The sequence below is a fragment of the Psychroflexus sp. S27 genome, assembly GCF_002810405.1.
Taxonomy (GTDB): Bacteria; Bacteroidota; Bacteroidia; order Flavobacteriales; family Flavobacteriaceae; genus Psychroflexus; species Psychroflexus halocasei_A.
Map to the genome: position 1 here is coordinate 1 of NZ_NEXQ01000007.1, position 82244 is coordinate 82244.

Below are 82244 nucleotides of genomic sequence, written 5' to 3' on the forward strand. Positions count from 1 at the left end.
GTGTTAATATCAAGAGAATAGGTAGTGTAATTTAAACTCTGTCTGGTTCATTTTTTATCCATTTCTAAATCATACGAAACATGTTTTCGACTGATTTGGGAATGCGACCTAGCGTCGGCGACACGTGCTGGTTGGGTTCTACCGATATCCAGATCAATTCTATCCTCAAAGATAATATATAATTGCTGAATGGTTGTACTCCAATTGTGCAGTGGGCTTGTCCATTTTTTTTGAATATTCATCGTTGCCAAATAGACTAGCTTTAGAAGTGCTATGTCATTGGTGAAAGCTCCCTTGGTCTTGGTTACTTTTCTTACTTGTCTGTGATAGCCTTCAACAGCGTTTGTAGTGTAAATGATTTTTCTGATCGGTGCTGTGTACTTGAAGTATTGGGATAAATGTTCCCAATTGTTTTTCCAGCTCTGTATTACCACGGGGTATTTGGCACCCCATTTTTCTTCAAGCTTTATCAGCTCGTCCTCTGCTATTCCCTTGTTTGTCGCCCTATACACCAGTTTAAGGTCGCGCATAAACTCTTTTTGGTCCTTTGAGGCTATGTACTTTAACGAATTGCGTATTTGATGGACTATGCACAACTGAACCTCTGCCTTGGGAAACACACTTAGTATGGCACTGGTAAATCCTTTCAGGTTATCGGTACAGGCTATCAAGATATCTTCAAGCCCTCTGTTGTTCAAATCTGTCAGCACCTGCAACCAAAAATTGGCACCTTCGCTCTCGGAAAGGTAAATGCCCAAAATTTCCTTCTGCCCATTTTTGTTTATCCCCAATATATTATAAAGTGCCTTGTGCACGATCTTACCCTCCACCTTGACCTTATAATGCATCGCATCCAGCCATACAATACAGTAGAGCGGTTCTAGAGGACGGTTCTGCCAGGCTTTTACATCAGGTATGATCCGGTCTGTGATCTGGCTCAGGACGGTGTGGGATATATCGGTATCGTACATTTCCTTTATGTGCGATGAGATGTCACGATAGCTCATGCCAAGTCCGTAAAGACCTATGATCTTGTCCGATAGGTTGTCGGCAAGGATGCTCTGGCGCTTCTTTACGAGCTCTGGTTCAAAGCTGCTCTGGCGGTCCTGGGGAGTCTCTATATCAAAGGTGCCAAAACCGCTCTTGATGGTTTTCCTGCCCTTGCCATTGCGCTTGTTCCCCTTGGACCGTTCCTGCTCGTCCAGATGGCCCTCCATCTCTGATTCAAGGGCTTTCTCTATAAAGTTCTTCAGCATGGGAGCAAAAGCGCCATCCTTGCCGAAAAGGCTCTTGCCGGACATGAATTGTTCCAGTGCCTTTTTCTCTAATTCTTGTTGTTCTTTTGTTGTCATAATATCTGATTAAAATTAAACTAAAATTTTTAATCAGACAGAGTTCAGTTTACACTCTCAGGAATTGAAGTTAACGCGGATCTTTCTGATTGTGATGTGCTTTTAGGTGTTAAAGAAGTACCGATTGATGCGTTGATTCCTGATAAATCATATTTCTTTTTTTCGCATACCATTAAGATGCAGCCTTATAATCGTGATTTACTAAAAGCGATTTTGGATAAAAACATCAAACTTTACGATCATGAAGTGATTACAAATAAAAATGATTCTCGCTTGATTGGTTTTGGTCGATATGCTGGTTTGGTTGGTGCTTATAATGGTTTTAGAGCTTTAGGTTTACGCGATGGCCTTTTTAACTTGAATAAAGTTGAAAATTTACCGGATTTAAATGCAGTTAAAAATGAGCTTGATAAAATATCGATTCCTGGAATGAAAATTTGTTTAACAGGAAAAGGTAAGGTCGGTTATGGCGCTAAAGAAATTCTAGATTACTTAAAAATCAAAGAAGTTTCTGCAACTGATTATCTGAATAAGAATTTTGAAGAAGTTGTTTACACTCATATTGACTTTTTAGATTACAACAAATTAAAAGAGACGACTGGCGCAAGAAAAGGTAAATCTCATTTTTATGAACATCCAGAAGCTTACAAATCTGATTTCATGAAATACGCAAAAGTTACTGATTTCTTTATCGCAGGGCATTATTATGGAGAAGGAGCACCTTATCTCATTACTAAAGAAGATACGAAATCAGCAGATTTTAAAATCAATCTGATTGCCGATGTGAGTTGTGATATTGATGGTCCTATAGCAAGTACAATTCGACCTTCAACAATTGCAGATCCTTTTTATGGTTATGATGCTGAAAAAGAGAAAGAAGTTTCTTTTGATGCTGATAATGCAATTACTGTGATGGCTGTCGATAATTTACCATGTGAATTGCCAAAAGATGCAAGTGAAGGTTTTGGTGATATGTTTGAAAAACATGTGATCCCTGCTTTTTTTAATAATGATAAAGATGGTATTTTGGAAAGAGCCTTAATGACATCTGAAGGTGAATTAACTCAAAGATATTCTTATTTACAAGAATTTGTTGATGAATAGATTTTAATGATTCACCAATCACTTATATCGATTAAGAATAAGCTTTTAAACCTTATTTTGATCTTATCTTTGATGTAAAATTTGTACTATGAGATTTCACACAAGAAAATGGGTTAAGCCCGAAGATTTAAATCCAAACGGAACTTTGTTTGGTGGACGATTATTAGAGTGGATTGATGAAGAGGCAGCTTTGTATTCAATTATTCAGCTCGAAAACCAGAAAACAGTCACTAAATTTATGAGTGAAATAGATTTTAGAAGCTCAGCTGAACAAGGTGATATTATCGAAATTGGTATTGAAGTGATCAAATTTGGTCATGCCTCATTAACATTAAAATGTGAAGTGAGAAATAAAATGACTCGTAAAACAATTATCACAGTTGATCGTATCGTTATGGTAAGCCTTGACGAACATGGCAAAGCCAAAGCTCACGGAAAAACTGAAGTAGAGTATGTTAAAGACAGATTAAATGATTAACCTTTAGGTAAATATTTTTTATCAGCGTAAAAAGGTCCAAATGGTAAAACAGAACAAAAAATAACAATTAAAAGTGTTTTGCCAGACCAATTAAGTTTTTCATACATGAAATATGCACCGATGATATAAAGGACAAATAATATACCGTGTGCCATACCCACAGTTTGAACATATTCAGGCATATTAAACATATATTTTAAAGGCATTGCGATTCCTAATAAAACTAAAAAAGAAACTGCTTCTAAAATGCTAATAATCTTAAATGCTTTAATCATTTTATTTAAATAATAGAGTTTAAATTTTAATTTGAAAGCTTAAAAACATGAAACATGATTTAATTGCTTTAAATTTGTGCAAAATTAATGCTTTTTAGTCAAAAAACACATCTAAACATGAAAATATTAGTTACTGGAGGATTGGGTTTTATCGGTTCACATACAGTTGTTGCGCTTCTTGAAAAAGATTATGATGTTCATATCATCGATAATCTTTCAAACTCTTCATTAAGTGTTTTAGAAGGTATTGCAAAAATCACTCAAAAAGCTCCTAGTTTTTATAATTTTGATTTAAGAAACGAAGAAAAAGTAGACGCATTTTTTAAAGAACACGATGATATAGATGGCGTTATTCATTTTGCGGCTTCGAAAGCAGTTGGTGAAAGTGTTGAAAACCCTTTGCTTTATTATGAAAATAACATCAATGCGCTGGTTTATTTATTGAAGAATATAACAAAGCTTAATCATAAGAATCTAATTTTCAGTTCATCATGTACGGTTTATGGTGAAGCAGATCAATTGCCAATTACTGAAGAAGCGCCAATTAAAAAAGCAGAATCACCCTACGGTAACACAAAACAGATTGGAGAAGAAATAATCAGCGATACTTGCCGAGCATATGATAACTTTAAAGCAATTTCACTAAGATATTTTAACCCGATAGGCGGACACTCATCAACCTTAATAGGTGAGTTGCCTATTGGGACTCCACAGAACTTGATTCCATACATGACACAAACGGCTATTGGGCAACGTGATGAACTGTCAATATTTGGTGATGATTACCCAACAGCAGATGGAACTTGTATTAGAGATTATATTCATGTCATGGATTTGGCTGAAGCTCACGTAGTTGCTCTTGAAAGATTATTTGGAAGTGAAAAAGATGGCCTTTATGAAGTTTTTAACCTCGGAACAGGCAAAGGAAGTTCTGTAAAGGAAATTGTGGACGCTTTTGAAAAAGTAACCCGACAAAAATTAAATTATAAGATAGTTGGCCGTCGTCAAGGTGATGTTGTTGCAGCTTATGCCGATACGGAAAAGGCAAAAGATGTTTTGGGATGGCAAACAAAATTAACTTTGGAAGATGCTCTTGAAGCGGCTTGGAATTGGCAAATTAAACTTAAAGAAGAAGATTAAAAAGTTTAGTTTAAACGATAAAAAAAAATGGTTTCAAACTCAATTGAAACCATTTTTTTGATTTAAGTTTTAAATTAAAATTCGGAAGTGAAATGAAATTTAATAGAAGGATATTTTTGCTGAGTCATTTGAAGTGAAAATGGCGAATCAGCAAGGAATACAAGCTGGTCATGTTTGTCTTTGGCTAAAAATTTAGATTTAACACGTTTAAAGTCTTGAAATTCTTCACTTTTTTCATTATCGGCTTCTATCCAGCAGGCTTTGTGAACATTGATGTTTTCATAAGAACATTTAGCACCATATTCATGCTCTAATCTATACTGAATCACTTCATATTGTAACGCACCAACAGTTCCGATAATCTTTCTGTTGTTGAGTTCAAGCGTAAAAAGCTGTGCAACACCTTCATCCATCAACTGCTCGATTCCTTTATAGAGTTGTTTAGACTTCATAGGATCTGCATTGTTAATATATCTAAAATGCTCAGGTGAGAAACTTGGTGTTCCTTTATAATTAATAATTTCGCCTTCGGTTAAAGTATCACCAATTTTAAAATTCCCAGTATCATGTAAACCAACGATGTCACCAGGAAACATTTCATCAACAATCTGTTTTTTTTCGGCAAAAAAAGCACTTGGACTTGAGAATTTTAAATTTTTGCTTAATCTAACGTGTTTATAAGGTTTATTTCTTTCAAATTTACCAGAAACAACTTTGACAAAAGCCAATCTGTCTCTGTGTTTGGGATCCATATTTGCATGAATTTTAAAAACAAAGCCTGTAAATTTATCTTCATTAGGTTTAACTTCGCGTTCTTCACCTTCTTTTGGCTGTGGAGGAGGAGCAATGTCAATAAAACAATCAAGTAATTCACGAACACCAAAATTATGTAAAGCCGAACCAAAGAAAACAGGTTGTAACTCACCTTTTAAGTATTCTTCTTTATCAAATTGTGGGTAAACACCTTCGGCTAGCTCAAGATCTTCACGTAAAGTTTCAGCAGCAGTATCACCAATAAGCTCATCGAGCTCTTTGGTGTTGAGATCTTTCACTTCAACTGTGTCTTCGATGTCTTTTTTAGGATCGCCAGTAAAAAGATTAACATTCTGCTCATATATATTATAAATTCCTTTAAAATCATATCCCATACCAATAGGATAGCTTAAAGGTGTCACTTTTAAATGAAGTTTTTGTTCGATTTCATCGAGAAGTTCAAAACCATCTTTACCTTCACGGTCAAGTTTGTTAATAAAAACAATCATCGGAATGTTTCTCATTCGGCAAACTTCAACAAGTTTTTCAGTTTGTTCCTCAACACCTTTAGCAACATCAACGACAACGATTACACTGTCGACAGCAGTTAAAGTTCTGAAGGTATCTTCCGCAAAATCCTTGTGACCAGGTGTGTCAAGAATATTGATTTTTTTGTCTTTATATTCAAAACCAAGAACGGAAGTAGCAACAGAAATACCTCGTTGACGTTCGATTTCCATAAAGTCACTCGTCGCTCCTTTTTTTACTTTATTAGATTTTACTGCGCCAGCTTCTTGAATTGCGCCACCAAAGAGAAGTAGTTTCTCCGTAAGCGTAGTTTTACCTGCATCTGGGTGTGATATAATTCCAAATGTTCTTCTTCTTTTTATTTCGTCTTCAAATTTCATTTCGCAAATGTAATTTTTTTAAAATATAAAACCAATGTTAAAAAAATGTTGTACTTTGGTCATTCAATCTTATTTTTGAAAATTCCAACGATTTTCAAAAGAAATGAAGAAAAATCCTATGCCAAAACTCAAAACTTTTCACCTGTTTTTTTTGTTTTTCTTTACTGTGATTTATCAAGTTTATTCACAGGATCAAGGTATAAATTTTTATCAAAACATACTTAATGAAATCACAGCTCAAAAGGGAACCCTTACTGGTAAAATTTATAGAGATGTAAATGGTAATGGGACTGAAGATGTTGGTGAGCCTGGTATTGAAAATGTCAGTGTTATCTTTGTCGATTCAAATGGAAATGGACAAACTGTTCAATCAGACGCTAATGGTAACTGGACTGAAGAAGTTATTGCAGGGAATACATTAATTCTTATCGATAACACAAGTTTACCTTCTGGAGCGCTTCTTACCGAGGGAACTGAACCCTCTACAATCAATGTTATCTCGGGTGGGATAGTTAATGCAGAAAAACTAGGATATGCTTTTGTAGGTGATATTTCTGGTCATGTTTATTATGATGTCAATGGTAACGGTATTCAAAATGGTTTAGAAGCTGATATGGCAAATGTTGAGATAATCATAGAGGATGATTATGGAAATAGCCAATCAATATTTACTGATGCTAATGGTGATTGGTCTATACAGTAAATTATCAGTGGATCTGTAACGGTTACCATTAATGAAAATGATCCCAACTTTCCTACAGGAGCCTTTCAAACAGAAGGTAGTAATCCTTCAATACATCAATTAGCTGCTGGATCATCTTTATTTACAGAAAATGATGGTTTTTATGAATCAGGATTGATCGAAGGAATTTTATATAATGATTTAAATGGAAATGGCACACAAGACTCAGGTGAGCCAGGAATTCCAGGAGTAGAGATTCAAGTTTTGACATCATTGGGTTATCAAGACAATAGAATTACGGGATTAAATGGACAATATGATATTCGAGTTCCAGAAGGGACAACGGTTGTAGAAGTTAACGAAGCTGATAATGACTTCCCAACAGGCGCTGTTCAAACAGAAGGAACAAACCCAACAACGATTCAAGTTATTAATGGTGATACTTACGAAGAGATTGATGGATATATGCTTCAAGGAGAATTAGAAGGTCATGTTTATTATGATGTTAATGGTAATGGCATTCAAGATGGTTTAGAAGCTGATATGGCCAATGTTGAAATTGAAATTGTTGATGCATTAGGAACAACATATTCAGTAATTACAGATGCCAATGGAGATTGGTCAGTAGTTTTACCAGAAGGAGATGCAACATCGACAATCATTGAAAGTGATCCTAACTTTCCGACAGGAGCTTATCAATCAGAAGGGACAAATCCAACAACATCAACAATAGTTGCAAACCAGACAATTCAAGAGATCGATGGTTTTTATGAATCAGGATTGATCGAAGGAATTTTATATAATGATTTAAATGGAAATGGCACACAAGATTCGGGTGAGCCAGGAATTACAGGAGTAGAGATTCAGGTTTTAACATCATTAGGTTATCAGGATAATAGAATTACAGGATTAAATGGTCAATACGATATTCGAGTTCCAGAAGGAACAACAGTTGTAGAGGTCAACGAAGCTGATAATGATTTTCCAACAGGAGCCGTTCAAACAGAAGGCACAAACCCAACAACAATACAAGTTGTCAATGGTGAGACTTACGAAGAAATTGATGGTTATTATTTACCGTCTGGTGATGAAACAGGCATATTGACAGGACATTTATACAATGATGAAAATGGAAATGGAACACAAGATTCTGGTGAACCAAACCTTTCAGATATTGATGTTGAAATCACAGATTTTGATGGTGTTGTTAGTATTGTGACAACAGATACAAATGGAGATTGGTCGATAGAATTACCAATCGGGGCTGCAATTTCTGATATTGATCAAACGGATCCTGATTTCCCAACAGGCGCTGTTCAAACAGAAGGAACAGATCCAACAACGACAAATGTCTTACCAAATCAAACAGTATTATCTGATCTTGATGGTTTTTATATACCGGATCCATCCAAGTTAGCAGAAGTAGAAGGCCGAATTTATCATGATGTTGATGGTAATGGGACACAAGATGCAGGAGAGCCAGGTTTAGAAAATATTGATGTCATCTTAACTGACGACTTCGGTACGCAAACAATTGTATTTACAGATGTAAATGGAGATTGGATAGGAGAGGTTGTGGCAGGAAATATAGAATCTCAAATAGATCAAACAGATTCAGATTTCTCTTCAGGATATGTTCAAACAGAAGGAACAAATCCAACAACGACATTTGCACCACCAAATCAATTGACATTCACAGAAAATGATGGATTTACTGATCCGAATTCTTCAACACAAACAGGCATATTAACAGGACATTTATACAATGACGTTAATGGAAATGGAACACAAGATTCAGGTGAACCAAACCTTTCAGATATTGATGTGGAAATTACAGATTTTGATGGTGTTGTTAGTATTGTAACGACAGATTCAAATGGAGATTGGTCAATAGAATTACCAATCGGGGCTGCAATTTCTGATATTGATCAAACGGATCCTGATTTCCCAACATTAGCAATACAAACAGAAGGAACAGATCCAACAACGACAAATGTCTTACCAAATCAAACAGTATTATCTGATCTTGATGGTTTTTATATACCGGATCCATCCAAGTTAGCAGAAGTAGAAGGCCGAGTTTACCATGATATTGATGGCAATGGTACTCAAGATAGTGGAGAGCCAGGTTTAGAAAATATTGATGTCATCTTAACTGACGACTTCGGTACGCAAACAATTGTATTTACAGATGTAAATGGAGATTGGATAGGAGAGGTTGTGGCAGGAAATATAGAATCCCAAATAGATCAAACAGATTCAGATTTCCCTTCAGGATATGTTCAAACAGAAGGAACAAATCCAACAACGACATTTGCACCACCAAATCAATTGACATTCACAGAAAATGATGGATTTACTGATCCTGATCCAACAACACCACCTGAAGATGAATTAATTATTTATAATGCTGTTTCACCTGATGGTAATGGAAAGAATGATTTCTTTAAAATTAAGGGGATTGAAAATTTCCCGGATAATAGTGTTCGAATTTTTAACCGTCAAGGGGTTTTAGTTTACAAAGCAAAATCTTATGACAATTCATCAACTCGATTTGAAGGAATAAGTGAAGGGAATCTGACAATTCAAAAATCAAAAGAACTTCCGTCTGGAAATTATTTTTACATTCTTGAATATATAGACTCTAATGGTAAAGGACACAAATTAACAGGATATCTTTATTTGGCAAACTGATCAAACTATGACACAAAAGAGACGACATAAAAATTACTTTTATTTTAGCCTTGTTTTTTTCATGGGATTAATGTTTAATCATGGCGATGTGGCTTTTGCACAACAAGATCCTCATTTTACTCAATACATGTATAATACAATGAGTATCAACCCAGCTTACGCAGGGTCTAGGGATGTGTTGAGTGCTACAGTTTTACATAGATCTCAATGGTTAGGCTTCGATGATGGACCTCAAACTCAAACTTTAACAGTGCATTCTCCATTGAAGAGGGAGAATATGGGATTAGGATTATCAGTAGTTCATGACAAAATTGGGATTGCTTCTGATACATATATCAATGGTGTATATAGCTATTCAATTGATATTTCTCGTTTTTCTAAAATTACTTTTGGCTTAAATGCTGGTGTTAATATGCTTAATGTAGATTTTAATAAACTGAATATTGAAGACAATACTGATCCTATTTTTCAAAACAATATTGATAATAAACTCTCACCACAGTTTGGCTTGGGTATTTTATTAAACAATGATAAATATTATGTGGGAATCAGTTCTCCAGCTTTACTTGCAACCGATCATTTTGACGGTTCTTCAGATTCAAAAGCAGAAATTAGAGATAGAGTTCACTATTACTTAACCTCAGGTGTTGTCTTAGATTTATCAAACACAGTAAGATTTAAACCCTCAATTTTAATCAGACATGTTAGTGGTTCTCCTTTAATGGCTGAATTATCGACTAATTTTTTATTTAATAATAAATTTACTGTTGGTGCAGCTTATCGCTATGATAGTGCATTTAGTGGTTTATTTGCATTTCAAGCATCAGATTCTATACTATTAGGCTTATCTTACGATTCTGATATTACTGAATTTTCAGCGCATAACAATGGATCTTTAGAAGTTTTCTTGCGCTTTGAATTGTTTAAACGTTATAAGAAAATGTACACGCCTAGATTCTTTTAGTTATGAAAAAAATATTTTTTTTACTTATTATAATTTCATTAGGGAGCTGGAATTCCTATGCTCAAAAAGATAAATTAGACGAGGCAAATAAGATGTTTGAGCGATATGCATTTATCGATGCTCAAAAAATATATCTCGAAGTTGCAAATGCTGGTTATAAATCAGAGAACTTGTTTAAAAAATTAGGTGATTCCTATTATTTCAACAGTGATTTACAATCAGCTGAAAAGTGGTATTCTGAACTTTTTGAACTCAATGCAAATCAAGAAAAAGAATATATATTTAGATATGCACAAGCCTTAAAATCTAAAAAGGAATATGACAAGGCTGATAAGTTGATGCTTAAGTATGATGATTTAGATGGTTCTGATTCAAGAGTGACAATGCTCAAAAAAGAGCCAAATTATTTACAATTAATTGAAATGCAATCAGGCAAATTCACAATAGATTCAATGCCTGTTAATTCCAGCCTTTCTGATTTTGCACCCAAGGTTATCAATGATTCACTCTTGGTTTTCGCCTCAAATCGGAAGCAATCATCTTCTGTTCAAAGAATTCATGAATGGAATAATCAACCATATTTAGACTTATATCAAGTTGAAGTTGATGATTCATTAAATGTTATTGGTGAAATCAAAGTTTTACCTGAAGTGATCAATTCTAAATTTCATGAATCTTCTGCAACATTTACACGAGATGGGCAAACAATTTATTTTACGAGGAATAATTATACCGATAAGAAATTTGGAAAAAGTTCTGGAGGAATTAATTTTTTAAAAATTTATAAAGCTGTTAAAAAAGATGATGGGACGTGGTCAAAACCTGTAGAACTTCCATTTAATAATGATGAATATTCTGTAGCTCACCCTTCATTAAATAAAGAAGAGGATCGTTTGTACTTCGCATCTGATATGCCAGGAACACACGGTATGTCTGATATATTTTATGTTGATATCAATTCAGATGGAACCTATTCTCAACCTGTTAATCTTGGAGACAAAATCAATACAGAGGGAAAGGAAAGCTTCCCTTACATAGATGATAATAACTTACTCTATTTCTCTTCAAATGGACATGTTGGCCTTGGCGGCTTAGACATTTTTGTTGTTGTCCATAAAAAAGATGGCACTTTTGGTGATGTTTTCAATGTCGGAAGGCCGATTAATAGTTCGAAAGATGATTTTAGTCTTTACATGAATACTGAAACTGGTCGTGGATTATTTTCTTCTAATCGCGATGGTGGTTTAGGAGAAGATGATATTTATTCCTTTAAACAGTTAGATAAATTAATTACGGGTTGTGAGCAAACCCTTGCGGGTTATATCACAAAAGTTGATAGTGAAAAAGGACTTTCTGACATTAAAGTAGAACTCTTTGATGAAGATTTAAACTTACTTGATTCTGCGCAAACAGATGCTAATGGTAATTATAAATTTGATGTCGAGTGTGACAAGCGTTATGTAGTACGCGTATCTAAAGATGGATTCGCAACCATTGAAGACCTTGTTAAAACAGGTCAAGATTACGAAGGTGAACTCAGTAAAAATTTCGAGCTTCAAGAAGGAAGTGAGCTTGGTGTGACCAAAGCTGGAAAAGGTGATGACCTTAGAAATTTATTACAACTTGATCCTATTTACTTTGATTTAGATGATGCAACTATTAGAACTGATGCAGAAGTTGAACTGCAGAAAGTAATAGCCGTATTGAAGCAATATCCTCAAATGAAAATCGATATTCGTTCGCATACGGATAGTCGTGCAGGAGACGCTTACAATAAAATTCTTTCAAACAAAAGAGCAAAAGCTACAATGCAATACGTGACGGGTAGAGGTGAAGTCGATCAGGCTAGAATTAGCGGAAAAGGCTATGGTGAAACACAACTTGTTAACAGATGCTCAAATGGTGTTAATTGTACTGAGGCAGAACACGCACTTAACCGTCGCTCCGAATTTATTATTCTGAATGAAAACGAAACACCAGAGTCAATTCGAGAAGAAATGTATAGCAAGGTTTCCGAGGGTATTGAATCAAATAATAATACAAATGAAAATATAGATCAAGATGATTTATATAATTTCGAAGATACCTCAAAAGAAGTCTACACTGTTCAGATAGGTGCTTTTAAACCAGGATCAAAACCAAATTTCGATCAATTTACAAATGTATTTTCACATGTTTATCCTGATAATTTTGAACGCTATTTTTCTGGTGTTTTTGAGACAAGAGAGGAAGCTGATCGTTATAAATTAAAAGTTAGAAAGATGGGTGCTGATGGCGCTTTTACAGTAGGACTCAAAGGTGAGTCACGATTTTAAATAAAAATACTAAATAATTCATAATTGAGCGTCTTTATCACAGAGACGCTCTTTCTTTGTAGGAAAGCTTATATTAAATGCAAACTGACTTAGATTATTCAAAATTCGTTATCTTGGTTGACAAAAATGATCAAGAATTAGGATTGATGGAGAAAATTGAAGCGCATGAAAAGGCGCTTTTACATCGTGCTTTTTCTGTTTTTATTTACAATGATAAAGGCGAATTGATGTTACAACAGCGTGCTTTAGGTAAATATCATACACCTGGTTTATGGACTAACACATGTTGTAGTCATCAAATTAAAGGTGAAACCAACATTGAAGCTGGTCAGCGTCGTCTGCAAGAAGAAATGGGTTTTACAACTGACTTAAAAGAAACAAGTTCATTTATTTATAAAGCGCCATTCGATAATGGTTTAACTGAGCATGAATACGATTACATGATGGTTGGTTATTATAATGGCGAGCCTGATGTAAACCCAGAGGAAGTTAATGCATGGAAGTGGATTTCATTAGATGATTTGAAATTAGACATTGATGAAAACCCGAAAGATTATACGGCTTGGTTTAAAATTATCTTCGAAAAACATTATCAATACATGAAACTTAATTAAATGCCAAAAGTAACTGTACATCGTAAAGCACATTTCAATGCAGCGCATCGATTGCATCGCGAGGATTGGGATGAGGCTAAGAATAAAGAAATTTTCGGAAAATGTAATAACCCGAATTTTCATGGGCATAACTATAAGTTAATTGTTTCTGTTACAGGAGAAATTGATCCTGAAACAGGCTACGTGATAGATTTAAAAATCTTAAAAGAGATCATTAAATCTAAAGTTGAAGATGATTTTGATCATAAGAATCTTAATTTAGAAGTTGAAGATTTTAAGAAACTTAATCCAACAGCAGAAAATATTTCTGTTGTTATTTATAATAGAATTAAAGCTCACCTTGATCCTAAATTAGAATTAGAAATAACACTCTACGAAACACCGCGTAACTTTGTAACCTATAAAGCTTAAACTATGGCACTTAAAAGAGGAGATATCATTCCAAACTTTTCATTAAAAGATCAAAATAATGAAGAATTTGATAGTTCTTCTATTATTGGTCAAAAACCAGTTGTTATTTATTTTTATCCTAAAAATTTTACACCTGGTTGTACAAAAGAAGCTTGTCAATTTAGAGACACTTATCAAGATTTTCAAGATTATGGAGCAGAAGTGATTGGGATTAGCAATGATAGTCAGAAATCTCATCAGAAATTTGCTCAAAAACATGAATTACCTTTCATACTGCTTTCAGATTCTAATAATAAAGTCAGAAAAAAATTTGGTGTTAAAAAATCACTTTTAGGAATGGTTCCTGGACGCGAAACTTTCGTCATAGATCAAAACGGTCAACTTATTTACAGATTCAATAGCCTTGATGCTTCTAAACACATGAAAAAGGCGTTAAAAGTTATTAAAGATCTCTAAATGAATAAATCTAAATTAGGATTAATAAAATTTAAACCCATTTTAAAAAATAAAATATGGGGCGGTCAAAAGTTAAAAAATCAACTTGGTAAAGAGAGTAATTCTGATCAAGTTGGTGAAAGTTGGGAGATTAGTGAAGTCACTGAGAATGTTTCTATCGTTGAAGATGGAGGTTTTAAGAACCTAAGCTTATCAGAACTTATTAAGCAACATCCAGTAGATATGCTTGGTCAAGAATCGATTGATAAATTCGGGAATCAATTTCCTATTCTTTTTAAATTCATAGATGCCGCAGAGCGTCTTTCAGTTCAGTTACATCCCAATGATGAGATAGCTAAAAAAAGACATCAATCTTTTGGAAAAACAGAAATGTGGTATATTATTGATGCCGATCCTGAAGCTTTCATTATTGCAGATTTTAAAGAAAACCTTTCACCTGAATCTTATCAAGAATATTTAAATGAGGGAACTTTAGTCGATCATTTGCAATACATTAAAGTTAAAAGTGGAGATGTTTTTTATATCAAACCTGGTCTTGTTCATGCTATTGGAGAAGGTGTTCTTTTAGCTGAAATTCAGCAAACATCAGACATTACTTACCGTATTTATGACTGGATGCGTCAAGATAAAGATGGAAATTATCGTGATCTACATACAGATTTGGCTATAGACGCAATTGATTTTAATGTTGATTATCAATATCAAATTGATTATCAAAAAGAGCAAGGAGGTATTCAGGAATTGTTACACACGGATTATTTTAAAACAGATTATATCAACATTTCTAAAGATGAAAACTTAAAGATTGAAACTTGTCAAAAATTCATGGTCTTGATGTGCGTTGAAGGGAAAGTTGAGTTAAAAACTGACAATGAATCCAGTATTTTAAAAAAAGGAGAAACAATTTTTGTTCCTGCTATACTTGATGAAATAATACTGACTACTCTTAAAAATTCTCGTTTACTCAAGGTAACGATTTAATCAAAAAAATGCCGTACTTTTGTCAAAAATAAAAATATGGCAAGTGTAAGAAACTTAAAAAAAGACTTGAATAATACTTACGGAGCAATCATTGATGGTGCCCTTATTCATCAGGTCTCAGCTCCAAAAGAAGATCAAAATAAATCAGAAGCTTTAATTGAAGATGTGATTACTGATTTTGATCAAATTATTTTAGAGATTAACAAGAAAGATGTTGAGAACAGATCTAAACATTTAAGATCAGTTAATCATAAAATGGAGGAAAATGCAAATCAATTTATTGAGCGTTTAAACTCTCTATAAAAAGATTAATTTTTTTGATGAAAGCTGTTTGATAAACGAAATTAACCTGAACTATGTTTAGATGTTTTGTTTCTTAAACAGCTTTTTTAATTAAGCATTGTAATACCTGCTTGTCCAAATTGCCGAATTAAAGTTCTTTCCTTTTGCAAATCCGTAGTAAAGTGCAACGCCAAGAATCCACTTAAACATAAAGATAAAGAGAATAAAAGATTCTAAACCTGCATCTTCTTTATTCATAAAAAAACCTTGAGGTAATAAATATGTTACAAGTAGAGAAATTATAAATGCCGTAAAAATAAAATTTTCTAAATTTATTAATGGCCACATTTTGATTCTGCGAAAAGGACTTAAATCATTTCCCCATTTATGAATCAAGTAATAATAACCATTTTCAATTGGTGCAAATAATAAAGGATCATCAGCATTAGCAAGTTTAAAAAGCTTTGAAGGAGCCATTATTTTAAATCCGCTCAAACTTGTTTCATGCGTTTTTTCTAAATCCTTAATATTTTGAATTGCTTCATAAGGTAAATCAGCCTTGAATAATTGACTGTTTAGAAATCTCAATCTATAAGAAATACATATTTTTTTGATATCATCAATATGATAAACGCGGTTAGTTTCAAGTGCACCAATTTCAAAATTATTTGTTGATTGATTGTTATTTGAAGAAGTTGCTCTTTCAAGAACATCTTGATCACGTTGATCAACCTCATTAAAAATAGAGCTAACTTGAGAAAGTAATTCCTCTTGTGTTACTGATTTTCCACGTTGTTTGTCGAGTGCAGTTTGTAAATTTGTTGGCTTAAACTTCATATCTTCAATGCTATAACGAGCATAAATTTATAAAGTATTCAAGATATTATCAACCAGAAATCAGTTTTTAACAAAAAATAACTTTAGTTGAAGTGATAAATGTCATTGTAATTGTTGAAATAATTTTTCATGAAATTACTTATGAGGTTTCATTCTTACGAAATTGTAAACAGCTTTTCCTTCAGCCAATAAAGTTTTTTGAGGATCGCTCTCTAGATAGGCCTTCATTTTGGTGACCAAAATACGGCTTCCTAACCTTTGCGTTTCTCCTTCAACGATAATTGCTTCAGCATGAGCAGGTCTTAAAAAATCAACTCTGATGTCTATTGTTGACATCTTATCTTCCAAAGATGTTAAGTGTGTCACGCCAACAATACCGCCAACTGAATCCATAATTGTTGTGATAATTCCGCCGTGCCAACGTTGTGAGCGAACATCTCCGACAACCTCTGGTCTAAAAGGAACTTTGACTTTAGCAAAGTCTTTCTTGATTTCAAGCAATTCCAATCCTAAGAATTTATGAATAGGAATGAAGTTTTCAATCATATTCTTGACAAAATCGTCGGTCAGATCCATATTGATTTATCTTAAACTTGCATTTAATTGACTTTCAAATTGCTTTTGCAACTTTGTCATTATTTTATCAACTTGTTTGTCGGTTAAAGTTTTATGGTCATCTCTGAATTTAAAACTCACAGCATAGCTTTTTTTACCATCGGGTAATTTATCACCTTTGTAAACATCAAACAAATCAACATTTTTCAATAATTTCTTATCGGTTTTTAAAGCGATTTTTTCAATTTCGTTAAATGAAATATGTTCATCAACTAACAAAGCAAAATCTCTTTGCGTTGAAGGAAATTTTGAAATCTTTTGACCTACGAAATTTGTTTTTTTGATAAATTCAAGAACTAAATCCCAGTTAATATCTGCAAAAAGGACATTTTGATCAATATCAAACTCTGAAAGAATTTTAGAATTTACACGACCAAATTCAGCAATTTTTTTCTTTTTGAATTTGACAGAAAGACCTTCAGAAATTGTTTGCGTTTCTTTATTAGCAAATTTAATTTTTGATAAACCTAAACTTGTGAAAAGCGAAACTAAAATTCCTTTTAAATAAAAGAAGTCAGCATCTTTTTCAGTATTTAACCAAGAATTATCTGTACGTTTTCCTGTGATTAATAGAGTTAAATGTTTTTTCTCAATAAAATCTTGATCGTATTTATGATAAGTTTTACCAAATTCAAAAAACTTTAAATCTTGATTGTTTCTGTTGATATTGTGTGCTAAAGATTCTAAACCTGAGAAGAGTAAAGATTGACGCATGACAGCTAAATCATGACTGAGTGGATTCAACATCTCTACATTGTTCTTAGCGTCTAATTCACCGTCTAAATCAACATAATCTTTCTTGGTTAAAGAGTTCGCCATTGTTTCATAAAAACTTTGAGAAATCAGTTGGCTTGCAATTCTGTTTTGAATTTTATAATCATCAAATTTTGAAGATTTAGAAACCGAGACGTTGAATTTGCTATCAACATCGATATTGTTGTAACCGTAAACTCTTAATATTTCTTCAATTACGTCAACTTCACGCTGAACATCAACTCTGTAAGCAGGAATCACTAGACCAAGACCACTTTCTGTGACATTTTTAACTTTGATATCAAGGGAAGCTAAAATTGATTTAATTTTATCGGTATTAATTTCTTCACCGATCAGGTTATTTATTTTTTCAAAACTCAAAAAGACTTGAAAATCTTGTATTTTTTTAGGATAAAAATCATAAGCATCACTGCTCACTTTCCCACCAGAAATTTCTTCAATTAAAATGGCTGCTCTTCTTAAAGCATATTTTGTAATATCGGGATCAATCCCTCTTTCATATCTAAAAGATGCATCAGTGTTAAGTCCGTGACGTTTTGCAGTTTTTCTAATGCTAACTGAATCAAAATAAGCACTTTCTAAGAATATAGATGTTGTGTTATCTTTAATACCTGAATTTAAACCTCCGAAAACACCAGCAATACACAATGGTTTTTCAGCATCACAAATCATTAAATCTTCTTCATGAAGTTCTCTTTCGACACCGTCAAGCGTGATAAACTTTGTCCCTTTCTCAACAGTTTTGACATTTACTTTTTGATCTTTTATAAAATCAGCATTAAAAGCATGTAAAGGTTGACCAAGTTCATGCATCACATAATTTGTTGCATCAACGATATTATTCATGGGCTTAATACCAATTGCTTTCAAACGATTCTGAAGCCATTCAGGTGAACTTTTGACTGTAATATTTGAAATTGTTAAACTGCAATATCTAGGTGCTAGCTCAGAGTTTTCAACATTAACGCTTATTTTTTTGCTTCTGTTTTCAACATGAAAATTACTGACAGATGGCGTAACAATCGCATTATTTTTGTTTTGCTGAATTAACCCAGCTCTTAAATCTCTAGCAACTCCCCAATGGCTCATGGCATCAGCTCTGTTAGGCGTTAAGCCAATCTCAATCACTTTGTCGTTTTCAACTTTAAAAATATCTGATAGAGGAGTTCCGGCTTTTAATTTGTCGTCAAGAACCATGATTCCGTCACTAGCATCGCCAAGGCCAATTTCACTTTCAGAACAAATCATTCCAAAACTTGCTTCACCTCTTAATTTTCCTTTCTTAATTTCCCACGGCTCACCAGCATCATATAAAGTAGTGCCTACAGTAGCAACTGGTACCTTTTGACCTTCATCTATATTAGGTGCACCACACACAATTTGGACAACTTCTTCACCAATATTGACTTTTGTCAATTTAAGCCTGTCAGCGTTGGGATGTTGTTCGCATGATTCTACATGACCGACAACAATGCCTTTTAATCCACCTTTAATGGATTCAAAATTTGTAAGACCTTCAACCTCAAGCCCTAAATCAGTTAAAATGACATTAACTTCCTCAACGTCGAGATCAGTGTTTATAAATTGCTTAAGCCAATTATAAGATATTTTCATAGTCTAAAATCTAAAGAATTGCAAAGATAAGAAACCCTTCAAGCCTTCGAAATATTCGATTGGTTTTTATCAAAAAAAATCGCCCATATAAATATAAAGGCGATTTAGGAAAAAAAATGTTTTTTATTTAGTCTTTAAAAACTGGCAATATTTTAGAAGAAACTTCTCCAAAACCAATTCTGACTTCATGATTTTTACAATGTGCTCGCATGATGACGGTATCATTGTCTTCTATGAATTTACGTTCTTCACCATTATTTAATTTTAGAGGTTTTGTTCCTCCCCAACTTAATTCTAGCATCGATCCATAAGAATCTGGTGTTGGGCCTGAAATTGTTCCACTCGCCATCATGTCACCACTGTTAACAGGGCAACCATTGACTGTGTGGTGTGCCAATTGTTGACACATATTCCAATACATATATTTGAAATTGGAATTTGAAATAACCGTTTCCTCAGATTTTTCAGGTTTTAAAGCAACTTGAAGGTCGATGTCATAACTCTTTTTTCCTGTTGTACGTAAGTATGGTAAAAGTTCTTTTTCAGGTTTTGGGCCTTCTGTTTTAAAAGGTTCAAGCGCATCTAAGGTAACAATCCATGGTGAAATAGACGAGCCAAAACTTTTCCCTAGAAAAGGGCCTAAAGGCACATATTCCCATTTTTGAATATCTCTTGCACTCCAGTCATTAAAAATCACCATTCCGAAAATATATTCTTCAGCTTCCTCAATTTTGATAGGTTCGCCTAAGTGATTTGCAGCTGTTGTAATAAAAGCCATTTCTAACTCAAAATCTAAACGTCTTGATGGACCAAATATTGGTGTGTCAGCTCCTTTTGGAAGTTTTTGACCTTGTGGTCTATGCAACGGAATTCCGCTAGGAACGATAGAAGAGCTTCTGCCGTGATATCCAACCGGGATATGCATCCAGTTTGGAAGTAAAGCATTGTCAGGATCTCTAAACATTTTTCCGATGTTGGTTGCGTGCTCTTTACTTGAGTAAAAATCAGTGTAGTCACCAACTTCTACTGGCATTTGCATTTCAATTTCGTCAAGTGTAAAAAGAATTGTTTTTCTATCTTTTTCGTTATTTTTTAATTTGTCATTATTTTTATCAAAAATCTCAGCAATTCTATTTCTGACACTGCGCCATGTTTTTCTTCCGTCAGCAATGAAATCATTTAATGTGTCTTGTAAAAAGATATCGTCAGTTAAAGGAATACCTTCAAAATAGCCTAATTGATGTAATGCGCCTAAGTCGATGGCATAATCACCGATTCTTGTTCCTATTCCTATTGTAATAATATCGTCTCTGGTTAAAAAAACGCCAAATGGAATATTCTGAATTGGAAAATCAGTGTTTTCTGGTATATCTAACCAAGTTTCCCGATTTGGATTATTCGCTTCTAATGACATATTGATAGATTTTTAATGATTACTATTCAGTTAAGTTTTTTCAAATATATCCTTTTCTGTTAATTAAGAGAATGATTTTACTATTTTTGGAATAAATTAATGTTTATATAATTATGAAAGATAAAGAAATCTTCAATCTTATAGAGGATGAACGTCTACGTCAGCAAAATGGGCTTGAGCTCATTGCAAGTGAAAATTTTGTATCAGATGATGTTTTAGCTGCTGCAGGATCAGTGTTAACAAATAAATATGCTGAAGGCTACCCGAACAAACGTTATTATGGCGGTTGTGAGGTTGTTGATAAAGTTGAAAATTTAGCAATTGATCGCTTAAAAGAACTTTTTGGTGCAGCTTACGCGAATGTTCAGCCACATTCAGGTTCTCAGGCAAATACTGCTGTTTTTTCAGCATGTTTAAACCCTGGTGATAAAATTCTAGGCTTTGATTTGTCTCACGGTGGACATTTAACGCATGGCTCGCCAGTTAACTTCTCAGGAAAACTTTATAATCCTGTTTTTTATGGTGTTGATAAAGAAACTGGAAGAATCGATTATGATCACGTACGTGAAGTTGCTAAAAGAGAAAAACCAAAATTAATCATTGCAGGTGCTTCAGCGTATTCTAGAGAAATAGATTATAAAATTTTTAGATCTATCGCTGATGAAGTCGATGCGCTTTTAGTGGCGGATATGGCTCATCCAGCTGGTTTAATTGCTAAAGGTTTACTGCAAAGCCCTATTAAACATTGTCATATTGTGACTTCAACGACGCACAAAACCATTAGAGGTCCTAGAGGTGGCATCATATTGATGGGTGAAAATTTTGAGAATCCTTTTGGGCAAAAATTCAAAAGTGGTAAACTCAAGAAAATGTCAACAATTTTAGATAGTAGTGTTTTTCCTGGAAATCAAGGCGGACCTTTAGAACATATTATTGCAGCTAAAGCTGTGGCTTTTGGAGAAGCTTTAACTGATGATTTTTCAACTTACCAAAAGCAAGTTGTCAAAAATGCTAAGAAAATGGCTGAACTCTTTTTTGAAAAAGATTACGGCGTTATTTCTGGAGGAACAGACAATCACATGATGCTAATCGATCTGAGAAATAAAAATATCACAGGTAAAGATGCAGAAAATGCTTTAAACGAAGCAGGAATAACTGTCAACAAAAACATGGTGCCTTTTGATACAGAATCACCTTTTGTGACTTCAGGTATTCGTATTGGTACGCCAGCAATAACAACGCGTGGGTTGAAAGAAGAAGATATGTCGCCAATTGTTGATTTAATTGATGATGTGTTGATGAATTACTCTGATGAAAAACATTTAAAAGTTGTGAAAGAAAAAGTTCACACTATGATGACTAATAAACCATTATTCACTTTATAAATATCTTATGAAAAAAATCACTTTGATTTTATTTTTAATGGTCGCGAGCATTGCTTTTGCTCAAGATCAAAAAACTGAATACGAGAAAGATGCTATCGAACTTGTAAAATTGTCAAACAATTCTGTTGAAGTTGCATTAGAGCCAATTTATAGCACTTTGGAAGAGACAAAACGTGAAGAATTTAAAAAGGAAATTCAACCGGTTTTAGAGAATATGTATCAAAAATTTTCTAAAGTGTATATGGAAGAGTTTTCTCATAAAGACATCAAAGGAATCTTGAAATTTTATGACTCAGAACTTGGAAAGAAATTACTAGATGGTCAATCTGAAATCATGAAAAAATCTATGGCTATTGGTCAAGAATTTTCAATGGAAGTCATGCCAATTTACCAGAAGTACATACAAAATTAATTTAGCAACGTCAAGTTGATATTAAAGCTGTGTTGAAAGTCAAATTTTAGCACAGCTTTTTTTAATAAACCTGTTTGATTTCCTTTAAATCAAATGATTGAGAAGTATTATCATTAAATTTTACATTTAAAAAACCGTTATTTTTAATTGAAGTAATCATTCCTTTCTTTTGTTGACCATTTTTAAATTCAAAAATTTGTTCTTCTTGATAACCATAAAGGCTATTGTAGTATTCATATAAAGAGCCTTCAAAATCTTTCTGAATAAGTTTTTTATAAAGAACTTCAATTTCTGCATTTAAGCGCTGAAAAACTTCATCAATATCAAATTCTTTCTGGCAAATTAATGATAGGGAAGAGGCTTGAGGTAAATTGTCAAAGGATTTTTGATTAAGATTCAATCCGATACCTATAATGCTACTCGATATTTTTTGACCTATGAAAGTATTTTCGATAAGTATGCCAGCGATTTTCTTTTGACATGACAAGATGTCGTTTGGCCATTTTATTTTTATGTCAGGAACTTCTAAACTTTCTAAACATTTTTTAAGAGCTAAAGAGACGAGTATGCTCATCTTAAAATTGTCCTTTGGTTCTAAGTCGATATTTGGTAGTAAGTAGCTGGTGATGAGGTTCTTGTTGTCTTCAGCTTGCCAAGAAGTTCCCATTTGTCCTCGCCCTTGAGTTTGACATAAAGTCTGAACAGCCGTAATGCCTTTATCATTTGTAGATTTACTATGCGATTTCAAATACAAATTGGTTGATTCAGTGGCATTGATTTTGATTATTTTCATTGAAATAAATTAAGTTAAATAATCTTTTGTTAACAGGGATTATAAAACATTTAAAAAGGTTATTTTTGCTCACAAAATTAAAAAATATAGCAAGCATTGAATAATAATACAGATTTATTAATAACTAACATCATAGCTGGAATTGAAGATTTAAAAGGTCAAGATATCAGCATTATAGATTTAAGAGAGATTGAAAACACTGTTTGTGACTATTTCATCGTCTGTTCTGGAACTTCAAACACACAGGTTGACGCTATCACAAATTCTATTCAGAAAAAAGTAAGTCGAGCGCTTAAAGACAAGCCTTGGCATGTTGAAGGTCAGGAAAACTCTCAATGGGTTTTAATGGACTACGTTCATGTTGTCGTTCACATCTTTCAGCGTCAAACGAGAGAATATTACGATATCGAAAATCTTTGGGGAGATGCTAAAATCACCCAGATTGAAACAAATTATTAAAAAATATAGTTATTTCTTTATATGAAAAAACAAACTAAAAATACAAATGGCTCTCCAAAGGGAAACCCGAAAAAGCCAAAATTTAATTCATATTGGATTTACATAGGAATTATTCTAATTTTCTTAGGTGTTCAATTTTTTGGAGGTTCAAGTTTTTCAGAAGCAGCTAAAACAAGTCCAGCTGAATTTGAAGAGTTTTTAGCTAATGGAGATGTTGATAAAGTTGTTATCATCAAAAATTCTCGTATTGCAGAAGTTTATTTAACTGATGAAGCTAAAGCGAAGGCAGTTCATGAAAAGTCTGTAGGACAAAATGTTTTTCCTGGGCAAGAAGCACCAAACTACACATTTGAGTTTGGGGATTTACAAAATTTCGAAAATACAATTGAGACTGTAAAGAAAGAAAGTAACCAGAGTACAAAAGTTGTTTTTGATACAAGAACAAATTTCTGGAGTGATATTTTAATCGGATTGTTACCATTTATATTAATCATAGGAATTTGGATATTCATTATGAAGCGTATGAGTGGCGGCGGTGCTGGCGGTGGCGGTGGCCAACTGTTCAACATCGGAAAATCAAAGGCCAAACTTTTTGATGAGAAAAAAGACATCAAAACATCCTTTAAAGATGTCGCTGGTCTAGAAGGTGCAAAAGAAGAAGTTCAAGAAATTGTTGACTTTCTTAAAACGCCTGAGAAGTACACGAGTTTAGGAGGTAAAATACCTAAAGGGGCTTTACTTGTTGGTCCTCCAGGGACTGGTAAAACTTTGTTAGCTAAGGCAGTTGCTGGCGAAGCTAATGTTCCGTTTTTCTCCTTATCAGGATCAGATTTCGTTGAGATGTTTGTTGGTGTCGGAGCTTCTAGAGTGAGAGACCTTTTTAAACAAGCAAAAGACAAATCACCTTCTATTATTTTTATTGATGAAATTGATGCGATTGGTCGCTCAAGAGGTAAAAATAATATGTCAGGCTCTAATGATGAGCGAGAAAATACACTGAACCAACTTCTGACAGAAATGGATGGATTTGGCACTAATACAAACGTCATTGTTCTTGCCGCAACTAACAGAGCTGATGTTTTAGACAAGGCTTTAATGAGGGCAGGTCGATTTGATAGACAGATTTATGTTGACCTACCTGACCTAAACGAAAGAAAAGAAATTTTTGAAGTACACTTAAGACCACTCAAAAAAGTAGCTGATGAACTGGATACTGACTTTTTAGCAAAACAGACACCTGGTTTTTCAGGAGCTGATATTGCCAATGCTTGTAATGAAGCAGCTTTAGTTGCTGCAAGAAAAGGTCATAAAGCAGTTGGTCGTCAAGATTTCTTAGATGCTGTTGATAGAATTATCGGTGGTTTAGAGAAGAAAAATAAAATCATGACGCTTGATGAGAAAAAGGCGATTGCCTTTCATGAAGCTGGTCATGCGACTGTGAGTTGGATGCTTGAGCATGCAGCTCCATTAGTTAAAGTAACAATCGTTCCAAGAGGTCAATCTCTAGGAGCTGCTTGGTATTTGCCAGAAGAGCGACTTATTGTTCGTACAGAGCAAATGCTCGATGAGATGTGTGCCGCGATGGGTGGACGCGCAGCTGAAAAAGTTATTTTTGACAAAATTTCAACAGGAGCTTTAAGTGACCTAGAAAAAGTGACTAAACAAGCAAAAGCTATGGTTACTATTTACGGTTTAAACGAAAAAGTAGGTAACTTGACTTACTATGATTCTTCAGGACAGGAATATAGTTTTACAAAGCCTTATTCTGAGAAGACTTCTGAAATTATAGACAAAGAAATTTCGAATATAATTGAAACGCAATATCAAAGAGCAATTGATCTCCTTGAAGAAAACAAGGATAAACTCATTGAACTTGCAGAAAAATTATTAGATAAAGAAGTTATCTTTAAAGATGATTTAGAGTCTATTTTTGGTAAACGTCCATTTGAAAAGCCAGAGATGGCAACACGAAATTTGAGCGAGCCAAAAGAGGAAAAAGAAACTGATAAACCAAAAGTTGCTGAACCGAAAGATGTAGAGAAGGAAGTTCCTTCACCGACATCAAGTTCAGATAAAAGCTCTGAAGAGAGATCGAATTCATAATAAAAACTTAAAGTATCATTATTTGAGCTTTGATTAAAAAATCTTGACTGATATTAATTATCAAGTCAAGATTTTTTTTATATTTTCGTGAAGAAGCCCCATTACACGAGAACTCTATGAACTTTATCAAAAAAATTTTTGGTTTAGAAAGTAAAAAAGAATCTGAGGAAGAGGAGAGAGGTAAATTTATGCCTGAACCTAATCATCCTATAGATGAATTATTTGTGCATAATTTTAGAGATAATGGAGGCAAATTTATTTATTGCGAGAACGAAGATGAACTTCAGCAAGCTTTTAATGATATTTTGAAAGAAAATCATTGGGAAGAAAAGTTAGCATATTACTACTGTCCTGAAACAGCTAAAAAATTCGAAGCGCATAATATTCGTTTTACGAATCAGCCTAAAGGCGCTCAATTTTTTATCACCAATTGTGAATATTTGATAGGAAACACCGGGGCAATTTTGATCAGTTCAAAACAAATTGGTGATAAAAAACTAGAAGATATCCCGTATGATTTTATTGTTGTTGCTAAGACAAGTGAACTTTTAGAAACGATTGGTGAAGGTTTACAACAAATGAAATCTAAATATAAAAATAGCATTCCGAGTAATATTACTACTTTAAAAACTTTCGAAAATAAAAATCAATCTGATTTTTTAAGCTACGGAAGTACAACGAAAAACTTATATTTGCTGCTGCTAGAAGATTTGTAGTCAATGAATGAACTAATTAAGCGTTCCATTACAGGAATTTTATATGTCGCTGTTATTGTTTCCACAGCTTTTTTTAATCATTATGCCTTTATTGCATTTTTTGCTTTAGTTGGTTTAATTTGCTTAAAAGAGCTGCAAGAACTACTCGATTTTAAAAATTACCTATCTTATTTTGTTTTAATTATTCTCCTTGTCTTGTTCAACAGCGTTGAGTATAATCAAGCGATTATTATAACTTTAATGGCTATCACATTAATAGTCAAATTCTTTCTTTTAAGAGACCTTTATAAATCTAATACGATTAATCTTTTTACAAGTAAAAAACATTTGATTACCTTGTTTTATCTTGTGCCTTCTATAATTTTTATTACGCTGATACCTGTTTTTAACGGAGATTACAAACCTCAGATTTTAATAGGAATGTTTATCATGATATGGTGTAATGATTCTTTTGCTTACTTAATCGGTAAAAACTTCGGGAAAAATAAGCTGTTTGAAAGTATTTCACCAAAGAAAACCATTGAAGGTTTTATAGGTGGTCTAGTTTTCTCTGTTGTTTCAGCTTTTGTTTTAGAACACTATTTTGGGATTTTAAACCTTTACACATGGATTGTCATGTCTATTATCGTTTCAATTTTTGGAACACTTGGTGATCTTGTTCAATCAAAATTTAAACGTCGTGCAGATGTCAAAGATAGTGGTACGATTATGCCAGGTCACGGTGGAATTTTTGATCGAATGGATAGTATGCTTTTTTCGAGTACCTTTGTTTATTTATTTTTAATAATTGTAGATTATGTTTCATAAAGAAGGGCAAAAGATCCTTTTAGGTTCATTGATTGGTTTTATCCTTATCATTTTATTAACTAACAGTTTTGTTACAAATGAAATTGTACGTTATAGTATTTTCGGAGCTTGTTTAATTTTATTTATTCTAGTTGCACAATTTTTTAGAAATCCTAAAAGAGGTGGCAAGCATGATGAACATGCCATTGTCTCTCCTGTTGATGGTAAAGTTGTTGCAATTGAGGAAGTTTTTGAACCTGAGTTTTTCAACGATAAAAGATTGTTGATCTCTGTCTTTATGTCACCTATCAACGTTCATGTGACGCGATATCCTGTAAGTGGAGAAATTGTTTATAGCAAATACCATCCTGGCAAATATCTTGTCGCTTGGCATCCTAAATCTAGTGAACTTAATGAGAGAACAACTGTTGTGGTGAAAACTAGAAAATTTGAGGATATCATGTTCAGACAAATTGCAGGTGCTCTTGCGAGAAGAATTGTGAACTATGCTGAAAAAGGTCATGAAGCTAAGCAAGGACATGATAGTGGATTTATTAAATTTGGATCACGTGTTGATGTTTATCTACCTTTGCAAACCGATGTTAAAGTAAAAATAGGTGACAAGATGAAAGGAGCTGAGAGCCTTATTGCAGAATTATAAATCGTTTTTTATGTCTTTAGACTTAGATTCCTTAAACGATAAATCTCTTGAAGATTTATTTCAGAAAGCTTACAAAATGGTGAGTGAAACCACTTATGTTTTTAAGCAAGACACATTGTTATTGTTTTACTCTTATTATAAGCAAGCAACACTTGAAAATCATACGATTCGTATTACAAATGTACCAGTTAGTGGAGATGAATTAGTCAATGCTTTTAAGGCAAACGCCTTATTTCAAGTCAGACATTTAAATAGAAAAGAAGCCAAAAAGCATTACATCCTTTTGGCTTCTGAATTTCTAGATTTGGTTTAAAGTTTATAAACTTTCCAAACTTTTATTAATTGTCAAGATTTTAGCCTCTGCGTCAGCTTTCTTTTGTTTCTCTATATTGATAACTTTCTCTGGTGCATTTTCAACAAACCTTGTGTTAGAAAGTTTTTTATCAACTGATTTTAAGAAACCTTGTAAGTAATTCAGTTCTTCATTCAGTTTCTTTTTTTCAGCTTCAACATCAATTGAGCCCGCAACAGGAATGAAGTATTCATTGGCTTTAACTCTAAAGCTTAAACATCCATCAACTTGACTTTGAACATAGTCTAAATCATTGATATTTCCCATTTTTTTAATGAGAACATCATAGGCTTTACTAGCGTTTTCGTTATTATGAACATGTAAATCAATTGGATTCTTAAAAGCGATGTTTTTTTGCTTTCGGATATTTCTGATACCAGAAATAACATCTTGAACGAAAGAAAACTCTTTAATCACTTTATGATCAATTTGTTTTGATTTAGGCCATTGAGAAACAATCAAGGCCTCGCTTCCTGTTCTGTCATCGATTTGATGCCACAACTCTTCAGTGATAAAAGGCATAAAAGGATGTAGAATTCTCAAATTATCTTCAAATAATTTAATGGCTTGATCTCTTGTTTGTTGATCGACGGGTTTGCCATACTCAGGTTTAATCATTTCTAAAAACCAAGAACAGAAGTCATCCCAAACAAGTTTGTAACTTGTCATTAATGCATCAGAAATTCTGTATTTTTCAAAATGATCTTCAATATGGTTTAAAGCTTCCTGAAATTTATTTGAGTACCACTGAACAGCAATTGAAGAGGAGAGAGGTTGATCAATTTCTTTATCAACTTCCCAAGAATTAATCAATTTATAGGCGTTCCAGATTTTATTGCTAAAGCCTTTTCCTTGCTGGCAAAGTGATTCATCGAACAGAAGATCGTTTCCAGCGGCGTTACTCAATAATAGTCCAACACGGACACCATCGGCACTGTATTGATCAATAAGATTAAGTGCATCTGGAGAGTTACCAAGAGATTTAGACATTTTCTGTCTGTTTTTATCTCTCACTAAACCAGTCAAATAAATATTATCAAAAGGTTTTTGACCAGTATATTCATAACCAGCCATCACCATTCTAGCAACCCAGAAAAATAAAATATCTGGACCAGTGACTAAGTCCTTGGTTGGATAGTAATAGTTAAATTCTTTATTATCAGGTTTTCTGATGCCATCAAAAACACTCATTGGCCATAACCAAGATGAAAACCAAGTGTCAAGAACATCTTCGTCTTGACGAAGGTCTTCTACTTTTAAATTAGTGTTACCGCTTTCTATTTTAGCTTTTTCAAGTGCTTCTTCTTTTGTTTTTGCAACAACAAATTTGTCTTTCCCTTCTCCGTAATAGAAAGCAGGAATACGATGTCCCCACCACAATTGTCTTGAGATATTCCAATCTCTTACATTTTCAAGCCAGTGTTTATAAGTGTTTTCAAATTTAGAAGGATAGAGTTTAATTTCTTTAGTTTCTAAAACCGATTTTAAAGCTGGTTGAGCAAGCTCTTTCATTTTTAAGAACCATTGATCCGATAATCTTGGTTCAATCACTGCTTTAGTTCTTTCAGATAAACCAACTTTATTAGTGTAATTTTCAGTTTTCTCAAGGAAATTGTTTTCTTTAAGGGCTTTCACAAATTGTTTGCGAGCTTCAAAACGGTCAAGTCCTTTGTAGTCTAATCCGTGATGATTTAGCGTTGCATCTTCATTGAAAATATCAATAATTTCTAAGTTATGTTTGTCGCCTAATACTTTATCGTTTTCATCATGAGCAGGTGTGATTTTTAAACAACCCGTCCCAAATTCCATGTCGACATAAGTATCTTCAATAATTGGAATTGTTCTGTTGACGATTGGCACAATCACTTCTTTGCCTTTTAAATGACTGAAACGCTCATCTTCTGGGTTGATACAAATTGCTGTATCTCCAAAAATTGTTTCAGGACGCGTTGTTGCAATCGTTATTTTTTCATCAGAATCTTTTACTTGATAGTTAACATAATAAAGTAAACCTTGCTTTTCTTCATAAACAACTTCCTCATCAGAAAGTGTTGTTTTGGCTTCAGGATCCCAATTAACCATTCTGAAACCTCTGTAGATTAAACCTTTCTCGTGTAAATCGATGAAAGTGTCAATGACAGACTCATACATGTCATCGTCTAAAGTGAATTTTGTACGATCCCAATCACATGAAGCGCCAAGCTTTTGTAATTGATTTAAAATTCGGCCTCCATATTCTTCTGTCCAATCCCAAGCATGTTTAAGAAACTCTTCTCTGGTTAAATCATTTTTAGATTTCCCTTCAGATTTTAATTTCGCTACCACTTTTGCTTCAGTGGCAATTGAAGCGTGGTCTGTCCCCGGCACCCAACAAGCATTATACCCTTTTAAACGCGCTCGACGAATCAAAACATCTTGTATTGTATTATTCATCATGTGACCCATGTGCAGAATTCCTGTAACATTAGGCGGAGGAATAACAATAGTGTAAGATTCGCGCTCATCTGGTTCTGAATGGAAATAACCTTGGCTCAGCCAATATTTATACCATTTTTCTTCTGTTTCTTTGGGATTATATGTCAAACTCATGGAAATTTTATATTCAATTTTATGAAAGCCAAAAATAGAGAATACCTGATTAATCTTAAAGCCTTTTAGCAGTAAGATTATTTGATTTTTGTTTAGAACGGAATTTTTGTATTTTTATATAAATTTCCAATGATGAAAAAACAATTACTCTACGCATTTATTTTATTGGGTTCTTCGGCATTTATACAAGCACAAGATCTTGGTGAGTTAAGTTTTGAAACCAAAAGCATCTCATTAGGAGAAATTCCATTTAATAAAGATACTTTGGCAACTTACCGTTTTGAAAATACAGGGAATCGCGAAGTTGAAATTAAACATATCACAATTACAGGTGATTGCAAAATTGTATATAAGCCTACAAAAGCAATTCAACCTGGCGAAAAGTCAAAGATTGTTGTCAAATATGACACATCAATTGCTGGACCTATTCGAAAGACAATCAGTATTCACTCTGACGCGTCTCAGCCTAATGTCGCTTTAAAACTAACCGGTAAAGTTCTTCCAGAGAATTGATTAAGAATATCTCAAATTAAGATTTATTAACTTAAGTAACTGACTCTTTATCATTTAATTAAAATAAAATCACTGATATCTTTTTATATTAGGGGTAAATCAAATTTTAATTTTAAAAACTTATATAATGGAAAAGAGAATAGCAATTTTAGCGACAGATGGATTTGAAGAAAGTGAATTGAGTTCACCTAAAAAAGCGATGGAAGATGAAGGTTTTAAAGTTGATATCGTTAGTATAAAATCTGGTGAAATTAAAAGTTGGAGTGACGGAAATTGGTCTACCTCTTACAAAGTTGATAAAACAATTGATAATGTTAATGCAAAACAATATAATGCACTAATGTTACCTGGTGGTGTTATCAATCCTGATATCTTAAGAATTAATGAAGATGTTTTAATGTTTATCAGAGATTTCTTTAAACAAAGCAAGCCAGTTGCAGCTATTTGTCATGGACCATGGACACTCATCAATGCAGATGTGGTTAAAGGAAGAACGATGACATCTTATGCTTCAATTAGAAAGGATTTAGAAAATGCTGGTGCGTTATGGGTAGATAAAGAGGTTGTTGTTGATGAAGCACTTGTAACAAGCCGAACACCTAAAGATTTAAAAGCCTTTAACGCAAAATTAATTGAAGAAATTAAAGAAGGTAAGCATGATTTACAACATGCTTAAAACAATTTATAAATAAATTTTAAAGCCGATTTAATTTTTTAAATCGGCTTTTTTATGCTTTATTATTGAGATTTTACGCTACCTCCAGAGGACTTTGAAATCTTGATTTGATCAGGTGTGTTCAAATATTTAATAGAGCTTCCACTACTGGCTTTAGCGTCTAAACTCTTTAAAGGAAAAAGTTTTTGACTCGATCCAGATGAAGCTGAGGCAATTATCTTCTTAACATTCAAGTCAGCTGCATTAATTTCTGATCCGCTTGAAGTTGATGATTTTAATGTAGTTGCTGAACCATTTAATTTTATACTTGAACCGCTTGAAGCTTCAGCTGTAATTGATTTTCCATTTATTTTAGCTGTTACTCTTGAACCGCTAGAAGCATCAATTTCCAATTTGTTACTTTGTATTTGTAAGTCAGCAGTAGAACTAGATGAAGTCTCTATACTCAAAGATTTTGTTCTGACTTTAAGTTTGAGTTTTGAAGCGCTAGAAAGATCGATGTCTAATTGATCTAGACTCACTTCATCATCAGCACTTAAATTTGCAGTTGCACTTAAGTCAATGGACTCAAGATGCTGTGTATAGTAAATCTCAATTGTTTTTTGATCAACTTTTCCTATTTGTTCTTGAAAGCTAATCTTAAACATATTTTTATCAGTTGTGATTTCGCTTAAATCAATAATATTCTGATGAGTTTTGATAACAATTTTACTTGTAGAGCTTTTAATCAATTTGACTTCCCAAGAATTGCTGATATCAATTTCTTCGAGCTGATTAATCGCTATTTCCTTTGAAATAACAGGACCTGCGCCATCTATTTTTTCGTTACCTGTTATTTTTGAAACAGTTTGACAGCTAAAAAAACTGAAGGCAAGAACTGCGTATAAAACATACTTTAAAATTTGAATCATGATTAAGATATTTTAGGTTATGGGTTTAATTGATTGAATCTAAAACTTTTTTATTTTGAGATTTTTCAGACTCTTTTTTTGGTTCAATAGCTTCATCAGAACAAGATAAACATTCTAAAGTTGACTTCTCTAATTTCAATAATTCATTTTTGTGATTAATTTCAAGATTATTAACAGAGTAATGCTTGCTTAAAAATTCTGTTGTGTTTTCATTCACCTTAAGATAAATTCCTTCCGGTAAAATAAGACTGATTTTTAATTTAATGCGCGCTTCTTCATACTTTGATGCAATTGTGTAAAAGTTAGATAAATCAATGTTCTCATCTAATGTTTGAAATTGATATTTCAATTGATCGTTAATTTCTTTTGCAGTTTTTCTATCATTAGCTTTAACGTTTGTTTCTAATCGAATTGATACTTGATCTTGTTGACTACTTTTAAAGTCTAACAAAATCATTGATCCAGTTGCAATCTCTTGATCATTTGCATCGTAAGTCAACTTAAGATGACGGGATCTGATTGAATTTTCATTATATCTAAAATTTTCAATCATTTTAATTGAGATCGTATCTTGAGCCGTCATATTTGTTTTTTCAATTTTGACAAACTCATAATTTTCAGGTTGATGAAACGACTTTCTGATGCTCAAAAAGATAATCGTAATCAAAGAGGCAAACCATAAAGTTAAAATGATAATGTGAAAAGCTTTTCCTAAACTTTTTAAATTTTTGATCATCAATTTTAAACCTAAAATCAATAAGTAAAACATTGGAATTACACTTAAAATAAAAATAACACTTGCAAAAAAACAATGTGGTACGCCCATTTCAGTATGAGGGAAATCAAAAACATTAAAATCCTCAAATAAACTAACGGAAGTGTAGCTCAATAAAGCAACAACCAACCCAAATAAAGTTAATCCTCCGATTAAAGTAAAGATGAATCCTAAAATTTTAAGAGTGACATCAAGCACTTGAGATGTGAAATTTAGAAAACCTTGTCCAGCTTTTTGAGCACCTTTTTGTGTTTGCTCTTTATATTTTTCATAATCAATATCTCCAAATTTTTGCGTAAACTTTTCATAGTTTTCCTTCACCTTTTTTTCGATGTTTGAAATATTAATTTCTTCACCTTTCATCGCAAGCTTTTCTGCAGTTGTTACAGCAGGAGGAATCAAAATCCAAAGAATGATATAAACCAAAACAGTTGTACCTAAAGTTGAAATGGCTAGAATGATGAATAAAATACGTGACCAGATTGGGCTGATACTAAAGTAATGTGCCAAACCAGCGCAAACACCAGCGATAGTAGAGTTGTCAATATCTCTGTATAAGCTTCGGGTTGATTTTCTTTTAGAATAAGGTTCATAGTCATCTTCGACTTGGTAATCTTCAGGATTTCCCATAATCTTGATCATCTCATCAACATGATGCATGCTGATCACTTGAGTTGCATCTACTCTAAAGTCGTTAAAAATTTCGGCAATTCGAGATTCAATGTCATTGATGATTTCATCACGACTTTCTTCGTTGGCGAGATATGATTCGATTTCTTTTAAGTAGCGACTCAATTTTTGAAAAGCGAATTCGTCCACGTAAAAGTAAATATTGCCTAAACTGATATTGATTGTTTTATTCATCATTCGAGGTTTTTGAATGGGTAATTTTAGTAACTGCAAATTTTAGATCTTCCCATGTTTGGCCTAATTCGTTTAAGAAAGAAAGACCTTGAGGAGTGATTTGATAATATTTTCTTGGAGGTCCACCAGTGGATTCTTCCCAACGGTAGGTGAGTAATTCTGCATTTTTTAATCGAGTTAAAAGAGGATAAATAGTTCCTTCAACAACAATTAAGCGTGCATCTTTTAGGTTTTTTAATATTTCTGCAACGTATGCGTCATTTTTTGAGAGCACTGATAAAATGCAATACTCCAAAATTCCTTTTCGCATCTGTGCTTTTGTGTTTTCTATTTTCATCTGACAGAACTTTCGTTATGATTGGCAAATATAAAACCTTTACAAGCTACTATGTATTACAAAGTAGTATTTATTAACTTTATTTTAACTTTTTAAATAATTTATCATTGTGACTTTTAGTCTGTATAAATCTGTATTTTTATAAAAATTGAAAAATGAAACTCAGTCCATCAAAACTCAATTTATTCCTGTTTTTGAAACTTCCAAATGCTTGGTTTTCAGGTGTGAGATTAAAAGAATTATCAGGTAAACATGCTGTTTCCTCGGTAAAGCATCGTTGGATTAACCAAAACCCATTTAAAAGTATGTATTTTGCTGTTCAGGCGATGGCAGCTGAGCTTGTGACAGGGGTTTTAGTGATGCAAGCAATTCAGAAATCTGATAAAAAAATATCGATGTTGGTCGCACAAAATACTTCTGAATTCACTAAAAAAGCAACAGGAAGAATTCATTTTACTTGTCAACAAGGTCATGAAATTGAAGCCGTTATAGAAAAGTGTACTTCAACAGGTGAGGGGCAAAAGATTTGGTTAGAATCTGTTGGTAAAAATGAAAATAATGAAGTTGTATCAACTTTTAAATTTGAATGGACTTTGAAAGTTAAGAATTAAGAAGTTAATTTTTATTAACATTTATTTAGTAAAAATTGATGTTTATTAAAGCTATATTTAAAGTTTAAAACTATTTGCTTATTGATCAAAACTACTTCACCAAGCTTTAAACATTATGCAAACAAGTATGCTAGATTACACAAAAGAAATCTTGAAAAAGGTTAGTTTTGATGCTCAATTATTTGCTAAAGAATTGGCCAAAGCCGTTGAACTTCTTAAGCCAGATGAGCTGGATGAATTAAAAAGATTCACCCGCGCTTTATGTCAAAGCAAGCCTGAATTGGAAGCTTCATTAATTTATATCCAATAGGAATTTATTGAAGCAACTCAATTAAATATTTTAATATCTTCGGAGTTTTTAAAATATTTCTTTTGAGGCAACATATTCAACGCAAAATAACAGATACTTCTGATTTTAAGGAAAAGCTTTTTCATTGGGTTTCCCAATCTTCTAGTTTTACTATTTTAGAAGGTCAACAAATGGGAACCATACATCACCAATATGATTGTATTATTGGTATTGGAGAGCTTTCTTCATTAATATTTCAAGGCCAAGTTGACTTTAATCAATTAGATCATTATCACCAAAAAACAAATGATTGGCTGTTGACTTACATCAGTTACGATGTTAAGAATTCTATAGAAAATCTAAAATCTCAAAATTCAGATGACCTTAAATTTCCTCTATTAAAGTTTATCCAACCTAGAAAACTTTTATGTCTAAAAAATAACTTGCTTTCATTTCATTATTTGAATGATGATATTCAAGATGTGGAGAAGGATTTTAATGACATCAATAAAACTTTGGTTGAAGAATCTTCTCTTCCAAAAGTAGATTTTATCAATCGCATGTCAAAAAAAGAGTATTTTGAAAATGCTTCCCAATTGCTGAATCACATACAAAGAGGAGATATCTATGAAGTCAACTTTTGTCAAGAGTTTTATGCCAATGATATTTCTTTTGATTGTTTACAAGCTTATAAGAGTTTACGAGAAATATCAAAAGCGCCTTTTTCGGTTTTTTCTAAACTTGATTCTCATTACGTTATTTCTGCAAGTCCAGAAAGATACATTTCAAAATCAGGAAGTACGTTAATCAGCCAACCAATAAAAGGAACGGCTAGAAGAGATTTAGATCCAAATACTGATCATGAAATTAAAATTAAGCTCCAAAACGATCCTAAAGAAAGAGCTGAAAACATTATGATTGTTGATCTTGTGAGAAATGACTTATCTAAAATCGCTAAAAGGAAAAGTGTCACAGTTCAAGAATTATGTGAAATATATAGTTTTGAACAAGTTCACCAAATGATTTCAACAATTACCTGTGAAGTGAGTGATAACCTGAAGTTGAGCGATATTCTCAAAGCAAGTTTTCCTATGGGTAGCATGACGGGTGCACCAAAATATAAAGCCATGGAACTGGCTGAAAAATATGAAACAACAAAACGCGGGCTTTACAGTGGTTCCGTGGGTTACATCACGCCAGATTTTGATTTTGACTTTAATGTGGTTATCCGAAGTTTACTTTATAATGTAGATAATCAATATTTATCTTACATGGTTGGCGGTGCTTTAACATCAAAATCGGTTATCGAAAAAGAATATGAAGAATGTGAGTTAAAAGGAAGAGCGATGAGAAAAATATTTGGGCAATCTTCATAAGAAATCGCCCAAATAAAATTATAACTTGCTGATTTTCTCACTCAATGTCGTGATGAATTTGTTGATCGGATTTTTGATCATCATTCCCATCATTGCATTAAACTCACCTGCAAAAACAAGCTGAACTTCAGATTCGTTTTCTGAGATTTCTTCGATTAAACCAGTTAAAGTAAATTGTAATTTTTCACTAGTTGAGCCTAAAATAATTTCATTAAATTCTTTAGTCTCTTGTAATCTTAATTTAATAACTGGCATTCCTTTGAGTTGAAAAATAAAACTTTCATCCTCTAATGTTTCAAATTTTTCAATGCTTTCAGGCATTATTTTTTCAAAGTTTTCTACATTTTTTAAAAATTCAAAAACTTCTTTTTGTGATTTTGAAACCTTTGCTTTTGGGCTTTCTAAATTCATATTTATTTTTAATTATTCCAATTGGCGGGATCTTCTCGCCATGTTCTTAATAACTTTAATTCTTCTTTATTGAGGTAATTTGTCTTGTAAGCTTCTTCAAGCAGCGTGTCATAACTTCCAAGCGTGTGGAGGTCGAGATGTTCTTTTTCGAAATTTTCTTTAGAAACGTCAAAACCATAACTAAAAACTGCCATCATTCCTTTAACGTTTGCACCAGCCTCAGATTTTAAAGCCTTAACAGCATTTAAACTGCTTTTTCCTGTACTGATTAAATCTTCAATAACAACAACATTTTGATGACTATCTAAGTGACCTTCAATCTGATTTTTTCGGCCATGTTTTTTTGGCTCAGGCCTTACATACACAAAAGGTAAACCTAAATAATCCGCTACTAATGCGCCAATGCCAATAGCTCCAGTTGCAACTCCAGCAATAACATCTGGCTTGCCATAAATTTGTTCAATTGGTTTTGCAAGTTCGGCAACAATATAATTACGTATTTGTGGATATGATAATATAATTCTATTATCACAGTAAATTGGAGATTTCCAACCGCTTGCCCAAGTAAATGGTGTTTGCGGGTTTAATTTTATTGCATTAATTTGCAATAAAAGTTCTGCTGTTTTTTGAGCTGTGCTTTCACATAAAATCATAATTGCAAATGTATAAAGTTTTCATTAATGACGTCCCAATTATTTTATCTACAGATAAAAATATAGGTGCAAAATACACATCAATTTCTATAAAAAAGGCCAAAATTAAATCTTTAATTAAAAAAGTTTCTAAAGGTGAAATAGAACATTTACATCTATATCATAAAAAAGAGCACAAACTTTTAAAACACCTTAAGAAGAAATTAAAAGTCATTGTTGCAGGAGGAGGTCTTGTCAGAAACCCCGATGGTAAAATGCTTTTTATTTACAGAAATAAAAAATGGGATTTGCCTAAAGGAAAAGCAGAAAAAGGCGAAACAATAGAGGAAACCTCAATTAGAGAAGTGGAGGAAGAAACTGGTGTAGAAAATTTGAAAATTGGCGAGCTTATTAAAGTCACTTACCATATTTTAAAAAGAAAGGGAAAGTTTAAGCTTAAAGAGACGCATTGGTTTGCGATGACAACAGATTACGCAGGTGATTTAATACCTCAAGAAGATGAGGGAATAACGAAGGTTAAGTGGAAAAATAAGAAAAAAGCAAAGAAAGCTCTTAAGAAATCTTATGAAAACATTCGTTTGCTTTTTCCTGATGATTTTTTTGAAGAAGAGGTTACTTCATAAGTCTATAAATTGGATATTTTAAGTGCGCATCCTCATAATGTTTTGATTGTTTATGAACCCAACTTAATTGTGCATACCAGTTTTTAGAAAATTCTTTGTCAGCTTTTTTCTTCTCATCAAATTTCTTTTTTAGGTCTGGATTGTTTTCTATAAGTTCAACAGCCATATCTTCAAAAATATAAGTTGAAAAATGCTCTTTTTGTTGTAAAACGCTATCAAAGAAATTCCAGTTGAAGTATGAGTCAATCGCTTCTGGCTCTAATGTCTCAAGAATATATCTGATTGCTCTTTGATCAGTTTTAACAACAATATCACCTTCTCTAAATTCTTGTTTCGATTTGAAGGTTTTAACCTTTGTATTTGAATGAAGATAATGACCTTCGAATGGAGATTGATTTGTTTTAAAATCTGTAATTCTATAGTAATCAACTTCCATAATAGAATCTTTGTCCAGACGATGATATGTCACAGAATTCCATTTTAGAAGTTCTATTATTTTTTCCCATTGTTGAGGAATGATATAAGATTTAGGGACTTGAATTGAATCTGTTGCAATATATTTATTATGATATTTAACATCCACCGTATAGGTTGAATCACGGTTGTACTTTATTCTGTCAAAACCCGTGACTTCACTTTTTAAAGTGTCAACTTGAAAAGCTTTAAAATTTAAAATTTGATAACTCGTGCTGTCTAACTCATATTGAATAGGGTAGTAATCTAAATTTTGGAAGTATTGATGATTATTCTCTTTCTTTTCCTTAATTTCTTTAGCATCTTTCGCACTTATCTTTGCCATCGCTTGAAGAAATGCATGAGTTCCTTCTACACGTTTTTTGTAACTTTTGAGCATATGTGTTTCGATAACTAAACCGATACTGTTCCATAAAGAACTGTAACCAGTTGAATATCTTGGCGAATCTAAAAACTGATTAAAACCTCCATCTGGTGGGCGATTGAAGACATTGACATAAGGTGTAGAATCCCAATTATTTGATTGTAATGAATCTTTCACTTCAGGGATAAATCGATCTGTCATGTATTGACTTAATTCTCCACCTAACTGGTTTTGTTGTGTGAAAATATGTGTTAAAACGTAAGGATAATCAGCACCATTTGTCGCATGCGTGTCGATAAAAATGTGCGGTTTGACCTTGTGATAAATTTCAAAAAAAGCTTTACTGTTTTTTGAGTCAGACTTGATGAAATCTCTATTCAAATCATAGTTTTTGGCGTTGCCTCTAAAACCATATTCAGATGGTCCATTTTGATTGGTTCGCCAAGTCGAATTTCTATCATGTGCACCGCCAACATTGTAAACAGGAATACTATAAATTTTTATATTCTCCTTCAGCTTGATTTTACCTTCAGCTAAATCTTTAAAAAATAACATTGAGGCATCAATTCCACCAGGTTCACCAGGGTGAATACCGTTGTTAATTAAGATGTTTAAACTATTGAGACTTGCAGATTCTGAAGCATATTCAACAAGATGTAAAGGTGTTCCATAATCAGTTTTGTAGTGTTCAGTTAGTGTAATGTTTTCATGATTTTCTGCTAAGTTTTTATAAAAATGAATCACTTCAGCATATGTAGAAGTCGAGTCACCATTTGTTCTCATATAAGCAGTGTTGACTTCTTTTTTTTCTGTTTGTACTGTTTCGTTTTTATTTTCCTTTTCTTGACAACTCATCAATAAAAAACTAAAAACGATTAAAAAAATAAATTTAGACATGGCTTTAGCGTTAGGTGAACTTTTAGTAGAATATTTGATTTTATAATATGAAGTCAATATTAATCAGGTGTTTTACGGACAACATCAGGAACTAATCCTGTGTAATCACCATTATTTCTAATTACATCACGAACAATTGATGAAGAAATATAGCTTTTGCCACTTGAAGTTAGTAGAAAAACAGTTTCTATTTGTTCTAGCTTTCTGTTGGTATGTGCGATAGCTTTTTCAAATTCAAAATCAGCTGGATTTCTTAATCCACGAAGTATGAATTGAGCTTTTTTATAATTACAATAATCAACGGTTAAACCTTTATAAGTGTCAACTTTTATTTTGGGTTCACCTTTAAAGGCTTCTTCCAAGAAATGTTTGCGTTCATCTAAAGAGAACATATAATTTTTATCTGCATTGACGCCTATTGCTAAAATGATTTCATCGAAAAGTGTGAGTCCACGCATAATGATGTCATAATGACCTAAAGTCAAAGGATCAAAAGATCCTGGAAAGACGGCTTTTTTCATAATAGTTATTTTTCTAAAAATAGGAATTTCTTATATCATCTTAAAATGAATTCAGTGCTGTTTCAACAGCCTCATCGAAAAGCTGTGTTAAACCAATGCCAGCTGCTTTAGCTTGTTGAGGTAAAATACTTGCTTCAGTAAGACCAGGACAGGTGTTGCATTCAATAAAGTGTGGTTCTCCATTATGGAAAATAAATTCAGATCTCGTTAAACCTTTTAATTTCAAAATTTTAAAAATCTTTTCAGCTTGTTTTTTCACTTTTGAAGCATCTTCATCTGAAATTCTTGCAGGTGTGATTTCTTGTGATTGCCCTAAATACTTAGCTTCATAATCAAAAAACTCGTTTTCAGTCACAATTTCTGTGACAGGTAAGGCGGTGATTTTTCCATTGTGGTTGATGACGCCAACACTCACTTCAATTCCATCAAGAAAGGATTCAATAATCACCTCATCATCTTCTTTTAATGAATGCGCAATCGCTTCTTTCATTTCGCTTGCTTTTTTCACTTTTGAAATCCCAAAACTACTTCCAGCTCTATTTGCTTTAACAAAACAAGGTAAACCTACTTTTGTTATAATGTCATCAACATTTATAGAATCACCTTTATTTATAAAAAAGTTATCAGCAGTTCGTATTCCATAAGCTTTTAGTACAGAAATACAATCGCGTTTATTAAAGCTTAGGGCTGATTGGTAATAATCACTGGCTGTTTGAGGAATGCCAAGTGTTTGTAAATAAGCTTGTATGAGACCATCTTCACCAGGTGTACCGTGTATTGTGTTAAAAGCACAATCAAAGCGGATGAGCTTATTTTCAATTTTAACTGAAAAATTAGCAGAATCAATTTTGTGCTTTTCTTGATTATCGGTCACAACAAACCATTCATCTTTTAGTATATGTGCACGGTAAACATTGTATTTATCTTTGGGTAAATATTGATAAACGACTTCACCACTTTTTAGTGAAATTTCAAATTCACTGGTATAGCCACCCATTAAAACAGCGATGTTTTTTTTCATATTATTTTTTTTCAAAGATAAGTTTTGAGCAGCTTATTTTACACAGCTTTCCCATAAATTATCATCTGGAACATCAGCTGTAAATTTCATTTTTTCTTTTTTAACAGGATGAATTATTTCAAGTGATCGCGCGTGTAAATGAATGCTTGCATCTTTATTACTTCTGTCAAATCCGTATTTTAAATCACCTTTAATCGGACATCCAATTGCAGAGAGTTGACTCCTGATTTGATGATGTCTTCCTGTTTTTAACGCAACCTCTAGTAAATAATAATTATTTAAAATTTGAATTGTTTTGAAGGATAATTCAGCCTTTTTAGAATTTTCGACAGGATTTTTATGAGCGTAAGATTTGTTCTGTTTATGATTTCTTTTGAGGTGATGTACTAAATTCATCTGTTCCTGTGGCGGTTTATTTTTCACCAAAGCCCAATAGATTTTAACAGGTTCATGAGCTGCAAAAGATTTGTTTAAACGTGTTAAAGCTTTTGAAGTTTTTGCAAAAACCACAATGCCGGAAGTTGGTCTATCTAAACGATGCACAACTCCTAAATAAACAGCACCTGGCTTGTTATATTTTTCTTTAATATAAGATTTAACAACTTCACTTAGCGGTTTGTCTTTAGTTTTATCGCCTTGTACGATATCGCTCGCACGTTTATTAATGACAATCATATGGTTGTCTTCGTAAATGATTTGTAAATTATCTTTGTTGGAAAGCATAAAATATGTTGGCTTAAATTAAAAAGAGATGAAATCAGAATGTTTTTGAAATAGTTTCAGAAAAACAATTGATGATTTCATCTCGTTAAAAAGTTTTTAAAACAAAAATCAAGTTTGAATCACACCTAAGTTGAAATCTTTTTCAATAGGCGCATGGTTTGCAGCTTCAATTCCTGTAGAAATCCATCGGCGCGTGTCTAATGGATTGATAACAGCATCAGTCCACAAACGTGCAGCCGCATAGTAAGGACTTGTTTGCTCGTCATAATTATTTTTGATTTTATCGTAAAGTTCTTTCTCTTTTTTCTCAGTGATTTTTTCGCCTTTCGCTTTTAAACGTGAGGTTTCAATTTGTAATAAAACTTTTGCAGCTGAATTACCACTCATCACAGCAAGTTCAGCACTTGGCCAAGCAGCAATTAATCTCGGATCGTAAGCTTTGCCACACATTGCATAATTTCCAGCGCCATACGAATTTCCAATCACGATTGTAAATTTAGGAACAACAGAATTACTAACAGCATTTACCATTTTGGCACCATCTTTAATAATTCCGCCGTGTTCGCTTTTACTACCTACCATAAAACCTGTGACATCTTGAAGGAAAACAAGAGGAATCTTTTTTTGGTTACAATTTGCGATAAATCGGGTTGCTTTATCAGCTGAATCACTATAGATAACACCGCCAAATTGCATTTCACCTTTTTTGGTTTTAACGATTTTACGTTGGTTGGCAACAATACCAACAGCCCAACCATCAATTCGGGCATAACCAGTAATTAATGTTTGACCATATCCAGCTTTATATTCTTCAAATTCAGAATTATCAACCAATCTTTCAATAATCGGCATCATATCATATTGATCACTTCTTTTTGCAGGAAGAAGACCGAAAATATCATCTTGATTTTCTTTTGGTTTTTCAGGTTTTTTACGGTTGAAGCCAGCTTGATCAAAATCACCAATTTTATCAACAATATTTTTAATTTTAGTCAAGGCATCTTTATCATCTGTAGCTTTATAATCTGTGACACCGCTAATTTCACAATGTGTTGTTGCACCACCAAGCGTTTCATTATCAACGCTTTCACCGATAGCAGCCTTAACGAGATAGCTTCCTGCTAAAAAGATACTTCCAGTTTTATCAACAATGAGAGCTTCGTCACTCATGATTGGAAGATAAGCGCCGCCAGCGACACAACTTCCCATAACAGCTGCAATCTGAGTAATTCCCATACTACTCATCACAGCGTTGTTTCTAAAAATACGTCCGAAATGTTCTTTATCAGGGAAAATCTCATCTTGCATTGGTAAAAACACACCTGCACTATCTACAAGATAAATGATAGGGAGATTATTTTCAATAGAAATCTCTTGAGCTCTTAGGTTTTTCTTTCCTGTAATCGGGAACCAAGCGCCAGCTTTTACAGTGGCGTCATTAGCCACAACAATAACTTGTTTACCAGATACATGACCGATTTTTACAACAACGCCACCACTTGGGCAACCACCGTATTCCTCATACATATCTTCACCAGCAAAAGCACCGATTTCAATAGCTTTTTTGGGATTATCTAATAAAAAGTCAATACGTTCGCGGGCAGTCATTTTCCCTTTTGAATGATGTTTTTCAATCTTTTTCTTGCCACCGCCTAAACTTACCTTGACCAGCTTGTCTCTTAAAGAAGAGGCGAGAAGCTTATTATGGTCTTCGTTTTTATTAAATTTTATATTCATTATATTGAGTCTGATTTGTCGCTAAAATACAAAACCTTTGTTAACTCAAAGCTTTGCGCTACAATAAAAATACGATTTATAAGTTGATAACTTCAAAACAAAACCGCTTTGAATTCTCTATATTTGCGAGTTGATTAAAATTCAAATTATGAATAAAAATACAGTTTTAGCATGGGCAACATTTATTATGATTGTTGTTGGTCTTGCCTTAATAGCTCTTGGTGCATTTCGTTATAATGATGTAGCAGGTTGGGGATTTGCCGCTGTCGGAATCGGATTTTTTGCTATTGCGTGGGTCTTTAATGCTTTAAAAGGTAGAGTTTAAAAAATAATAATATGGAAGAAAAGAAAGTAATTTTTTCAATGTCTGGCGTGAGCAAAACCTATCCAGGTTCGTCAAAGCCAGTGCTTAAAAATATCTATCTCAGCTTTTTTTATGGAGCTAAGATTGGTATTCTAGGTCTAAATGGTTCAGGTAAATCTACTTTGATGAAAATCATTGCTGGTCTTGAAAAGAACTATCAAGGAGATGTGGTTTTCTCGCAAGATTATTCTGTGGGATATCTTGAACAGGAACCAAAGCTAGACCCTGAAAAAACAGTGATTGAAGTTGTTAAAGAGGGTGTATCTGATGTTGTTGCTATATTGGATGAATACAACAAAATTAATGATGACTTCGGTTTACCTGAGGTTTATGAGGATGCTGATAAAATGCAGAAACTCATGGATCGTCAAGCTGTTTTGCAAGATAAAATCGATGCAACAAATGCATGGGAACTAGATAATAAGCTAGAAATTGCAATGGATGCTTTAAGAACTCCAGAAGCAGATAAGAAAATTGGTGTTCTTTCAGGTGGTGAAAAAAGACGTGTGGCACTTTGTCGTTTATTACTGAAAGAACCTGATGTTTTATTACTTGATGAGCCAACAAACCACTTGGATGCTGAGTCTGTTCATTGGCTTGAACATCACTTGCAACAATATAAAGGAACGGTGATTGCAGTAACGCACGACCGTTACTTCTTAGATAATGTTGCAGGTTGGATTTTAGAACTTGATCGTGGTGAAGGTATTCCTTGGAAAGGAAATTACTCGTCTTGGTTAGATCAAAAATCTAAACGTATGGCGCAAGAGCAGAAGCAGGCTTCTAAGCGTCAGAAAACTTTAGAGCGAGAACTCGAGTGGGTAAATATGGCTCCAAAAGGTCGACAGGCAAAGCAAAAAGCACGTTTGAAGAATTACGATAAATTGATGAGTCAAGATCAAGAGCAACTTGATAATAAGCTGGAAATTTTCATTCCTAACGGACCACGTTTAGGAACTAATGTTATTGATGCTAAAAATGTGAGTAAAGCTTATGGCGAAAAATTGCTTTATGATGACTTAAACTTTAATTTACCTCAAGCTGGAATTGTTGGCGTTATTGGTCCAAACGGTGCTGGTAAAACAACGATTTTTAAAATGATCATGGGAGAGGAGCAACCTGATAAAGGTGAATTTGTTGTTGGTGAAACTGCAAAAATCGCTTATGTTGATCAAAGTCATTCTAATATAGATTCGCAAAAATCAATTTGGGAAAATTTCAGTGATGGTCAAGATATGGTCATGATGGGCGGACGAAAAGTGAACTCAAGAGCTTATTTAAGTCGTTTTAATTTCTCAGGAAGTGAGCAAAACAAGAAAGTAGAAACTTTATCTGGAGGAGAAAGAAACCGTTTGCATTTAGCAATGACGCTGAAAGAAGAAGGTAATGTTCTTTTACTGGATGAGCCGACTAACGACCTTGATGTCAACACACTTCGAGCTTTAGAAGAAGGTTTAGAAAATTTTGCAGGTTGTGCAGTTGTAATATCGCACGACAGGTGGTTCTTAGATCGTATTTGTACGCATATTCTTGCTTTTGAAGGAGACTCGCAAGTTTATTTCTTTGAAGGAAGCTTCAGTGATTATGAAGAAAATAAGAAACAGCGTTTAGGCGGCGATATCATGCCAAAACGTATTAAATATAAAAAGTTAGTTCGTTAATTTCTATCACAGATCATAACTGAAAAAGCTGCCTTAATTTTATTTAAGGCAGCTTTTTTTATATTTCTCTTTTTTTGCGATGCTTCCATCTTTTATGTGTCCAGAGATAATATTCCGGCTTTTTCTTGATTTGATCTTCAGTGAGTTTTAAAAATTGATCAGTAATTTCATAATCATCAAACTCTGAAGGATCAGAAGCGAGTGTTTCAAATCTACAAACGTAATGACCGCGCTTTACTTTATCAATAGCCGCAAAAACAACAGTAGAATCAAATTTTTTGGCTAATAATTCAGCACCCGTATGCACAGGGACATAAACACCCATAAACTCATTCCAATGATATGCTTTTTGAGGTTTAGGAGATTGATCTGAGATAAATCCACTGATTGATAATTCATTATTTAATTTTGATTTTGTTAAAATCTCAATAGTTTCTTTTGTTGTAATTAAATCAGTATTAAACTTTGCTCGAATGTCTCTAACTAACTTATCAAAATGCTTATTTCTAAGGCGTTTATAAACACCGTAACCTCTTGATTTTATAAAAGATTGCATAATGAAAATCCATTCCCAATTACCATAATGAGAGAGCATGAGCACTATACTTTTGTTTTGGTTTTCAATATCTCTGATCATTTCTATGTTTTCAAACTTGAACCTTTTCTTAAGTTTTTCTTCAGAGATGTGTATGGATTTAATTGCCTCGAATATTAAATCACATAGGTGCCTGTAAAAAGCTCGCATTATTTTATTCCTTTCCTTAGTGGTTTTTTCGGGAAAAGCGAGTTTTAAATTAGCTCTAACAACTTTTTTTCGGTAACCAAAAATAGTATACATCAAAACAAAAACGATATCTGACAAGAGATAGAGTAACTTAAAAGGAAGGATTGAAATCAGCTTTAGAAGTGGATAAACAATATGAAAAGCTAGTCTTTGCATGTGTCAAAATTTGTGCAAAGATAAGTATATTTGTCCGCTAAACTAAGCTTATGTACAATTTAGATGTGATTACGATTTTGATTATTGCTGCCAATGTTTTGATGTCATTCAAAGGGTTTAAAGATTTATCTTTTTTTGAACAGTATAAGTTTCAAATAGCGAGATTACAATCTGGCGAAAAAATCAGAATGTTATCATCTGGTTTTCTGCACATTAATACAACACATCTTTTTGTAAATATGTTGACGTTGTATTTTTTTGCAGGAACAGTGATTGCTTATGTTGGACAAATAGGGTTTATATTAATTTATTTTGGAAGTTTATTAATTGGTAATATGCTTTCTTATCTTTTCCATAAAAACGAAGCTTATTATTCCGCAGTTGGTGCAAGTGGTGCTGTTATTGGCGTACTTTATGCCGCAATATTATTGCAGCCTGATATGATGTTAGGTCTCTTTTTTATCATTCCAATTCCCGCTTATGTTTTTGGTATTGGATATTTACTTTACTCGATTTGGGGTATGAAAAACCGAAATGATTCAATTGGTCACGATGCGCATTTTGGCGGCGCAATGGGTGGATATATCTTCACAATTCTACTAGTGCCAAGTGTCTTAACCAATCATTTATTTATGGTTATTTTATTAGCAGCACCAATTTTACTTCTTTTTATTCTTAAGTTTTTTAAAAAAATATAGTAGTTGTTTTTTGATTTCTCACGATATCTAACACTTTGGATTTATCTAATAAGTAAACTATTTCTTTTGAAATGATTGATGTCATTTTATAACATCTATCCACATTTATATCTTTTGATTTAGACAAATCTTTGATATAAATTTCGTTATTCTTGTTTTTAAAATTAGCTTTGCCTAAAAATTAATTTCAATGAAAACTTATTTAAATTTTGTTATCCTAATTTTAGGAATTGTATTTTTCAGTTCTTGTGAGTTGACAGCAACTGGAGAGCCAGAAGAATATGAATTATTGGATGGCCCAACAGAAGGTTTATCAAAAGCCGAGTCAAGACGATTTGTTCTTGGTGATGTTGCTTTTAACGATCAGATTTTTACAACCGAAACAGGTTTAGGTCCAATCTTTACAGGAACCAGTTGTGTTAGCTGCCATGCAGGAGATGGTAAAGGACATCCTTTTAATGGTTTTACAAGATTTGGACAAAGTGATGAAACAGGTAATCACTTTTTAGATCAAGGTGGGCCTCAGCTGCAAAACAAAGCTTTACCAGGCTATGAACCTGAGAACTTACCATCTGGAGCACCTCACACAAAATTAGTCGCACCAATTGTTACTGGTTTAGGTTTTTTAGAGGCTGTAACCGACGATTATTTATTGAGTTTACAAGACCCAAATGATCTTGATGATGATGGTATTCGTGGTGTTGTGCATTGGAATCATATTCCTGATTATGTAAAACCTCATGTCGATGCTGTTACTCAAAATGGAATGTATATTACACGTTTTGGTAAAAAAGCATCGGTCTATAATTTGCTAGAACAAACCGCTGATGCTTATAATCAAGATATTGGAATCACATCTGTATATGAACCTTATGATACTTATAGTGGTGATATGCAAGAACCTGAAATTGATGAAAAAACAGTTAATGATGTTGTTTTTTATCTTAAAACCTTAAAAGCACCAATTCAAAGAAATCAAGATGATCCAAATGTTATAGCGGGACAACAAGTTTTTGAAACCATTGATTGTGCAAAATGTCATTTGCCAGAAATGCAAACGGGTTATTCGCCAATTGATGCCATTTCCAATAAAACTTTCCATCCTTACACAGATTTACTTTTACATGATATGGGACCTGAATTAGATGATGGTTACACTGAAGGAACTGCAACCTCAGCTCAATGGAGAACTGCACCACTTTGGGGATTAGGACTTTCTGGAGACTCACAAGGAAATGCATATTACTTGATGCATGATGGTCGAGCGCACAGCATCCAGCAAGCCATAATGCTTCATGGAGGTGAAGCTATAAATAGCAGAAATATGTATGAAAATCTTTCAGACGAAGAGAAGAATAAACTTCTTGCATTTTTAGAATCACTTTAATGATGGATAGAAAAAAATTTGTCAAAACATTAGGAATTTGTGTTGTGGGAGTTCCTCTTATGTCACAGGTTTTACAATCTTGCTCAAGTATATACTATGCTGAAATTTCAGAAAAAAAAGGAAAACTTACTATTGCTAAATCTGAATTTATTGATCAAAAAGATAAAGAACGAAAGTTTGTTTTGGTTACACCCCAGGGAACAGATTTTCCTATTTCGTTATACAAAATTGAAGAAGATAGCTATGTGGCTTCTCTTTTAAAATGCACACACAGAGGTTGTGAACTCAACGTTGGCGGCAATATTTATTCCTGTCCTTGTCATGGAAGCGAATTCGCAACAACAGGTGAAGTGCTTGAAGGCCCTGCAGAAGAACAATTAAAAACATTTAAAACAACAACAGATGATCAGAATATCTACATCCATCTTAATTAAACTTATATTTAGTTTTTTATTTATATCGAGCTTCGCATCTCATGCTCAAGACTCATTAAAAACAAAGAAAAATTCAGCTTCTCAAATGAATATGGATGCTGCTGTTAATAAACCTTCTTTAACTTCAGATAAATCTCCCGTTACGCTTGGCGGTTATTTAGAAGCCAATTCAATTTATAGTACAGAAGAAGGAATTTCTGATGGTTTATCCTTTCAAGCCAGAAGATTAACTCTTTTTATGTCAGCAAACATTGCTAAGCGTATCAGTTTTATGACAGAACTCGAAATTGAAGATGGAGGAGAAGAAATGGCTATCGAGTTTGCAGCAATTGATGTTACTTTGGATCCTTTACTGAATTTTAGAGGTGGTATTGTGATGAATCCTATTGGTGCCTTTAATCAAAATCACGATGGCCCAAAATGGGAATTTGTTGAGCGTCCTGATATGGCTGTGAATATGTTAGCAGCAACTTTATCCAATGCAGGTTTTGGTGCTTATGGTAAAACTTATGCTGGTAACTGGATTTTTGGTTATGAAGCTTATGTGACAAATGGTTTTGACAATACGATTATTTCAAATGAAGAAGATAAAACCTATTTGCCATCTGCAAAAGAAAACCCAGAACGCTTCATGGAAAATCACAGTGGAAAAGCAACTTTTACAGGAAAAGTATCTATCAAAAATAGAAATCTTGGAGAGCTTGGTATTTCATACATGGGTGGAACTTACAATAAATTTGAAGACGATGGTGAGGAAATTGAAGACAAAGCTCGGTTAGATGTTTTTGCACTCGATTTCAACACAACAATTAAAGCGACTAATACAACAATAATAGGAGAAGCCGCTTGGAGTTGGATTGATATTCCTTCAACTTATACGCAGCAATATGGCGAAAAACAATTCGGTGCTTTTGTTGATGTCGTTCAGCCTATTTACCAAAACAAAGTTTTGGAATGGGAGAATGCGAGCTTAAATTTCGCCGCCCGTTTTGATTATGTTGATTGGAATATAGGCAAGTTTAAAGAAACAAACACCAATATTGGTGATGAACGAATTGCCGTTACGCCAGCTATCAGTTTTAGGCCAACGCCAGGAACTGTTTTTAGGATTAATTACAGATACCAATGGGATACAGATGTAATTAATAATCCAGCTGAAGAAGCAGCAACTTGGTATTTCGGGTTTAGCACATATTTTTAAGTTAAATATATTGATAAAAGAGGTTCTGGTAAGTCAGAAGTTTGAGGCAGAAATAAATTCTACTGCTTTCATTGTTCATAAAGCCAAAAATGACTTCAACAGAGCCTCTTTTTTATTTAAATAACTTTTAAAGTGCTGTAACCTTGTCCATTTTGGGTTAATTGTATTTGTGTAGAAATACGTTCTTTTAAACTGCTGACATGACTAATAATACCAATTGTTTTAGAAGATTTTGCTTGTAAAACTTCTAAAGTGTCTAATGTTTGATCTAGAGTTTCTGGATCTAAAGTTCCGAAACCTTCATCGATAAAAAGGCTGTTAATTTCTACTTTGCGTGAAGCAAAATCTGATAAAGCTAATGCTAAAGCCAAACTCATAATGAAAGCTTCACCTCCTGAAAGCGTTTTGACTGATCTTCGTTGTCCACCCATATGAGCATCAATAGCGATTAAACTGTCATCTTCACCTTTTGCTGCTTTATCAATTTGATAGCGATCGGTTAATAATCTCAAGCGTTCATTTGCTAAAACAAGAAGTTGCGAAAGCGTTAAGTTTTGCGCATAGTCATTAAATTTTTTTCCTTTTGAATCACCAATTAAATCATTCATCATTTTCCAACGATGATTTATTTTAAGTTGCTCTCCAATTTTTTCCTTTATATCAGATATTGTTTGAAGTGTTTCTTTTTGATTTTTAATTAATCGGTTGAATTCATTGAGTTGATTTTCAGTATCTTGTAAACGATTTTGTTTGTTTTTATAATTTTCTTTTAAATCATCAATAGTTTCAGAGCCTACTTTTTCTTTGAGTTTATCGATTTGTTCACTTAAATCTTTTTGACTTGTGTTCAGACTGATTTTTTGGTTTTCATAAGTCTGTTTTTCATCTTGATATTTCTGAAAAATTTGATGAGGTAAAATATGCTTGATTGCTTCAGAAACATTTTCATAATTAAGAGGTTCTAGGCAATTTTTTAAATAGTCGTTTTGCTTTTGATATTGGTTATCAATGTTTTCATCTTCTTCTTCAATCTTTGATTTTAAACTGTCAAGCTGTTCTTTTTCTTTTGATAAACTCAGGTAATTTCTTTCTGATTGATTGATTTTATTTTCAAAGTTATCACCTTCAAACAGTTGTTCGATTTCTTCTTTTTTGGAACGTCCCTTATTGAGTAAGTCTTCTAAATTAACAATAGAATTTTTGCTTTTTTGAAGTTGCGATAAAGCTTGTTGATATTTATAAAAATCATTTAGAGCTTCACTTTTGTTTTCCAATCTTTCCTTTGATTCAGAAAGAGAATCTGTATCAACCTCTAAGTTTTCAAATTGTTTTTGATATGAAATTTTTAAAGAATCTAATTCTGAAGTCAAAGATTCTAACTGATTTTCAGTTTTAGAGTTTTGTTTATTGACAGTCTCCAACTTTGTTTCAAACTGTGTCAACTGTGTTTTGTTTTTATTTAAAATTTCAGTTAATTCCTGAATTTCTTTCTCTAACTGATCATCGGCTTTAGGATGATTTTCAGCAAGCGGATGATCTAAACTACCACAAAGCGGACAAGGCTCATTAGGTTTTAAATCTATTCTATAATCTTCAAGTTTCTTCTGAAGTTCAGCGTTTTTTAAATGACTTTCCTTAGCCTCAAGTTGCGAATCTTGAAGCTGAATTTTGCTTTTTAAATCTTTAATTTGAGCAGGATAATTCTCAATTTCTTTCAGACTCTCTTTCAGATCTTTCTCTAAATTTTTAACTGTTTCGTTTTTTCGAGATAGTTCTGAATGACATTTTTCAGCATTCCAAATTTGCTTTAATTTTTCTTTAATTTCTTTTTGTTCATATTCAATATCAGTCGTTTCAGAAAAAGAATATTGTTTTTCTAATTCTTCTTTTTTATTCAGAATTTCATTAGTTAAATCTTGAACTTCTTGTAAGCTTGAACTCGGATGTTTTTGATTTAATTTTAATTTAAAATCTGCCAAATTTTCATCAATCGAGTTTGCTAAAGTTTTATAAGCTGTAAGTATTTCTTCGCGTTCTTTTTTAAATTTCCTTACTGTTTCTTTGTATTTAACGAGCTTGTCCTCAAAGTTTTTATCATTTGTATTTAAACCAAAAAGAGAAGCAAATTCGTCTTTATTTTGCTCAAGATTTTGATTGACATTCTCAAGCTTTTGACGATTTTCTTCCTTTTGAGATTCAAGTTGTTGAAGCTGTTTGTTTAAATCTTTCCATTTTTGAATATTCTCAATATAGGCTTGTAATTCATTATGTTTTTTGAGCTGAACTCCTTTTTCTTTCTCAAAAACTGAAATTCTATCTTCGTTTTCTTTGATCTGATTTTTAAACTTTTCAAGATCATCTTGATGTTGAAGATATGTCCGCTTATCATTAATTTGAAGTTCTAAAGCTTTCAAAAGCTTGCTAATCTTTTCTTTTTCCTTGTGTGTTTCTTGAGCTAACTTTTCTTTTTCTTCAAACTCTTTTTCAGAAATAAGCACTTCCTTATGGGTGGAAATTTTATCTTTTTGTTTTTTAACCGCATTATCCAAGTCACGATATTTATAAAATGCCGTTTGACCTAATCTTCTATAAATACCTGTTCCAGTAATTTTTTCAAGCAATTCGCCACGCTCCTCTTTTTTTACTTTTAAAAATTTCGCAAATTCACCCTGAGCAAGTACAACGGACTTAATAAATTGATCGTAATTTAAGCCAATCAATTCTTCATTTTTTGCAGGAACATCTCCTTTTTTATAATCTAAACTTTTATCATTAGAAATATCTGTAATTGACATTTCGTAGTCTCTTAAATTCCCAGTTCTCGCTGTTGAAATGTTCCATTGTGAGCGATAAATACCAGATTGACAACTGTAAGTGACTTCAGCAGAGGCCTCTTTTTGATTACGCGTTAAGATGGCACCTTTATTAGAAATTTCAGATTTGCTCATTTTTCCTAATCGCGGAACTTGATTGAAAAGTGCTAATGAAATTACGTCCAACAATGTTGTTTTCCCGCTTCCTGTTGGTCCTGTGATGGCAAATAAATTATTCTCTGTAAAAGGTGTTTTTGTAAAATCAATTTCGTGGTCACCTTTTAAAGAATTGATGTTTTTAAACTTTATTTTTAAAATTTTCATGAGGATAAAAGCTTATAATTCAGTATTTAGAAGTTCTTCAAGTTCAATAAATGTTTGTCTCAGTTCAGTTTTTTCTTTTTCTGAATAAGATTCTTGTTCGATCAAATTGTCAAAAACTTCTTTGGGTTTGAGATCTTCTAAATTTTGATTGATTTTATAAATTTCACTGGTTTTTACCTGCTCATTTTTAAAACTGGCTCTGTGTTTAACAATTTCGAAATCTTTATGATTAAAATCACTCACTAATTGATCTAATAATGTCAATTTATTTTGACTAAAGTCCTTTTCAATCATTTCAATTTCTACTAAGCTTTTTAAATGTCCGATTGCATCTAGATGAGATAACTTATTTTCTATTTCTTCAAGTGTGCCACTTATTTTTAATAATTGTCTGAATTTCGGAATCTGAATATTTTCGACAGCTAAATTATTTGTTGTATCGAGTAATAAAACCCTCTTTTCATCACGTCTTTCACTGAAAGAAAGCATAAGAGGTGAACCGCTGTAATATGTTGGAACGTTAGAATTAACTTGCTGAGGTTGGTGAATATGTCCTAAAGCAACATAATTAAAATGTGAATTGAATTGCTCAGCGTGAAAAGCAGCCTGATTACCAATTTGTATATCTCTCTCACTTTCTGAAGTGCTGACGCCTGCTGCATATAAATGTCCCATCGCTATTGCGGGCAAGTCAGGATATTTGGTTTCACAAATTTCAGCAGCTTCATCAAAACGCATTTGTATTCCTTTCTGAATTGCTTGCAATCTATCTTCATAAGTTTGTCCTTCTTCTGATTTACGAACATCAGCATCGCGTAAATAGGGAAGGGCAGCGATTACAACTTCAGGTTGTTTTGAATTTGGTAAAGGAATGATGCAATCCTCCATGTTTTCAGGTAAACCACCAATGACATTGACTTTCAAAGCTGATAATAAATCTTTTGGCGCATCAAGCATACTTGGCGAATCGTGATTTCCACCAGTGATAATGACATGACAGTTAAGCTTATTTAAAGCAACCAAAGATTGATAATATTGCTTTCTAGCTTCGGCTGAAGGATTAGCTAAATCAAAAACATCACCTGAAATAAGAATAGCATCAATTTTTTTTTCAACAACTAAATCACTAAGCCAACCGATGTAAAGGTCAAAATCAGCGTATAAATAATGTTTGTGTAAGCGTTTGCCAATATGCCAATCGGCTGTGTGTAAAATTTTCATAATTACGGGAGTGAAATCGAATGTATGTCAATTGCAATTTATCATTTTCTGATTAAAAATGATAGGTTTAAAAGTGTTTAAACTTGAAGATTTTAATTCATGAGAAGAAAGAGAGCTTCATCTATCATATCTTGAATTTCATTAGGGAATTTGATCTCTTGGTTTTCAATAATGACATCGGTTTTATAAAGCGGAAATTCCATTACAATTTTGGCTTTCATGGTTTGTAAAGAATTCAATAATGATTGCATGGCAAATTCGCCACGGGGTTCGTTTGGTGTAAAGGTGATGGGTAAAATCCTTTTATCAGAAAACTCTCCAGAATGTGTACACCATTCAATCATGTTTTTAAGAACGGCAGGTATATTATGTGTGTATTCTGGCGTTGAAATGATAATTGCATCAGCTTCTAAAATACTCTCCTTAAAATTCTGAATCTCTTCAGGAACACCTTTTTTTAATTTTTCAGGTGTAAACAACTCAAAAGCATGTATATCATCATACACCTGCATTTGATGTTTATCGGCAATGCTTTTCTGTATAGCTTTCAGCATGTAATAATTACTGCTTTTTTGACTTGCAGAACCTGAAATACCAAGAATTTTCATGAATTTTAAAATTTAATAAGCTGTTTTATCAGCTTTTACTTTCCATTGTTTAAAAACTTCAACGCCTTTTTCTCTTTCGATATTTATAAATTCAATTGAACGCGAAGAAATATCTTTGTCTATTTCATCATAAATAAATTGATCATCAAAGTCAATTTCTGCAGCATCTTCTTTGGTGCATGCATAATAAACAGCTTTGGGTCTCGACCAGTAAATCGCGCCTAAGCACATTGGACACGGCTCGCATGAGGTATAAATTATACAATTTTCTAACTGAAAATTCTGTAAGTTTTCACAAGCTTTTCTAATCGCCACAACTTCAGCATGCGCTGTTGGGTCATTATCAGTTGTGACTTGGTTAAAGCCTTCAGCAATGATTTCATCGTCCTTAACAACGACGCACCCAAAAGGACCGCCAGCGTTTTTATTCATACCTTTTTCGGCAAGTTCTATTGCCTTTTGGATAAAGTGTTCATGATTTTTTTCCATAATATAAAAGATTATTGTTTGAGAGATTTGATGAGTAGTGCTGCAGTAGCAGGATTTGTAGCTAGAGGAATATCGTGGACATCACAAATTCTAAGTAACATTAATACATCAGGTTCGTGCGGATGTTTTTCTAAAGGATCTCTAAAAAATAAAACCAATTTGCATTGGCCAGTTGCAATTCGGGCAGCGATTTGTGCATCGCCACCAATAGGTCCAGAAAGAAATCGTGTGACTTTGAAGCCAGCTTTTTCAACCTTTAAACCTGTTGTTCCTGTTGAAACAAGAGAGATATCTTCTCTTGTAAAGAAATCTTGAAACTCATTGATAAATTGAACCATTTCGGCTTTTTTACCATCATGAGCAATAAGTGCTACTTCCATAAATTACATTTAGTTTTCACGTAAATATAATTGATTTTAAAGGGATAATGAGTCTTTATTATGAGGAAATCATTAAGAAAATTTAAGCTTAATCTTCGCAATGCGCGCAATTAGATTCGCCGACGAGTTCGCCTTTATCATTAAATGAAAATTGACAACATTCATTAAAACGTTTTTTTAAAATGTCTTTTGCTCGCCTGATGCGTGCTTTCATATTTGCGAGGCTAATTCCGATGAGTTCAGCGGCTTCACTTTGTTTTTTGCCTTTTATGTAAACTAAGGTAATTGCTGTTTTGTAGTTTGGAGGTAATTCGTTGATAAATCTTTCAAAACAACAAAATTGATCTTTAAATTCATTACTTGAAAGAGCGGATAAATCTTCATGATCATCTTGTGGTAAGCCTTCTCTATGATAATTGATGATCTCATTTCTCAAAATTTGAAAAGCCCATGATCTCGATTGAGACGGGCTTTTCAATTGATTTATGTTTTTATGAATTTTGAAAAAAGTATTTTGTAAAACCTCCTTGGCAATGTCTTCATTTTGTACTTTTTTTAAACAGAAAAAGTACATTTCACTGCTGTGGTCATTCCAAATATCAGAGGTTTGAAAACTCATAAATGATTCAATTAATTACAGCAGCTACATTTTGAACATTCACAAACATCGCAAGGGCAATCGCTTGTTTTACAATTCACACAATTACACTTTGTGCATTCGCAGTTCGTACATTCGCAATTATTCATAAGATTTGATTTTTATAGGTTCATTAAGGAGACGAGATAAACTCAAAAAGGATACACAATTTTTGAAATAATTTTATTTTTCATTTTAAAAATCTGATTAACAATGATTTATTTCTTTATTGAAAATTCTTTTTTTCTGAATTATAAACTTTTTCTTCAACTGAAAATAGAGTAGTGGTGCTATAATGGGAAACATGAAAACAAAAATTAAACATATTACTTTAGTCAATCTTGATTTAAATTGACTCAGAAAAATATCTAGAATTGCCCAAACCCAAAGTGTCAGGCTTAGTAAGATTAAGACTAACATCATAAGATTTGGATTCATACTCTAATATTTATAATCGTAAATTTATGAATAATAAGTAGCTTAAAAAAACTATTACAGTTTTTGAACTTTCTTGATTGTTTTCTTTTTGATTTTTCCCAACAATCTTGTGAAATTGATGTTATCGAATATTAATCCACTGATGATAAAAACGAGTCCATAAAGTGTTGATTCTTGAATCTCTTCTCCTAAAACAAAATATATAACAATTAAAGAAATAAACGGAACAAGATAAATCAGTTTGCTCACTCTTGCTGTTTTTTTAGATTTTTTGAGCGCTAAAGACCAAATGATAAAAGTGATTCCCATCTCAAACAAACCAACATAAGCAGCACTTAAAAAGTGCTGACCTGAATATTTAGGAAATTCTGAAAATACAAATAAAGCGATTGTGATATAAATCATCCCAAATAAAAAATTGAGAAATAGTTTACTGATTTCGTCTCTCTGATCTTTGATATTGTAAATCCAAAATAACGCCCAAATAACAGCTGATGCCAAACCAAAAGCAGCACCTTCAGGATTGCTAAACGAAAACTCTGTTAATTGACCTCTTGTTGAAATAATCATTACACCAAGGAAACTAATCAAAATCGCCATAAAGTTTTTAAAACTGATTTTTTGTTTTAAAATTGGAATGGATAATAAAGTAATCATAATTGGCCAAGTGTAATTTAATGGCTGTGCTTCTTGAGCTGGCAATAATTCATAAGCCTTAAATAAAACGATGTAATAAACAAATGGATTGACCAATCCGAAAATAGCTGATTTTAAATAAGCCTTTGCTGGCCATTTAAAAATGTTTTTCAACTTTTTTTGATAAGCAACAACACAAAAAAGTGTGATTAACGAAACAAAGACTGACAAAAAGAGCAACTGAAAAAAATCAAAATACTCCATTGACATTTTCATCGCTGTTGCAACAGTCCCCCACAAAATGACGGCAATTATTGCGTAAGTATAAGCTGATTTTTGCTCTGACATTGGTTGTTGATTATGAGTGTTTTTACTAAAATTTAATCAAAAAGTTAACCTGCAATTTTACAAAGTATTTATGAGCTGAAGAATTTAAAATGAGATGTTTTTAAGACAGAATACTTATTGAGCTAATAAGCTAAATCTTTAATTCTAAAAATATTCAAATTACTCAACATTTTTGTGACGACTTGGAACTTGCGTATAAACCAGAATAGCTCCAATTCCTGCTAATACTGAACCGATAATGAAGGGAACTGCAAAACCAAACCTTATTGCGAAGCCAGTCAGAAAAGCGCCAAGTGAAATACCTAAACCAAATGCAACGGTCAGTACTGAAAGTTGTGCGCCAACTTGTCCTTTTTTAGCTAAATCTCCAGCTAAAGCAAGTGCAGGTGCAAAAACCATTGCTGCGCTAATTCCATGTAATGCTCGGCTGACAATCATATGCCAAGACTCAGTTGACATTCCTTCAAAAAGTACGATAGGAATCAAACAAATGAGTCCAGTAACAATAAAGACTTTTCGGCCATATTTATCGCTTGCTTTTCCTATAATAGGTTGAAAAATAGCGAGAGAAGCAATAAGTGCACTAAATTGAATTGAGAACAGAAAAGGACCTTGTGAAAGTCTCTCATTAACTTCAAGTTCAATTGGTGCTAACAGAGCAAAACCCATACTCATAAACATTGTTGCAATACCAAGTGTAAAAATCGGATCGATTATTTTACCAGGAATTTTGGATTTAAAATTGATAATAATTCCTTCAGAACTTGGTTTGGTATCTTCAGGATCTTTAACAAAAAAACTGACTAAAATAAGACTTATAAGAGGTGCAAGTGCGGCTATCAAAAAAGCTGCGATAAAACCACTGATTGTTCCTATCACAGGAAGTGTGTAAGGTCCGCTTTCAACTAAAACACCACTTACCAGAGGGCCAATGCCAAAACCTATTAAACGGAATGCATTGTAAACGCCCATATTGCCGCCGCGATTTTTTTCAGAGCTAACTTCACTTACTAAAGCCAAAGTTGCAGTGATGGTTAAGGCTGCTGCAATTCCTTGTGCAGCACGAATAAGCAGTAAAAATAAATAGCTGTGAGCAAATGAATAGAGAAAATTTACAATCATGAAAAGGAATAACCCAAGTATCACAAAGAATTTTCTTTTACCCAGTTTATCAGAAAGTCTCCCTGTTAAAGGTTGACAAAAACTACTGACTAAACCGAAAAGACCAATGACTATTCCGGTAATTAAAGATTCAGAAAGGCCAAATAAATCGCCTTTAACTTGACCACTAGCAATGTAAAGAGGGAGAACTACAACGAGAAAAGAATTTCCGACAGCATCTGCCATTCTAGCGATACCTAGAATAATTACACGTGTGTCTGTTCCGAAAAGTTGTTTTGTATAATTATTTTTCACAAACCAAAACTATACTTTTATAAAAGAGAGATTCTTATTAAAGTCTTAAATCTGTAATATTATCATTCAAAATGGTTTTAGCTTACTTATTCAGAAATGTTTGTGATTAAGGTCTAAAAAAATACTAAACATATTATTTAGGTAATACTAATATTTATTTTTAAGTAAATAAAATGTAACTTTGAGCATTAATTAAATAATATGTTTAGTCAGTCTGAAGAAAACTATTTAAAAGCCATATTTCATTTACAACAAGAAAGTGAAAAAGGTGTTTCGACTAATGAGCTTGCTGAAAGTTTAGATACTAAAGCTGCCTCAGTCACTGAAATGATTAAAAGATTAGCTGATAAAAATCTAGTTGATTATCAAAAATATTACGGTGTTCACCTAACCAATTCTGGAGAGTTACAAGCCTTAAAAGTGATTCGTAAGCATCGATTGTGGGAAACATTTCTGGTTGATCGACTTAATTTTGCTTGGGATGAAGTCCATGATGTTGCGGAGCAATTAGAGCATATTCAATCTCAAAAATTAGTCGAAGAGTTGGATAGATTTTTAGGAAGACCCAAGTACGACCCGCATGGTGACCCGATTCCTGATGAAAAAGGAAATATTCCCGATGCACCAACAAAACGTTTGATTCAACTTCAAAAAGGACATAAAGGCATTTGTAAAGGTTTTAATGATACTTCTTCTTCTTTTTTACAGTTTTTAGAAAAAATAGATATTGGTTTAGGAACTGAAATAGAAGTTATCCACATCGAGTCTTTTGATGAAAGCATGACTGTCAAGTCTAATGGGAAAGAAATAGCCTTGTCTAAAATGGCTACAGACAATATTTATATAGAAGAAATTGAAGTGAATTAATTTTAAATAATAAAATTCTATTCGCAAAAGAAGAAAACACAAGTTATGAGAAACACTTTACTATTCATTTTTTGTTTGAGTCTGTTTTGGAGTTGTCAAAATTCCGGACATCAAAAAAGTGAAAAACTCAATGTTGTCACCACAACGACGATGATTACAGATTTAGTCAAAAATATCGGTCGAGATTCTGTTCAAGTCCAAGGTTTAATGGGAAGTGGTGTCGATCCGCATTTATACAAAGCAAGCGAAGGCGACGTGAGTAAACTGACTCAAGCAGATATCGTTTTTTACAGTGGTTTACATTTAGAAGGAAAACTGGTTGATGTTTTTGAAAAAATGGGACGTCGCGGTAACACAATCGCTTTGGCCGAAATTCTTGAAGAAAAAGATTTGATCAGCTCTACTGAGTTCTCAGGAAGTTACGATCCACATATTTGGTTTGATATTTCTTATTGGAAACGAATTACGAAAAACTTGACAAATCAGTTGAGCAAGCAAGATCCTGAAAGTGCAGATTATTATAAACAAAATGAAAAAGTTTACCTCAAGAAGCTTGATGCTTTAGAAAAAAAAGTCAAAGAAATTATTTCAGAATTACCAGAAGAAAAAAGAATCCTTGTGACTGCACATGATGCTTTTAGTTATTTCGGAAAAGCTTATGGCTTTAATGTCATCGGTTTGCAAGGTTTATCAACGGCAACTGAAGCAGGAGTTAAAGACGTCAGACGTTTATCGAAATTAATCATTGATAATGAAGTGAAAGCTATTTTTATAGAAAGCAGTGTGCCAAGAAGAACGATTGAAGCACTTCAAGAATCAGTTAAATCAAAAGGTTTTAATGTAGAAATAGGAGGGACACTTTACTCTGATGCTTTAGGAAATTCAGGAACTGAAGAAGGCACTTATATCGGAATGTTTAAATACAACGTGAGAACAATTATTGATGCTTTAAAATAATTTTTTAAAACTTCAACAACAAAAAATAACGCGATGACAAAAAAAACTTACGCTATACAAGTTGATGACTTAACAGTTGCTTACGATTATAAACCAGTGCTGTGGGACATTGATTTAAAAATACCTGAAGGTGTTTTGATGGCAATTGTCGGTCCAAATGGTGCAGGAAAATCAACTTTGATAAAGGCCATTTTAGGCATTATAAAACCCATTGCTGGAAGTGTCAAAATTTTTGGTAAGCCTTACAAAAAACAAGTTGATAAAGTTGCTTATGTTCCTCAAAAAGGTAGCGTGGATTGGGATTTTCCAACAACAGCGCTTGATGTTGTGATGATGGGAACTTATGGAACTTTGGGTTGGATAAAAAGACCTGGACAAAAAGAGAAAAAAACATCTTTAGAAGCTTTAGAAAAAGTAGGAATGTTGGAGTTTAAAAACAGACAAATCAGCCAACTAAGTGGAGGTCAACAACAACGAATTTTTTTAGCAAGAGCTTTAGTTCAGAATGCATCGATTTATTTGATGGACGAACCTTTTCAAGGTGTTGATGCAACAACTGAAAAAGCAATTATCAATATTTTAAAAGAATTACGGAATGCAGGAAAAACCTTAATTGTTGTTCATCACGATTTACAAACTGTTCCAGAGTACTTTAACTGGGTTACTTTTTTAAACGTGAAAGGAATCGCTTCTGGTCCAGTTCGAGATATATTTAATGATGGAAATCTGACAAAAACTTACGGAATTAACTATAAAGTAGCAGTTAATAAATAGTTCAAAACTTGCAAAAGATAAGCATAGATGTCAATAACAGAATATTTTAATTTAGTTTTTTCTGATTATACCTTAAGGACAATAACCTTAGGGACTGCAGTTTTGGGCGCAGTATGCGGAATGTTAGGAAGTTTTGCCGTTTTAAGAAAACAAAGCTTACTAGGCGATGCTATTTCACATGCAGCTTTACCTGGTATAGCTTTAGCTTTTATTTTAACTGGCGTTAAAGACTCAAACTTATTATTAATCGGTGCATTGATCAGCGGACTTATCGGAACTTTCTGGATTAAAAGCATTGTAAAAAAAACAAGATTAAAAAATGATACAGCTTTAGGTTTGATTCTGTCTTTATTTTTTGGTTTTGGAATGCTGTTATTGACTTTTATTCAAAAAATGCCAAATGCAAACCAAGCAGGTTTAGATAAGTATTTGTTTGGTCAAGCAGCAACTTTAGTTGAGTCTGATGTTTGGGTCATGACAGCTGTGACAAGTGTGAGTTTAATCGTTTTGCTTCTTTTTTGGAAAGAATTAAAAGTTCTATTATTTGACCCAGATTACACAGAGACCTTAGGGTTTAATACGCGCTTTTTAGATATCTTAATTACAGTTTTTATTGTCCTTGCAATTGTTTTAGGCTTGCAAACTGTTGGTGTTGTTTTAATGAGCGCAATGCTGTTAGCGCCTGCTGCAGCGGCAAGACAATGGACAGATAGTTTAGGTGTTATGATTTTTATCGCAGCTATTTTTGGTGCCTTATCAGGTGTTTTTGGTACAGCAATTAGTGCTAGTCAAGATAACCTTTCAACTGGGCCAGTCATCGTTTTAGTCGCAGCTGTTTTTGTTCTTTTTTCATTTATTTTTTCACCTGGACGTGGACTTCTTTTTAGACAAATACGTTTTCATCAAAACAGAAAAGAACTCAATCTTAAAAAAACCTTGACATTCATGTATCGCATCGTTAAAGATCATGATAATATTTCTCACCCACATGCCATTAAGATTTTGAATAACTTTCATGGATTTACAAAAAAGTCTTTAAAACAACTTGAAAAACAGCATTTTATTCAATTAAAAGGAAATGAATGGGCAATGACTGAAAAAGGCTTTCATGAAGCGGCTAAAATGTATAACGAAATAGGAAATACAAATGAGTAGCGCACAATTAGAAATACAATTAATAGCATCACTAGTCGCGGTGGCTTGTGCCATACCAGGAACTTTTTTAGTCTTGCGTAAAATGGCGATGATAAGTGACGCGATCAGTCATTCTATTTTACCAGGAATCGTTCTGGGCTTCTTTATCACACAAGATTTAAACTCTCCATTACTCATTTTATTTGCAGCCTTAACAGGTGTTGTCACTGTTGTTATGGTTGAGTTTATACAGAAAACGGGTTTGGTAAAAGAAGATACAGCCATTGGTTTGGTGTTTCCTGCGCTTTTTAGTATTGGTGTGATCCTTATCGCTAAAAATGCAAACGATGTTCATTTAGATATTGATGCAGTTTTGCTTGGGGAACTCGCTTTTGCACCTTTTGATCGATTGCTGATAGGAGATCTTGATCTTGGCCCAAAATCTCTTTGGGTCATTGGTTCAATCCTAGTGGTGACAGTAATTTTGTTATTATTGTTTTTTAAAGAGCTCAAGCTGAGCACTTTTGATAAAGGTCTCGCCGCCACTTTAGGGTTTTCACCAATTGTCTTACACTACGGCCTTATGACAATTTCCTCGGTGACTGTTGTGGGTGCTTTTGATGCTGTGGGAGCTGTGTTAGTTGTCGCTTTGATGATTGCGCCAGCAGCAACGGCTTACTTGCTGACCAATGACTTGAAGAAAATGCTTATTTTGAGTTGTATTTTTGGTGTCTTTTCAGCCGTTGGCGGTTACTGGATGGCCAATTATTTAGATGCTTCCATCGCTGGGTCAATGACAACAATTTTAGGAATCGTTTTTCTTTTGGTCTATTTATTCGCACCTAACCAAGGCGTGTTTTCTGTGATGTTTAAAGAAAGAAAACAACGCATTGAAGTTTCGCTCTTAGTCTTTTTACTTCACTTACAAAACCATCAAGAAATAGAAGAACGCCATGTCAGCCACTTAGAAGATCACATCAATTGGGAGAAAATACAAGCGAAAACTGTTCTAGATTTAGCCTTGAAAAATAACCTCATTACAATTACGGATTCTATTGTGTCCCTGACTGAAAAAGGAGAGGAGTTTACTGAAGAGGCTTTAAAATATATTACGACAAACAAAGAAACTGCAATAGAGGAATTAAAAAAGCGCTTCTTTCTGTTTAGAGCTTAAGTTTTTAAACCAGTTCAAAAGTCTTTTAATTTTCTCGAAATTTCAATTTTTGAAGCTGTCGTTCTATAATCAGTTTTGCTAAAGTTTCACCTGGCGTTTCTTGATTGGCTTGGGCTTTCAAAGTTGACATTGCTTTTTTTTGAGATACATCAATGCGGTACAAAATCGTTATCAGCTTATTGAAATCATGTGCGATCAATTCATTCAAGTAGGCCGCCAAAGCTTTCATTAATTGGTCAGTATTGCTATACGCATGGATCTCTAAGCCAATGATTTTATGGCTCCACAGCAAAGCTTTTGTGTATTGGTCTTTTGTTTTCATCGTGAAGTATTCAATTTTCTACCGTGTATACAAGTTAAATAATAGGATCAAAAAAAGCCAAGAATAGATTGAAAATCCACGCTTGGCTTTGGCAACTTAAAAAACTAAACCATCTATTCCTTAATTATTTTTTACTGATCTGTTTTGAATGAAATCATAGACGAGTCTCACGCCAACGCCTGTTGCACCAGCAGGAAGCGTTCCTGCTGGTTTATCTAAAAATGCAGCACCAGCAATGTCTAAATGCATCCAGTTGTAAGCCGTAAAATGTTTGAGGAATTGCGCTGCTGTACTCGCACCACCAATTGGGCCTCCAATATTTTTAAGGTCTGCAACATCACTTTTCAAAAGGTCTGCAAACTCCTCCCACAGCGGCAGTTGAAAAAGGCGTTCATAAGTTTTTTCTCCAGCTTGTTTTAATTCATCAATATCTTCTTGCTGATTGCCAGCAGAGGCAATTCCGAATGGTCCCGTAATTGCAGCGGCAGCTCCTGTCAAGGTTGCAATATCAATGACGAGTTGAGGTTTGTATTTTTTTGCATAAACTAAAGCGTCGGCTAAAACCAAACGGCCTTCAGCATCTGTATTTTGAATTTCAACATTTGTTCCGTCCATCATCGTGATGACATCATCAACTAAAAGTGCTTTTCCGTCAATTTTATTATCCGTCGCAGGGACAAGTCCGACGATATGATATGGTAATTTGTTTTTTGCCACTGCTGAGATAATTCCAAGAACAGTCGCGCCACCGCCCATATCAGCTTTCATACCTGACATACCGCCTTTAATTTTTAGAGAGTAACCACCAGTGTCAAACATGACACCTTTACCAACTAAAACCAAAGGTGCTGTGTTGACCGCATTTTCTGGCGCGTAAGTCATGATATTAAAAGTAGGAGGGACTTCAGAACCTTGATTGACACCGAGTAATCCACCCATTCCTAACTCAGTAATCTTTTGTTCATGTAAAATTTCTGTTTCAAAACCAAAGTGTTTCCCAGCCTCTTCAACCTGCTTTGAAAACATCAAAGCATTGAGTTTGTTTGGCGGCTCGTTGACTAAATTCCTTGTTAAAGCAACACTCTCGGCAAGGTTTTTAATTTGCCCAATGGCTATTTCTTCATAAATTGTTTGAGAGATATAAGCCGTTATTTTACTGGTATTTTCCTTTTTCTTGTAGGCTTTAAATTGATAGCTCCCGTAATAGAAACCCTCTAGAAAAGCCTGGTTTTGTTCTTTTGAAAGCTGTTGTAAACCATTCATAAAGACAGCGTTGACGTTCTCGTCTTTCAAATCTTTGTAAAGCGAAATGCCTAAAGATTTATTTTTATTAAACTCTCGAGAGCTGATGACGCAAATGAAGTATTCCCTATCAGCAATATGCGTGAAAATTTTATTTTCTTTTTTCTCAAAAACCTCTTTTATTTTAGAAGTCAAAAGCGCATTGAGCTTTTTATCCTCCAGTTGATCTTCGGCAGTGATGAGAAGAATTTGACTTGTGTTTTGCGAGAGTTTTTCTTGCGATTGAATCGGTCTAATCTCTAAGTTTAGGTGTGAAAAGTTCAAGATATATGTTTTAAGATTTAAAGGATTAAGATATGAAAATTTATTGTGCTTTCCCCAGTTTCAAAGAAGGACTTTATGCGGAACAAGAAATCATATCACGCTGGTATTATGCTATTTTTAATTGCTTTTGAATATCTTTAAAAACAAGCTTAACATTGTCCACATCCAAAGTGTTTCTGTTGGCAAATTCATTGTAATTCAGCATTGCTCTTTTGAGTTCACTTTGAATTTCTCTTGAATTGTGCTCGGTTTTTTCATGTTGGAATACTAAAAAGTAAACGACACGCTGAAGCATTTTTTCTCCTTTTTGTGACAAGCCCATTTTCTCATAAGTGAAAGCAATATTATTACATGAAATTGCAAATATTTGAATAAAAGGAATGCCAATTATCATTGCCTTTTTCAAATGCTGATTTAAAACTTCTGCACGGCAAAGCGCCTCTTCGTATCCCAGAAGAGACGCCTTGTACTTGCCAGCAGAAAAGAGCTTGTTGGAAGCATTTGTCTTCAGTTTCCAAGCTTCTTCTATATGTTGTAAGCAGGTATTACTCATAATGTTTTTAGGTTTTCGTTAGCAAAATCCCAGTTGACGATTTCCCAGAAACTCTCAACAAATTTTGGGCGTGCGTTGCGGTAATCAATATAATAGGCATGTTCCCACACATCCAAAGTTAGAATTGGCTTCTTGCCTTCAGTGGTAGGTGTGTGCGCATTGCTCATCGGTAATATTTCTAACTTTCCAGATTCATCTTGTGCTAGCCATGCCCATCCGGCACCAAAAAGCTTGGTTGCCAATGTTGAAAATTCCTCTTTAAATTGCGCAACACTTTGAAAATCACGTTCGATTAATTCTTTAACTTGACCTTCTGGACCGCCACCGCCATTTGGTGAAAGACAATGCCAAAAGAAACTGTGGTTCCAGTGTTGTGCTGCATTATTAAATAAACCAGCTTCCTTTTTTTGATGCCCTTCTAAAATTAACTCTTTAACCGACTTTTCCTCACGTGGTGAATCTTTGATCAATCCGTTGAGATTTTTCACGTATGCTGCGTGGTGTTTGCCGTAGTGATAATCAAATGTTTCCTCTGTAATCAAAGGTGCTAATGCCTTTTTATCATAAGGAAGTTCAGGTAACTCTTTCTTGATGTCTAACATTTTAATTGTATTTAAAATTAAATTTCATTTTTCAAATATATAAAATTAATACACCTTTAAAAATTATTTAGGCTAAGCTAAATATATTTTATACAAATAATAACAATTTTAGCAGAACCCACATTAGGAATTCAGCCGAATCAAATCTTTATCAACTCATTTATAGATGTTGCATCATTTTGAGAGCAATTAGTTTTTAATAAAAAAACCGCAAGTTCATCATGAACTTGCGGTTTTGAATTTTGACTTCACACCTTCCAAAAACGGGAAGGCTTAAAAGCATATTTGCAGAAGATTAATTTGTATTTTTCTTCGCTTCTTCTTTTAAATCTTCATTGGCGATGATGGCAATTTCAACACGTCTATTTTGTGAGCGTCCTTGCACAGTCTCATTATCATACTTTGGTTGTTCTTCACCATACCATTTTATTGAGTATCGGCTAGAACTAATCCCGTTTTGTGTAAAATAACTAGCGACAGAATTTGCTCTTTTTTCAGAAAGTTGCATATTGTATTCAGCGCGACCTGTATTATCTGTATGGCCTTCAATCAGAATATTTGTGTTATCGTATTCTTTAAAAATCTTTAATAACTTACCTAAAGATTCTTGAGAAGCACTATTGAGGTCGTGTTTGTTTATTGCAAAATAAACACCACTATTTTCATCAAAAGTAATGTTGATTCCTTCCCCAACACGATTCACTTCAGCTCCTGGAACTTGATTTTCTATTTCTCGTGCTTGTTTGTCCATACGGTTTCCAATGTAGCCTCCAGCAGCACCACCAATAACGCCGCCAATAATAGCACCGATTGCAGTATTGTTGCCATCGCCAACATTGTTGCCAATAACGCCACCAATGACTGCGCCACCAGCAGCACCTCCAGCGGCACCACGCTGTGTTTTATTTGTGTTTTTTATCGCTTCACAGCTTGAGAATAGTAGGCTTCCAGTCATCACAAAGGTGATGATTTTCATTTTTGTTAATTTCATGTTATGTTAGATTTATCGGTTTTTAGAAAATTCCATTTGGACGATAAAAGGGGCACCATTGTATTGTACAGTTTGGCGCGTCGTCATATTGAAATCATTAAGTTGAGTGATTTCCATGCTGTATCCTTTATTGATTTTTTGTGGATTTACACCTTTCGTTAAAGGCTTTAGCGTAAAATTATATGTGTTACTTTCTGTTGTCTCTATATTCCAAGCGAAATTTTGTTCACCTGAAGGACAATCGCTTCCGTATAGCACAAAGTTTCCTGTGTTGTTGTTACTTACAAAATTCCATGATGAGTTTTGAAAGCAATTCATCGATGCAGTATTAAATAACGTCACATCAACTAATCCAGAACTTCCAGGATAAGAAATATCCGTTAAAGTCCAATCTCCATCTAATGATCTCATGGATTGGCGTTCTATTTTAGAGGTGCTACAAGAAACAAATAACACGCTTAAACAAATAAGAGCAAAAATTCTTTTCATGATTTAGGGTTTTTTGGTTATCAACTACAAATTAACACGATGAAATCTGTTTAGCTCTTCACTTTAACTTGATTTTGTTAATTTTTTCTCTACTATTTTGATATTGAGTCTATTATTTAAACAACTTTCTTTTTGATTTTATTAAATAAATATTAAATTCATAATGTTTTATTGAATCTAGTTGAAGCATTTTTCAATTTATAGATTTCAATCTTTTTTATTATAGCATTTAAAATTCAGAGATTTTAAAATGAAAATTTATTATAGCAGAAGTTCAAATCAAGTGAGAGTGATAACGCTTACAGCTATCTTACTCGCTTTTTTAATTTGTTTATCTGTTGTTTTCGGAATTGACAAAACCTACTATCATATTGGTGGTTTTGCGGTTTGCTTCATTGTTGCTGGTAGCGTTTTATATCTATATTTCAATTCTTTAAAAAAGGTTTTTATAAAGAATGATCATATTGTTCTCAAGAAAAAATTAGGAAAAATTGAAATTCCTTTGAAGGATATTCAAAGTGTTGAATGTTTAGGGTTTTCTAATCTGACCATGACTTTTGGCAGTAAAGGAGTTTTTGGGTTTATAGGGAATATAATGGATAATTGTCAGTCTTATGTAAAAGACAGAAGAAATATACTACAAATTGATACAGCCAAACAAAATTATCTTTTCAGCGTTGAATATCCATCTCAATTGATACATGAGATTAAAAAACATCCTCAGTTTAAAGCTCAATCCTAAGAGCTTTAATATTGATATCATTCAATAATAAGAGACATTATGTGGCTTAAGCTTTATTTAAAATGTGAATGTTTATATTTGCTGGAAATCCTATAATTTTTATTTATGAAATTGAAATACATTCCTATTGCCTTATTGGGCCTCATGACTTTTGTGTCTTGTGATGAAAATAGGAAAGAAAAAACAGAAAATGTTCAAAAAACTGAGCAAATTGACAAATTGAGTGATGCTGAATTTCATTACACTGTTGATGAGTTTGCTGACATCAAAATATTGCGTTATCAAATTCCAGGATGGGATGAGCTTTCTTTAAAAAAGCAAAAATTAGTTTATTACTTGACTCAAGCAGGTTTATCTGGTCGTGATATTATCTGGGATCAGAACTATAAACACAACCTGAAAATCAGAAAAGCCTTAGAAAATATCCATGCAAATTATGATGGTGATAAAAACGCTGATGACTGGAAGAATTTTGAAACTTACCTAAAAAGAGTTTGGTTTTCTAACGGAATTCACCACCATTATTCAAACGACAAGCTTAAACCTGAATTTAATCAAGCTTATTTAAAAGAATTATTAAGCGCGACAAATACCGAATTAAAAGGTGAAGCTTTTGAAGTTATTTTTAATGATAAAGACAGTAAGAAAGTAAATCTTGATGAATCAAAAGGTTTAGTCAAAGGTTCTGCAGTTAACTTTTATGGTGATGACATCACAGCTAAAGATGTTGATGCTTTTTATGCAAATAAAAAATCTCCAAATCCTGATAAACCTCTTTCTTTTGGTTTAAATTCTAAATTGGTCAAAGAAAACGGACAAGTTGTTGAAAAGGTTTGGAAGAGCGGCGGACTTTATGGAAGCGCTATTGATGAAATTATCAAATGGTTAGAAAAAGCAAAAGATGTTGCTGAAAATAAAGCTCAAGCTGATGCTCTAGGTTTATTAATTGAATACTACCAAACTGGTGATCTTCAGAAATGGGATGATTACAGCGTCGCATGGGTTGAAGCTACTGAAGGTGATATCGATTACATCAATAGTTTTATAGAAGTTTATAACGATCCAAAAGGTTATAAAGGTTCTTATGAAACGATTGTACAAATCAAAGATTTTGATATGTCTAAGAAAATGAAGGTTTTCGAAGATAACGTGCAATGGTTTGAAGATGAGTCTCCAATTATGGATGAGCACAAAAAGAAAAATGTTGTTGGTGTGACTTATAAAACTGTGAATGTTGCTGGTGAAGCTGGTGACGCATCTCCGAGTACACCAATTGGTGTGAATTTGCCAAACTCTAACTGGATTAGAGAAGCACACGGAAGTAAATCAGTTTCTTTAGGAAATATCATTTACGCTTACAGTCATGCTGGTGGTTCTGAAAAATTAGAGGAGTTTGCTCATGATGAAGAAGAAATCAAGCTTTCTAAGAAATATGGCGAGCAAGCTGATAAATTACACACTGCATTACATGAAGTTGTTGGCCACGCTTCAGGTGTGATCAATAATGGTGTTGGCGAAACCAAAGAAACTTTGAAAAGTTACGCTTCTACTTTAGAGGAAGGTCGTGCTGACTTAGTTGGACTTTATTACTTAATGGATCCTAAATTAGAAGAATTAGGTTTAACAGATAATTCTGAAGCTTTAGGTAAAGCTGCTTATAACGATTATATCAGAAATGGTTTGATGACGCAGTTAATCCGTATAGAACAAGGTAAAGATATCGAAGAATCTCACATGCGTAACCGTCAATGGATCAGTGCTTGGGTTTACGAAAAAGGTAAAGAAGATAAAGTTATTGTGAAAGAAACAAAAGATGGCAAAACTTATTTTGACATCAAGGATTATGACAAATTACATGATCTTTTTGCTGAATTATTACGTGAAACTCAACGTATTAAATCTGAAGGTGATTATGAAGCTGCAAAGAACTTAGTTGAAAATTACGGTGTAAAAGTTGATCAAGACATTCATAAAGAAGTCTTGAAAAGAAATGAAGCATTCAAATCAGCGGCTTATAGTGGTTTTGTGAATCCTGTTTTAGTTCCTGAAATGGGCGATAATGGTGAAATCAAGACAATTAAAGTCACTCAGCCAAATCATTTTGCTGATCAGATGATGGAATATTCTAAGAAATATAACAATCTTCCTGAAGTCAATTAAGAAGATTAATTTTTCATATTTTAAAACCTCTTTTTTCGTTTGAAGAAAGAGGTTTTTTTTTGTGAAATAGAATTACCAGTCTAATAAGTTTTTTTCACTTAAATACTTCCAATATCTGCGAGGCACATGTTGCTCGTGAAGTTTCTGATTTGCGCGAGCTTTAATATTTGTACTTTCAAAATAATTTTTCCAGAGTTTCTGATATTGTATTTCTTCTTGTTGAAAAATTTCATCAAAAGTATTTAAAATGTTATTAGGCAAATCAAGATGTACAATTTTAACTGAATTCAAGTCATAATATAGTCCGTAATTTCTGCTGATGTCATAAATACACCACACTTGATCAGCATATCTTTTTTGGAAGTGTTTTTCAAGTAAAGGCAAAACATTAAAATCTGGTGAAATGCTTGCAAAATAAATATTGTCTTTAGTCTTTCTAAATCTTACAAAAGCATCCATGCGATGCTTTTCACGACCAATTTTTTTATTGATTTCAGTTAAACGAAAAACATCGGCTTGCCCATAATCTTTTGCAATACTTTGTTTTTTAGACAATAATATTTTGATGTAATGAAATAGGTTTTGCTCAATTCCATTAATTTCACTTAAAAAACATCTGTAAATTAGACGCGCATCAATGGGTTTGCCATGTTTTAAAACCGCCTTCCAAACACGACTAGATTTTTCTTCATCGGTGATCACTTCGTGATTTTCTTCAAAAAAAGAAGCTTCGTAGTAATGTTTCGCAACGATTTTTACGTTTTCAACTTTTAGTTCATAAATCTCAAAAACAGCAGTAAGTAAACCTTGAAAACTTCCGTCATAGATAAATGTGTTTTGCATTATCCAAAAAGGTTAAGTTGATTAGAAAGCGTTTTTTGATACTTGCTGTGTCCTTCTGATAAAATACGTTGTTTGATTTGTTGTGGTGTATAATCTTTGGTTTCAAAATTGCGAGAACTACAAGTGATAAAATACTTTGATCTATTGAGAGCAACGCCCATTTTTTTGAGGTGTTCCCAACCTAGTTTCCTGTAGCGTCTGCCACTCAATATTTTATAAACTGATTTCATTCCTAATCCTGGTACTCTAGCTAAAAGTTGTTTATCAGCTTTGTTAATATCGATAGGGAAGAGGTGTAGATTTCTTAAAGCCCAACTCAATTTCGGATCGATGTCACTTTCTAAATTCGGATGTTCTTTATTGAGTAATTCTTCTATAGAAAAGCCATAAAATCTCAACAGCCAATCAGTTTGGTAAAGTCTATTTTCGCGCATCATTGGAACTTCAGTTCCAATGGCTGGCAATCTGCTGTCGTAAGAAATAGGAATGTAGCCAGAGTAATAAACACGTTTCATATTATATTTTTTATACAAATAAGTTGCCGTGTACATCACTTCAGCATCAGTTTCTTGTGTGGCACCAACTATCATTTGAGTACTTTGTCCGGCAGGTGCGTAGGTTGGTGTACTTTTAATGATTTTCTTTTCTGATTTATATTTATCAATTTCATTGCGGACTTTTTTCATCGGCTTTAAAAAGTCTTTTCTGTCTTTATCAGGGGCTAAAAGCTTTAAACCTTCACGTGTCGGAATTTCAATATTTACTGAAAGTCTGTCGGCATATAAACCAGCCTCGTACATCAATTCATCACTTGCGCCAGGAATTGATTTCAGATGGATGTAGCCATTAAAATTCTCCTCTTCTCTGAGTTTTTTAGCGACACGAATTAATCTTTCCATCGTGTGATCAGGACTTTTGAAAATACCAGAGCTTAAAAATAAACCTTCGATATAATTTCTTCTGTAAAAATTAATCGTCAAGTCAACAACTTCTTGAACTTTAAAAGCAGCACGTTTGATATCGTTACTTTTACGCGTGACACAATAAGCACAATCATAAATACAATGATTAGTCAATAAAATTTTAAGTAAAGAAATACAACGACCATCGGGTGTGTAGCTATGACAAATACCTGTTCCGCTAGAGTTCCCGAGTCCGTTTTTGTTCTTTCTGTTACTGCCACTGCTTGAGCATGAAACATCATATTTAGCAGCATCAGCGAGTATGTTGAGTTTTTCTTTTATTCTATCGTAATTCATGTATGGAATTTAAACAAAAATAAGGAATATTTCCTTTTTTAAAATTGTTTTCAATCTAAAATTGAAACTTTAAGAGTTGTTGAACTTTTTATAAATCCTATATTGTTTGAAAGAATTATAAAAGATGAATTCCGTTTTGAGCACATTCAGTCCTCATTTTATCAGGCCAAATACCAACTTGAACTTCACCTATATGTCTTTTTCTGAGCAGAAACATGCACATCCTTGATTGTCCAATCCCGCCACCAATGCTTTCAGGCAATTCATCACTGAGCAATAATTGATGATAAAACAAACTTTGTTTATGAAGCTGATCAGTTGCTTGAAGTTGTTTCATTAAAGTTGATTTATCGACGCGAATTCCCATCGATGAAATTTCAAAACTGTTTTGCGTCATCGGGTTCCATAATAAAATATCACCGTTTAATCCATAATAACCATCTTCGTTTTTTGTGCTCCAATCGTCATAATCTGGCGCTCTTTGATCATGACTTTTTGTGTTGCTTAATGCTTTACCGATACCAATTAAAAAGACAGCTTTAAACTTTTTCGTAATTTCATATTCACGTTGTTTAGGTGATAATGAAGGATACATTTGAAGCAATTCTTCTGAATGAATAAAAGTGATTTTGTCAGGTAGAATAGGAGAGATGTCTGAGTAATGAAGATGTATTTTTTCTTCAGTGTTTTTTAGCGACGTATAGATTTTCTTGACTTCTGTTTTGAGATATTCTAAACTTCTTGAAGCGTCTGAAATTCTTTTTTCCCAGTCCCATTGATCAACATAAATCGAATGGATATGGCTATAATCTTCGTCAGGTCTGATGGCGCGCATATCAGTGATAATTCCCTTATTTTCGCTGACTTCAAGTTCTTTTAATCTGATCTTTTTCCACTTAGCTAAGGAGTTGACAATCACAGCTTGTTTATCTTTTAAAGATTTAACTGGGAAAACGACAGATCTTTCTAAGCCACTTAAGTCATCGTTAATTCCTGTATCGTTCATCACTGCGATTGGTGCTGATATTCTTGTTAATTCAAGTTGTTTTTTGAGCTCTGTTTCTAGAGTTTGCTTTGTGAAGCTAATGGCTTCTTCAATTTTTAATATTTCTGTTTTCATCATTATTAATTTAAATTTTTGACATAAAAAAAGCCTGCACAATGGCAGGCTTAACATATAGGGAAATTGTCGCCTGCTTAAGGTGGAGAATTATTATTATTTGTATTGTTATTAATATGAATCATTTGTTGAGTTTTAAGCAAAAAAAAGGTCTTCTGAAATGTAGAAGACCTTTTATAGAATTTGATAAAATATATTATTTCTAAAGCATGATCTTCCTGTTCTCGAATGGATTATTATTCAAGTTGAGATTGAAGATATGATTTAAAATGTTTGTCATAATAATACAAACTTATAAAAATTATTGAATTAAAATTGTTTTCCCATTTATTTTTAGGAAAATATAGAGTTTTAATATAAATACATATCTCTAGAAACAGAATTTATCATGTTTTAGTTTATCGCTTTATCTTTTTTATTAGCAATTAATTTTTTGAAAGTAATATTGTTATGTAGATTCTCAAAGTGACTTTCTTTAAGTAATTCATCCTCAAGCGTATCCGATAGTTCTATTGCTTTTTTAATATCATCAATAGCTTCAGACTGTTTTTCTAATTTTGCATAAGCACATGCACGTTGCCAATAGGCTTGAGAATAATTTTTATCTAGTTCAATAGCTGTGTTTGAAAGATCTAAAGCCCAACGCACTTCTCCAATTTCTAACAAAGCATCGGCTTTATACGTCATGGCTTCAATATCATTTGGATTGATACTTAATATTTCATCATATACAGTAATTTTATCTTCTTCACTTTTTTCAAGACCGGCACGCATCCATAAAGAATGAATGGAGTTTGTATTGGTGATGTTTTGTTGCGTTTCAATAATCACCTTAGAACGTTCAGTCATTTTATTTTCAATTTGCTGCAAGCGTCTCTCATATTGAGCGATAATATTTTCAGTTTTTTTAGACATATCAATTTTCAGACTTTTTTTAATATCATTGAGCGATCGCCAACCTACAAGAAGTAATAATGATGCAGCAGCTGTAATGATATAAAAAATATTATTGATCGTGCTTGTTGTATAATTTATTGCCCTGTCTGAAGATTCAAGCTTGGCTTCAGATATTTGTTTTGTGACTTGCGCTTTTAATTTTTCATTTTCTTGTCTCAAACCCTTGATTTCGTCAAGTATATATCGTTCAATAAATGGTTTGAATAAAGGTTCTTTGAGACTATCGATTTTGCTTAAATCTTTTGAAAATAAAGCGATAGGGAGGATGAAAAACAAAATGCTTAATTGAATTTTTGACATGATTGAAGTGCTGTTATTTTTTCTACAAGTCTCATGAAAAATTTTGAAATGGCAATGTTTTAATTTACTGTTTTATCAAATAAAAAAGGCCTCTGAATTCAGAAGACCTTTTCTATAATTTGATGATATATTTTTTAAAATAAAATTATTTATCCATTAAATCATGAGTTTTTATTGCGTCTGCATTTTTCACTGCAATACTTTACATTTTCCCAATCTTTACGCCATTTTTTTCGCCATGTAAATGGTTTTCCACAAGTGACACAAATTTTTGATTCTTTAGGCTTACTCATTGAAGTCAGGTATTTCGTTTGTTCTAACGTATGGAAAATTATCAATTTTATTTAAAGCATAATAAGTGTTCAAGCCAGAAATTCCTGCTGTTTTTGAAGCTGATAAATCAATTTGTCCTTTTTTATTCGTTATGTTTTCTGCGATATCTAAAAGAACGACCTCACCAATCATAAAGATACAATCGTTTGGCAAAGGAATTTGATGTGTCAATTTCATTCCCATTTTCACTTGACTTTTTTTAACAAAAGGCGCATGAAAATCGTGGAGATATATTTTTTCAATATTCATGCGTTCAAATTCAGATTCTTCTTTTTTTAATTTAGCCGAAGTGTAATGTGCTTTTTTAACGAAAGATTCACCAACATGGTTGATCGTGTAATAGCCAGTTTTTTGAATATTAGCATAAGTATCTTTGATCTCATCGGTTTGTGGTCGCATGACAAAACCAAGCTGAGCTGGGCTTGAACCTAAATGAACAACAGATGAAAATATAGCTAAATTTTCTTGTCTCTTTTCTGATTTAGTTCCGATAAGATTTGCAGGTTTGACTCCTGAAATGGAATTGATGAGGTTCAATCTATATTTACGATCGAGTTGTTCTAAATCGTTTTTTGAGTATTGCATTTTTTCTTGTGTATTATAAGGATTGATAAATAATAAATGCATTTAAAATCATAAAAAAAATAGCGGGAATTGACACCCAGATTGAATCTTTTGATAAAGCTCTGACAATTATTCCTGCTAACATTAATAAAGCTAAGCCTAAAGAAGAGATGATGAGGATTGGATGGTACCATAAACCAATCAATAAACCTATGCCGCCTATCAATTCTAAAATAATTACAAATAGGCCAAGTTTTTCTAATTTGAATCTTTCAAACTCTGATTTCATGTGAGGCGACACAAAATATGAAATACCATAACCCAAAAAAGATAAACTTGATATTAAAACAAGTATAACATTTAATTTCATACTATTTATGACATCGTATTAAAAGCAATAACGATACTCAATATCAGTAGAATTAAAGAAGGTAAATGTTTAATAAAAGGATTACTGACCTTAAAATGAAAGTATTGAGCTGCTATCATTAAAAGTCCCATGATAACTGCTGATATGAAAACAACAGGAGGGAACCAAATGCCGACCACTAATAAAGTTGAGGTAGCAATTTTTGTGGCGCCAACAAGATCTCGTGTTAGATTGCTTAAACCAAATTCATTAAATTCTTTGATAACATTGTGATGTCTGAAGGTCCAGACAAAAACAACTGAAACTGCAACAACAGCTTGTAATAAATGTGTAACGTTTTCTATGATAAAGTAAATTTTATTTAAAGCTGCTTTTCAAAATTTATTTTTAAATAATAAAAATTGAGTTACTTCTAAATTAGTTTTAATCAGATGAAGCCTACTTAATTCACTTTATATTTATGATTTATTTAATAGCAATTGAGCCTAATTGAAGTTTAGATGAAGCTTGCTAGTCTTTGAATAAATCAGTTGTTAATTCTCACTTTTCTCTCATAAAGATTGTAAATGGAAAGCGGTAATTCTTTTTCGCCATTTTTTTTAAAACTTAAATTTTCGTAGAAAGTGCAAAGTTTTTGATTCTTAGAGTCGCAGTCTAATCTTAAAAATTTACAAGCATCTTTAAGTGCTAAAATTTCGACTTTATCCAAAATTTCTTTAGCTAAGTTTTTCCCTGTAAATTCATCTTTAACAACTAATGAATGTACATATTTTGCTTTTTTATTTTGTTTTCCCCAATACAATAAATCTTCATCAAGAATTCTCAGCATTCCGATTTTGATGTTTTCTCCATTTAATATGAAGAAATATTCATGATTTTTGATACCAGCTTCAACCCAATTTATTTTTTCTTGAGGTGGATTTTTCCAGTATTGCCAATGGTCTATATTCATTTTTGAAATGCGTTCCGCTGCGGTTTTAAACATTGCTAAAACTTCAGGTAAATCTGATTCTTGGATTGTTTGAAATATCAATTTTTTCATAAATATAAATTAACAACTTATTTATCAGAATATTTTTTAAAATATCGTCTTGCTTCTACCATCACTTTAGGCGCTAAAATAAGCGTCGCAATCATTGTCGGAATTGCCATCAAAGCAAAAAAACCGTCAATTAGATTAATCATCGCACTTAAAGATGTGGTTGCCCCAATTAAAATACTGATGATGTAAACATAATTGTAATAATGTTTATATTTCGCGCCTGCTAAATACGACAAGCATTTTGTGCCATAATAGGAAAATGAAAACAGAGAGGAAATACTAAATGCAGAAATGCAAAGCAAAAGAAGATAATCGCCAACATACGGAATTGTGCTTTCAAAGGCAGCTGCAGTTAAACTAACGCCGTTGGCATCCGTAGTTTTCCAAATGCCTGTGACTAAAATAGAAAGTGCCGTGAGTGTACAAACCACCAAAGTATCAATCGCTGGACCCAACATTGCGACCAAACCCTCACGGACAGGCTCAGAGGTTTTGCTTGCGCCATGCGCCATTGTTGCTGTTCCGATTCCTGCTTCATTTGAAAATGCGCCACGTCTGATTCCTAAAATAATTAATCCGCCTAAAAGTCCGCCAAACATCGGATCGCCTTTATAATTTTCTGCAGCAAAAGCATCTGTAAAAATCATTTTAAAATAGGTGGGAACCACCTCAAAGTTGATAGCAATAATTGCAAGGACTGAAATGAAATAGAGCGCAACCATTGCTGGAACGAGTTTAGAAACCGTTTTGCTAATACGTTGTAAACCACCAAGAATAACGACAGAAGTTAAAATGACAAACACAATTCCTATTGTCAGATTTGTACTAAAGCCTGTTTCAATATTATTTGGCTCAAGTAAAATGTAGTTGATTGCTTGCGTGAGTTGATTGACATTAAAAACTGGTAAAGCACCAATTAAGCCAGCCAAACTAAAGATGACAGCTAAAAATTTCCATTTCTTTCCTAAACCAACTTCGATGAAATACATGACGCCACCTTGTATTTTTCCTTCGGAATCTTTACCGCGATACATGACGGCAAGCGTGTTTGTAAAAAACTTTGTTCCCATCCCGACAATCGCACTCAGCCAAAGCCAAAAGATTGCACCAGGACCGCCGAGCGTAATCGCCACAGCAACGCCTGCAATATTTCCCATACCTACAGTAGAAGATAAGGCTGTAGAAAGCGCTTGAAAATGATTGATTTCTCCTGGATCGTCAGGATTATTAAACTTGCCTCGAAGTAAATCAATGGAGTGACCTAAATATCTAAAAGGAAGAAACTTGGATAATATCAAAAGATAAATTCCGCCACCAATCAATAAAATAATCAGAGGTAATCCCCACATTGCAGATGCAAAATCAGAGATTAACTCTTGAATAGAATCCATAAAATTTAATTTCTGTTGGAAATTACAAAATTAACGTAGAGTCATCATTTTAAACTGAGTATTTCATTAAATATAACCTAAAACTGAAATGGCAAAATCTCTATTTTGTTTTCTTAGCTTGTTTTGAAAATTTATCCTTGGGATCATCTTTTTTTTCGAATTTAATATCCACCTGTTTCTTTCCCCATTCACGTGCAGCTTTGGCATCTAATCCCATATAAATATCGATTTTTTTTGTCCAACGCTTATTCATTTTATCCTTCACCGTGTAAGTTCCTTCCAAACCTTCAATGTGAACTTCTTCATTGTGATCAAGTCCTAATTTGATAAGGTCACGAGAAACAGCAATTGTTTTCATGCCAGGTTTTAAAGTGTCTCCCCATGCTGCAAGCCCAATGTTTCCTTTTTTGGTTTGACTTTCAATTGAATTGTAGGCTGTTGCAGTCACTGTCATCGTTGTGTCATTGACTTTTTTTACTTCTTTTTTTGATTCTTGTTGATTGTGACTACAACTCGCAAAAAATAAACTTATTGACAATAAAACCACTGATAATCTGTCGTTGTGTAATAAATGTTTCATAACTGCATGATATGAAATTTTTTAGAGAGAGATCAGCATCTCCTATTTTTTCGCTTTTATTTATTCTTTATTAAAGTTTGAAAGAAGGTTTATACAATGCCGATATTGAAGATATTATTCGAGATCAGTTACTCTAATCGAATTCTTAATGACTTCTTAATTTTAGTACACGACAAAAATTGTTTAACTATTTGATTTTTAACAAAGTAAAGTGAATTTTAATCTTCTTTATATTGCATAAAATACTGGAATTCAGTATATTAAAGCATTATTCTTCAAGTAATGACTTTAAAAAAGAACTCCAGTACAGGTATTAAAGATACTCAATTATTAGCACTATTCAAAGCTCATTTCAAAGGACATCTCAACTTGGCCAGGATCCGTCTTATCTGTTTGTTTATTGACGCTCTATGCAAAGTTAAGTCTGTCAATTTTGTAAAGTTATCTGCTGGATTTGATACATC

At 33.2% G+C, this 82244-nt stretch carries 84 protein-coding genes and 2 pseudogenes; 40 read left to right on the top strand and 46 right to left on the bottom strand.

The annotated features are described in order from the left end of the window. Positions 1–152: 152 nt before the first annotated feature. Positions 153–1352: pseudogene (locus CAP47_RS00660) on the bottom strand (IS256 family transposase); the annotation flags it as partial. Between the two features lie 60 nt (positions 1353–1412). Here CAP47_RS00660 and CAP47_RS00665 point away from each other — a divergent pair. Further along, a pseudogene (locus tag CAP47_RS00665) lies at positions 1413–2456 on the top strand (NAD(P)-dependent oxidoreductase); the annotation flags it as partial. An 88-nt stretch (positions 2457–2544) separates the two neighbouring features. After that, complete coding sequence (locus CAP47_RS00670; RefSeq protein ID WP_093239130.1) at positions 2545–2934, top strand: acyl-CoA thioesterase; 390 nt, start codon at positions 2545–2547, stop codon at positions 2932–2934. Here CAP47_RS00670 and CAP47_RS00675 read toward each other — a convergent pair. Next, positions 2931–3209, bottom strand: coding sequence for a DUF3817 domain-containing protein (locus tag CAP47_RS00675; protein WP_100774955.1), 279 nt, complete (start codon positions 3207–3209; stop codon positions 2931–2933). The two genes, CAP47_RS00670 and CAP47_RS00675, sit on opposite strands and share 4 nt — an antisense overlap. A 117-nt stretch (positions 3210–3326) precedes the next feature. Between CAP47_RS00675 and galE the strand changes: the two genes are divergently transcribed. Beyond that, complete coding sequence (galE, locus tag CAP47_RS00680) at positions 3327–4349, top strand: UDP-glucose 4-epimerase GalE (protein WP_100775016.1); 1023 nt, start codon at positions 3327–3329, stop codon at positions 4347–4349. A gap of 74 nt (positions 4350–4423) precedes the next feature. On the opposite strand, the gene CAP47_RS00685 is transcribed toward galE, so the two are convergent. Next, positions 4424–6010 (bottom strand): peptide chain release factor 3, encoded by a 1587-nt coding sequence (locus tag CAP47_RS00685; RefSeq protein WP_100774956.1) that lies wholly within the window; start codon positions 6008–6010, stop codon positions 4424–4426. A gap of 103 nt (positions 6011–6113) precedes the next feature. On the opposite strand from CAP47_RS00685, the gene CAP47_RS00690 reads away from it, so the two are divergent. The 9 genes from CAP47_RS00690 to CAP47_RS00730 all read left to right on the top strand — a co-directional run bounded on the left by CAP47_RS00690 (position 6114) and on the right by CAP47_RS00730 (position 15430). Beyond that, positions 6114–6713 (top strand): SdrD B-like domain-containing protein, encoded by a 600-nt coding sequence (locus CAP47_RS00690; RefSeq protein WP_100774957.1) that lies wholly within the window; start codon positions 6114–6116, stop codon positions 6711–6713. 153 nt (positions 6714–6866) lie between these two features. After that, the gene (locus tag CAP47_RS00695; protein ID WP_100774958.1) at positions 6867–9386 is read left to right on the top strand and encodes a gliding motility-associated C-terminal domain-containing protein; all 2520 of its coding nucleotides are present in this window, start codon (positions 6867–6869) and stop codon (positions 9384–9386) included. A gap of 7 nt (positions 9387–9393) precedes the next feature. Continuing rightward, on the top strand, positions 9394–10350 hold the full coding sequence (locus tag CAP47_RS00700; protein WP_238140924.1) for a type IX secretion system membrane protein PorP/SprF: 957 nt from the start codon (positions 9394–9396) through the stop codon (positions 10348–10350). 2 nt (positions 10351–10352) lie between these two features. Further along, a complete protein-coding gene (locus CAP47_RS00705) occupies positions 10353–12665 on the top strand; it encodes an OmpA family protein (RefSeq protein WP_100774959.1) in 2313 nt (770 codons plus the stop codon). A gap of 77 nt (positions 12666–12742) precedes the next feature. Further along, positions 12743–13279, top strand: a complete 537-nt coding sequence (gene idi / locus CAP47_RS00710; protein WP_100774960.1) for an isopentenyl-diphosphate Delta-isomerase — start codon at positions 12743–12745, stop codon at positions 13277–13279. Continuing rightward, positions 13280–13690 carry a 6-pyruvoyl trahydropterin synthase family protein gene (locus CAP47_RS00715; protein WP_100774961.1) on the top strand — a complete coding sequence of 137 codons (411 nt, stop codon included), beginning with the start codon at positions 13280–13282 and terminating at the stop codon, positions 13688–13690. A 3-nt stretch (positions 13691–13693) separates the two neighbouring features. Continuing rightward, entirely contained in the window at positions 13694–14146 is a 453-nt protein-coding gene (locus CAP47_RS00720; RefSeq protein ID WP_100774962.1) for a peroxiredoxin, read from the top strand. After that, positions 14147–15127, top strand: a complete 981-nt coding sequence (locus tag CAP47_RS00725; RefSeq protein ID WP_100774963.1) for a type I phosphomannose isomerase catalytic subunit — start codon at positions 14147–14149, stop codon at positions 15125–15127. Between the two features lie 36 nt (positions 15128–15163). Then, entirely contained in the window at positions 15164–15430 is a 267-nt protein-coding gene (locus tag CAP47_RS00730) for a hypothetical protein (protein ID WP_093239098.1), read from the top strand. 90 nt (positions 15431–15520) lie between these two features. Here the strand turns inward: CAP47_RS00730 and CAP47_RS00735 are convergent, their stop codons facing one another. From CAP47_RS00735 to fahA, 4 genes are all read right to left on the bottom strand, one after another. Next, positions 15521–16246, bottom strand: coding sequence for a hypothetical protein (locus CAP47_RS00735; RefSeq protein ID WP_100774964.1), 726 nt, complete (start codon positions 16244–16246; stop codon positions 15521–15523). Between the two features lie 135 nt (positions 16247–16381). After that, the gene (locus CAP47_RS00740) at positions 16382–16822 is read right to left on the bottom strand and encodes a hotdog fold thioesterase (RefSeq protein ID WP_100774965.1); all 441 of its coding nucleotides are present in this window, start codon (positions 16820–16822) and stop codon (positions 16382–16384) included. A 6-nt stretch (positions 16823–16828) separates the two neighbouring features. Then, on the bottom strand, positions 16829–19249 hold the full coding sequence (gene pheT, locus CAP47_RS00745; RefSeq protein WP_100774966.1) for a phenylalanine--tRNA ligase subunit beta: 2421 nt from the start codon (positions 19247–19249) through the stop codon (positions 16829–16831). Between the two features lie 127 nt (positions 19250–19376). Then, on the bottom strand, positions 19377–20663 hold the full coding sequence (fahA, locus tag CAP47_RS00750; protein WP_100774967.1) for a fumarylacetoacetase: 1287 nt from the start codon (positions 20661–20663) through the stop codon (positions 19377–19379). Positions 20664–20776: 113 nt separating this feature from the next. On the opposite strand from fahA, the gene glyA reads away from it, so the two are divergent. Further along, positions 20777–22048, top strand: coding sequence for a serine hydroxymethyltransferase (glyA, locus tag CAP47_RS00755; RefSeq protein ID WP_100774968.1), 1272 nt, complete (start codon positions 20777–20779; stop codon positions 22046–22048). 7 nt (positions 22049–22055) lie between these two features. Next, positions 22056–22460, top strand: a complete 405-nt coding sequence (locus tag CAP47_RS00760; protein WP_100774969.1) for a DUF2059 domain-containing protein — start codon at positions 22056–22058, stop codon at positions 22458–22460. 61 nt (positions 22461–22521) lie between these two features. On the opposite strand, the gene CAP47_RS00765 is transcribed toward CAP47_RS00760, so the two are convergent. After that, positions 22522–23253, bottom strand: a complete 732-nt coding sequence (locus CAP47_RS00765) for a biotin--[acetyl-CoA-carboxylase] ligase (protein ID WP_100774970.1) — start codon at positions 23251–23253, stop codon at positions 22522–22524. Positions 23254–23349: 96 nt separating this feature from the next. On the opposite strand from CAP47_RS00765, the gene rsfS reads away from it, so the two are divergent. The 6 genes from rsfS (at position 23350) to CAP47_RS00795 (ending at position 28291) form a co-directional block, all read left to right on the top strand. Beyond that, a complete protein-coding gene (gene rsfS, locus CAP47_RS00770) occupies positions 23350–23712 on the top strand; it encodes a ribosome silencing factor (RefSeq protein ID WP_100774971.1) in 363 nt (120 codons plus the stop codon). A gap of 21 nt (positions 23713–23733) precedes the next feature. Beyond that, positions 23734–25815: an ATP-dependent zinc metalloprotease FtsH gene (gene ftsH / locus CAP47_RS00775; RefSeq protein WP_100774972.1), complete on the top strand. Its 2082-nt coding sequence runs from the start codon at positions 23734–23736 to the stop codon at positions 25813–25815. Positions 25816–25931: 116 nt separating this feature from the next. Beyond that, the gene (locus CAP47_RS00780) at positions 25932–26531 is read left to right on the top strand and encodes an LUD domain-containing protein (RefSeq protein ID WP_100774973.1); all 600 of its coding nucleotides are present in this window, start codon (positions 25932–25934) and stop codon (positions 26529–26531) included. 3 nt (positions 26532–26534) lie between these two features. Continuing rightward, positions 26535–27338: a phosphatidate cytidylyltransferase gene (locus CAP47_RS00785; protein WP_100774974.1), complete on the top strand. Its 804-nt coding sequence runs from the start codon at positions 26535–26537 to the stop codon at positions 27336–27338. After that, positions 27328–27978 carry a phosphatidylserine decarboxylase family protein gene (locus CAP47_RS00790; RefSeq protein ID WP_100774975.1) on the top strand — a complete coding sequence of 217 codons (651 nt, stop codon included), beginning with the start codon at positions 27328–27330 and terminating at the stop codon, positions 27976–27978. Before CAP47_RS00785 ends, CAP47_RS00790 begins: the two co-directional genes overlap by 11 nt. A 10-nt stretch (positions 27979–27988) precedes the next feature. Then, positions 27989–28291: an acyl-CoA-binding protein gene (locus CAP47_RS00795; RefSeq protein ID WP_100774976.1), complete on the top strand. Its 303-nt coding sequence runs from the start codon at positions 27989–27991 to the stop codon at positions 28289–28291. Between the two features lie 3 nt (positions 28292–28294). Here CAP47_RS00795 and CAP47_RS00800 read toward each other — a convergent pair whose 3' ends face one another. Beyond that, on the bottom strand, positions 28295–30925 hold the full coding sequence (locus tag CAP47_RS00800; RefSeq protein ID WP_100774977.1) for a valine--tRNA ligase: 2631 nt from the start codon (positions 30923–30925) through the stop codon (positions 28295–28297). Between the two features lie 126 nt (positions 30926–31051). On the opposite strand from CAP47_RS00800, the gene CAP47_RS00805 reads away from it, so the two are divergent. Together CAP47_RS00805 and CAP47_RS00810 are read left to right on the top strand one after the other, a co-directional pair. Continuing rightward, positions 31052–31432 carry a DUF1573 domain-containing protein gene (locus tag CAP47_RS00805; protein ID WP_192869872.1) on the top strand — a complete coding sequence of 127 codons (381 nt, stop codon included), beginning with the start codon at positions 31052–31054 and terminating at the stop codon, positions 31430–31432. Positions 31433–31559: 127 nt separating this feature from the next. Continuing rightward, positions 31560–32108: a type 1 glutamine amidotransferase domain-containing protein gene (locus CAP47_RS00810; RefSeq protein WP_100774979.1), complete on the top strand. Its 549-nt coding sequence runs from the start codon at positions 31560–31562 to the stop codon at positions 32106–32108. A gap of 62 nt (positions 32109–32170) precedes the next feature. On the opposite strand, the gene CAP47_RS00815 is transcribed toward CAP47_RS00810, so the two are convergent. The 3 genes from CAP47_RS00815 to CAP47_RS00825 are packed head-to-tail and all read right to left on the bottom strand — an operon-like array spanning position 32171 to position 34995. Then, complete coding sequence (locus CAP47_RS00815) at positions 32171–33019, bottom strand: GIN domain-containing protein (RefSeq protein ID WP_100774980.1); 849 nt, start codon at positions 33017–33019, stop codon at positions 32171–32173. A 25-nt stretch (positions 33020–33044) separates the two neighbouring features. Then, a complete protein-coding gene (locus tag CAP47_RS00820) occupies positions 33045–34658 on the bottom strand; it encodes a PspC domain-containing protein (protein WP_192869873.1) in 1614 nt (537 codons plus the stop codon). Continuing rightward, entirely contained in the window at positions 34651–34995 is a 345-nt protein-coding gene (locus CAP47_RS00825) for a PadR family transcriptional regulator (protein ID WP_100774982.1), read from the bottom strand. The genes CAP47_RS00820 and CAP47_RS00825 overlap by 8 nt, the downstream gene beginning before the upstream one ends. 155 nt (positions 34996–35150) lie before the next feature. Between CAP47_RS00825 and CAP47_RS00830 the strand changes: the two genes are divergently transcribed. The 3 genes from CAP47_RS00830 to CAP47_RS00840 all read left to right on the top strand — a co-directional run bounded on the left by CAP47_RS00830 (position 35151) and on the right by CAP47_RS00840 (position 37271). Next, positions 35151–35606, top strand: coding sequence for a DUF4442 domain-containing protein (locus tag CAP47_RS00830; protein WP_100774983.1), 456 nt, complete (start codon positions 35151–35153; stop codon positions 35604–35606). Positions 35607–35721: 115 nt separating this feature from the next. Continuing rightward, positions 35722–35916 carry a hypothetical protein gene (locus CAP47_RS00835; protein WP_100774984.1) on the top strand — a complete coding sequence of 65 codons (195 nt, stop codon included), beginning with the start codon at positions 35722–35724 and terminating at the stop codon, positions 35914–35916. A gap of 62 nt (positions 35917–35978) precedes the next feature. Continuing rightward, positions 35979–37271 (top strand): anthranilate synthase component I family protein, encoded by a 1293-nt coding sequence (locus tag CAP47_RS00840; protein ID WP_100774985.1) that lies wholly within the window; start codon positions 35979–35981, stop codon positions 37269–37271. An 18-nt stretch (positions 37272–37289) separates the two neighbouring features. Here the strand turns inward: CAP47_RS00840 and CAP47_RS00845 are convergent, their stop codons facing one another. Then, positions 37290–37682, bottom strand: coding sequence for an orotate phosphoribosyltransferase (locus tag CAP47_RS00845; RefSeq protein WP_100774986.1), 393 nt, complete (start codon positions 37680–37682; stop codon positions 37290–37292). 8 nt (positions 37683–37690) lie between these two features. Beyond that, positions 37691–38335: an orotate phosphoribosyltransferase gene (gene pyrE, locus CAP47_RS00850; protein WP_100774987.1), complete on the bottom strand. Its 645-nt coding sequence runs from the start codon at positions 38333–38335 to the stop codon at positions 37691–37693. A gap of 8 nt (positions 38336–38343) precedes the next feature. Between pyrE and CAP47_RS00855 the strand changes: the two genes are divergently transcribed. Further along, positions 38344–38958 (top strand): NUDIX hydrolase, encoded by a 615-nt coding sequence (locus CAP47_RS00855; protein WP_100774988.1) that lies wholly within the window; start codon positions 38344–38346, stop codon positions 38956–38958. Here CAP47_RS00855 and CAP47_RS00860 read toward each other — a convergent pair. From CAP47_RS00860 to CAP47_RS00880, 5 genes are all read right to left on the bottom strand, one after another. Continuing rightward, on the bottom strand, positions 38948–40693 hold the full coding sequence (locus CAP47_RS00860) for a M14 family metallopeptidase (RefSeq protein ID WP_100775018.1): 1746 nt from the start codon (positions 40691–40693) through the stop codon (positions 38948–38950). The genes CAP47_RS00855 and CAP47_RS00860 overlap by 11 nt on opposite strands. 59 nt (positions 40694–40752) lie before the next feature. Beyond that, positions 40753–41214, bottom strand: coding sequence for a pantetheine-phosphate adenylyltransferase (coaD, locus tag CAP47_RS00865; RefSeq protein WP_100774989.1), 462 nt, complete (start codon positions 41212–41214; stop codon positions 40753–40755). Between the two features lie 40 nt (positions 41215–41254). Further along, the gene (locus tag CAP47_RS00870; RefSeq protein ID WP_100774990.1) at positions 41255–42235 is read right to left on the bottom strand and encodes a D-alanine--D-alanine ligase; all 981 of its coding nucleotides are present in this window, start codon (positions 42233–42235) and stop codon (positions 41255–41257) included. 33 nt (positions 42236–42268) lie between these two features. Continuing rightward, positions 42269–42958, bottom strand: a complete 690-nt coding sequence (locus CAP47_RS00875) for an RluA family pseudouridine synthase (protein WP_100774991.1) — start codon at positions 42956–42958, stop codon at positions 42269–42271. A 108-nt stretch (positions 42959–43066) separates the two neighbouring features. Next, positions 43067–44695, bottom strand: coding sequence for an acyl-CoA carboxylase subunit beta (locus tag CAP47_RS00880; RefSeq protein WP_100774992.1), 1629 nt, complete (start codon positions 44693–44695; stop codon positions 43067–43069). Between the two features lie 148 nt (positions 44696–44843). Between CAP47_RS00880 and CAP47_RS12325 the strand changes: the two genes are divergently transcribed. After that, positions 44844–45020, top strand: a complete 177-nt coding sequence (locus CAP47_RS12325) for a CAL67264 family membrane protein (RefSeq protein WP_093239007.1) — start codon at positions 44844–44846, stop codon at positions 45018–45020. 11 nt (positions 45021–45031) lie between these two features. After that, entirely contained in the window at positions 45032–46720 is a 1689-nt protein-coding gene (gene ettA, locus CAP47_RS00885) for an energy-dependent translational throttle protein EttA (protein WP_100774993.1), read from the top strand. A 58-nt stretch (positions 46721–46778) separates the two neighbouring features. Here the strand turns inward: ettA and CAP47_RS00890 are convergent, their stop codons facing one another. Continuing rightward, positions 46779–47660: a lysophospholipid acyltransferase family protein gene (locus tag CAP47_RS00890; RefSeq protein WP_093239002.1), complete on the bottom strand. Its 882-nt coding sequence runs from the start codon at positions 47658–47660 to the stop codon at positions 46779–46781. Between the two features lie 50 nt (positions 47661–47710). Here CAP47_RS00890 and CAP47_RS00895 point away from each other — a divergent pair, with 50 nt between their 5' ends. From CAP47_RS00895 to CAP47_RS00910, 4 genes are all read left to right on the top strand, one after another. Next, positions 47711–48358: a rhomboid family intramembrane serine protease gene (locus CAP47_RS00895; RefSeq protein WP_100774994.1), complete on the top strand. Its 648-nt coding sequence runs from the start codon at positions 47711–47713 to the stop codon at positions 48356–48358. A 190-nt stretch (positions 48359–48548) separates the two neighbouring features. Next, the gene (locus CAP47_RS00900; RefSeq protein ID WP_093238996.1) at positions 48549–49745 is read left to right on the top strand and encodes a di-heme oxidoredictase family protein; all 1197 of its coding nucleotides are present in this window, start codon (positions 48549–48551) and stop codon (positions 49743–49745) included. Continuing rightward, a complete protein-coding gene (locus tag CAP47_RS00905) occupies positions 49745–50179 on the top strand; it encodes a ubiquinol-cytochrome c reductase iron-sulfur subunit (RefSeq protein ID WP_100774995.1) in 435 nt (144 codons plus the stop codon). The genes CAP47_RS00900 and CAP47_RS00905 overlap by 1 nt, the downstream gene beginning before the upstream one ends. Beyond that, positions 50148–51380 (top strand): hypothetical protein, encoded by a 1233-nt coding sequence (locus CAP47_RS00910; protein ID WP_238140925.1) that lies wholly within the window; start codon positions 50148–50150, stop codon positions 51378–51380. The genes CAP47_RS00905 and CAP47_RS00910 overlap by 32 nt, the downstream gene beginning before the upstream one ends. A 116-nt stretch (positions 51381–51496) precedes the next feature. On the opposite strand, the gene CAP47_RS00915 is transcribed toward CAP47_RS00910, so the two are convergent. The 9 genes from CAP47_RS00915 to CAP47_RS00955 form a co-directional block, all read right to left on the bottom strand. Further along, positions 51497–54517 carry an AAA family ATPase gene (locus CAP47_RS00915; protein ID WP_100774996.1) on the bottom strand — a complete coding sequence of 1007 codons (3021 nt, stop codon included), beginning with the start codon at positions 54515–54517 and terminating at the stop codon, positions 51497–51499. Positions 54518–54529: 12 nt separating this feature from the next. Then, positions 54530–55738 (bottom strand): exonuclease subunit SbcD, encoded by a 1209-nt coding sequence (sbcD, locus tag CAP47_RS00920; RefSeq protein ID WP_093238986.1) that lies wholly within the window; start codon positions 55736–55738, stop codon positions 54530–54532. A 92-nt stretch (positions 55739–55830) separates the two neighbouring features. After that, positions 55831–56346, bottom strand: a complete 516-nt coding sequence (locus CAP47_RS00925; protein WP_100774997.1) for an NAD(P)H-dependent oxidoreductase — start codon at positions 56344–56346, stop codon at positions 55831–55833. A 12-nt stretch (positions 56347–56358) separates the two neighbouring features. Next, positions 56359–56835 carry a nucleoside deaminase gene (locus CAP47_RS00930; protein WP_100774998.1) on the bottom strand — a complete coding sequence of 159 codons (477 nt, stop codon included), beginning with the start codon at positions 56833–56835 and terminating at the stop codon, positions 56359–56361. An 11-nt stretch (positions 56836–56846) separates the two neighbouring features. Then, a complete protein-coding gene (locus tag CAP47_RS00935; protein WP_093238974.1) occupies positions 56847–57215 on the bottom strand; it encodes a methylglyoxal synthase in 369 nt (122 codons plus the stop codon). A gap of 88 nt (positions 57216–57303) precedes the next feature. Next, positions 57304–57834 (bottom strand): sigma-70 family RNA polymerase sigma factor, encoded by a 531-nt coding sequence (locus tag CAP47_RS00940; protein ID WP_100774999.1) that lies wholly within the window; start codon positions 57832–57834, stop codon positions 57304–57306. 225 nt (positions 57835–58059) lie between these two features. Next, positions 58060–58290, bottom strand: a complete 231-nt coding sequence (locus CAP47_RS12610; protein WP_100775000.1) for a PLDc N-terminal domain-containing protein — start codon at positions 58288–58290, stop codon at positions 58060–58062. A 54-nt stretch (positions 58291–58344) separates the two neighbouring features. Beyond that, positions 58345–59274: a DMT family transporter gene (locus CAP47_RS00950; RefSeq protein WP_100775001.1), complete on the bottom strand. Its 930-nt coding sequence runs from the start codon at positions 59272–59274 to the stop codon at positions 58345–58347. Between the two features lie 159 nt (positions 59275–59433). Continuing rightward, the gene (locus tag CAP47_RS00955; protein ID WP_202820542.1) at positions 59434–60690 is read right to left on the bottom strand and encodes an MFS transporter; all 1257 of its coding nucleotides are present in this window, start codon (positions 60688–60690) and stop codon (positions 59434–59436) included. Positions 60691–60891: 201 nt separating this feature from the next. On the opposite strand from CAP47_RS00955, the gene CAP47_RS00960 reads away from it, so the two are divergent. Genes CAP47_RS00960 through CAP47_RS00980 form a run of 5 tightly spaced genes read left to right on the top strand, consistent with a single transcriptional unit; the run spans position 60892 to position 65596 of the window. Next, positions 60892–61557 (top strand): metal-dependent transcriptional regulator, encoded by a 666-nt coding sequence (locus CAP47_RS00960; RefSeq protein ID WP_093238962.1) that lies wholly within the window; start codon positions 60892–60894, stop codon positions 61555–61557. A gap of 45 nt (positions 61558–61602) precedes the next feature. Beyond that, complete coding sequence (locus tag CAP47_RS00965) at positions 61603–62514, top strand: metal ABC transporter solute-binding protein, Zn/Mn family (protein ID WP_093238959.1); 912 nt, start codon at positions 61603–61605, stop codon at positions 62512–62514. Positions 62515–62547: 33 nt separating this feature from the next. Then, positions 62548–63288, top strand: coding sequence for a metal ABC transporter ATP-binding protein (locus CAP47_RS00970; RefSeq protein ID WP_093238956.1), 741 nt, complete (start codon positions 62548–62550; stop codon positions 63286–63288). Between the two features lie 27 nt (positions 63289–63315). Beyond that, positions 63316–64443, top strand: coding sequence for a metal ABC transporter permease (locus tag CAP47_RS00975; protein ID WP_093238953.1), 1128 nt, complete (start codon positions 63316–63318; stop codon positions 64441–64443). After that, a complete protein-coding gene (locus CAP47_RS00980) occupies positions 64436–65596 on the top strand; it encodes a metal ABC transporter permease (RefSeq protein WP_093238950.1) in 1161 nt (386 codons plus the stop codon). Before CAP47_RS00975 ends, CAP47_RS00980 begins: the two co-directional genes overlap by 8 nt. Before the next feature lie 25 nt (positions 65597–65621). Here the strand turns inward: CAP47_RS00980 and CAP47_RS00985 are convergent, their stop codons facing one another. The 6 genes from CAP47_RS00985 to CAP47_RS01010 all read right to left on the bottom strand — a co-directional run bounded on the left by CAP47_RS00985 (position 65622) and on the right by CAP47_RS01010 (position 70041). Further along, the gene (locus CAP47_RS00985) at positions 65622–65918 is read right to left on the bottom strand and encodes a hypothetical protein (RefSeq protein ID WP_093238947.1); all 297 of its coding nucleotides are present in this window, start codon (positions 65916–65918) and stop codon (positions 65622–65624) included. Between the two features lie 120 nt (positions 65919–66038). After that, on the bottom strand, positions 66039–67484 hold the full coding sequence (locus tag CAP47_RS00990; protein WP_093238944.1) for a leucyl aminopeptidase family protein: 1446 nt from the start codon (positions 67482–67484) through the stop codon (positions 66039–66041). Between the two features lie 106 nt (positions 67485–67590). Continuing rightward, positions 67591–68037, bottom strand: a complete 447-nt coding sequence (locus CAP47_RS00995; RefSeq protein ID WP_093238941.1) for a tetratricopeptide repeat protein — start codon at positions 68035–68037, stop codon at positions 67591–67593. Beyond that, on the bottom strand, positions 68034–68639 hold the full coding sequence (locus tag CAP47_RS01000) for a superoxide dismutase (RefSeq protein WP_100775002.1): 606 nt from the start codon (positions 68637–68639) through the stop codon (positions 68034–68036). The genes CAP47_RS00995 and CAP47_RS01000 overlap by 4 nt, the downstream gene beginning before the upstream one ends. A 295-nt stretch (positions 68640–68934) precedes the next feature. Beyond that, positions 68935–69630, bottom strand: a complete 696-nt coding sequence (locus CAP47_RS01005; RefSeq protein WP_093238935.1) for an OmpA family protein — start codon at positions 69628–69630, stop codon at positions 68935–68937. A gap of 12 nt (positions 69631–69642) precedes the next feature. Beyond that, complete coding sequence (locus tag CAP47_RS01010) at positions 69643–70041, bottom strand: lipocalin family protein (RefSeq protein WP_192869874.1); 399 nt, start codon at positions 70039–70041, stop codon at positions 69643–69645. A 328-nt stretch (positions 70042–70369) separates the two neighbouring features. Between CAP47_RS01010 and CAP47_RS01015 the strand changes: the two genes are divergently transcribed. Continuing rightward, entirely contained in the window at positions 70370–70861 is a 492-nt protein-coding gene (locus tag CAP47_RS01015; protein ID WP_100775004.1) for a PH domain-containing protein, read from the top strand. Positions 70862–70966: 105 nt separating this feature from the next. Next, positions 70967–73021: a dipeptidyl-peptidase 3 family protein gene (locus tag CAP47_RS01020; protein ID WP_100775005.1), complete on the top strand. Its 2055-nt coding sequence runs from the start codon at positions 70967–70969 to the stop codon at positions 73019–73021. 72 nt (positions 73022–73093) lie between these two features. On the opposite strand, the gene CAP47_RS01025 is transcribed toward CAP47_RS01020, so the two are convergent. From CAP47_RS01025 to CAP47_RS01075, 11 genes are all read right to left on the bottom strand, one after another. After that, positions 73094–73864, bottom strand: a complete 771-nt coding sequence (locus tag CAP47_RS01025) for a TIGR03915 family putative DNA repair protein (protein ID WP_100775006.1) — start codon at positions 73862–73864, stop codon at positions 73094–73096. After that, on the bottom strand, positions 73864–75123 hold the full coding sequence (locus CAP47_RS01030; protein ID WP_100775007.1) for a putative DNA modification/repair radical SAM protein: 1260 nt from the start codon (positions 75121–75123) through the stop codon (positions 73864–73866). Before CAP47_RS01030 ends, CAP47_RS01025 begins: the two co-directional genes overlap by 1 nt. 115 nt (positions 75124–75238) lie before the next feature. Then, entirely contained in the window at positions 75239–76246 is a 1008-nt protein-coding gene (asnA, locus tag CAP47_RS01035) for an aspartate--ammonia ligase (protein WP_100775008.1), read from the bottom strand. A gap of 390 nt (positions 76247–76636) precedes the next feature. Next, on the bottom strand, positions 76637–77359 hold the full coding sequence (locus CAP47_RS01040; RefSeq protein WP_153043465.1) for a tetratricopeptide repeat protein: 723 nt from the start codon (positions 77357–77359) through the stop codon (positions 76637–76639). 302 nt (positions 77360–77661) lie between these two features. Then, positions 77662–77793: a DUF2256 domain-containing protein gene (locus CAP47_RS01045; RefSeq protein ID WP_100775010.1), complete on the bottom strand. Its 132-nt coding sequence runs from the start codon at positions 77791–77793 to the stop codon at positions 77662–77664. Further along, a complete protein-coding gene (locus CAP47_RS01050) occupies positions 77786–78418 on the bottom strand; it encodes a flavin reductase family protein (protein ID WP_100775021.1) in 633 nt (210 codons plus the stop codon). The genes CAP47_RS01045 and CAP47_RS01050 overlap by 8 nt, the downstream gene beginning before the upstream one ends. Positions 78419–78431: 13 nt before the next feature. Continuing rightward, the gene (locus CAP47_RS01055) at positions 78432–78767 is read right to left on the bottom strand and encodes a DoxX family protein (protein WP_100775011.1); all 336 of its coding nucleotides are present in this window, start codon (positions 78765–78767) and stop codon (positions 78432–78434) included. Positions 78768–78772: 5 nt separating this feature from the next. After that, positions 78773–79123 (bottom strand): DoxX family protein, encoded by a 351-nt coding sequence (locus CAP47_RS01060; protein WP_317042665.1) that lies wholly within the window; start codon positions 79121–79123, stop codon positions 78773–78775. Positions 79124–79293: 170 nt separating this feature from the next. Continuing rightward, a complete protein-coding gene (locus CAP47_RS01065) occupies positions 79294–79809 on the bottom strand; it encodes a GNAT family N-acetyltransferase (protein WP_100775013.1) in 516 nt (171 codons plus the stop codon). A 17-nt stretch (positions 79810–79826) separates the two neighbouring features. Then, positions 79827–81200, bottom strand: a complete 1374-nt coding sequence (locus tag CAP47_RS01070) for an alanine/glycine:cation symporter family protein (protein ID WP_100775014.1) — start codon at positions 81198–81200, stop codon at positions 79827–79829. Between the two features lie 100 nt (positions 81201–81300). Further along, the gene (locus CAP47_RS01075; protein WP_100775015.1) at positions 81301–81780 is read right to left on the bottom strand and encodes a 3D domain-containing protein; all 480 of its coding nucleotides are present in this window, start codon (positions 81778–81780) and stop codon (positions 81301–81303) included. A 282-nt stretch (positions 81781–82062) separates the two neighbouring features. Between CAP47_RS01075 and CAP47_RS12445 the strand changes: the two genes are divergently transcribed. Beyond that, positions 82063–82244 (top strand): hypothetical protein (locus CAP47_RS12445; RefSeq protein WP_100775022.1); only part of this gene is annotated, 182 nt, incomplete at its 3' end.

What these genes read in the sequence shown, in the direction of transcription:
- CAP47_RS00670 (WP_093239130.1), top strand. Translation starts at nt 2,545, where the DNA reads ATGAGATTTCACACAAGAAAATGGGTTAAGCCCGAAGATTTAAATCCA.
- CAP47_RS00675 (WP_100774955.1), bottom strand. Translation starts at nt 3,209, where the DNA reads ATGATTAAAGCATTTAAGATTATTAGCATTTTAGAAGCAGTTTCTTTT.
- galE (WP_100775016.1), top strand. Translation starts at nt 3,327, where the DNA reads ATGAAAATATTAGTTACTGGAGGATTGGGTTTTATCGGTTCACATACA.
- CAP47_RS00685 (WP_100774956.1), bottom strand. Translation starts at nt 6,010, where the DNA reads ATGAAATTTGAAGACGAAATAAAAAGAAGAAGAACATTTGGAATTATA.
- CAP47_RS00690 (WP_100774957.1), top strand. Translation starts at nt 6,114, where the DNA reads ATGAAGAAAAATCCTATGCCAAAACTCAAAACTTTTCACCTGTTTTTT.
- CAP47_RS00700 (WP_238140924.1), top strand. Translation starts at nt 9,394, where the DNA reads ATGACACAAAAGAGACGACATAAAAATTACTTTTATTTTAGCCTTGTT.
- CAP47_RS00705 (WP_100774959.1), top strand. Translation starts at nt 10,353, where the DNA reads ATGAAAAAAATATTTTTTTTACTTATTATAATTTCATTAGGGAGCTGG.
- idi (WP_100774960.1), top strand. Translation starts at nt 12,743, where the DNA reads ATGCAAACTGACTTAGATTATTCAAAATTCGTTATCTTGGTTGACAAA.
- CAP47_RS00715 (WP_100774961.1), top strand. Translation starts at nt 13,280, where the DNA reads ATGCCAAAAGTAACTGTACATCGTAAAGCACATTTCAATGCAGCGCAT.
- CAP47_RS00720 (WP_100774962.1), top strand. Translation starts at nt 13,694, where the DNA reads ATGGCACTTAAAAGAGGAGATATCATTCCAAACTTTTCATTAAAAGAT.
- CAP47_RS00725 (WP_100774963.1), top strand. Translation starts at nt 14,147, where the DNA reads ATGAATAAATCTAAATTAGGATTAATAAAATTTAAACCCATTTTAAAA.
- CAP47_RS00730 (WP_093239098.1), top strand. Translation starts at nt 15,164, where the DNA reads ATGGCAAGTGTAAGAAACTTAAAAAAAGACTTGAATAATACTTACGGA.
- CAP47_RS00735 (WP_100774964.1), bottom strand. Translation starts at nt 16,246, where the DNA reads ATGAAGTTTAAGCCAACAAATTTACAAACTGCACTCGACAAACAACGT.
- CAP47_RS00740 (WP_100774965.1), bottom strand. Translation starts at nt 16,822, where the DNA reads ATGGATCTGACCGACGATTTTGTCAAGAATATGATTGAAAACTTCATT.
- pheT (WP_100774966.1), bottom strand. Translation starts at nt 19,249, where the DNA reads ATGAAAATATCTTATAATTGGCTTAAGCAATTTATAAACACTGATCTC.
- fahA (WP_100774967.1), bottom strand. Translation starts at nt 20,663, where the DNA reads ATGTCATTAGAAGCGAATAATCCAAATCGGGAAACTTGGTTAGATATA.
- glyA (WP_100774968.1), top strand. Translation starts at nt 20,777, where the DNA reads ATGAAAGATAAAGAAATCTTCAATCTTATAGAGGATGAACGTCTACGT.
- CAP47_RS00760 (WP_100774969.1), top strand. Translation starts at nt 22,056, where the DNA reads ATGAAAAAAATCACTTTGATTTTATTTTTAATGGTCGCGAGCATTGCT.
- CAP47_RS00765 (WP_100774970.1), bottom strand. Translation starts at nt 23,253, where the DNA reads ATGAAAATAATCAAAATCAATGCCACTGAATCAACCAATTTGTATTTG.
- ftsH (WP_100774972.1), top strand. Translation starts at nt 23,734, where the DNA reads ATGAAAAAACAAACTAAAAATACAAATGGCTCTCCAAAGGGAAACCCG.
- CAP47_RS00780 (WP_100774973.1), top strand. Translation starts at nt 25,932, where the DNA reads ATGAACTTTATCAAAAAAATTTTTGGTTTAGAAAGTAAAAAAGAATCT.
- CAP47_RS00785 (WP_100774974.1), top strand. Translation starts at nt 26,535, where the DNA reads ATGAATGAACTAATTAAGCGTTCCATTACAGGAATTTTATATGTCGCT.
- CAP47_RS00790 (WP_100774975.1), top strand. Translation starts at nt 27,328, where the DNA reads ATGTTTCATAAAGAAGGGCAAAAGATCCTTTTAGGTTCATTGATTGGT.
- CAP47_RS00795 (WP_100774976.1), top strand. Translation starts at nt 27,989, where the DNA reads ATGTCTTTAGACTTAGATTCCTTAAACGATAAATCTCTTGAAGATTTA.
- CAP47_RS00805 (WP_192869872.1), top strand. Translation starts at nt 31,052, where the DNA reads ATGAAAAAACAATTACTCTACGCATTTATTTTATTGGGTTCTTCGGCA.
- CAP47_RS00810 (WP_100774979.1), top strand. Translation starts at nt 31,560, where the DNA reads ATGGAAAAGAGAATAGCAATTTTAGCGACAGATGGATTTGAAGAAAGT.
- CAP47_RS00815 (WP_100774980.1), bottom strand. Translation starts at nt 33,019, where the DNA reads ATGATTCAAATTTTAAAGTATGTTTTATACGCAGTTCTTGCCTTCAGT.
- CAP47_RS00820 (WP_192869873.1), bottom strand. Translation starts at nt 34,658, where the DNA reads ATGAATAAAACAATCAATATCAGTTTAGGCAATATTTACTTTTACGTG.
- CAP47_RS00825 (WP_100774982.1), bottom strand. Translation starts at nt 34,995, where the DNA reads ATGAAAATAGAAAACACAAAAGCACAGATGCGAAAAGGAATTTTGGAG.
- CAP47_RS00830 (WP_100774983.1), top strand. Translation starts at nt 35,151, where the DNA reads ATGAAACTCAGTCCATCAAAACTCAATTTATTCCTGTTTTTGAAACTT.
- CAP47_RS00835 (WP_100774984.1), top strand. Translation starts at nt 35,722, where the DNA reads ATGCAAACAAGTATGCTAGATTACACAAAAGAAATCTTGAAAAAGGTT.
- CAP47_RS00845 (WP_100774986.1), bottom strand. Translation starts at nt 37,682, where the DNA reads ATGAATTTAGAAAGCCCAAAAGCAAAGGTTTCAAAATCACAAAAAGAA.
- pyrE (WP_100774987.1), bottom strand. Translation starts at nt 38,335, where the DNA reads ATGATTTTATGTGAAAGCACAGCTCAAAAAACAGCAGAACTTTTATTG.
- CAP47_RS00855 (WP_100774988.1), top strand. Translation starts at nt 38,344, where the DNA reads ATGTATAAAGTTTTCATTAATGACGTCCCAATTATTTTATCTACAGAT.
- CAP47_RS00860 (WP_100775018.1), bottom strand. Translation starts at nt 40,693, where the DNA reads ATGTCTAAATTTATTTTTTTAATCGTTTTTAGTTTTTTATTGATGAGT.
- coaD (WP_100774989.1), bottom strand. Translation starts at nt 41,214, where the DNA reads ATGAAAAAAGCCGTCTTTCCAGGATCTTTTGATCCTTTGACTTTAGGT.
- CAP47_RS00870 (WP_100774990.1), bottom strand. Translation starts at nt 42,235, where the DNA reads ATGAAAAAAAACATCGCTGTTTTAATGGGTGGCTATACCAGTGAATTT.
- CAP47_RS00875 (WP_100774991.1), bottom strand. Translation starts at nt 42,958, where the DNA reads ATGCTTTCCAACAAAGATAATTTACAAATCATTTACGAAGACAACCAT.
- CAP47_RS00880 (WP_100774992.1), bottom strand. Translation starts at nt 44,695, where the DNA reads ATGAATATAAAATTTAATAAAAACGAAGACCATAATAAGCTTCTCGCC.
- CAP47_RS12325 (WP_093239007.1), top strand. Translation starts at nt 44,844, where the DNA reads ATGAATAAAAATACAGTTTTAGCATGGGCAACATTTATTATGATTGTT.
- ettA (WP_100774993.1), top strand. Translation starts at nt 45,032, where the DNA reads ATGGAAGAAAAGAAAGTAATTTTTTCAATGTCTGGCGTGAGCAAAACC.
- CAP47_RS00890 (WP_093239002.1), bottom strand. Translation starts at nt 47,660, where the DNA reads ATGCAAAGACTAGCTTTTCATATTGTTTATCCACTTCTAAAGCTGATT.
- CAP47_RS00895 (WP_100774994.1), top strand. Translation starts at nt 47,711, where the DNA reads ATGTACAATTTAGATGTGATTACGATTTTGATTATTGCTGCCAATGTT.
- CAP47_RS00900 (WP_093238996.1), top strand. Translation starts at nt 48,549, where the DNA reads ATGAAAACTTATTTAAATTTTGTTATCCTAATTTTAGGAATTGTATTT.
- CAP47_RS00905 (WP_100774995.1), top strand. Translation starts at nt 49,745, where the DNA reads ATGATGGATAGAAAAAAATTTGTCAAAACATTAGGAATTTGTGTTGTG.
- CAP47_RS00910 (WP_238140925.1), top strand. Translation starts at nt 50,148, where the DNA reads ATGATCAGAATATCTACATCCATCTTAATTAAACTTATATTTAGTTTT.
- CAP47_RS00915 (WP_100774996.1), bottom strand. Translation starts at nt 54,517, where the DNA reads ATGAAAATTTTAAAAATAAAGTTTAAAAACATCAATTCTTTAAAAGGT.
- sbcD (WP_093238986.1), bottom strand. Translation starts at nt 55,738, where the DNA reads ATGAAAATTTTACACACAGCCGATTGGCATATTGGCAAACGCTTACAC.
- CAP47_RS00925 (WP_100774997.1), bottom strand. Translation starts at nt 56,346, where the DNA reads ATGAAAATTCTTGGTATTTCAGGTTCTGCAAGTCAAAAAAGCAGTAAT.
- CAP47_RS00930 (WP_100774998.1), bottom strand. Translation starts at nt 56,835, where the DNA reads ATGGAAAAAAATCATGAACACTTTATCCAAAAGGCAATAGAACTTGCC.
- CAP47_RS00935 (WP_093238974.1), bottom strand. Translation starts at nt 57,215, where the DNA reads ATGGAAGTAGCACTTATTGCTCATGATGGTAAAAAAGCCGAAATGGTT.
- CAP47_RS00940 (WP_100774999.1), bottom strand. Translation starts at nt 57,834, where the DNA reads ATGAGTTTTCAAACCTCTGATATTTGGAATGACCACAGCAGTGAAATG.
- CAP47_RS12610 (WP_100775000.1), bottom strand. Translation starts at nt 58,290, where the DNA reads ATGAATCCAAATCTTATGATGTTAGTCTTAATCTTACTAAGCCTGACA.
- CAP47_RS00950 (WP_100775001.1), bottom strand. Translation starts at nt 59,274, where the DNA reads ATGTCAGAGCAAAAATCAGCTTATACTTACGCAATAATTGCCGTCATT.
- CAP47_RS00960 (WP_093238962.1), top strand. Translation starts at nt 60,892, where the DNA reads ATGTTTAGTCAGTCTGAAGAAAACTATTTAAAAGCCATATTTCATTTA.
- CAP47_RS00965 (WP_093238959.1), top strand. Translation starts at nt 61,603, where the DNA reads ATGAGAAACACTTTACTATTCATTTTTTGTTTGAGTCTGTTTTGGAGT.
- CAP47_RS00970 (WP_093238956.1), top strand. Translation starts at nt 62,548, where the DNA reads ATGACAAAAAAAACTTACGCTATACAAGTTGATGACTTAACAGTTGCT.
- CAP47_RS00975 (WP_093238953.1), top strand. Translation starts at nt 63,316, where the DNA reads ATGTCAATAACAGAATATTTTAATTTAGTTTTTTCTGATTATACCTTA.
- CAP47_RS00980 (WP_093238950.1), top strand. Translation starts at nt 64,436, where the DNA reads ATGAGTAGCGCACAATTAGAAATACAATTAATAGCATCACTAGTCGCG.
- CAP47_RS00985 (WP_093238947.1), bottom strand. Translation starts at nt 65,918, where the DNA reads ATGAAAACAAAAGACCAATACACAAAAGCTTTGCTGTGGAGCCATAAA.
- CAP47_RS00995 (WP_093238941.1), bottom strand. Translation starts at nt 68,037, where the DNA reads ATGAGTAATACCTGCTTACAACATATAGAAGAAGCTTGGAAACTGAAG.
- CAP47_RS01000 (WP_100775002.1), bottom strand. Translation starts at nt 68,639, where the DNA reads ATGTTAGACATCAAGAAAGAGTTACCTGAACTTCCTTATGATAAAAAG.
- CAP47_RS01005 (WP_093238935.1), bottom strand. Translation starts at nt 69,630, where the DNA reads ATGAAATTAACAAAAATGAAAATCATCACCTTTGTGATGACTGGAAGC.
- CAP47_RS01010 (WP_192869874.1), bottom strand. Translation starts at nt 70,041, where the DNA reads ATGAGATCATTAGATGGAGATTGGACTTTAACGGATATTTCTTATCCT.
- CAP47_RS01015 (WP_100775004.1), top strand. Translation starts at nt 70,370, where the DNA reads ATGAAAATTTATTATAGCAGAAGTTCAAATCAAGTGAGAGTGATAACG.
- CAP47_RS01020 (WP_100775005.1), top strand. Translation starts at nt 70,967, where the DNA reads ATGAAATTGAAATACATTCCTATTGCCTTATTGGGCCTCATGACTTTT.
- CAP47_RS01025 (WP_100775006.1), bottom strand. Translation starts at nt 73,864, where the DNA reads ATGCAAAACACATTTATCTATGACGGAAGTTTTCAAGGTTTACTTACT.
- CAP47_RS01030 (WP_100775007.1), bottom strand. Translation starts at nt 75,123, where the DNA reads ATGAATTACGATAGAATAAAAGAAAAACTCAACATACTCGCTGATGCT.
- asnA (WP_100775008.1), bottom strand. Translation starts at nt 76,246, where the DNA reads ATGATGAAAACAGAAATATTAAAAATTGAAGAAGCCATTAGCTTCACA.
- CAP47_RS01045 (WP_100775010.1), bottom strand. Translation starts at nt 77,793, where the DNA reads ATGAGTAAGCCTAAAGAATCAAAAATTTGTGTCACTTGTGGAAAACCA.
- CAP47_RS01050 (WP_100775021.1), bottom strand. Translation starts at nt 78,418, where the DNA reads ATGCAATACTCAAAAAACGATTTAGAACAACTCGATCGTAAATATAGA.
- CAP47_RS01055 (WP_100775011.1), bottom strand. Translation starts at nt 78,767, where the DNA reads ATGAAATTAAATGTTATACTTGTTTTAATATCAAGTTTATCTTTTTTG.
- CAP47_RS01065 (WP_100775013.1), bottom strand. Translation starts at nt 79,809, where the DNA reads ATGAAAAAATTGATATTTCAAACAATCCAAGAATCAGATTTACCTGAA.
- CAP47_RS01070 (WP_100775014.1), bottom strand. Translation starts at nt 81,200, where the DNA reads ATGGATTCTATTCAAGAGTTAATCTCTGATTTTGCATCTGCAATGTGG.
- CAP47_RS01075 (WP_100775015.1), bottom strand. Translation starts at nt 81,780, where the DNA reads ATGAAACATTTATTACACAACGACAGATTATCAGTGGTTTTATTGTCA.